Source organism: Prevotella sp. tf2-5, assembly GCF_900115435.1.
GTDB lineage: Bacteria > Bacteroidota > Bacteroidia > Bacteroidales > Bacteroidaceae > Prevotella.
Genome location: NZ_FOWK01000002.1, coordinates 1 through 115,343, shown reverse-complemented (window position 1 = coordinate 115,343; position 115,343 = coordinate 1). Strand labels below are relative to the sequence as shown.

Below are 115,343 nucleotides of genomic sequence, written 5' to 3'. Positions count from 1 at the left end.
ATTGATGTCATCCTGTACAATACCCTTCTTGACAGCCTCCAGGAAACCGCCCTCGTCTTCAATCTTGAGGAATATCTTCCAAGCCTCTTGTGCAAGAGCATCTGTCAGATGCTCGATATAGTAAGAGCCTGCGGATGGGTCTACAATACGATCGAAATGAGCCTCTTCCTTAATCAGCAATTGCTGGTTACGGGCGATACGCTCACTAAAATCCGTTGCCTTCTCATAAGGAGCGTCGAACGGAGTAACCACCATGGAGTGTACACCACCCAGTGCGGCACTCATTGCCTCCGTCTGAGAGCGGAGCAGGTTCACGTATGAGTCAAATAAGGTCTGGTTGTAAGTAGAAGTGCTGGCATTGATGACCATCTTACAAGCGCAGTCGCACTTCGGCTCATACTGTTTTACTATCTGAGCCCATAATAGACGAGCGGCACGGAACTTGGCAATCTCCATGAAATAGTTTTCAGAGATGCCCATATAGAACTTGATGCTTTTTGCTGCAAGGTCGACATCCACCCCTGCATCCACCAGTTGCTGCAGGTATTCATTACCCCAACTGAGGGCATAACCGAGCTCTTGTACGATATAAGCACCGGCATTGTTAAGGGTGTCTGTATGTACCATCACGCAACGCAAATTGGGATAGTCCTTCAAAGTCTCCACCAATTTAGGCAGGTTCTCCAGCATCGGGGTGGTATCCTTACCTTTCTGCAACATCTTGTCGATGGGATCGAAGCCGACACCACCCACAATCTTCTCCTTGTCGTAACCCATCTTCTCGAAATACTTCACCAGTATCTCTGCGAGTTCAACAGCATGACACGGACAGGTGCGGTAGCTGACCTCCACGATATCCAGACGGATATCCTTCAGCAAGGTTTCAATGAACGCAGGACTAACCTTGTCGCCACCAAAGCGGAAGCCGATAGAGTCGACACCCTTATTCAAGATGTCGAGCGCCTTCTTATTCGCCTCTACGGGGTCGTCAACTTTGATATTCTGACGCACATACCACTCATTGGAGTCCTTTTTGTTACCACGAACAAATGGGAACTCACCCGGCAGTGCATCAGGTGTTTTCAGGTTCGCCAAGTCCTCTCGGCGATAGAAAGGCTGTACGTTGAAGCCTTCATTGGTTCTCCACACGAGTCGCTTCTGGAAGTCGGCACCTTTTAGGTCCACTTCAATCTTGTCCAACCACTCCTGAGTGGTGGGCGCAGTAAACTCGGTGAAGAGTTTCTCTTTGTTTGCCATAGTTTTTATGAATTATTATATAAGTTGTGTTTTAAGTTCACTTCTGTTAATTGGAGTTTTCCAATAACAGCCTACAAAGTTAGCATTTATTTTTTAAATGCCGAAGAAATTAATAATATTTTCATAAATATGAAAAATAGTTGCACAAAGTTGATTGTATTGCGCAATTTCTTTGTACCTTTGCAAAAATTTTGGCGAAGACAGGCTACACCTCAACATAGGGCAAGTTCTTTTCATGCGGTTTGCATTGTCTTTGCACGCTGATAAAGGAAACACATTATGGAATCATTGCAATGGTTAAAGGACTTATTTACGTCGACTGACTCTGTGGCACACATAGCCCTGCTATATGCCATAGTCATTGCCGTAGGTGTGTATTTAGGAAAGATCAAATTCTGGGGCATCTCGTTAGGTGTCACTTTTGTGTTGTTTGCCGGTATCGTGGCTGGACACATCGGGTTCACCGCACCTCAGTCTATCCTGACTTTTGTTCAGGACTTCGGACTTATCCTGTTCGTCTTTATGATTGGTATGCAGGTCGGTCCAGGTTTCTTCGAAAGTTTCGGAAAAGCTGGTATCAAATTGAACGCGCTGGCATCGGTGGCCATCCTGCTGAACATTATTGTAATGTTTGTCTGTTACTTCATTTTCTTCGACACCTCGGACAAGACAAATCTACCTATGATGGTTGGTACATTGTATGGTGCCGTCACCAATACCCCAGGTCTTGGTGCCGCTAACGAGGCTTTACAGTCAGTATTCTCCAATGGTGCCCCCCAGATTGCATCAGCATACGCCTGTGCCTACCCTCTTGGTGTGTTAGGCATCATCGGTGCTACTATATTAATAAGGTATATATGTAATATTAAGTTAGAGAAAGAGGAGGAAGAGTTGTTGGCGATGGATGAGACTAAAGCCAACAAAAAACCTTATAAAATGCACTTGGAGGTGACTAACAAATATCTGGAAGGCAAGACTTTGCTGCAGGTACACGACTTCCTGAACCGTGACTTTGTGGTGTCACGCCTTGTCCATCAAGGTGAGTTGTGCATTCCCAACCGTGATACCGTTTTCCATATCGGCGACCAGATGTTAATCGTGTGTGCAGAGGCTGATCAGGAGGCTATCATGGCTTTCATTGGTCCCAAGCTCGACATCGACTTCGAGCAGTCTGACCAACCTCTGGTATCGAAGCGTATCTTGATTACCAATCCCAAGATCAACGGTAAGACACTTGCCTCCATGCACTTCTCAAGTGTACATGGTGTCAACGTAACCCGTCTCACCCGTCATGGGTTGGATCTCTTTGCCACAGCTTCCCTACCCTTGCAAGTAGGTGACAAGATCATGGTAGTGGGTCCTGAAGACGCCGTCGACCGTGTCGCCAACAAGATGGGAAACTCCATCCGTCGACTGAATGCGCCGAATATCGCCACTATCTTCGTCGGGATCATATTAGGTATCATTTTCGGTTCCCTGCCCCTCGCCATACCTGGTATGCCAGTTCCTATGCGACTAGGTATCGCTGGCGGTCCACTGATTATCGCTATCCTTATCGGACGCTATGGGTACAAGATTCACTTAGTAACTTATACCACGACCTCCGCCAACATGATGCTGCGAGAGATCGGGCTGGTGCTTTTCCTTGCCAGTGTGGGCATCAAGGCTGGTGCAGGTTTCTTTGAGACTGTGGTGGAAGGAGACGGAATATTCTATGTGCTGACCGGTTTCTTCATCACCATCATCCCCATCCTGATAATCGGTCCGATAGCCCGTCTACGATATAAGTTCAATTACTTCACCATCATGGGTATGATTGCCGGTACTTATACCGATCCTCCCGCACTTGCCTACGCCAACAGCGTATGCTCTAAGGAGGCTCCGGCATTAGGTTACTCAACAGTATACCCGCTATCGATGTTCCTCCGTATCTTTACGGCACAAATCGTCGTGTTGTTCTTCTGTGGCTAGCCCACCACTATAAACCCTATAAAACACTATAGGAACTGAAAATATAATAATACTATCAATATGAAAAAAATCTCATTCCTGTTAGGCTTACTGACTGTCGCCAGCCTCCCGATGCACGCCCAGATGGACGCCAGCATCAAACTCAACGAGGTGATGACCGACAACCAGTCGAGCCTGATTGACGAATACGGGACACGACATGCCTGGGTGGAGATTGCCAACATCTCACACTCCACTTACAATATCCGTGGCATGTACCTGACAACCGACCGTTCCGTACTTGACAAATCGATGAGTGTGCCAGAGCGCGTCAAGCGTATGAGCATCATCCCCAACGGTGAAACTCGTACCAACCTAAGCGGTCGCCAGCTCATCGTGTTCCAACTGAACAGTCAGCCCGCTAAAGGTTCCCTGCACCTAACTGTCAAGGTTGACCCTTCCAAACCTACGTGGATTGCCCTTTACAATGGTAATGCCACGCAACTCATCGACTCTGTGACAGTCCCTGTCCTGCAAGCTGATCAGTCATATGCCCGTATCGCCAACAACGGGACCCCTGCCGACTGGGAAATGAAGTCAGGTGATCGTGTGACTGTAGGAATTCAGAATATCACAACTGTCAGCGAGTCAAAGATAGAGAAGTTCAAACGAGAGGATCCCCATGGTTTTGCAATGGCTATCATGGCGATGAGCATCGTATTCCTCTGTCTTGCCCTCCTCTGGATATTCTTTACCCTCTTCGGCATGTTCATGCGTCATCAGGAGACGGCGAAGAAGGTTATCAACACTCAGCCTATCAAACCTATCACTAAGACCGTGGAGAAGACCATGGAGGTAGGACACAAGACGGGTGTCATTCTGCAGGAAGGTCTGAAGACCAAGGGTATCGACAAAGAGGTATATCTCGCCGTCATCGGTATGGCGCTCCAACAATACCGCGACGATGTCCATGACGTGGAAAGTGGTGTCATCACCATCAAGCATCGCGATACCGGCTGGGATGATGAATACTCGCAGATGACCCATTTCCATGAGCCAGTGAGTCCGGCTGTCCCACAGTCTCAGCATATCCCCACGGGACCAGAGCTGAAATAATATTGACAAAGTCAAAAAAAGATAATAAAATTGAAGTTATGAATAAGTATCAATATAAAGTACAAGGTGTTGACTACGAAGTAGAAATCGAGGAAGTAGAAGGCAACATCGCCAAAGTCAATGTCAATGGCATTCCCTTTGAGGTAGAACTGCAACAGCCCATCAATGCGGCAAAGCACCCCACCATTGTGAAACCCAAGGTTGAGGCTCCCAAGCCTGTCACCACGAATGCCCCGGAAAAGCCTGCCGCTCCAGCGCAGCCCGCTGCTCCAGTTGGTACCGGCAATGCCCAGAAGGCACCGCTGCCTGGTACGATTACCAGTATTAATGTCAAAGTGGGCGATACCGTCAAGGTGGGCGATACCGTGATTGTATTAGAGGCGATGAAGATGCAGAACAACATCGAGGCAGAGTATGCAGGTACCGTCACCTCTATCACCGTCAACCCTGGTGATTCAGTGATGGAAGGTGCCGTGTTGCTCACCATTGGTTAATTTCGTCCATATCGAAATATCGTAATAACGAAATAACGACAATATTATGTGGCAATTTATCGTAGAAAACTTCAATGAGTTCCTGACCTATACTGGCTTCGCCAATGCCACGACAGGAAACCTCATCATGATAGCTGTAGGCGCGCTCTTCATCTGGCTAGCCATCAAGAAAGACTTCGAGCCGCTGCTGCTGGTGCCCATTGGTCTGGGTATCATCCTCGGGAACATTCCCTTCCGTGCCGATGCCGGACTGGAGATCGGTCTCTATGAGGACAATTCCGTATTGAACATCTTCTATCAGGGTGTCCGTCAAGGATGGTATCCCCCACTGATCTTCTTGGGAATCGGTGCCATGACGGACTTCTCCGCCTTGCTTGCCAACCCGAAACTGATGCTGGTAGGCGCTGCCGCACAGTTTGGTATCTTCGGAGCATATATGTTTGCCCTCGCTTTAGGTTTCGAGCCTAACCAGGCAGCAGGTATTGCTATCATTGGAGGTGCTGACGGTCCTACCGCGATCTTCTTGTCGAGCAAGCTCTCCCCCAACCTGATGGGAGCCATTGCTGTCTGTGCCTATAGCTATATGGCATTGGTGCCCCTGATTCAGCCGCCTTTGATGCGTCTGCTCACTACCAAGAAAGAGCGTGTCATCAAGATGAAACCGGCACGTGAGGTGTCACAGACAGAGCGCATCCTGTTCCCGATTATCGGACTGTTGCTGACAACTTTCATCGTACCGTCAGGTCTTCCCCTTTTGGGTATGCTCTTCTTCGGTAACCTTCTGAAAGAGTCGGGTAAGACAACTCGTCTTGCCAAGACTGCCGGCGCTGCGCTGAATGACATCGTAGTGATGCTGTTAGGACTGACCGTAGGGTGTTCCACACAGGCTTCTGAGTTCCTGACCATCAACACTATCTACATCTTCGCTATTGGTGCCGGTGCCTTCATCATCGCCACCATGAGTGGTGTCTGCTTCGTAAAGATCATGAACCTCTTCCTGCCGAAAGACAAGAAACTGAACCCGCTGATTGGTAATGCAGGTGTGAGTGCCGTTCCAATGGCAGCACGTATCTCCAACAATCTCGGACTGGAGTACGACCGTCACAACTTCCTACTGATGCACGCCATGGGTCCCAATGTGGCAGGTGTCATCGGCTCCGCGGTGGCTGCCGGTGCACTATTAGGATTCTTATCATAAGCATCAATTACAAAAAAAATGGCAATCTTTTAACGGATTGCCATTTTTTTTGTATCTTTGCAGGGTTATTATACATAAGGCACTATGAGAAGTCAACAAGAAGAAGGCGCAAAGACACGTCGTCTAACTATTAAGAACGAGGTGGATGAGCTGACAAAGCTCCCAGAATTCATTGAGACATTCTGTGAAGAGGCAGGTGTTGACATGGCACTTGTTGCCAGCCTCAACCTTGCCATAGAGGAAGCTGCGACAAATGTCGTGCTCTATGCCTATCAGGAAGGGACAGGACTCATTGATATTGACGCCCTGGTCACTCCTCATTACCTGCAGTTCGTCATCACAGACAAAGGTGTGCCTTTCGACCCGACCCAGCAAGAGGACGCAGACATCACTCTTAGTGCCGAGGAGCGTCCGATTGGTGGACTGGGGATTTTTCTCGTCCGACAGATTATGGATTCTGTCAAATATGAACGTGTTGATAACAAGAATGTACTGACACTACGTAAAAGCCTGACATCATGCGACACATAGAAAGTATAGGGGCAATGCCTTTTAGTATTTTTTAACTAGTACGATAAGAGGCTAAAAGTTTTTTTTTATAAATTTGCAAATCTAAATAAGTAAATGACTGACGTCATATTATCCAGTTTTATCAGTCTGTTTGCTCTGTTCGGCAAGGAAGAGCAAGTGGATGAGGCATGGGCAAAAGACATGCTAGTCAGTTATTTGCGTCATCATTTCGGCATCAGGAATACCGACCTCTATCTCGACCTTTACAGTGACATGCGAGGGGCTTATGAGATGACGGAGGATATGAATACCCAAGAGACTGTAGCAGCCATCTGCTCCAGTCTGCATGGGAAGATTCGTCCTGAAGAAGAGTCACTGTTGTTGCTGCGTCTTATGGAATTCTGCAGCGACGATGGGCTGAAGGCAGACAGTATGTTTACCACCATGGCGGAGAAGTTCAACATTCCACAGACACAGTATGACGACTTCTACGCCTATGCCACCAATCAAACTACTGCACATGTGATGATTCATCATCCAGAAGGATTTGATGGAGCGTTGAAAACCCTCATGGACAGTGTGACAGGACTTCTTATCTTCACTTACATGGGAGAAGACACCGTCCTGCTGAATGATGTTCCTGTTCTTTCCGGAGCCTATCAGGTGTGGCTACAAAGCAGTGTACTAAAGAGCAGCAACGGGAAACCCTTATACTATTCCACAATAGCCAGTGCCTATAGCAACGAGGATGACAAGACGGAAGACGTAGCGTTCTGCGGACGTAACATCAATTTCCGTTTCCCCAACAGCGACAATGGCATGCATGACCTGAGTTTCAACCTGCATAATGGTGAACTGCTGGCTATCATGGGAGGCTCAGGCACAGGTAAGACAACGTTGTTGTCACTATTGAACGGCAGTCTGAAACCTCAGGAGGGAAGTATCACGATTAACGGACACGACATCTCAGAGCCTGCTGCCAAAGACCTGATAGGTTTCGTGCCTCAGGACGACTTGCTCATTGAGGAACTCACGGTCTACCAGAACCTATGGTATACTGCCAAGCTCTGTTTTGAGGGTATGTCCGCTGAAGACATCGACAAGCGTGTCATGAAGACCCTCAAAGACCTAGGACTGGATGCCGTGAAGGATCTAAAGGCAGGTTCTGCTATCAACAAATATATTTCAGGAGGACAGCGCAAGCGACTGAATATCGCTTTGGAGCTGATCCGTGAGCCTGCCGTTCTCTTTCTGGACGAGCCGACATCAGGATTGTCATCAGCAGATACGGAGAAGGTCATCAACCTGTTAAAGGAATTGACTTTCAAAGGAAAGCTCATCATTGTTAACATCCACCAGCCGTCGAGTGATGTCTATAAGTTGTTCGACCGTCTGTGGCTGCTTGACAGAGGAGGCTATCCTGTCTTTGACGGCAATCCCATTGATGCGATCACCTATTTCAAGGAGGCAGCGAACTATGCCGACGCAGAGACGAGTGCCTGTCCAACCTGTGGTAATGTCAATCCTGAGATTGTGCTCAACATCATCGACGAGAAAGCACTCAGCAATACAGGAGAGCCTTCCGACGAGCGAAAGACGACACCGCAGGAGTGGCATGAGATGTATCTGAAGAACAGGAAAGAGATGGAAGCGCCATCTGTCACTGACGTACCACCGTCGGACCAGAGGAAGCCCGGGAAACTGAAACAGTTTGCTATCTTCCTTCGCCGTAATATCAAGACGAAGGTCACCAATATCCAATACCTGTGTATCACGTTATTGGTAGCACCTGTCCTGGCTGTCATCTGTGCTTTTCTCACACGCTATGCGCCACCCGAGGGCTATACAGTCATGAACAACAAGAACCTGGTGAGCTATTTCTTCATGGCTGTCATCGTCGCCACTTTTATTGGCATGAGCGGCAGTGCAGAGGAGATCATCAAAGATCGTGCCCTGTTGAAGCGTGAGAGTTTCCTCAACCTCTCATACGGCAGTTACATCTGGTCTAAGATTGTCTATATGGCAGGTGTCTCATTGATACAGACCCTCTTGTTTATAATCATCGGCAATGCCATCATGGGACTCCACGGATTGTTCTGGACATGGTGGCTCATCCTGTTTGTCACCGCCTTTCTGGCTAGTCTGACAGGACTGTTGCTCTCCCAGTGTTTGAACTCCGTTGTAGCTATCTATATCAGTATCCCTCTGCTGCTCATTCCACAAATCCTGCTCTGTGGACTGGTTGTCAGTTTCTCGGACCTGACGCCAAAGAGCAAGACAGGTAATGTACCCATCATTGGCGACCTCATCCCTTCACGTTGGTCGTTCGAGGCACTCGCTGTCACATCATTCACAGATAATAAGTATGAACGCCTGTTCTTCAAACTGGACAAGGAGAAATATGAGACGCAGTTCTATAATGTCGGCTATCTCTATGAGCTACAGTCACAGTTGGAGACACTCAAAGACGAGCAGACACATGGGAAGGACGTGAAACCGGAACACATGGAGGTGATACGTACCAACCTGCCTGTTGTGACAGAATACTGCGGTATGAAAGCCTATCAGGGTGATGAGTCTTACACGTCACTCTATAATTATATGAAAGAGGCAGAGAAGATTCTCTCCAAACGTAGTAATCAGGCAACCCTCAAGGTGGATGCGCTGACGGCAGACTTTATCCGTAACTACGGCAAGGATGCCTTGCTTGACCTGAAACACAACAACTTCAACCTCAAGTTGGAAGACTTTGTCATCAGCGCAGGACACCATCGGTTACTTGATGTGATTGACAATACCATCGTGCCACGCACGGGTCCTATCTTCCTTACTCCCCGCAACAGGATGGGACGCGCACCCTTCTACAGTAGTGTGAAGATACTGGGTAACACCCCTGTCAAGACCCTGTGGTTCAATATGGCAGTACTTCTCCTGATGAGTATCATCGTTACTATCCTCCTGTTGACAGACTGTCCAGGACGATATATCCGGAAAAACCAACAATGAGAAAATAAATATAAAACATTTAATAACTTAAATTTTAAACAAAATGAAGAAATTATCAGTATTAGCAATTGCATTCGCTGCTGTCGTTTTTGCAGCATGTGGAGGACAGAAAAATGCCCAGAACACAGAGGAGGCAGATTCTCTGAAAAGTTTTGAACAGCAACAGATTGAGGCCAGCATCAAGATGCATATTGACAGTATCGCCGCTGATCTCGGTAAGCTCAAGCAGCTTCCTTTCGTTCAGGAGGGTAACGGTGGTATCACGCTGACCAAGGAAGAGAAACAGGTAAAGCCTGACTATCTGTTGAATGCCAATGTTGCTGAGGAGGCTACTACACTGGCTGAGAAATACCGCATCCTGAGTGCCCTCAACGTAGACAGAAAGATTGCTGCTCTGTATGAGATGCCGACAGAAGATTACGACAAGGCAATTACCAAGCTTATCGCTGACATCAACGATCCTTCTTTCAAGGCTATTGACGATGCCAACACCCTTTTCGAGACATCCACCACATTGTATGATGCTATGGATGAGAACGGACGTATCAATTTCTTCTGGCAGTTGGCAGCAGCCGCTCTGGTTGAGGAGCTTTATGTAATGAACCAGAACACCGACAAGTTCCTCAGCACCTTCACTGATGAGGCTGTCTCTGACGTTACTTTCCGTATCATTGTCATCCTCGATGCCATCGACCGTCTCACCGCATATGACGCTGACATCAAGCCCGTTGCTGAGGCAGTTGCTCCATTAAAGGTGCTCAACGCTACCAGTGTTGACCAGATGAAGACTCAGCTCACTGAGGCAAAAGATAAAATCGACGCAGCCCGTAAGGCTATCATAAAATAATAGATTATTACTATGACTATTGAGATTCAAGAACAAAATGGCGGTTTTACCGCTTTGATGAGCGGTCGTCTTGACACCCCTGCCGCAGTACAGGCGTCAAAAGACATGCAACCGCTGATGGATAATGCCGACAAAGTAATCACACTCGATTGTACTAAATTGGATTATATCAGCAGTTCGGGTCTTCGCCTTTTCCTCAGTCTCCGCAAAGAGACAGCTTCCAAAGGCGGAAAGGTCATTATTGAGAACATCAATGATGAGATTAAAAAAGTATTCATGATGACCGGTTTCTATAATCTCTTTGAGATTAAGTAAACGATGAAAGACTACGGACTGGACCTACATTGCACCATGCTGATAGAAGACTATCGGGAACTACTCCCGAAATACCGTCTTCTTCAGCAGGTGGTAATGAGGAAACTCAGTGAAATGGTCAAGAACGCCGGTATCGAGCTAAACGCCATGGAGTCACGCATCAAAGCGGAACGCTCTCTGGCGGGTAAACTTGAACGTAAGGGGGACAAGTATCAGTCCATCTACGATATCACTGATATCTTCGGTTGCCGCATCATCACGTTCTACAACGAGGATGTCGACCGTATCGCATCAATGGCAGAGACCCTGTTTGAAGTGGACTGGTCGAACTCCATTGACAAGCGGAAGATGCACCAGTACGACAGTTTTGGCTATAATTCACTGCATTATATCTGCAGACTTCCCAAGCAACTGTACTACAACGAGGAGAATCCGGAACTGAACCAGATTCCCTTCGAGTTACAGATGCGTACGGCATTACAGCACGTATGGTCAGCTATCCAACATGACATCGGCTACAAAAGTGATATTGAGACACCTTTGGAGTATCACCGCAACCTAAGTCGTCTTGCCGGTATACTGGAGTTAGCCGATAATGAGTTCAGTCGTATCCGTACTGATATTAGCGACTATCGCAGACGTATGGAAAGCTTAGTGAAAGACGGTAAACTGGAAGAAGTCCTCCTTGACGGTGACACTTTCAAGACATATATCAATTTACAACCTTTCGATAAGCTGAACAAACAGATTGCCGCTATCACACAGGCAGAGTTGCATCCTGCCTCACCGATGCCCTATCTCCCACTCTTACGTGCCTTGAAAATGAACACTCTGGGAGATATTGAGCGGATGATCAACGAGAACTACGAGGACGCATACCAATTAGCACTCTTCCAATTAGGTTCTACTGACATTGACATTCTCTCTTCCAATATCGGTTTACAGAACCTCTGTATTGTCCATATCCTGAAAAATGACGGAGGGAAATCTTCTATCCGATGGATGTTTGACACCATCAACGGTCCCTCCGAACTTCATAATGATATGGCCCAGATTATCATGGAGCAAGCCTCGAAGCTCGCTTTTATGAATAACAAATAAGCAAATAGACATGGAGCACATGCCACAAGGACGCCCCATCATTGCCATCATTGACTCCAACACGCTGGCTACGCTGGGTCTTAAACAAATCCTTCAGAATGTCATGCCTATCATGACGGTTGACACCTTTGGCTCTTTCGCAGAGTTGGAAGCCAACCAACCCGATAGGTATGTACACTATTTCGTGGCAATGAATATCGTCTTGCAAGAAAGACAGTTCTTTCAGGAACGGCAGCGCAAGACTATTGTGCTGACGCTCCAATTAGAAGACACTGCACAGTTGTCGGAGTTCCATAGCCTATGCATCAACCAACCTGAATCACAACTGATTCGCCAACTGTTAATGTTGGAGCAACATGCGCATGGAGGAGGAAGGAACCTCCCCCAGATGCCTAAGGTTCTGCAACAGAAGATTCTTACTGACCGTGAGATAGAGGTGATGTCTCTCATTGTTCAGGGATTTATCAACAAAGAGATTGCCGATAAGCTGAATATCGGAATTGCCACCGTTATCACCCATCGTAAGAACATCATGGACAAGTTAGGTATGAGAAGTGTATCCGCCCTTACCATTTATGCGGTGATGCACGGATACGTGGATATCAATAAGATTTAATTACCTCACAACTTGACAGAAGAGATGTCAACGAGTCCGTTGACTATCGCATAAATCGTCAATCCTGCCGGTGAGTGAATCTGTAACTTGCGGGCAATATTCCTTCTGTGGGTAATCACCGTATTGGTGGAAATACACAAATGATCCGCGATTTCCTTGTTTGACATACCCTGTACCAAGGAGACAATTACATCTTTCTCACGTTCCGACAATGCCTCACCACGATCCTGTCCACCCTTGAACACCATCGAGGAGATATTCTTTGTGACAGTGTCCTGTTTCTGCTGCTCTTCCAGACGACGGATAGCCGGTACGAAGATATGATCCTCCACGTCCGCATGTTGTCTCAGCCACTCCTCATTATTATAGATGTCATAGAGTGTTGCCGTCAGCTTGTTATTACTGTGAGGATCGGAGGGAAGATATTTGATAATCATGAGTTTCAGCTCACGTAAAGCCCTGTCTGTTGACTCATGATGCTTTGAGAAGGTCTCCACATTATAGTCATTTGCCTTCCGTCCCTCCAATAGTGCTGTCACATAAGGGAACAGTGTTTTCTCCTCATACTTCATGTGGCGTTGGATCTCACGAGCATAGCCGTCATAGAACTTCATGATGAGATGTCCCAGAGAGTCATTCTCGTCAAAGCTCTCCGCCAACTGGCGTCGGATAGACGGCAACTGGTAGTCAAGGAAATAGGCATGACTCGCCTCCAGATAGCGAAGCAGTGTACGGGCATCTAACTGCTCGTCATCCTCGTGATTGGTGGAACCGTTCATCGTGAAGTTGACGACTGCCAGGAAGGTATAAGTATCCACGTGATTGATCTCACACGTCTCCCATACCGTCTTGTCGCCGAAGCCGAGGTTGATGCCGAAGCTACCCAGAGCCTGCAGCAGATTATAGTTATCCTTGATAAGCGTGATCATCTTATCTTCGGGTTCATACATCTTCAAGTTCTTCATATCTATATACCTTATTATATATATTGACGCTGCAAAAGTACTGCTTTTGCGGGACTCTTGCAATAGTTTCAAACAATTTCATCATTTTTAGGTATTGTGGGGATTTATGAAACATAATACCTTTGCAACCGAAAAAAAACAAGGATACACATAGATATGATGAAGAAAGTATTATTTACCATCGCATTACTTGCCACCTGTATCGCTGTTGGTGCACAGGAGAAGCAAGAAATCAAATCCGACAGTCTGTCACAACGTACATTCTGGGACCGCCTCAGTATTGGCGGCTATGGCGAGATCGTGTTCTCTCGTAACTTCTACAGCGACCATGTCAGCCGTTACAGTCAACCTGAGGCGCACAAGGACGACCCCAGCCACGGACGCTTCGACCTTCCACATGCCGTCATCTATCTGGGCTATGACTTCGGTAAGGGATGGACCTTCGGCACAGAGATAGAGTTTGAGCATGGTGGTAACGGTATCGCCTATGAAAAAGAAGACGAAGAAGGCGGTGAATGGGAACAGGAAACCGAGAAAGGCGGTGAGGTGGAGCTGGAACAGTTCTGGATCCAGAAGTCATTCGCCAAATGGGCAAACATCCGTGCCGGACACATCGTCGTACCTGTCGGTCTCAACAACGCCCATCATGAGCCGTTGAATTTCTTTACGGTATACCGCCCCGAGGGTGAGAACACCATCCTCCCCTCCACCTGGCACCAAACAGGTATCTCTTTCTGGGGACGCTATAAGGACTTCCGTTATGAGGCACAATTCCTTGCCGGTCTGAATGCTGACCACTTCACCAATACAGGTTGGATCCATAAGGGACATAAGTCTCCGCTGGAGTTTGATGTCGCCAACAAATACGGTATCGCCCTACGTATGGATAACTACACCGTTCCCGGACTCCGTATTGGTCTGAGCACCTACTACGGACATAGCATTGGCAACAGTTATCCCCGTAATGCCAACGGTGTGGATAATGAGTATAAAGGAGTGGTGGCAATCGGCTCTATAGATTTCACCTACAATGCCCACAACTGGATTGTCCGTGGACAGGCTGACTATGGTTACCTGGGTGATGCCGAGCAACTGAAATATGTTTATAACCGTCTGAACTCCAAGTCACCGTATAAGCACTCCGCTTTTGTCAGCAAGAATGCATACGCCATCGGTATTGAGGCCGGTTACGACATCTTCTCGCAGATTCAGTATATGCGTAACCACCACCAGAAGATGTATGTCTTCGGACGTTATGAGCAATATAATCCCTATGCCAGTAAGACTAAGGATACGGACTACGGCTATACGGAGGTGAAGCGCATGGCTTTCGGTGTCAACTACTACCCCATCAAGCAAGTGGTGGTCAAGGCAGAGTACTCCCATCGTTTCCTGAAGAAGATCTATAATGATGAGCCGTCTCTCAACCTTGGTGTGGCTTACGAGGGATGGTTTGACCTTGGTCACAAGAAACTCGCCCAACAGGAGCAATATGACGTGCAGAAGCTCAACGAGCGCATCAACCAGTTGCAACAACAGCTGGATGAGTTAAAACAAAAGACAATGTAAACCTAAATAATAAAAACGTATGAAAAAGTTATTGATTTTATCCTTTGCAGCCCTGATGGGCACCATGACATTCACTTCGTGTGGTGATGACAGTACAGGTTCCGGCAATTCTGATCCCGACGCTGGCTCTACCATTGTTGACGATGCGAAGTACAAAGATAAGAGCTATGGCAACAACGCTATTGACGCTTGCGCAAGTGTTGTGGCTCAATTTGAGAATGCAAATAACGTGATTGCGCAGTCCAACTTAACCACCGAACAAGAGAATTTTCTCTATCAGGTACTTCAGAACCTGGTTAAGAACGTCATCGTTCCTACTTATACGGACTTAGCTGATGATGTTGAGGACTTGGAGAAGACGCTGAACGGTTTGACAGTCAACAGCATCACTCAGACACAGATTAACAAGGCATGCGATGACTTCAAGGCTGCCCGTCTGAATTGGGAGCGTTCCGAAGCCTTCCTGATGGGAGCCGCCTCAGACTTCGATATCGACCCGACCATCGACTCATGGCCCTTGAACCGTTCATTGTTGCTGAACTACTTCAATAGCGGTATGAGCGATGAGATGTTGGACGATGCCACCATCCTTGGCTTCCACGCTTTGGAGTTCATCCTGTTCCGCAATGGTCAGCCACGTAAAGTCGCCGAGTTGCAGTCTAACGACACCTACAAAGGTTTTGAGAAAATCTCTGGCGCCAAGGAACTTGCTTATGCACAGACCATCTGCACCCTTCTGAAGCAGCGTTGCTATCAGTTGCAGGTCGCATGGGAAGGTGAGACTACTGCCAACGCCAGCCGTGTCGCTGTTGTGAAAGCCGCAGGGCTTGACTATGTCACAGAAAACGGACTCAGCTATAGTGAGAACCTGATTAGTGCCGGCAAGGACAGCAAGAGTACTTTTAAGACCCTGAAGGCTGCTGTCGCACAGGTCCTCTCGAATGATGAAGGCAGCTGTGTCGGTATTGCCAATGAGGTTGGTACCGCCAAGATTGCCAATCCCTTCTCTGCCGGCGACATCTCATACGTAGAGTCACCCTATAGCTACAACTCCATCTCAGACTTCCAGGACAACATCCGTTCCATCCGCAATGTGTGGTTCGGGTCTACCAACGGCAATGCGACGAGCAACAGCTTTAACGGGTTCTTTGCCAGTGTCAATCAGTCCAATGTGAATACCAGTGTCGTTAACGCATTCAATACTGCCATCTCGAATATCGGCAGCATGCCTGCTCCTTTCGTTAAGTACTGCAGCACCATCTGGGGCATTGAGTTTGTTGACGATGAGGACTGGAACGTAGAAGAGTAAACGAACAAAACAAATCCAATATGCATCAATTGAAGAGCTTATCAAAAATATTGCTCGGAATGGCTGTCATTACTATGGCAGCCTGTTCCGATGATAATACCGTCGAGAATCTCGGCAACCTCACACCCGAGGAGAGTGCCTTTGGCAAGGCGAACGATGTCTTCACCGCTGAGGAGTGGTATCCTGGCGGTCAGTTAGGAACCACAAAGAATGTCAGTTACTCCGCCCCTACTCCTGCCGTGGAGATGGTCACCGGTATGACAGAAGACTTCAATACGGGTGAGGATTTCTTCGAGCACCTGTATACCTTTGACGTAGCACCCCGTAAGGGTCTCGGTCCCGCATGGGTCCGCAATGGATGTATCGCCTGTCACCCCAGCTATGGTCATGGCAAGCGCCAGACAGAATACCGTGCCAACACCATCGGTAATGGTTACCTGTTGGTGATATACCATCCTAATGAGGCGTTTACAGAGGATGGTGTACGTTATACGACAGCACCCTCCAGCTATATCTCCGAGGTGACGGGTATGCCCCAGACACAAGCGATGTCACCTTTCAAGGCACCTATCGATGAGAATCAGATCAAGATCGAATGGAAAGACGTGAAAAAGATGCCGAGCGGTCTGGCAATGACCTTCCCTGACGGTGAGAAATACGATCTGATCTATCCTGAGGTGACGATACCTGCCACTGCCTTCAACACGAGTCCCGTACCGACCAATTACGAGGTACGTCTGGAGTCTACGATTGGTGTCTATGGCACAGGACTGATTGACGCCATCAGCGATGACGACATGCGTGAGCAGTATCGTAAAGAGGCTCCCTATGTAGAACTGAATCCCGCCATGTGGGACAAGGCTGCCAATGACTTCGCCGCTTCCGCCTATTATAAGTCTGGATACAATGATACTGGCTCACAGTATGGCACCCACGGACCCGTGAAGAAGTTCACCTATGCCATGACACGTGGTTCGTTACAGGACGGTGCCGGTGCCAATGCCATCTGGAATATCACTAACGTGACCCGTTCCGACCGTCACTGGCTCTACACCACCACCGCATGGGCACAGGCTCAGAGCGAGGACGCGGAGGTCATCGCCTATATCAAGGAGCACGGCTCCTCTCCGCTGAGTATCCTGCACCCCTATTATGCCGACGGTACCGACGAGGGCATCAGGGCTCGTGTCTATGAGGTGCTGAATACCCCCAGCATAGCCTACAAAGACACTTTCGAGAAGTATCTGCTCAACGACGAGTACTATGGCGGTGAGGAGGAGATGTCCGACAAGCAGTACTACCAGTTCATGGTATGGCACCGTGGTCTTGCCGTTCCTGCCGCCCGTGACCTGGACGACAAGGACGTACAGCGTGGTAAGACCCTGTTTACAGAGATGGGATGCGCCCAGTGCCATCGTCCGTCATGGAAGACTGGAGCAGACAACATGTGGGTAGATGCCAGCATCAAGGCTTATGCCGCAAGTATCGGCAAAGACGCCAGTGACATGTTACCCAAATATCCCTACCAGACCATCTGGCCCTATACAGACATGGTACAACACCGGCTGTTTATGGAGAACGACATCCGCACAGGCTGGTGCCGCACCACCCCACTATGGGGACGCGGTCTGTCCCGTCAGCTGACTGGTTCCGACGACCGTCTGCACGACTGTCGTGCCCGTACAGTCATCGAGGCAATCATGTGGCATGCCTACTCCAAGCAGTCGGACGCCTACAGCTCTGCCGTCAAATTCTACAACCTTCCGAAAGCAGACCGTTACGCTGTCGTGAAGTTCATAGAATCAATTTAATACACACTTTTCTTGCCAATATGGCAAATAATGTGTATCTTTGCACATAATGAAGAAAATTGTCATAGCATTATATATCGTGGTGATAGCCGTCATGGCTGTCGCCACGATTGTTGAGAAATACCAAGGGACATCTTACGTCGCCGACCATTACTATGGCTCCTGGTGGTTCTCCCTGTTATGGGCATTGCTCACTATTGCAGGCATCGCCTATTTCCTGGGTCGTAAGGTACGACGGCTCTCCACCCTTACCCTTCACCTGTCATTCGTCATCATCCTACTGGGAGCATTACTGACCCATCTCACGGCAGAGAAAGGTATTATCTATCTGCGCACAGGACAAGGTACCGACCGTTATATGACAGCGGACATGCAGCTGCACCCGCTGCCTTTCGCCGTCAGACTCGACCGTTTCGAGGTGACGTATCATGAAGGGACGACGGCGGCAGCCGACTACGCCTCTACCATCACGATGGACGACGGCACTCACCAGGAACAGGCTACCGTGTCCATGAACAATATCGTATCGTTCCATGGTGTACGCCTCTATCAGAGTAGTTTCGACGAGGATATGCAAGGCAGTATCCTTGCCATGAACAGTGACCCGTGGGGCATCCCCGTCACCTACCTGGGCTATGCCCTTCTCTTCCTCTCCCTTGTATGGATGCTCCTCGACCCCAAGGGTACCTATCGCCGACTGCTGCGCTCCCCGCTTCTGAAGCGGAGCATGATGGTATTGGCGCTCTTACATCTTACCTCTTACCTCTCACCGCTTCACGCCACCCCTCGTGTCCTTCCTCAAGAGACTGCCGAGAAGTTCGGGCAGCTCTTCATGGTCTATAACGACAGGGTGTGCCCCGTACAGACCTATGCCATCGATTTCACCAAGAAGCTCTATGGCAAGCGTTCCTATCAGGACTATACAGCGGAACAGGTGCTCACGGGCTTTGTCTTCTTCCATGACGACTGGCTCAACGAACCTGTCATCAAGGTTAAGGGGGGAGAGCTGAAGGAACGGCTGAACATGCCTGACTATGCCAGCATGAACTATTTCTTCGGGAAGAACGGCTACATTCTGGGACCTTACGTACAGGAATACTACCAAGGGCAGCAACAGGAGAGTTTCCATAAGCAGGTGGCTAAGATGGACGAGAAACTGATGCTCGTCCTGGAACTGCATAAGGGCAGCCCGCTAAAGCTCCTGCCCTATCAGGACAAGGGTATCACCAAATGGTATGCCCCCACCGACAACCTGCCTGACAGTATGAATGAGGAGCACCGCAAATATATCCGTGACGTGTTCACACTGCTGAACGGGGAGATACAGGCTGGCAACTATGAGCGTGCCAACGCCTTCATCGACAAGATGGCTGCGTACCAGAAGACCTTCGGAGGCTCTTCCCTGCCGACACCCACACAGGTCAAGGCTGAGCGTATCTATAATAAGGTGGCGTTTGCCACCATCCTCTTTATGGTATGTCTCACCATGGGTATCTTGTCGTTCGTGTTATTGGTCCTCAACAAGACACGCCACACCTTCCTCGCCCAACGGGTGATCCTTTTACTGGTATTCCTCGCCTTGTCATCAGGACTTATCCTGCGTTGGATCATCACCGGCACCATCCCGATGTCTAATGGTTATGAGACCATGCTCTTCCTCGCCTGGAGTATCATGCTGCTGGCACTGATCGTATGCCGGTGGTTCTCCATCATGCTCACCTTCGGGTTCCTGCTGTCCGGCTTCTTCCTGCTGGTGAGCCATATCTCACAGATGGACCCGCAGATCACCCATCTGATGCCAGTACTCAACTCTCCCCTGCTAACGCTCCACGTCAGCGTCATCATGATGTCGTTTGCCTTCCTCGCCTTCACCTGCGTCTGTGGTATCACGGCATTGATGATGCGACAGAAGGCTGAGGAGCTGAAACTGCTCTCCCAGCTGTTCCTCTTCCCTGCCCTCACCACCCTCGGCATAGGTATCTTCATCGGGGCGATATGGGCGAATGTGTCATGGGGAACCTATTGGAGCTGGGACCCTAAGGAGACATGGGCACTGATTACCTTTATGATCTATGCCGTAGGGGTACATGAGCAGTCTCTGTCTTTCCTGCGTAAGCCCCAATACTACCATCTGTATATGACACTTGCCTTCCTGACCATCCTCATGACTTACTTCGGGGTGAATTATTTCTTGGGAGGAATGCACAGTTATGCGTAATTCCTTTGGTTTTCCTTTTGCGTTTCTATCATTTTTTTGTACCTTTGCGGTCAAATTAAAAGACAATGGACCATCTAGTAAAGACGATAACATTCGAGAAGGCACATGCCGAGGTATCCAAGTTCGACAACGGAACGGAAGTGAGGGAATACCACGTGATGCTTCATGTGGATGATGCCACACTGACCTATTCCGAGCAGTTAGAGGCTATACTCAATGCCTATAACTCCTTGCTTGAAGGCGAACTGAAGGGAGCACGCAGCGTGTTCAAACGCTATTTCCTGAGTGACTCCGCCAACCAGGCTGACGACATCATCGTCAACGATGTGACGGACTGTGCCAAGAGCATCATTGAGCAGGCACCGCTTGACGGTACCAAGATCGCCCTGTGGGTTTATCTGCAGACTAACGTACAGACGGGTGTCGGCAAGAGCGGGCTCTATGAGGTGAGACATGGTGACTTCCGTCATCTGTGGAACGGCAGCGCTCATAACATGGCGGCAAATTCGGAATACCAGACACGTCTGCTTTTCAATGAGTATAGCATGCAACTGCTGGAGGAGGGCTGCACACTGAAGGACAACTGCATCCGCACCTGGTTCTTCGTCAATGATGTCGACCTGAACTATGGTGGGGTGGTCCGTGCCCGCAACCAGTTCTTCTTCACCCAGGGACTGACTGTCAACACACACTTCATCGCCTCGACGGGTATCGGTGGCAGACAGGCTGACCCTAACGTCTTATCACAGATGGACAACTATGCCATCGCCGGTATTGAGCAGGAGCAGATTCACTACCTCTACGCTCCCTCCCACCTCAACCGCACCAGCGACTATGGTGTGAGTTTCGAGCGTGGCACCCGTGTGGACTATCAGGACCGCCGCCAGGTGTTCATCTCCGGTACGGCAAGTATCAATAACAAGGGCGAGATCATGTATCCCAAGGATATCCGCAAGCAGACCCATCGTATGTGGGAGAATGTGGAGACCTTGCTCGCTGAGGCGGAGTGTACCTATGAGGATGTAGGCTATATGGTGGTTTATCTTCGCGACACCTCCGACTATCAGGTTGTTCACCAGCTTTACGAAGAGCGTTTCCACGGCAAGCCCTATGTCATCGTCCATGCCCCCGTCTGCCGTTCCGGCTGGCTGGTGGAGATGGAGTGCATGGCAGTCCGCAAAGTGGACAATCCACAACTCAAGGCTTATTAAAATTTACTGTCTTTTTTTAATAAGACATTCAAAAAAATCAGGTACCGACTAAAGCCCACTTTGTTACCGACTAACTGTTGTTTTGTTACCGACTAAAGCCCACTTTCATACCGATTAAGGGCTTTATTCGACTCAATTAAAGCCTTCATTTGCTAATCAACCCCTTAACCCTGAACCCTTAACCGTGAACCCTGACCCCTTAACCAGAAAATTCGGGGACTCATTGATCCACTTTCCTGTCCAAATATTTTGCTTTTGAAAAAAATGATACCTTTGCGGTGGATCACTGAGATCCCCAGTTTTCTTAACTATAAAATTCTGCCCAAAACGGAGATTATTCATTTATTTTTTTTACCTTTGCAGTGTCATGGGTAAATTTGCTTGTTTTGAATTGCAGCACAAAGATAAGTAAAACATCTGACATGACCAAATCCTGAGCCGCCAGGCTTTGCCGCTTGCTTAGCAAGAACTATTAGACGCTCAAGTATTTGTAAAGAAAGATAAACTTAAGTGCTGCGTTATTTAGGAAGAAAGGAATGATTGTGATTAAAAAGAACACGAAACAAATGGTGAGTGTAGTTTTACTAGCTTTCGTGGCAATGGCTTTTTGCCCACAGGTAGTAAATGCGCAGAAGCAGAAGAAGTTTGATGAAGCCATCGCTAAGGGATGGATTGAAACGAAAGGCTACGAATACTCAGAAAAAGTTGACAATGAGAAAAAACGTGAGAAGTTTAAGGAAAACGCCGAGAAGATGGGATATATCATCCACTATTTCGGCGTGTCGTCTGTGTATTTCTGTCGCCCCGATGAGAAACAGCAGCTTGACCGCGAGGTTATTATCGCAAGGAACAGACAATTGTTTCCGAAATTAGTAGAAAATAACAAGTCAGAATGGATTGACTTGACGGCAGATTTCAAGACAAAGGGCAAGGCTTTTATCGTGGAAGTGGAAGATTATCCGCCAAGTTCTTCTGTTATAAGAGACACACATACACATAGGCTGTCTTCTATATCGGACGTAAACTGGACTGGCGAAATAAGCAACGGTTTACTGGAAGGTGAAGGAACAGGCTATGTCTTGGCGAACAACCATCATACGACATATCTGTTCAAGGGGACTTTCCACAATGGTCTTATGATGAAGGGTAAGGTTCTGAGGAAAGGGGAGAAAGAATTCATGGTTGAGTCGTCACCTTCCGTAGATGGAATGACCTGGGTTAAGGACAATGCTCATAAAGACGGCAAATGGACTTACTTTCTTGTTGACAAGAATTATTCAAATGTCATAAATTGCGGTATCTCTGCGGTGAAGAGAGACTTTCAGAACGGCACGGCGATTGTCACATTGCGAGGGGTGGATATTGAGATTGACAAGAGGGGGGGCCTTGTTGCTATTTGCGAAGGTACAACGGAAATTCCCGATAACTTCTTGTCTTCTATTCCTCAGTTGCGGCATTCAAAATCAAAGTCGCTCGTCATTCCCTCGACAGTAACAAAGATAGGGGAGGAGGCACTAAGATTCTTAGAAAATGTGGAAAGTCTTGTTATTCCCAATTCAGTTACCAGAATTGGTAGAAGCGCTTTTAATGGCTGCAAATCGTTGAAAAATGTAAATATAGGCAATGGCATCCGCGAACTTCCATTTTATGTTTTCTATTATTGTGAAAATTTGGAAAATTGTACCCTGTCCGACAACCTGATCATTATCGGAGAAAGTGCTTTTAATAATTGTATGTCACTGAAAAGTATCAATTTGCCTAAGACATTGAAAAGAATTGATGATCAAGCTTTCTCTAGCTGTCCTATAACCAGTGTGACGCTTCCAGAATCTTTGGAGAGGATAGGAAACGAAGTGTTTGGCTGGTGTAAACGCCTAACCTCGGCTACTGTCCCAAGCCGGCTCATAGAAATAATCAAGGGAAAGAAGATATTCTGGGCTTGTGACAATCTGAAGTCTGTTAAAGTCATCGACAGATTCGGCAAAATAAAGGAAGACAGCGAATGGTACTGGAAAAATAATATGTCGAAAGAAGAAAAGGCTCGTCGTGATGCCGAAATAGCGAGCCATGAGGAGAACAAGTATGATTTCCCGTTGCCGAATTCGAAGGTAGACCAGTCTGACACTGATGGATGGCCAGGGATACTCGATTATGACCTGAGTCTACAATTAAACAAGGGATGGAAAGCACAGAAGAAACATGTGACGTGGTCTATCGGTGGCAAAAAGTATCATGCAACTATCGTAAGAATAAGCAGCAATAACTTTTGGGACTATGTATTCAACATCAGTAATGATGACTTTTTCAGTCCCAGATATGGCAGCTATAGAGATGCACTGGCTGGAGCTTATTTCTACTGGGTGAAGTCGAAAAAACGCACTTCAGGACTGCTGAAAGGAGAATTTTGGTAATTGTGACAACTTACTAACTAGTCACATTTTGTGATCGGTTATAAAATTAACACAGGGGTCTAGCACAGGGGGTCAGCCCCCTGTGGATCACGGGGTCGGTTCTAGTGATCATTTATTGTAATTAATTTGGCTGTATCAAAATATGTTTGTATTTTTGCCATCGTCAAGCATTATTCATGGAAAATATATGACCAGACTGATACGCATAGAGCAGGGGACTCTAACAGAATGAAGTGTTAAGTTACGCCCTTTCCTTTGGGGCAGGAGTCAGACAACTGTCCCAGCTGACGGGCGTTTCGTTTGGAGTTATTCAGAAACTGAAAAATGATCACTAGAACCGACCCCATGATTCAACATCTAACATACATCTCACCAAATAAGATATATCCATGTTATATGTATGTTATATGTTGTTAGAACATCTAACATACCGCAAAGCCCCTGTTTATCGGCATTTGAGCCACATCATGTTATAAGGTTATATGTTTTTCGAAAATTCATAAAAATCAGTTACCGACTGAAGCCCACTTTCATACCGACTAAAGGGCACTTTGTTACCGACTAACTGTTGTTTTGTTACCGACTAAAGCCCACTTTCATACCAATTAAGGGCTTTATTCGACCCGATTAAAGCCTTCATTTGCTAATCACCCTACCCCTGAACCATGAACCGTGAACCCTTAACCCTGACCCCTGCCCCCTTCCCCTATGAAGGCGGCACCTTCAAGGGTCGAATGTGCCGCCTTCGACCCGAGGAAGCGGCACCTTCGCAGGCAGGAGGTGCCGCCTTCGTAAAACACCCCTGTTAGTTGATTTTTATTCCGATGCCTCCTATCTCAGTAAATTCACTGAATTTGGTGAGTAAATTCACTGAATTTACTGAGTAAACACACTGAATTTACTTTCATAGGAGATATTAGCGTCAAAAGTAAACAATAATGGATACCATCACTATACTCGTTTTTACCCCATTTTAGGGGCAAAAACGCCTTTCCTTGTCACCGTTGCCGCTATGTTGTTACCGACAATCCCCTGATAATCAAGCAGTTTTGCAAGGCGGCAACGGTAACAAGGGTTTTAAAAATTACATGTAGAAGGAAACCAGGAATTTTCGATAATACCCCTAACCTCCCACTAAAAATGCCGCAAACCCCGATAAATAAAGGGCGCAAGACCAGTGGGAGGTTGTCTGAACCTCCAACTAACATCCAACCCACCTCCCACTATGTTAGAGGTTAGTGAGAGCTTAGTTGGAGGTTAGAGCAACCTCCAACTGCCCGCAAACGCCCTGTACATCGGCGTTTCAGAAGAAATCAGTTGGAGGTTAGGGGTTTGGGGGAAAACGGTTCTTAATGATCCACTTTCTTGTGTAATAATTTTGTAATGTGGAATAAAAGCCGTACCTTTGTGGTGTCGATGAAATAACTATAATGCTTATGCGAATATGGAGCGGACATCAGACAAATCTCCCGAATCACAGGAGTCAGCTACGGGGTTATATACAGGGCAAAAGTGGATCATTGAGAACCGTCCCCAAATTTCCTTCTTGGCTCTACTGATTATAAATTTATAACGAATCAGAGTTCTGTGTTGGATAAATTGTTAGACATTTTCGGTTTATAATGGTTTTATGAAGAAGTTATTCTATTTTTATATAATATTTGCAATAGGAATGGTTCTACCGGAGATTATACAAACGATAAAATCTTTGGCAGAACCTACCCCCTCTGTAGACAACCACGATCCCTTTGCGGAAAGAGATAGTGTTAGGGTTAATTTTTGTAACAATCCATCCATTGAGAATCTAAATGAAATTTGGGGAGAGATTGTGTATCAACATGGGATTAAAAAATATGACTTGTTCATGTATACTTGGTATACAGCGTTTGCGGAAAGTGACGAAAGTGGAAGATACACTGTATATAGGCTGCTTACTGATACGATATATGACAAAAATCATTATACCCCTAATTCCTCAATGTTAGAGTTTGCAAATAGAATTAAACCCATATTAACGAAATAATCGTCAAATGAATACACATAAGATTCTATCCTGTTTAAAAATGGTAATTCTGACCATCGGATGCTTTCTGTTGGGGGGAATCTGTCGGGGGTTTATTGCTATAAATATGCAGCCATTAGAACCAGATATTAGAGTAGATCATTTAAGCCACGAAGATAGTTTAAGACTTAGAATTATCAGTACTGGCGATGTAATTTCTTATTTAGAACTAAAGGACACTATTGAGAAATCAAAGTTTCCACATGAAATCTTATTCTACTCAGTTGTGATGGCTAAACAATATGGCTATAAGCCTGCATATGGTCATTTTTGTAGCCAATTAAAATCATTTTATGACAATAAAAACATGGAACCGATGGATGCCTTTACTGATAGTATTTATCATGACTTTTTGCGAAAAGCGAGTGACTCTAAATGATCCATTTCTTAGAAAACTGGGGACGGTTCTGAATGATCCACTTTCCTGTCTAAACATTTTGTAAAATGAAATAAGAGACGTATCTTTGCAACATAATTAATAACTTACGACAATGAGAACAAAACTGAGTATTTTATTTTGCACTTTGTTTGCTTTTACGCATGCACAGGTGAATCCTAAACAAGGATATATCATCACGAATGAGAATGATACAGTCATGGGAGTGATTGACTATCGGTCGGATCGTCGCAATGCCTATGAGTGTATCTTCCAAAAAGAGGGAAAGGGTGAGTATGTGTCCTATCAACCTGCTGACATCAAAGGTTATCGCTTTCTGAATAACGGTGCTTTCTATGTGACGAAGAGGGTGAGAATAGCCAATAAGGAGCAGTTGCTTTTCGCAGAGTATCTGCTCAAGGGTGGTGTCAACCTCTATTATATTAGTGATAAGGTCACGAATTATTACTATTTCGAAAGTGACGAGGGTAAGACCGGACTTGTGCAGGAACGTAACTTTTTAGACTATAATACGAAGGAGAGATGGGAAATCCGACAACAAGACATGAATGAGCTTGCCCAGGTATTCCATAAAAGCAGTGAGACGGTAGAACAACTCTGGAAGACAGATTACAACAGAGAAGACCTGACATCGCTGACCCGCAAGTACTCTGAAGAGTATTGCACGGAATATGGTGACTGCGTACAATTCGTGTATGACGAGAAGAAGACCGCCAGTATTAAGTTGCACTTCTATGCGGGAATTAGCATGAAGGCTGGTAGCATAACACCGAAGTATATCCAGTTGCAAAGGAATCATGACTTCTCGTTGTCCGCTTTCTCTCCGAATGTCTCTGTAGGTCTCGACCTGCTGTTTCCCCGTATCAGCAAGCACCTGATAGCCCAGATAGGTCTCGACCTCGGATATATCAAGGCAACCAAGGACTCCCGTCAGTTGACGGGCTGCCCATTACAGACACAATGGGGTCTTGCCTATCTGTTTAATACGGAGAAGAAGGTTTCTCCCCTAATACGTGGTGGTATCACGTTCAACCATCTGTTAGGAGCTTCCGGGAAAGGGATGGAAGGAGTCAGTGGTGACAACAAGAAGTTTCAGGACATGGATTTTGGATTTTATGTAGGGGCTGGTGCGGACATTGCCCTTGGCAAACATACGCTTCGCCTCTCCATCAATTACGATTACAGTTCTTCCATCGGTCTGTTCAACGCAATGGACAATGAGAGTCTGAAGACTTCAGCAATAGACATCAGAGCCGGTATCCTGTTTTGAACCTCAGGGAACAGAAAACTGGGGACGGTTCCTGCTCTGGCAAGCGACTTCGTCGATGACTGAATGATCCACTTTCCTATCCAATCATTTTGTAGAATGAGATAATAATCGTACCTTTGCAACATCATAAAAAATACACAATAAAAGTTCAAAAACAATGAAGAAACATTTATTATTGGCAGCATTCGTTTGCTGCGTTGCGAGTGTGAGCGCACAGAACCCGAAAGGGACGTTTTCCATCAAGCCGATGGCAGGTATCAATGTGACAGGTTTAAGTGGAGGTAATAGCGGCTTATATAAAAACAAGGTGGGCTTCACTGCTGGCGTGGAGGCAGAGTATGGCGTGAATGACTGGCTGGGTGTCTCATTGGGTGCTCTTTACTCACAACAAGGTGCGAAGATTGACAAATTTGAGCAACAGCGCGTTAACCAGGCACAAGGTGATTTTGATGTGGTGACTAAAGTCGATGGTAAGTTAAAATCCCAATATCTCAATCTTCCTTTGCTTGTCAATGCGTATATTCCAGGTGTTAAGGGACTTGCCGTCAAAGCAGGAATTCAAGTGGGATTCTGTTTGAGCAGTGACTCGGAGTCGACAACAGAGATATATGCAGTACCTGTTAAGACAGACCGATTGGAAGAGTTGGAATTCAACGACACGAAGAGTTATATGGAGGCTACCGATGTCTGCAAGTCCGTTGACTTCGGTATCCCAGTCGGGCTGTCCTACGAGTATAAGAATGTGGTGCTGGATGCCCGCTACTATTTCGGGCTGACGAAAATCGACAGGACAGAGTATCCCGAGGACTGTCGTAACCGTTACTTCAGTGTCACACTGGGCTACAAGTTCCATTTGTAGAATGAGAAAAAAGTGAATATTTGGGGACAGATAAATAGGTAATCGACTTAAGTCGCTTGCCAAAGCAAGAATTAATGAGAGAGATAAGAATATATCATTCAATTTGGAAAAACATAGCCTTGATGGCTGTATGTTTTATGTTTGCTGCAACGGGAGTTTTGATGCTTCTGCATGGAGAAAAGCCATTCTTTGCATGGACAGCTATCTTATTCTTTGGCGGAGGTGGACTTTTCGTGTTATTCCTCATACTGAGAGAAAGAATCGCTCACAAAGCCTATTATATCATTACAGACGAATCTGTTTTGATGGATAGTGGAATGAAGAAATGGGAGGTCCATTTTGCAGATGTGGAAGAATTCTATCTGATCAATGTGGGGTCATCTAAGCAGATAGGTATAAAATATAAGAAAGAAGTAGAGTTTCAGAAGATGAGTGATGCAAGCAGTGCAGGTCGCATCATTCGGAAGTTGAATGAAAGTATAGCTGGGGTTCAGGAATCCTTTCCAGCGGATGGTCTCAACATAAAGCCGCAGGAATTGTGTGATTTGCTTAACATGAGGCTAATAAAGTAAATTCCAATTTATCTTTATAAATAGAATTATGTACTTTTCGCGGGCAAATGGCGGGCAAAACAAACATCAATCGCACCGGGAATGCCGTGTATAGGCGGTTTCCTGGTGCGACTGGCATAATAGGGGCATGATTATGCTACTATAATAGAGATTTTATACTATTTGTTCCAAGAAATTTGTTTTTTCCAAGAAATTCTATACTTTTGCATTATAATTAAAAGAATTGAACTCTCATGGCAAATTTGAATCGCCTGAAAATAGTACTTGTAGAAAACAAAAAAACAGGGAAAGGAAAATTTGTAGAATAACGATGAAGAAAAAAATCCTATCAATGACGTTCACTTTGATACTCTTTGCTTCTTGTCTTCCAGGGTGGGACACTATGGAACGTATGAGAATAAAGAATTGTACAACAGATACAATACTTATTGGTGCATCTTTCAGCAACAATATTGATAGTGTCTATATAAATGTCTACGGTGGTAGGTTTCGGTTCTTACCATGTTCTGGAGATACGTGTGATTATACATGGACTACTATTAACGAAAAGGGAATGCTTGAAATAAGACCACATGACTACATCCCTCAAGATTCCACGGCAGATTACGCAGAATCCGGTACTCTATTCTCACATGACAAAGAGCATAAAGCATACCTCTTTATCATTAAGTTGGAGACAGCACGAAATCATACTTGGGAAGAAATATGCAATGAACATTTATATGACACTTTATTCGTCACCCGAGAGATGTTGAAACAAGGAAATCGAATAGAATACCATGGCAACAAAACTGAGAACAAAGGGAATATAGAATAATTCCAATAACAAGACATATAAGATGAAATAATCATGAAAAAGACCACATTACTATTATTGCTGCTTAGTCTTGTAACTGTTTGCGAGGCACAAAGCAGGTACTGCATGACATACGAGGATTTCGTCAATGGAAACTGGGTATCAGTAGACACTTTCTACGTCACCAAACGCACAAAGACGGAGAAATTTATGGGAGGAGGCAATGACTATAAGATTGTGTCAAAAGAGAAAGATGTAAACAAGGCAATTAAGAAAGCTTTTGTCATAGCACAAGGTGACTCTATGTATGTGAATTGCCGTTATCTGAGATACCAAAAGACGAAATTTAGAGGAGGTTACGCAAAAGCCTGGAAGATTGGGACACGCAGCGTATTGTTTGTTAACATGCTTATAGGAAAGGAGGTCCTGAGCGAGCAAACGACGGTAGGTATCATGTTTGGACTAGCCGGTACGATGGCTGTGGCTACTAAGGCGAGGAAGTATCGGGTGTGTTATGTTATCTCTGAAGGTGCCGATGAGAAAGGAAAGATTCAGATTCGATTACTTGATGATGACCTCATCAAGCAGATGTTGGACGAACAGGCACCCTCATTACTGAAAGAATTCTATGCTGAGAGTGACGACAAAAAGCGTATAGCTGCCGAACACGTCATGCCGATACTTATGAAATCTGGACTTATAACTCCACTTCAGTGACGAGAAGAGTATATTGTTTTCTGAAGAAGCAATTACCGAAGAAAGCTGGGGACGGTTCTTGCTCTGGCAAGCGACTTCGTCGATGACTGAATGATCCATTTTCTAGTAAATTATTTTGTCATATGAAATAAAAGAAATACCTTTGCACAGTATTAATTAATATAACAATGACAAAAACTTGTTTCCAAATATAAAAAGGAGCTCACCTATCCTTGCCGAAAGTGATATCCTTTCGGATCATGCTGATGTTTAGAGTATAGAGAATGTCATTCAAGCAACCACTTCCATGCAGGAATTACTTCAATCTGTTTGCCATTTTCTAACGGGACTGTTCCCTCTTCGTCGTTAGTTACAATCACCATACGCTTCAATGAAAGGAAAGTATCCAACTGTTTCAATGCCTTGGTCTCACGCTCAAAAGTGTCCTGCATGCCCTCACCATAGATAGAATAGGAGGCTTGAATGGCATAGCCTTCTTCTGCTATGAGAAAATCAACCTCGACATTTTTATTATAGTAGCACAATTCCTCTCCATAGTGTTTGCGCAGATGAATAGCGCAGAGATTTTCCAACAGCGCTGTATCACCGTTGAACAAAAAGATGCTCAGCAGACCGTTATCAACAAAGTAGTGTTTCTTCACCGTCTCTTTCTCCACGAACTTCGAAGCATAGTTCTCCAATGAAAACAACATGCAGGCTTCCTGTGCATAACGCACATAGTCGCTGACAGAAGAAACGGCTATATTCGTCCCTGTGGAGCGTATCAGGTTAGCAACGCGATTATATGAGATGGGCTGCATAACGTTTTCTGCCAATCGCTTCATGGTCAGCCGTAATGCCATCTCATTCTTTACCTTGTTGCGTTGAATGATGTCACCCAAGAGAATCTTTTCATAGAGACCGTTAAGCCAATTGCGTTTGTTACGGAATAAGAGCAGTTCAGGGAAACCGCCCCACTTCATATAGTCTGCAAAAGACTGTTGCACCACCGCACGTTGGCTGCCATATTGCCATTCCTTCTCCAGTATGATTTCTTTGGCTTCCATGTATTCCGAAAAGGTATAGGGATATATCAGCGCATCGAAGAATCGCCCACCAAGTACAGTCTGAATATCCCGGCTCAGCATCTTGGCATTACTGCCAGTGATATAGACATGGTATTTCTTGTTGGCCAGACGACGGGCAAAATGTTCCCAGCCCTCAACATTCTGAATCTCGTCGAAGAAAAGCACAGGCACATGGTTATATACAGACTGATAGGCTTGAAGAATAAGGTCAAGTTCGTCTGCCTTCATACCCATTAGACGTTCATCGTCGAAGTTAATATACACCATATCTTCTAACTGATAGCCTGCTTCCATCATCTGTCTGGCACGCTTATATAGCATATAGGATTTACCCGCCTGACGTACTCCAACAAGTACATAGCGTCCGTTTTCTTCGAAGTCAAACGGGCGATTATATAACTCAACGTCTCTTATCTCTTCCTGTCCTTCATGAATCAGGGTACGGAATGTTTCTTTCGTTATTGCCATGATGCATTTGTATTGAAAATATGAAAACGTGGGCAAAGATAATACTTTTATTTGATACCAGCAAACAAAAAAGGCAATTTCTATTCGATATCAGCAAACAAAGCACAATAACAGGCATGTATGTAAAACAAAATAAAAGGTGTACCTTTGAACTGCTTCACGGCAGGGACCTCTTCAAAACCAGTGCCCTCGATTCAGGGTACTGGTTATGAAGAGGATTCTTTTATCGGGCTCACGTTGACTTACTATTCTTCTTTAAGACTATTTTCTGGGCATAGCCACTTGCCACTTGATTGATAAAAGTGACGAATTCATGGTATTGGGCTTTATCGTAGATACCAGACTTTAACAACAGCCGGTAGCGGATGGTTACCTGACGACCGTCCTTATCGACTTTCAAGCGATAACTGTATTTACCAAAGGATGTGTCTATCATACCATCCTTGGGCATCGCCTCGATGGTATACCCCTCAGGGAGAGCAATGACAATCTCATCCTTGTCCTGATAGCCTGTTGTCACATAGATATTTTCTGTTCGTTCCCTATCGTCTTTCGACATACCATATCCTTTATGAAAAGGACAAACGGGTATGAACATACGCTGTCCTGAAATCGTAGCATAGCGTTGACTCTTCAAAGAAGGGACATTGATTTGCAACTCCTTGTCATTACCCTTGACCTCTATCTCCCCTATCTCCATTTGAGGAATACTCAACGTCTCCTGTAATACACGTTTCCTATCGTCCTGTCCCATATACAATAGTGGCAAAACGCTCTCATACTGTTGCAGTTTCGCTACTTGCCTCATCTCCATTGTCGCTTTCCCCTGGTTATCTATTTGTATCTTCATACTACTCCCCATAAAATTGGCAGAGTCAGCATAACAAGGGAGAGTTACCAATTTCCCCCCATCAGGAGTTATGAGAACAGCATCATGTCCTGCGATATCCTCGTGGACATATCCCATGGGCAGCAAGGGATTGGTGCATTCCAGCCATAAGGTGTCACCCGGAAATGGAACCTGCAGGACGGCATGGTTCATCTGTCCCACACTGGCAAAATCATGGAACAGGTGGCGGTTCTTGGTACTGATGGTGGTATAATAAGAAGTTATCCCCACCTCTTTCAGAAGAGCATGCATGAAATTGCTCAATCCTTTACAATCGCCATAGCCGCTCTTGAACACATCCTTAGCCAAGGCAGGTTGCAGACCGCCTATGCCAAGGAACACCGCCACATAGCGTGTGGTCTTTCCTAAGTATTGATAGAGTCGTTCCACCTTCTCTCTGTCCGTCTTGAGCCCATCAGTCATCTGATGCACTTCAGCCTTCAGGGTCTCTGGTAAGGCATCACGTCCATCCATCAACGAATACAACCATTTACCATAGCTGTTCCACGAGTCAAGACTCCCTTCTGTCTTGTAGTATTGGAAATCTTGTGGAACAAAGAAGGCAAGAGGGATTCTCTCACGGAGGGAGCGCCCAAAACGTTCCTGTTGTATAGCAGGTAAGTCAGTGAGTTCCAAGGAGAACACCTGACGTTCTTTCTCATCACTTGTCACAGAGATGTCCTTTTGTATATTCTGTGTTTTACGGCATACCGTCATATCCTTCGGCACCGTCAACTGGTAGGTGGCTTTCTTGACAGCAACCTTATAGTCTGATTGCGGACAGAACGGTGGGAACTCTATCAGGTCATCGTGACTGTCAACCGTCCATTCGTAGGTGATAGTCACAGGATAGACAGGAGGAGTATAGGTGAAATACATCTTATAATCATCCACAGCAAGATACTGTGAATACTCCGTCCGTTGCAGCTCACTCTCCTTGATCTTACGGATGACCTTGCCAGAAGCATCTGTAACCTGTCCACGGAAAGAAGTCAGACGCTCCTGCTTATTACAGGAACAAAGGAAATGAGCATGATCCGCTCCCTGTTCGTTCAGAATCGTTTTCGTCTCCTTATAGTGAGTCGTCATGTGCGTCTTATTCTCACATCTTGTCTCAGTGAGTGACTCCTCAACGATGACATTCTGAGCAAACCCATTGCCGCCGCAGAACAGCAGAAGAAAGAACAAACCATTTCTCATCATAGCTTTTTCACTGTCAGTATCTGATTACAACTCTCGACAATCTTATCAAAGAAACTTCTTAAATCAGCATACTGGTTTTGGTAATAAAAAAGTTTGGACACTTCCATTCGATATTGAACGGCCAGTTGGTTGTTTTGCTGTCTATAGATAACCCGTGCAGTCATGCCGTCAAACTCCAAGGCGATCGGGCTGGGGATGTCCTCTACCTGATAACCTGCCGGCAGCTCTATCATGACGTTGAGTGTCTCTTGCTGACAATATGGGAACTCCACGGGGAGATCACGTTTCTCTGACTTGAAAGGATTCTCCTTCATAGGAATCAAGACAAGTGGATTCAGATATATCTGGTCACCTGCCGTATCGAACTGTTTCGTGAAACCAATTGTCTCCCTGACAGTGAAAGTTTTGTCGGCAATACTCTTCCTCTGGTATTTTGTAATATCAATACCATCACGCTCCTTCATACTACTTATCATAGACAGGCTATCCTTCGCCTCACGCCATTTCTTGGAAACCCATGCCGCCTCCTCATCATTGTAGACATTATTACATAGTCCTGTCAGCAAACCTTGGCTATCCAGTTTTCCTTGAATCACCTTCTTCTCTTTTCCATTTGCGACCTTCTGCAAGTCTACCCAAAAACCCTGTCCTTTGGGAGAATACACACGAGCACGCTCTACCAGAAGTTCTGGAGGTAATATATTCAGACTGGGAGCCTCAACGGAGGCGTCGATATAGCATAGTGTCGAGTCTGTATCTTGTATGCCTACGACAAAAGTACTCAGATATTTGATACTGGCATGGGTCAGTGGCAACCTGCCTCTGCTTCGCTTTCGAAGCAGGACGGGCATCGCCTCAACACCTGCGTCTCGAAGCATATTGATATACAGGAAATTGATGTCGGCATTCGTTCCTGTTCCCTCTTTCAGCAGTTTAGAGGCTGACTTTGCCTCAAAAGCATATTCTCCATTCCAGCGTACTTTCTTCTGCAGCAACTGGAAGACAGCGAGAGCCCTCGCTTTCTTGTCAGTAATAGAAGGGATGTCAGAGGCGGCGATCTCTTCTTTGAGAGGACTGCTCTTCTTCAACCTGCCTCCAAAGTCTGCGTCGTCTGATAAGGTCTTGTCAATATCTTCCCAGTTCGCGGTATAGTTCTTAAGAACCTGTCCAGGGACGTAGATTCCTCTTAGCTCGTGTGTGATTTTACTGCCGAAATCCTTGGCATGCCATACAAAATCATCGTCTTTCAATGCTGGCAAGTTTTGACCTATAAAAGTGCAGTCATTGGTCGGGATGACTTCGTTACCCAAATTGATGGAACCGCCACCCTGCTCTTTATCCAATCGATTGACACCACTCTCCTCAATACTGAACTTAAACCATTCTGGTACTGATAATGAGTATTCTGTATACAGCACTGGGATACTGCTTTGAGCGTACCAGTCTCGTAAGTCATAGAATATCTCACTCTCTATCCTGTACTCATATTCCATCACTGTGCCGACTTGCACCTTAGGCATGCTGAACTTGATTTGCTTCTGTTCTTTGTCCAACCGCTCCTCATGAATCATCGAACTCTCCAGCTTCGCTTTCACGACAGTCCCATTCTCCATATTATAGGATGTTCCTTTCAGTCCTACGACTTTTTCTCTTATTTCGTGGTTGGTCTCATGGTCCCAATAGCCGATACTCACGTTTCCCCATTCCTTGCCATCAGGTTTCAACACCTTAATGCGGCACCTCACCTGATTAGTCACCAGAAAACCATTGGAACGTATGGTATAATAGGCTTCCACCTTATTATATAATATAACGGCATCAGCATCCGGATCGGCAGCATATTCCGTCATCGTTAGTTCTTGTTGGGTCGGCTTACCCCATTTCTTGTTAACCTGCAATCCTTGTGCAAAATCAATGATACTTGAGAGACTCAAGCATAGGATTAAGAAAAGTTTCTTCTTCATTGTATTAAAAGCTTACGATTTATGTATTTTTCAATGATAGTGCAAAGGTACTAAATTTGATATTTACTTCCAAATAATTATTGTATAAATTATAGATCATGAAAAACAGGACTTGTACTTTTGCTAATTTAGAGAATTATTCATATCTTTGCACAAGACAGACAATCACTAAACACCAAAAACGATGAAACAGACTGATTTACGAGTGGGCATCATTGCCACAGGATGGATTGCCGAGAAGGCAGCGCTGACCATTCAACACATGGAGGGAGTCACCTGTCATGCTGTTGCCTCACGAACTTTTGAGAAAGCCGACGCTTTTGCCCGGAAATGGGGAATTGCCCATGCCTATGGCTCCTATTCCGAGTTGCTGGACGCGGAGGATATCGACCTCGTCTACGTAGGTACTCCCCACTCCCACCACTTCGACGTGACGATGGAGGCTATCCAGAAAGGGAAGCCCTGTCTGGTAGAGAAAGCTTTCATGGCGAATTACGACCAGAGTCTTGCCGTAGTGAAGGCAGCCCGAGAGCAGAAGGTCTTCCTTGCCGAAGCTATATGGACACGCTATCAGCCTGTCGTGAAGACCATTCGTGAGATCATTAAGAGCGGCAGACTAGGTGAGCTGCGCCTGCTGACAGGTAGTATCGGTTACAGTATGGGCGACAAGCCCCGTATCATGCGAGCCGACCTCTGTGGGGGTGCGTTGCTCGACCTTGGGGTCTATGGCATCAACTTCGTCCGTATGTTCTGCGACGCCAAGATAGAACAAATCGAGTCACAGTGTATGAAGTCGGATACGGATATGGACCTTACCAACACGATCTCATGGCGTATGGAGGGTGGCATCATGGCTAACATCCAGTCGTCGGCATGCTGTGTGAATGACAACCAAGGCACTATCTGCGGAACGGAGGGCTACCTCATCGTGGACAATATCAATAATCCGCAGAGTGTGAAGATCCACAAGCGTGACCGTGTCTTCGTGGAGGAGATCAAGGTGCCCCAGCAGATCACCGGTTACGAATACCAGTTCCTCGCTTGTAAGGACGCCATCAACAACGGGTTGACGGAAACACCTTACATGCCGCTGGACGAGACCTTATATATTATGAAACTGATGGACGACCTGCGATTCAAATGGGGTGTCCACTACCCTATGGATAAGAGATAAGAAAAAAGGCTTGGGAATTCCCAAGCCTTTCTCTTTTATTTTGCATAAGCCACAGAACGTGTCTCTCGGATAACGGTGATCTTCACCTGTCCGGGATATGTCATCTCGTTCTGAATCTTCGTGGCAATCTCTCCACTGAGTGCCTCCGTCTCGGCATCATCCATCTTGTCGGCACCGACAATGACACGCAACTCACGACCAGCCTGGATGGCATACGTCTTGGTAACACCAGGATAACTCATGGCGATAGCTTCCAAGTCGTTCAGACGCTTGATGTAAGCCTCGACAATCTCACGGCGGGCACCAGGACGGGCACCACTGATCGCGTCACAGATCTGTACAATAGGAGCCAGCAGTGTCTGCATCTCCATTTCATCATGGTGAGCACCAATAGCATTGCAGATATCAGGTTTCTCCTTGAACTTCTCAGCGATCTTGGCACCATAGATAGCGTGTGGATCCTCTGTGTCCTCATCGGGCACCTTACCAATATCGTGCAACAGTCCGGCACGCTTTGCCTTCTTGGGGTTCAAGCCCAGCTCAGCAGCCATCACCGCACAGAGGTTAGCGGTCTCACGAGCATGCTGCAACAGGTTCTGTCCATAAGAGGAACGATATTTCATCTTACCGATGATACGGATCAACTCTGGATGCAAACCGTGGATACCCAGGTCGATTGCCGTACGCTTACCAGTCTCAATCACCTCGTTCTCCAATTGTTTCTTCACCTTCGCAACAACCTCCTCGATACGGGCTGGGTGGATACGACCATCGCTCACCAACTGGTGGAGCGCCAGACGACAGGTCTCACGACGGATAGGATCGAAGGCTGAGATAACAATAGCCTCGGGAGTGTCGTCCACCACGATCTCCACACCGCAGGCTGCCTCAAGGGCACGGATGTTACGACCCTCACGACCGATGATACGACCCTTCACGTCGTCATTGTCGATATGGAAGACACTGACAGAGTTCTCAATGGCGGTCTCTGTGGCAACACGCTGGATAGTCTGGATGACAATCTTCTTAGCCTGTGCATTGGCATTAAGCTTTGCCTCGTCCATAATCTCATTGATATAGCTGGCGGCATCCGTCTTAGCCTCATCCTTCATCGCCTCCACCAGACGAGCCTTTGCCTCCTCGGCACTCAGACCAGAGAGCTCCTCCAGTTTGGTACGCTCCTGCATCTGCATCTTCTCCAACTCCTCGTTCTTGATGGCAAGCAGTTTCTTCTCGTTGTCGATACGCGTCTGCTGGTTGTCTAACTCGTTCTTACGACGACCTAACTCCTCCTGACGCTGGTTCAGTGAGATCTCACGCTGCTTCAGACGGTTCTCGTTCTGCTGGATATGCTGGTTGCGCTGCTGCACCTCCTTCTCCAGTTCACTCTTCTTGTTCAGGAATTTCTCCTTCACCTCAAGCAGTTTCTTCTCCTTGATCACCTCTGCCTCCTTCTTGGCGGCATTTACCATCTCATTATATTTTCCCTTAATGACATAACGGAAAATCAAGAATCCGCATAATCCTCCCAGTATGAGAGCAACTACGGCTGTAATAATGACAATAATCATAAATTTATATATATTGAGTTAATGTTCTCATATCATCAACGTGACGAACCCAGCGCATCCTCAATCTCTTTGGTCAGGCGGGCAAGAACATTATCATAGGGGGCAGTATCATTGTGTGAGCGCTCCTTCTGGTATAACAACGCGATATCGACAAGCGTCATCAACGAGATGATGTGCTCATTCTTCCGACCCTTATATGCCTGAGCATAGGCATTATAGCGATCGGTGATAAGTTTGGCTGCTGCACGATAGAACTCCTCGTCCTCACGCTTCACCGTGACTTCGATCTCCTCATCGTAGACATGCAGTCTGATATGTAGTTTGTCTTGATCTGCCATGTTGCTTGTTTCCCCTATTGTTCTTCGTCACTGAGGATTGCAATGCATTTATTGACATCCCGTATCAGCTTCGACAACCGTTCCTTGGCACCATCCAGGTCACCATCGGTAATCTCGATCATCTTCGCCATTTTCAGTGAGTTATAGTCATTCTGCCCTTGATCCAGCTTCGCCTGCAGTTGTTTGATGTCCTGCTCGTTCTTCTCGATCATCGCATAGAGGTCCTTGTTCTCCTTTTTCAGCTCTTGAAAACGAAGAATCATCTGCCTTATACGGGTCTCAAAGGCGGCTATCGTTTTTTCATTAGGCGTCATTCTATCCTCACTTTGTTTTACAAAGGTAGTACATTTTCCAGTATCTTCCCACCTTTAAAGTAAAGATTTAACGTTTTTTATTTTGTATCGGTGTCTGAAGGTCGCTTTTCCTTCTTGGCAAGCATCACCACTCTGTATACGAAATCAGTAATCCACTGCTGGGAGAAACCCAGTTTCTGGTCGTACTGGCGGATAGCCACCACAGTCTTCATCACCCCCGCGTCCGAGAAATCGTTCTTGTTGAAGATATCACTCACTGTCTTCTCCGTCATAGTACGGATAGCACTCTTGAAAATGCTGGGCAAGCGGAGTTTGAACTTCATCAGATTACCCGTCAGCATCAGCAAGTCCTGCGAGAAGGCCGAGAACTGGATCATATAAGTCTGGATGTCCTGTGGTTTCTTACAACGCTTACGGATGCTCTGCTCTATCTCCTTCGTGAAGTCATCACTCATCCCATAGATCTCCTTGAGCATCTTCTTACAACGTGCCTTCTCTGCCAGTCCAAGCTTGTTGTTCTGCGTCGGCACGTGCAAGGTTGCCTTGAATACTCTGAGATCAGGCAATGCCGCCATATTCGTGATGCCTAAGTCAGATGCCATCACTGCCTGGAAATATACGCGAATGAGGGTCATGAAATCCTCCATGCCTCCAGCTTTCTGTTGTTCTTCGTCGCCTTTACGACCAAATAGTTTTGATAAAAATCCCATAACAATTTGAATTTAACGGTGCAAAGGTACGAATAAGTGAGAGAAAAAGCAAATTTATTTGCATTTTTCCGAATATGAGTACCTTCGTTATCTTAACAAAGGTACTAAATAATTGATCATTAACAATTGATAATTGAGAATTATTTTATATCTTTGTCCCGAAAACAGAAATAAACGCTATATTATGAAAGGTATCGTATTAGCCGGTGGCAGCGGCACACGCCTCTACCCCATCACCAAAGGAATCAGCAAACAACTGATTCCCATCTTCGACAAACCGATGATCTATTACCCTATCTCTGCCCTGATGCTTGCCGGCATCCGTGAGATACTGATTATCTCCACCCCTTATGACTTACCTGGTTTCAGGAGATTACTGGGTGACGGCTCTGAGCTGGGTGTGCATTTTGAATATGCGGAACAACCCTCTCCCGACGGACTGGCACAGGCTTTCATCATCGGCGAAAAATTCATTGGTGATGACTGCGCCTGTCTGGTACTGGGAGATAACATCTTCTACGGCAGCGGGTTCACCGGACTCCTAAAGCAGAGCGTGGAGAATGCGGAGAAACACGGACAGGCAACAGTCTTCGGCTATTACGTGAACGACCCCGAACGATATGGTGTCGCAGAGTTTGACAAAGATGGCAACTGTCTGAGTATTGAGGAGAAACCTGCCAAGCCCAAGTCCAATTATGCGGTGGTAGGTCTGTATTTCTATCCTAACAGCGTGGTGGAAATCGCCAAGAATATCAAGCCCAGTGCCCGTGGAGAACTGGAGATCACGACTGTCAATCAAGAGTATCTGAAGCAGAAGAACCTGAAGGTACAGACCTTGCAACGTGGTTTTGCATGGCTCGACACAGGTACCCACGACTCCCTTTCAGAAGCCTCCACCTTTATTGAGGTGATAGAGAAACGGCAAGGTTTGAAAGTCGCATGCCTGGAGGAAATTGCCTTCAAGCGTGGATGGATCAGCAAAGAACGCCTTCGGGAGATTGCCGAGCCGATGGCGAAGAATGATTACGGGAGATACCTTTTACAGTTAGCAGAATAAGTCAAAGAGCAGCAAAAATGCTGCTCTTTGACGTTTTAATCCCCCTTTTTGCCACTTTTTTACCTTTTTTTTTGGTTAAAAGAATTAAAATACTTATTTTTGCAGCCGAAATAATAAATATTGTTAATAACCAAAACAGATCGCCTATCGGAAAAACTTCTACTTCAATTTAAAACATTCAAGTATGAAGACATATGCAAACCGCACTGACGAGGAGCTTGCTCTTCTTTACACAGCGGGAGACAACAAGGCTTTTGATGAGTTATTAGCAAGAAACCAACAGAAGTTGTTCAGTTATATCCTTTTCGTGGTTCGTGACCATGATATGGCAAACGACATCTTCCAAGACACTTTCATCAAGGCGATTACAAAACTGCAAGAAGGGAAATACGCCGACTCGGGAAAGTTCTCTTTCTGGCTGACACGTATAGCCCACAACATCATCATCGACAGGTTCCGCCGCACCAAGAGCGAGCATATCATAGAGCCCAATGCCGACAATGACTTGAGTCATCTCAGCAATGACACGCTGACAGAAAGCAGCAGGGAGAGTGAATATGTCAACACACAAATCATGGATGACGTCCGTCACCTGATGGAGACACTCCCTGCCACCCAACGGGAGGTTGTCTATATGCGATACTTTCAGGAACTCTCCTTCAAAGAGATCGCTGAGCTCACTGGTGTGAGCATCAACACTTCCCTAGGAAGGATGCGTTATGCCCTCATCAATATGCGACGCATGGCAAAGCAGCACCAGATTCTCCTGGATATGGAACTTTAACACCGCTGGTTATCCCGACATCTCGGAATATCAATATACCGATTATCGAGAAAGTTCCCTTAGGTCACGAATAGTCTGCTCGGGATTGGAAGCCTTAAACACGTAGCTTCCACTGACAAGCACATCCACTCCAGCCTTTACCAAGCGAGGAGCCGTCTCATCCTGTACACCGCCATCCACCTCTATCAAGGTATGATAGCCACCTTCATCTATCATCCGACGCAGTCGCTGTACTTTCCGAATGGTGTTCTCAATGAACTTCTGTCCGCCGAAGCCGGGATTGACACTCATGAGCAGCACCATGTCAACATCACCAAGGATATCCTCCAACACACAAACGGGTGTTGCGGGATTCAGGGTCACACCAGCTTTCATCCCCGCGTCATGAATTTCCTGAACGGTACGATGCAGATGGTCACATGCCTCATAATGCACATTCATCATCATTGCCCCCAGTTTTGCCGTCTGCTTGATATACCGTTCTGGACGTACGATCATATAATGAACGTCCAAAGGTTTCTTACACAAAGAAGCGACAGCCTCTAAGACTGGAAAGCCAAATGAGATATTAGGCACGAAAACGCCATCCATCACATCAAGGTGAAGCCAGTCAGCCTCACTTCGGTTAATCATTTCAATGTCTTTGTCGAGATGCAGGAAGTCGGCAGCAAGCAATGAAGGAGATACTTTCGTCATTTTTCTTTTTTTAATTCAGACCTTGTACCACGAAGGTGTTGTCTGGTTGTTTTACTGTTCTGTACATACGAGCCATCTGCTTGATAAACAGAATGGTTGACTCACGAGGCTGAATTAAGTTTTCTTGAGTAGAAATTTGCATAGGCAATATATTTAAATGTTCCTACTCTTGAAACGGACAGCCAGATTACTTTATTTTATAATTAACATTATTTTATATGATACGACGCCATGTCTTTCATCCCATTCAGAAAATCACGTGCTGACATGCGCTTCTTACCGGCAAGTTGTAACTCGTCAATGACCAGCCACTCGTCAGAGGCAGCCACCATCAGCGACTTTCCCTCTATGGATATACGTCCCTTCTCGGCATCTGTTTTCTTCCCTGTCTTACGGGTCTTAAAGAGTTTCAAGACGGTCTCTCTCCCATCGGGAGCGACCAAGGTGGTCCAAGCACCAGGATAAGGACTCAGTCCACGGACGAAGTCATACACTTGTTTTGCCGTCTTCGACCAGTCCGTCTCACAAGTCTCCTTGAAGATTTTGGGGGCAGGTTTTAATGGACCGTTGTCCACTGACAGTTGGCAATTATCTTGCGACACCGTCTCTGGATGTCCGTTGGCTGTGACAATAACGTTAAGTGTCTCCAGACATATTTCCGCACCCAGACGCATCAGTCCGTCATAGACATATTCCACATCAGCATCATCAGGAATATCGAATGTTTTTCTCATGATGATACGCCCTGTGTCAATGTCGTGGTCAAGGAAGAAAGTCGTCACACCCGTCTGCGTCTCACCATTGATGACCGCCCAGTTGATAGGGGCGGCACCGCGATACTGTGGCAGCAACGCCGCATGTACATTGAAGGTCCCATACTCAGGCATCGACCATACTATCTCAGGCAGCATACGGAAAGCCACCACCACTTGCAGGTTGGCATGATAAGAGCGTAATTGCTCCACAAACACTGGGTCTTTCATCTTTTCCGGCTGCAGCACCGGGAGTCCTTTCTCCAATGCATATTGCTTAACGGCAGAGGGCTGTAACACCGACCCATGCCGTCCTACGGGTTTGTCGGGCTGCGTCACCACCGCCACGACATTATAATTGTTCTCCACCAAAACCTTCAGTGTCTCCACTGCAAACTCCGGTGTACCCATAAATATGATTCGCAAATCTTCTTTCTTCATACCACAAAGCTCTTACTCCTGACTAAAATCATGTACCATCTTTCGATATACACTATACATTCGTTTTCTGGAAATATATCCTTTTAGATGCCGTTCCTCATCCAGCACAGGCAACCAGTCTGCCTGTGTCCGCTCAAAGGTACGCATCACCTCCGTCATAGAGGTCCCGTCATCCAACACAGCGGCTGGAGCTGTCATCAACTGGCTCGCCTTGAAATGATGGTACAGCTCGGTACGGAACACAACATGGCGTATCTTTACAATATTAATCTCACCCAACAGACTACCTGCGGCATCCACCACAGGGAGCACACTATGACGGGAACGACTAATCTTATGCACCATCTGTCCAAGTTCCATATCCGCATCTACTCCTTGATAGTCTCTGTCAATCACTGAGTCAAGACTCATCAGGGTCAATACGGCATGATCGGTATGGTGGGTAATGAGTTTCCCCTGACGCGCCAATCGCATCCCATATATACTATGGGGCTCAAAGATAATAATCGTGAGGTAAGCAAACACGGAGACAATCATCAAGGGCACAAAGAGGTTATAGCCACTGGTAATCTCCGCAATCAGGAAAATACCCGTCAACGGGGCATGCATCACACCAGACATCACACCTGCCATCCCCAACAACGCGAAATTCTTCTCTGGCACATACACCCCGACCTGGTTCATGTTCCAAAGGCGGGAGAACAGGAAGCCCGTAAAACAACCTATGAACAACGAAGGGGCAAACGTACCGCCACATCCGCCACCGCCATTCGTCGCACTGGTGGCAAAGACCTTGGTAAAGAGCACCAAGGCGATATAGCCCATCAATAGCTCATGGTGTCCATAGAATAGTGAATTGTCCAATATCTGATTCCAGTCAGCCTCCGTCTTACCGTTCAACAACAGGTTGATGGCATGATAGCCTTCACCGTATAATGAAGGGAATAGGAAAATCAACGTACTCAATATCAATCCTCCTATTACCAGACGTATATAGGGTTTGTCCTTAAAACGGGCAAACATATCCTCACAGAGATTCATCGTGCGGATAAAATAAAGACTAACCAAACCACAGCAGATACCTAATAGGATGGTTGCCGGCACCCTTTGCACGGTCCAGTCAGAATCCAGATGAAAAGAGAAGAGCACGGCATTGCCACTGAAGATATACGTAAAACAGGTAGCCGTGACACATGAGACAAGTATCGGCAACAGTGATGCCATGGTCAAGTCTATCATCAAGACTTCCAACGTAAACACCAATCCTGCGATCGGTGCTTTGAAGATACCGGCAATAGCACCCGCCGCTCCACATCCGACCAATGTCATCAGAGTCTTGCTGTCGAGTTTGAAAAGTTGTCCTAAGTTCGAGCCGATTGCTGAACCCGTCAATACGATAGGGGCTTCCGCACCCACTGAGCCACCAAAACCGATGGTAATAGCGGAGGCTATCACACTCGACCAGGTGTTATGCGCTTTCAACCTCGACTTATTTGACGAGATAGCATAGAGAATACGAGTGATACCATGGGAAATATTGTCCTTAACGATATGGCGGACAAAGAGAGAGGTCAGGTAAATACCAATAACGGGGTATACCAGATACAACCAGTTATAACTCGTCACCGAGAATTGTCCTGTCAACAGGGCGACGATCTGGTTGATCATACCATGCAGAACGAAAGCGGCAACGGCGGAAAACAAACCCACAAAGAATGCGAGGACGAGCAGGAACATCCTGTCACTCACATGCTCCACCCGCCATGCATGCAGTCGTTGTATCCATGTCGGTCTTTCCGTTTCAGAAACTTTATCCATTCGCAGGCACAAAGGTACAAATAAGTGAGAGAAAAACCAAATTTCTTCAGTCATTTCTTTCTAATAGTGTTCACTACAAGTTATAAGTCAGTCCTGCACGCAATTCAAAAGTTTTCATGCTCACATCGTCGTGGTCACGATAGATAGAGCGTCTATAAAAATAGCTGCCATAAAGGTCAAGCAGTAAGTGACGGGTGATATTCAGTTGAAGCCGTGGATTAAGAACGATCAAGGTGGTACTACCGGCATCACCCTGGGCGTTAATATAATCCAGATTATCCAATTTCGCAACCAGTTCCTCATCATATCCTTTCCAGGTATATAACTTATAAATATCCGCGAAAAGGGACAGCCGACCATAACGTCCGAATTCCATAAAGGTGTGCAGTTTTGCAGAGAATCCGCTTCCCAGACTATAATCACGCTCTTGCACATGATAATGGTCACTTAGTGAACCGCCTAAGATAATACCATTGAGGAAAAGGCGTTGTTCCAAAGAGACTTTCCTGCATATCTGAGGAATACGGTAGACGAAGCCTGCCCCTACCGAAGCTGTCTCACCGATCCGATAGGGGATGATATCCTTTTCTTTCCTTATCGCCTCAGAATTGTAGAAATTAAAGTGCTGGTAAAAACCGAAATTCATCTGTATTTTTTGGTTAGAAAGAATGGGGGTGTCCCACAATTGTCCTACCAGATGAATGGCATTGACTAATGGTTGACGGTTTGAAAATCCAAAAGTAGCCTCGGCAGAAAAAAAATCGTAAGGCTCATTCACCTCGCCCAGCGGATCACCATAATGGAATAGAAGATTGACATAAGGATTAAAATCCCCATGTTCAAAGGAACCTTTTTCTGCTAAATATCGTGCTCCCGCAGATATCTCAAAGTCAAGTGGTATCACATCAAAGTCATGATAACGGTGTTTGGTAGAACGCACCCGCCATGCATCACCAGTGATAAGACGGTTGATAAGGCGTACTGGATTGACGACACCTCCCAACACCTCACGCCAGACACGCTGCCACCCCCGTTTACTATCATCCAACACGATAGACGAGATACGGTAGGTGGTCTCACCGATTGCCGCGCCTCCAATACTGGTGGCAAACAGGTCATTAATGGAGGGAGGCGTATTCTCACCGAAAAACTCCCACATCAAGGAACCGCCTAGAGCGTATGGATAGGACTGCCAAAAATTCATCCCGTTTGATCGGGCAGCACTGAAATACAGGTTGCCATGATAGGGATGCGCAAACATGTTGGTGTTGAAATTGTCATTATCCCACACAAAACCTCTCTTGAAATTATCCCGGATACTATGCAGAGTCGTCTTGGCGAAATCCTCACGGGCAATAAAACGATCATAACAATGAACGAAGGCATTGATGCCAATCACCTCTGCAGCAGCACGCCATGGTCGTGAGGGACGAACAGAGTCTTCTACGATCTGAGCTACCGCCATCCTGGTCAGCAACACTACCACACAAAGTATCAAGACCCTCTTCATTTCTGCAAAAACACGGACTAACTATTTTCGGATAACCGCAACCTCACCATTTTCCCTCAAACGGATAATACTGGAAGGCTGATGGGGTTTATGTTCCTGACGGCGGCTCCAACAAACGTAATCTACTGCCTCAACGATACGAGGGTCTATATCACAATAGTTCTGCGCAGCAGGCTCACCACTGATGTTCGCAGAAGTTGACACCAAAGCTTTCTGGAAACGGTAGCATAGTTCTTTGGAGAAAGGTTCCTGTGTAATTCGCATACCAATACTTCCATCATCAGCTATCAGATTCGGAGCCAGGTTAATCGCACCGTCAAGAATCAGGGTCGTAGGCCTGCAATCACTCTCTTTAAGACTGTCTATCAGTTGCCAGGCAACTTCTGGTACATTACGTACATAACGCTGCAGACGGGCATCACTGTCAACCAGACAAATCAGAGCCTTAGAGTCATCACGCTGCTTTATCTCATAAACCCGTTTCACCGCCTCCGCATTGGTAGCGTCACAACCAATGCCCCAGACAGTATCTGTAGGATAAAGGATCACCCCACCCTTTCGCAGCACCTCCACTGCTTTTCGTATATCTTCTTCTCTTGTCATTAGAACTCACTGGTGAAATGGAACTTGATATTTTTGAAGTCCTCTTGTGCCATTGAGAGCACATAGCCAGAGTCGGCGAGGAAGACATCACGTCCCTCCTTGTCCTTCGCCATATATTGGTACTTGCGTTTCTTGAAGTTCTCCAACTCTGCCGCATCGTCGCTCTCTATCCAGCAAGCCTTGTAGAGATGGACGGGTTCCCAACGGCACTTGGCATTATACTCATTCTCCAGACGATATTGGATCACCTCAAACTGCAACTGTCCTACGGTACCGATAATCTTACGACCATTGAACTGGTTGACAAACAACTGGGCGACGCCCTCGTCCATCAACTGGTCGATACCCTTCTGGAGTTGCTTGGATTTCATCGGGTCATCATTCTCAATATACTTAAAGAGCTCCGGGGAGAACGAAGGCAAGCCACGGAAATGTAACTGCTCTCCCTCTGTCAAGGTATCACCAATCTTAAAGATGCCATTATCCGGCAATCCCACGATATCTCCAGGCCAAGCCTCATCGATAGTGGACTTACGCTGTGCCATAAACTGGGTAGGACTAGAGAAACGAAGTGTCTTCCCCTGACGGACATGCAGGTAGGGCTGGTTACGCTGGAACTTTCCGCTGCACACCTTACAGAACGCAATACAAGAACGATGATTTGGGTCGATATTTGCCGTTATCTTAAAGATAAAACCTGTAAACTTAGGCTCCTCAGGTTTCACCATACGCTCCTCCGCCTTGGTATCACGAGGACTGGGGGCTATTTCTACGAAACAGTTCAGTAGTTCCTGAACACCAAAGTTGTTCAAGGCAGAACCAAAGAATACGGGAGCAACCTCGGCAGAACGATAAGTCTCCACCTTGAACTCCGGATAGACGCCATCCACTAACTCCAAGTCTTCACGGAGCTTGGCAGCATCATGCTCACCGACACGTTCATCAAGTTGGGAACTATTGATGTCTATTTCCACTTTTTCCGTCACTCGCTGCTTATCCGGTGTAAACAGATCCAGTTTCTGCTCATAGATATTATACACCCCCTTGAATTTAGCACCTTGGTTGATAGGCCAAGACAAAGGGCGTACCTTTATCTCCAGTTCCTGCTCCAGCTCATCCAGCAGATCGAACGGGTCACGACCTTCACGGTCCATCTTATTGATGAAGATAATCACTGGAGTGTTTCGCATGCGACAAACATTCATCAGTTTACGGGTCTGCGTCTCCACACCCTTCGCTCCATCCACCACGATGATGGCTGAGTCAACAGCTGTCAGCGTACGATAAGTATCCTCGGCGAAGTCTTGGTGACCCGGGGTGTCAAGGATATTCACCTTATATTCTATATCTGAGCCATCAGGCGTATAGTCAAACTCCATCACAGAGGTAGACACCGAGATACCACGCTGTTTCTCAATATCCATCCAGTCGGAGGTCGCTGTCTTCTTAATCTTATTATTCTTCACTGCGCCGGCGACCTGTATCTGTCCACCGAACAACAAAAACTTCTCCGTCAGCGTTGTCTTACCAGCATCCGGGTGCGAAATAATCGCAAACGTTCGTCTTCTTTCTATCTCCTGATTCATAATTTCTCTATACAATCTTTCAAACTCTCCTCCCAATAAGGAATCTCGATACCATAAGTCTGTTTGATTTTCGTCTTGTCCAAAACTGAATAATGGGGGCGATTGGCTGGCGTAGGATACTCCGCCGTATGCAAAGGTCTCACATGACATGAGGTGATTCCAGCCATACGATGAATGGCTTTCGTAAAATCATACCAGGAGATAACCCCCTCATTAGAAAAATGATAGACCCCCGGGACTATTCCTTTATCAATCGCTGTCATTATTGCTATGGCGAGATCACGGGCATAAGTCGGTGTACCTATCTGGTCAAAAATGACACCTAGTTCTGGTCTCTCTTTCCCCAAACGAATCATGGTCTTCACAAAATTATTACCAAAAGTACTATATAACCATGCCGTACGGATAACCATCGAACGCTCACAGAGTTTCTGAACATTGAGTTCACCTACCAGTTTAGTACGTCCATAAACACTATTCGGACAAGTGTCATCATCTTCCACATAAGGGGTATGTTTCGATCCGTCAAATACATAGTCAGTAGATATCTGTATCATCCATCCGCCACGATCCCCAATTGCCTTAGCAAGATAAGCAGGAGCCTCCGCATTCAGCTTAGTACATAGCTCTTCATTGTCCTCCGCCTTGTCGACAGCTGTATAGGCGGCACAATTAACGATTCCATCTATTTGATGTTCTTGGACAAAGAGTCTGACGGCATCCACATTGGTGATATCCAACTCCTGCACATCGGTATTAAACCACTGATGCTGGGGATTCTCCTTCTCCAGCAACTGAATCTCATTACCCAACTGACCATTACAACCTGTTATCAGTATATTCATCTTAGTCGAATTCCAAGGGTTCTTGTTTATCTTTCAGATAATAATCATTAAGCATACCTATGAAGGTAGAGATTTCCTTGACGGCATGCTGTGTCTCCAGAGAGATGTCTTTTTTCTGTAAACGCAGCATCATGACTCCGTACAGGGAGTTAAAGCAGGTCTCTATCTCGTTCTCCTCTTTATGGGCTCCATGGTTACGCAACTCCACGATATAAGGGAGCACCTTATAATACTCGGAATTATAGAACGGGAACTTGGAACTGCCTAACAACTGGACATGTAACTCTTCCAACTGTTGAAGCACGACTTTATTAATCTGGATATGACCATTCTCCCGACAACCCTCTTCGTTCATCATACGAATCAAATTGCCAAACCAGTCTGCCTCATCCTCTTTCTGTTCATCAGTATAGTCAAAGCGGTCAATATATTCCCTTCTGATACGGCTCAGAGAACAGCCGAAGGCACGAATCGTATCTTCCACCTGCCACATATAAAGCAGATACTCCGCTATATTCTTACGTCTTAACTCTTGTGCTATTAACATCACTAAAATCTCAACAGGTTTGTTGTCGTTCCCAATAACATAATAATGGAGCCCACTATCACTGCGACACCGATAATCTGATTAATCAGACGAATACCGAACTCATCGAATTTCGTCCGTATCTTATCCACTAGCCATGTCAGTCCCCACCACCATAGTAAGGCTCCCCCGACAATACTCATAAAACCTACCAGCATCTCAAAAGGATGGTCCGGCAATACGAAGGCAAACTGAGCATACATTGCCAAGAAAAGGAATACTATCAGGGGATTAGAAAAGGTCACAATGAATGCCGTCCACATATTATACCATAACGTACCTTTTTGCTGACCAGACCGATGCATCTTACGGGTGGGATCTGTATAATAAGTATATAATCCGAAACACAAAAGCATCACACTACCAACCAACTGCAAATAGAAACGATTCTGGTCATTGGTGATAAAATCCATTACAAACGACATACCATAACCGGCGATACCCGCATAAATGATATCACTCACTGCCGCACCTAAGCCTGTGGCAAAACCATACCAGCGTCCTTTGTTCAACGTCCGTTGTACACAAAGGATACCAACAGGTCCCATCGGGGCAGAGGCAATCATGCCTATCAGTATGCCCTTGAAGATGAAATCCAATATATTAATAGGTACATGAAATGGCATATCGGATGCAAAGGTACAAAAAAATAACCACAGAAGACACAGATTTCATAGATTTTATATTTTTTAATCTGTAGATTCTTCGATTTATCTAGTTTATTTATTATCTTTGCAGACTGATAAGCAAAATATTCTATAACTTAAAATATATTCATATTTATGATTGAACAACAAGGAATCAAACCGTATGTCATCGGTTTAGACTTAGGAGGGACCAATTCTGTCTTCGGAATTGTTGACGCCCGTGGTGATATCAAAGCAACAACGGCTATCAAGACCGGCGGTTATGAGAAAGTAGAGGATTACGTCAAAGCATGTGTGGAAGCGCTACAGCCTATCATCGAGCAAGTCGGCGGTATTGACAAGATCAAGGCGATGGGTATTGGTGCTCCTAATGGAAACTATTATAACGGCACCATTGAATTCGCCCCGAACCTCTCATGGGCCCATGACGGCATCGTACCTTTAGCAAAGATGTTCAGTGATGCCCTTGGTATTCCCGTAGCACTGACCAACGATGCCAATGCCGCTGCTATCGGTGAGATGGTATATGGCGTGGCTCGTGGAATGAAGAATTTTATTGTCATCACCTTGGGAACTGGTGTCGGCTCAGGTATTGTTGTTAACGGACAGTTACTCTATGGCCACGACGGTTTCGCTGGTGAATTAGGACATGTCATCATGGTACGTGGCGCAGAAGGTCGTTCCTGTGGTTGTGGACGAACCGGTTGTCTGGAAGCTTACTGCTCCGCTACTGGTGTTGCCCGTACGGCACGTGAGCTATTGGCAAAGACAGACCGTCCTTCTTTGCTCCGTGAGATGAATCCTGAGGATATCACCTCTCTGGATGTCAGCATTGCTGCAGGGAAAGGCGATGAGCTTGCCAAGGAGATTTACGAATTTACAGGTAAGATGCTCGGTGAGGCTTGCGCAGACTTTGCCGCCTTCTCTTCCCCTGAGGCTTTCATTTTCTTCGGTGGCATCGTCAAAGCTGGTGACCTGATTATGGAGCCTATCAAGAGGGCATACAATGAGAATGTTCTTCAGATTTTCCGTAACAAGGCACAGTTCCTGGTCAGCGGTCTTGACGGTGCTTCCGCAGCAGTTCTCGGTGCTTCCGCCATAGGCTGGGAGATTCAGTAAAATAAAATGATGATTATGAAAAAGAGGTTGGTGCAGGACGCTACCAACCTCACTTCATAATCTAATGTGATAAGATAGTTGGCAATTGCCGACAAAGCCTTATCGGGGGCAAATATAGTACTTAATCAGCAAAATTGCAAATTTTTAACGATTTTTTTTGCTATCGCCTCTACTTTTCTTCTATGATTAGCGGATTATGTTTTCTATATGCCAATCCTGTCACATGACATAACAACATTCCCTCTTGGTTGGTAATACGAACTTCTACGGAAGGAATCTTGTGGTGATTAGCTATTTCTATCGCCTCCGCAGTCAGGACATCCCCTTCATGAGCTGAGGCAAGGTACATGATATTGTTCTGAATACCAAAAGTCAATTGCCCGCGGCTGTTCATCACCGCAGCCAAAGCAAGGTCGGCAAGAGTAAAGAAGGCACCTCCTTGACAAACACCACCTGCATTCAGATGCTCACGAGTAACAAGCATCGTTGCAACCGCTCGTCCTTCACCAATCTCAATAATACGACACCCAGCAGCTGCTGCAAAATGATCATTTGTATTTAAAAACTGTTGAATATTCATCCTTGCTATTATTTACATTTCGTCGGCAAAATTACACTTTTTATTCCAAACTGTAAAAATAATCACGAAAAAGTTTGCTTATTAAAAGAATTCTATGTACATTTGCAGCCATAAACATAAAAACTGGGATTATACAATGACGAATTTGAAGAATGCATGGTGGTGGCGTTGCTCGAGATTGAAATAGTCGCGGGTACGATGCCGTATATGTATTCATAAAATATCAAGGGCTCGTCGTTAACGCGACGAGCCCTTTTAACGTCAAGCAATAAGAACTTAACAATTATAATATGGAGAAATCATTTTTAGTAGACGAGAAAGGATTCTATGGAGAATTCGGTGGAGCGTATGTTCCTGAGATTCTTTATGCCACTGTACAGAAGTTGCAAGAGGAATACCTGCCGATTATAGAATCGGAAGCGTTCAAGAAAGAGTACATGGAACTCCTTCGTGACTATGTGGGTCGTCCATCCCCACTCTATTATGCCAAGCGTATGAGCGACAAGTATGGATGTCAACTTTATCTGAAGCGGGAAGACCTGAATCATACAGGTGCCCATAAGATCAACAACACCATTGGTCAGATTCTGCTTGCGAAGAAAATGGGCAAAAAACGCATTATTGCCGAGACAGGAGCAGGACAACACGGTGTGGCGACAGCTACGGTCTGTGCTCTTATGGACATGCCCTGCGTGGTCTATCAAGGTGCCTTAGACGTGGAGCGCCAACATGTCAACGTTGAGAGAATGAAGATGCTGGGTGCTGAGGTCCGTCCCGTCAAAACAGGTAACTGGACACTGAAAGATGCCACTAACGAAGCTATTCGTGACTGGTGCTGTCACCCTGCAGACACCTTTTATATAATAGGAAGCACGGTTGGTCCCCACCCTTACCCCGATATGGTGGCACGCCTGCAAAGTGTCATCTCAGCGGAGATAAAGGAACAACTGCAAGATAAAATCGGCAGGGACTACCCCGACATCCTAATGGCGTGTGTGGGAGGAGGCAGCAATGCAGCTGGGACCATCTACCATTATATTGATGACGAGCGAGTGAGAATTGTCCTTGCGGAAGCTGGCGGTCTGGGGGCAGACACTGGTCATACGGCGGCAACCATCCATGCCGGAAGACTAGGTATTTTGCATGGTGCGAAGACACTAGTCATGCAGACTCCTGACGGACAGATTATTGAAGCGGAGTCCATCTCTGCAGGGCTTGACTACCCTGGTATTGGTCCGATGCATGCCAATCTTGCATCACAGCATCGAGCCACTGTCTATTCCATCAATGATGACGAGGCTGTTAGAGCAGCCTATGAACTGACACGCATGGAAGGCATTATTCCTGCTTTGGAGAGTGCCCATGTCATTGCAGCCCTAAGCAAGATGAAATTCAAGAAGGAAGACGTCGTTGTCCTGACCGTCAGTGGTCGTGGGGACAAGGACGTGGAGACCTATTTATCACATAAGGAAATGGCTGGAGAATATGGAGACTTTTAATTATACCACTAACTGCAAGACTATTCTTGCCGACCTCTACACACCAGTAGGAGTCTATATGCGGTTACGTGACATCTATCCGCAAAGCGCTTTAATGGAGAGTTCCGATTACCACGACAAGGACAATTCCAGGTCTTTTATCGGCATCAACCCCATCGCCTCTGTAGCTATTGCACATGGGGAGGCTGTCATCAGTTTCCCAAATGGCAGCCAAGAGCAACATATTATTAATAAGGAATATGGGACGGCAGAAGCCATCCATGCTCTCATTGATCGTATTCATATTGAGGGAGAGCACACCGAATATTGCGGTCTCTACGGCTATACCTCTTTCAATGCTGTACGCTATTTCGAGAATATCGCTGTCAAGGATGAGACGCTGGAGAAGAATGACGCACCGGACATGCTCTATATCTTATATAAGGACATTATTGTCTTCGACCACTTTAACAGTCAACTGACAATCATCAGTATCTCAGAAAAGGCACAAGGTATAGAAATAACGGACATCCTCCGGGCCATGGGCAAGGCAAATGTACAGACTTACGATTTCCATCCCGTAGGAGAGGTCACTAGTCCTTTGACTGACGAAGAACACAAAGCGAACATCCGTAGAGGTATCAAGCACTGTCTGCGTGGAGATGTCTTCCAGATTGTTCTTTCTCGGCGCTTTATTCAAAAATATGAGGGTGATGACTTCAAACTCTACAGAGCACTCAGGAGTATCAATCCTTCCCCATACCTCTTCTATTTCGATTTTGGCGGTTTCCGTATTTTCGGTTCCTCACCAGAGACACATTGCCGAATCGAAGGTAGACGGGCATATATAGATCCTATTGCCGGTACGACTAAACGTACCGGCGATGCGGAGAAGGATCGTGAGGGAGCAGAATATCTTCGTAAGGATCCCAAGGAGAATGCGGAGCATGTCATGTTGGTAGACCTTGCCCGCAATGACCTCAGCCGCAACTGCCATGGGGTGAAGGTCGATTTTTATAAAGACTTACAATACTACTCTCATGTGATTCATTTGGTATCCCGTGTTAGCGGAGAACTCGATGAGGGAGCAGATCCTATCAGGGCTTTCATCGACACCTTCCCTGCCGGCACACTGAGTGGAGCACCGAAGGTTCGTGCCATGCAACTGATTAGTGAATACGAGCCACACAACCGTGGGGCCTATGGCGGTTGCATCGGCTATATTGGACTGAACGGCAGTCTAAATCAAGCCATCACCATCCGCACTTTTGTCTCCCGCAATGGTGAGCTTTGGTTCCAAGCTGGTGGCGGCATCGTGGCAAAGAGTGATGAGGAATACGAATTACAAGAAGTAAACAACAAGCTCGGTGCCCTGCGCCGTGCTATCCTCATGGCAGAAAAATTATAAAGAAAAACTATCAAACCTATTATGAAAATAGTCATTATCGATAATTACGACTCGTTTACTTATAATCTTGCGCATTTAGTGAAAGAGTTAGGCGCAGAGGTCACTGTATATAGGAACGACCAGTTTGAATTATCCCAGCTGGAACCTTTTGCGAAGATTATCCTGTCACCCGGACCTGGTATCCCCTCTGAGGCAGGACTGTTGTTGGATGTCATCAAGACCTATGCAGGCAAGAAACCCATCCTTGGTGTCTGCCTGGGACATCAGGCTATTGGAGAAGTATTTGGTGGGAAGTTGGAGAATTTGAGAGAAGTCTTCCATGGTGTTGCCACAGAAGGTGTCCAACTAGGAAGAGACGAGATATTCTCCGGACTCCCCGACCGTATCGTCATGGGACGATACCACTCATGGGTGGTTAGCAAAGAGGGCTTTCCGGATAGTCTTGAAGTGACGGCGGAGAGTGACGATGGGCTCATCATGGCACTTAAGCACAAGACCCTTAATATCCGTGGCATCCAGTTCCATCCCGAGAGCGTTCTCACCCCCGACGGTAAGAAAATGCTGCAAAACTGGCTCTTTCTTTAATCACTATAGTGCCTATAGTAACTATAAAATAATAAAAATATGAAACAGACAATGAAAGACATCCTCAACAGGATGCTCAACCACGAGGAACTCTCCCGTGAGGAAATGAAAAATATCCTGATAGGTATCACGCAAAGTGAATTCCCTAATGAGCAAATTACCGCTTTATTAACGGCGCTGCAGATGCGAGGTGTTACCGTTGACGAGCTGCTCGGTTTTCGTGACGGAATCTTAGAGACTGGTGTCCCTGCCATCTTGAATGCCGACCGTTACATTGATGTAGTAGGCACTGGAGGGGATCGTAAGAACACTTTTAATATCTCCACCACCTCATGCTTCGTCATTGCTGGTGCAGGCTATAAAGTAGCGAAACATGGAAACTATGCCGCTACCTCTGTATCAGGTGCTTCTAACGTCATCCAGCATCATGGTATCAAATTCACGGACGATATTGACCGTCTGAACCGTAGTCTTAACGAAGCAGGCATTGTCTATCTTCACGCTCAGCTTTTTGCCAAGGCAATGAAGTTCGTCGGTCCTATCCGTAAAGCGTTACAGTTTCCCACCATCTTCAACCTGCTAGGTCCGTTGGTGAATCCCAGTCAGCCGAAATGTCAGTTGTTAGGAGTGGCAAATCTTGACCAGATGCGTTTATATAATAATGTATATCAGAAAATAGGCATCGACTATGGCATCGTCAACAGTATCGATGGCTATGACGAGATATCCCTCACCAGCGATTTCAAGGTGACCACAAACCAGTATGAGCGAATTTTCAAACCGCAAGACTTAGGTTTTGAGATTGCCAAACCAGAGGAACTGGTAGGGGGTGCCACCGAGGAAGAGGCTGCCGCCATCTTTGATGCTGTATTGGAGAATCGTGCTCTTCCTGCTCAGAAGAATATTGTCCTTGCCAATGCCGCCTTCGGCATCCAAGTCTTGGAAAAAGGGCAAAAGACAATTGAGGAGTGCATTGAGATGGCACGAGAGTCAATAGATAGCGGTAAGGCACTCGCAACTTTCAAGAAATTCGCAGAACTTAATTCATAACTATAGTGACTATAGTTCCTATAGTTACCTATAGAACCCATAGAAAATGACTGATATCTTACAAGAAATAGTAGCGCATAAACGCCTTGAGGTAGAGCACTTTAAGCAACAACTCCCTGAAAAGGAGATTCATCGTAGAGTAGAGTCGATGCTTGATTTTAGCGTTCCATCCATGTCGAAGGCTTTGAAAGACTCTAATACAGGTATCATCGCCGAGTTCAAGCGACGCTCTCCATCCAAGGGATGGATTAAGGAAGAGGGCAGAGCGGAGGAAATTCCCCTCTCCTATCAGGAGAATGGCGCCACGGCATTGTCTATTCTCACAGACGAGAAGTATTTCGGAGGCAAGGACGAGTTCATCCGTATTGCCAGGCATGCTGGCGTACAGATACCTATTCTATATAAGAACTTCATCATCGATGAGTACCAACTCTTCCAAGCTCGCCTCTGTGGCGCCTCTGCCGTCCTGCTAATAGCCGCAGACTTAACCAAGAAAGAGTGTAAGGCATATCTTCATACCGCCCACGAGTTAGGATTGGAGGTCTTGTTGGAAATGCATGGCGAGGAAGAACTGGAATATGCGGAATTGGAGCCAGATATGTGTGGTATCAACAACCGTCATCTCGGTTCTTTCATCACTGACGTACAGAACAGCTTCCGACTTGCGTCGTTACTTCCCGTCGATTCCGTCAAAGTCAGCGAGAGCGGGATATCCAATCCACAAGTCATCAAAGACTTACGACTCGCCGGATTTCACGGATTCCTCATCGGAGAGACATTCATGAAGACGGAAGATCCTGGTAAGACACTAAAGGATTTCATCTCTAAACTCTAAATGATGGACGATATGCTTATCAAGGTTTGTGGGATGCGCGACCCGGAGAATATACGCGCCATTGAAGGACTGAACATCAACTGGCTCGGTTTTATCTTCTCGCCCCAGTCAAGTCGCTATGTGAGTAAAAAGCCCTCATATCTCCCCACCAGACAAAAACGTGTCGGTGTCTTCGTGGATGCCGATATTGAGGAGGTGAGAGAAAAGGTGGAAGAATACGGACTGGACATCATTCAATTACATGGTAAGGAGTGTCCTTCATACATCCACACGCTCCGATCTCAGTGCGGCAATCAAGTCATCACCATTATCAAAGCACTGAACATCGCTACTGCAACGGATTTAGAACAGACAAGACCCTACGAAGGCATTGTAGACTACTTCCTCTTCGACACAAAAGCAAAGATGGTGGGAGGAAATGGCACCCAATTCGACTGGTCGGTACTCACCGCCTACAAGAGTAGCACACCTTTCCTTCTCAGTGGTGGCATTGGTCCTGACGATGCGGAGAAGGTAAAAGCGTTCCGTCACCCCAGCTGCATGGGCATCGACCTCAACTCCTGTTTTGAGAAAAAGCCTGCCCTCAAAGATATCACTTTATTAAAACAATTTATAGATACTATAGGAACTATAGATACTATAGGCACTATAAAAAACATCAAAACTATGAACAAAATCAATAAACTGTTCTCCGAGAACAAAGACAAGAAATTACTCAGTCTCTATTTCTGTGCAGGTTGTCCAACCCTTGAGGGTACCGCAGATGTCATTAAGACCATGGAGCGTCGCGGCATTGCTATGGTTGAGGTAGGAATCCCCTTCAGCGATCCCATGGCAGACGGTCCCGTCATCCAAGATGCGGCAACCAACGCCTTGAAAAACGGAATGAGCCTGCATAAACTGTTCACACAACTTGAGACAATCAAGAATGAGGTCTCAATACCTCTCGTCCTCATGGGTTATCTGAATCCTATCATGCAGTATGGCATTGAAGCTTTTTGCAAGAGTTGTGTTGAAAGCGGTGTAAGCGGAGTCATCATCCCTGACCTGCCCTTCAAGGACTATCAGGAAGTGGTCAAACCTATCGCCGACCGATACGACATCCGCATCATCATGCTCATCACACCAGAAACCTCCGAAGAACGTATCCGTTTTATTGATGAGCACACTGACGGGTTCATCTATATGGTATCGTCAGCAGCCATCACAGGAGCCCAGAAGAGTTTCGATGAGGCAAAACAGGAATATTTCCGCCGTATCAATGCCATGAACCTGCGTAATCCTCGTATGATAGGTTTCGGGATCTCCAACAAACAGACATTGGAGGCAGCCCAACAAAATGCCGCCGGTGCCATCATCGGTTCAAAATTCGTCACCCTGCTAAGTGAGAGCAAGGATGCCGACGAGGCATTGGACAAGCTATTCCAAGCCCTTGAGCAATAATTATGACTACAAATAATGTGGAAGAAGAGCGAGTTTTCGCTCTTCTTTTGTTACCTTTGACTCCGTCGAAGGTACTTTCGTTCTAAAAAAAACAAATAAAATTTGGCTTTTTACTCACTTATTTGTACCTTTGCACAAACTACTAAAACAGATGATATGAGAAGACTAATTCCATTGCTGATGTTGTGCGTCATTGCCCTCTCAGCACAAGCTAAAGGTTGGGACGAGCAACAGTACAAGCAAATTGAGAAAAGTATCCGTGTACCACAATTCACTGACAAGGAATATGTGATTACCAAATTTGGTGCCAAGACTGACGGAACGGCGGCAAAGAACCAAAAAGCCATTCAGAAAGCGATTGATAAATGTTCTGCAAGGGGCGGTGGACGAGTGGTTGTTCCTGCCGGGCAGAAATTCCTGACAGCAGCCATTCAATTGAAGAGCGGTGTCAACCTTGTCGTGGAGGAAGGTGCCGTTCTGGAGTTTGCCTTTGAGCCAGAGCTTTATCCTATCGTACCAACACGTTGGGAGGGACTGGACTGCTGGAATCTCTCCCCGCTGATCTACGCCTATCAGGCAAAGGACATCGCCGTCACGGGTAAAGGAACCATCGACGGTGGTGGAAGCATGGAAACGTGGTGGCCTTGGGTCGGCAACAAGCGTTTTGGTTACAAAGACGGAATGCCGATTACCCAGTGGAATGAGAACAGTCGTCCTCGTTTGCTGAAATCAGCAGAGGATGGTGTTGATATGGATGAGCGTCGCTTTGGACCGGCAGACGGACTACGTCCGCAGATGATTAATTTCAACCAGTGTGAGGGCATCCTCATTGAGGATGTCACCTTGCTGCGTTCCCCCTTTTGGGTAATCCATCCCTTGTTATCTACAGATATCACGGTACGTGGTGTACATATCAATAATGACGGTCCCAATGGTGACGGTTGTGACCCAGAGTCCTGCGACCGTGTATTGATAGAGAATTGTTATTTCAATACCGGTGACGACTGTATCGCCATCAAGAGCGCCCGAAACAATGACGGGCGTCAGGGGGGACAAGGACGTTACGCTGGAAGACCCTCTAAGAACATCATCATCCGTAACTGTAAGATGCAGAACGGTCACGGCGGTGTCGTCATCGGCTCTGAGATCTCTGGCGGTTGTCAGAATGTCTATGCCGAAAACTGTGAGATGGACTCTCCTAATCTCGACCGTGTCCTTCGTATCAAGACCAACTCCTGCCGTGGTGGTATCATCGAGAATATCAACATGCGTAATGTCACCGTTGGTCAGTGTGGTGAGGCAGTACTGAAGATCAACACCGACTACGAGCCCAAGGAAGTTTGTTGTCGCGGTTTCTATCCCACAGTACGTAACGTCACTATGGAAAACGTTACTTGTAAGAAGTCCAAGTATGGTGTCATGATTGTAGGCTATGAGGATCCGAAACTTGCCTATACCGTTAATAACATCACCGTACGCAACTGCCAGTTTGACGGAGTCTATAACAAGCCAGTCCATCAGATAGGACTTGCCCAGGATGTCAAGTACGAGAATCTCCTCATCAATGGTTCACTGGTATTGCAGGAGATGCCCTACAAGCACTATAGCGAGTGGCTCACCTACTCCGAGATGAAACGAGTACCGAAGTCATACCTCCTCGATTTCTCCGACGCCCCCAAATGGAGCTATGTGATGGGTATCGAACTGGAGGGTATGCTCGACACCTATCTACGCTATGGGGGCGAGGACATCCTGAAGTATTGCAAGGAGTATACTGACACCATGATCTATGCCGATGGTAATATCCGTGGTTTCAATATCCTGGACTATAATCTTGACAACATCCGCACAGGACATTTTGTGACCCGCATGTACCAGAAATACCCTGAACCCAAGAACCTGCTTGCCATGCAGCTTATGATGAAGCAGTTGCAGAACCAGCCACGTACCATTGCCGATAAGGTATTCTGGCACAAGGCTATCTATGCCTATCAGGTATGGCTTGACGGTATCTTCATGGGACTGCCTTTCCGTACACTGACAGCCCCTATCACCACATCAGCGAAGGATGCGAAAAAAGGTGCTGTCACCAAGATTTACGACGATGCCGTCAATCAGTTGAAGATTACCTATAACCGTACTTTTGATCCTAAGACCGGACTGAACCGCCACGCCTATGATGAGACACGTAAGACCTTCTGGGCTGACAAGGAAACTGGACTCTCACAACACTGCTGGGGGCGCGCCCAGGGCTGGTATACCATGGCGCTCATCGAGGTGCTGGATGCACTGCCAGACAACTATGCCCGTAAACAGGAGGTGGTAGAACTGCTTGTCAAAGATTTCGATGCGATCCTGAAATGGCAGGATAAGAAGAGTGGTGTATGGTATCAGGTGATGGATGCTCCAGACCGCCAAGGGAACTATCTGGAGAGTACCTGCTCCAGCATGTTTGCTTATGCCCTTCTGAAAGCTTACCGCATGGGCTATGTTGGAGAGAAATACCGTGATGCAGGTATCCGTGCCTATCAAGGTATCATCAAGAACTTCATCAAGGTAAACCCTGACAAGACAATCTCCCTCACCAACTGCTGTTCTGTGGCAGGACTCGGTCCCGCAGCGACCCCTGAGGTAGAGGCGGCGTTAAAGAGAATCAACCCGCAAGGCAGTGTCAAGGAGAACAAGAGGCGTGACGGTAGTTACGACTACTACCTTAGCGAGCCCATCCGTGACAATGATGCCAAGGGTGTCGGTCCGTTCATCTGGGCGTCTCTTGAGATGGAGATGATGGGCTACACGACAGAGAATTTGAAGAATTAAGAACAAAAAACGATATGAGAAAGTATCTATTGACATTTATCGTTGCTGTCAGCGGACTGCTGTCTTATGCACAGAGCAGCTACGACCTGAACGAGCCTTTTGGTTTCTGTACCCGTTCTTCACGTACGGATGCTACCAATACTTACGATATCACAGGAGGTGGTTGCTATACCTACCCCATACCAGACAGCTTTACTGGTAAGGTGACCACCCTGAAATCTAATGGTCAGGACATGAAGGGAACCATCCAGAATGCCATCAAAAACAATGATGTCGTTATCCTCGATGGTGCCGATGGTGAGTTCATCGTATCGAGCAACATCGGAATCACCGGTTATGGCAAGACGATTATCGGCATCAATAATGCTATTATCAGCACCAAATGGTATGTGACGGACGAGATTAAGAAGGCTCTTAACGATGCCGGCGTTTCTAAGATGAGTACCAGCGGTGGTGGTGGAACCCTTCCCAACGGACAGTATGTCTCTGAAGAGGCGGAGTATAACACCCGCAAGATCATCATTGAGATGACAGGTGACAATAGTGAGGACTACCGCAAGTCGGGATGTATCTCCTTGAGCAATTGTCAGAATATCATCATCCGCAACATAACGTTCAAGGGACCCGGTGCTATCGACGTGGGTGGTTACGACCTCATCTCCTGCACTGGTTCCAAGAACTGCTGGGTAGACCATTGCGAGTTCATGGATGGTATGGATGGTAACTTCGACATCACACAAAAAGCCGACTTCAACACCGTCAGCTGGTGTGTCTTCCGTTATACCGACCGTTCGTACATGCACCAGAACACCAATCTTATCGGCAGTAGCGACAGCGAGGCAACAGGTTTTCTGAACACCACCTTCGTCTTCAACTGGTGGGCTGCTGGGTGTAATCAACGTATGCCGATGGGACGTGTAGGAAAGATTCACATGCTGAACAACTACTATAGCTGTAGTGGTGCCAGCCTTTGCATGAATCCCCGCAAAAACTCGGAGTTCCTTATTGAAGGCAACTATTTCGCCAGTAGTGTAAAGAACTGCTATAGAAATAACGATGCCACAGCTGTGACATGGGCTGACAACAACGTCATTGCTAATTCTTCCGTTACCAAGCCAACATCTTTCGGGACGACAGTCACTGTCCCCTACTCCTATAACATTGCCACCACTGCCGATGTGCCCTCCGAGGTACAGACGAATGCCGGTGCCACCCTGCCTTATGGTGACAAAAGCGAGGAGACGACAGGTAAAACTGGTAGCATATTATGGGCTTCGTTGTCAAACACCAATGCGGAGATCGCTACAGCTATCAACGATTTTTTTACCTCAACAACGATGACTTTGGGCAGTGAGCTTGAACTGGATGGCACACAAAACATATCTGGAGTTGGTACAGAAACCAAGATTAAACAGAAAAATGTAAATGCGACATCTGCCTCTGACGATAATGCCATTAGCTTTTTTGTTACGACAAAGAGCGGCTATCAGTTTAAAGCCACAGAACTCTCCTTTACGGCTACCCGCATGGGAACAGACAGAGGAAAATTAGACATTAAATGGGTTGATGCTAATGGAGAACTTCCACTAGCAAATGGTGTTACTCCTAACAGAAACAATGCCTCCACTCCGTACACCGAATATTCATATAACGTATCTAATAATTCTGGGGCAACAGAAGGCACCTGCTCTTTAGTCATCAACATCTATGAGTTAAGTTTCAATAACGGATCAGACAATTTTAAAGATGTAGGCTTTGCCAATGTTCTCATCAAAGGTACGGTTACTGAAAGCTCCACGGGCATCAGTACCCCTGTGATGATCAAAGGCGACGGCTCTATCTACAACCTCCGAGGTCAGAAAGTGGATAGCTCTTACAAAGGTATTGTCATTAAGAACGGAAAGAAATATATACAATAATAATTATGAAGAAAATTGCATTGATAGGCTGTCTCGCCATGCTGGCGACAGGTTCTTGGGCAACAAACTATTATGTGTCCCCGACAGGTTCTGGATCAAACTATACAGAATCCTCCCCTGGAAAGTTGACAGCCACAGTGATTGGTAAATTGAATGCCGGTGATGTACTTTATCTGATGGGAGGACAGTATGATCTGCAGAGCAATTTGACTATTAATCGCAATGGCACAGCCGACAAAATGATTACGATTTGCCCGTATAATAGCGAACGCCCCATTATCGACTTCCGCAATCAAATAAACGGAACCAATGGTGTGACGGTAAAGGGTAAGTACATACATATCAAAGGTATCACTATCCGATATGCAGGCTACAAGGGTATTTGGCTGGAAGGTGCTACCTATTGTATCTTGGAACAAATGGAGATATATGGCTGCTGTAACGCTGGTTTCCAGCTGCGAAGTGGTGGGCATAACACAGTCGTCAATTGCGACTCCCATGACAATTTCGACTATCAAGATAATGGTGGTAATGCCGACGGCTTTGCCGACAAGCAAGGCGATGCATGCCCTGGTAATGTATATATAGGTTGTCGTTCATGGAATAACTCGGATGACGGCTGGGATTCCTTCCAGCGTGTGACGGATGGTACTTCTACTGTTTATATCAATTGTATTACCTATAATAACGGTCCGGAATATTTCGACCTTTCAGCACATCCCCGTGTACTGGGTAAGGATGCCGGGCTGAGCTGTTTCGTGGGCAAGGATCTGTCACACTTTGCCAACGGTGGTAATCCCAATGGTTTCAAACTGGGCGGTCAAGGCACGAAACATGATACGGAACTCTATCGTTGTCTTGCCGTAGGTCATCGCAGCAAGGGCTTCGACCAAAACAACAATGCAGGTCATATGAAGGTCATCAACTGTACATCGTATAAGAACAAGTTTAATTACGGTTTTGGTAATTCCTATGCTTATACCCTGGTTATCAAGAACTGCATCAGCCTTTCTTCTATAGATAAGGATTTTGTCAAGTATCCCGGTGCAACGATTACAGATGACCATAATACATGGAATACTGGTTTTAGTGCCAGTGAGTCAGACTTCGAGGGGCTTGACATCGAGAGTGTCATCAATGCCCCGCGTAATGCTGACGGTTCTTTGGCAGAGACTACGCAGTTCCATCTGAAGAGTACGGCAACGAATCTGATAGACAAAGGTGTGAACTATACAGACTTCAGTGGTGAGAAGATTGCCGATTATGTGTCCTATAAGGGAGAGGCTCCCGACTTAGGATGCTATGAATACGACCCCTCTACGGGTATCAGTGCCGTCACCGTCAAGGGTGCAGACCTGAATCCCAATATGCCCCGTTATAATATCAAGGGACAACAAGTGGACAGCAACTATAAGGGACTGGTCATCCAAGGTGGTAAAAAGTATATTCAGAAGTAAATAGATAATACCCTTTTCTCACAAAGGCGGCACCTTCCTAGGACGAAGGTGCCGCCTTCCTGTTTGTTCCATAGGGTGGAACACTTTGTTCCATGGCATGGAACAGTTTGTTCCATAGGGTGGAACAAATGATTCCCTTACCTCGGATCATGCATCGGGATGCCTCCTATGACATATCAAGATGCACCCTTGTCCCTCAAAAAACGGCAGTTAGCGACAGTTAGCGGCAACGAGCGGCAACGATTTTTCGCCCTTGTCACCTGTAATCAGCTGATTATTAGACTGTTTTGCAAGGCGGCAACGGTAACAAAGGTTTTAAAAATACATGTAGGGAGTCCGTAAACGTTTACGGACTTTTTCTTGATTTTTAACCACCCGTATTCACCTTATTTATTATTTATTAGTACCTTTGCTAGCCAAACGACTAAGATACCATGACTTGACAAAATACTATAGATAGACAAAATAATTAATTAATAACTAAAAACGAGATTTATGAAGTACAAATTTTTACGCATGTCGCTTATATGTGCTTTTGCCTTCCTATTTGGTGGAGTTGCATTGGGAGCATTGATGGCTAATGAAGGGACGAAACTGATAGACTTCCCCTCTACAGACACAGGCATTACTGCCAATGGTACAACAACAAAAGGAACTGTAAGTGAATTAACCGTATTTACGTTGAAAAACGGCTATACAGGTAACAATGCTGGCAACAATATCAGCCTTACTTTCGAGGGAGGTTTCAAGAAAGGAGACGTTATTACTGTTGCAGGTTTCGTTAACAAAGCAGAAAAGCGCGCTACCGTCGTATTATTCAGTGCACCTGCAACTAATAGCACAGAAATCAACAAAATCAAAACATTTGAAGATTTTGTTAACTTTGCTGACAATAAGACTGCAGCAGATATTACGGAACAAAGCTACACGCTTGAAAGTGACTATGACGCACTCTATCTTGGTCGCGATGGAGGAACAAACTGTAATGTCTCTATTATCAAGGTTGTCCGCCCTTCTGCTACTGGTGACGAGGGTGGTGGCGGTGAGCCTACTTCAACTTTCCGCGATATTAAACTGAACCTGATAGAGCACTCAGAAGTCTTAACGGGAAATCCTGTCTATATCACTGTGACTGAGGAGGGCAACATCGGTACCACACAGAATGCCGACGAGGCTGCTGCCACCGTCCAGGGTAGTGTACACGGTTCTTACGGTTCATCGAACTTCACGGCTGACGTACCCGTCGAGGGCTGTGTGAAGATCACCTATGCCACCCACGATTACGGCAACGACATCGTTGTAACCAATGATGCAGGCGAAGAGGTTGCCAAATTCAACACACAGGGTGCCAAGTGGATGAGTGACCCCAACAACGTGGTAGTTGCCTACTATCGCAACAATACTCCCACTACCCTGCACTTCAGCAAGGCAAACTATAACCCATACTTCGCCGTAGAGGCTATCGACGAGAAAGACCTGCCTGCAGAGACGACCAAATACAATGTCACCTTTGCGGCTGGCGAGGGCGTAGAAGGCACTGTTCCTGCTGCTTTAGAGATTGAGTCCGGCAACAAGTTCACTGCCCCGATTAACTACACCTTATATAAGGAAGGTTGCACGCTCATCGGATGGGAGTCGGGCAATGCCGTCTATCTGCCTGGTCAGGAAGTTGCTCCTGAGGCCGATATGACCTTGACGGCAAAGTTTGCTGAGAATGAGGTGAACCTTGCTGACCGCACGGATGCCGTTACCATCAACTACAATCTAAGTGGCTACAACGATTATCCCAAATACAAGTTCGAAGGCTCCAAAGGCTTCATTGTTACGCAGGCAACTGTTAACGGCAAGAGCATTGACGTGAAAGCTGACGTTGACGCCACCAGCGGCAAGTTCGCCCATAACGGAAGTGGATGGCATCAGGTGAATACTGGCACGAAGGTGACTGTTCCCTCTTGCAAGGATGCTACCTTTGCCGTAACCACTTACGATAACGCAGCCTCTGTCAATTTCAACGGTGCAGCAGGAACGGCAGACGGCAATACCGCTAAGTTTACCACTACCGCCAATGATGCAACTCTTGAAATCTCACAGGTTAGCAACAACTATTGGAATGCATTAACTGTTACCCTGCCCGTAACCAGTGGTGAAGAGCCTGCCGGTACATTCCGTGACATCAAGGTGAACCTGACGGATGCCAGTTGGGCAGACAAGATCAGCACTGGTGGTGCACCATCCACTGTAAACATGACAGTCAAGGATGACGGTACTACTGTTATTGCAGAAGACGGCGATCCCGTTGCCGCTACGCTGATTGGCTACTGGCACGGAACGACCTATGGCTGGCAGAAATTCAAGGCCGATGTTCCCGTGGAAGGATATGTCAAGATCACCTATGGTGCCAATGACTATGGAAGTGAAGTCATTGTTACTAACGATGAAGGTGAGACTGTAGCATCATTAGACAACAAGAACACTACAGGTAAGTGGTCGGCATCCAATCCTGACCAGCTCACTGTCACAGCATACTATGCCAGCGACAAAGCAACAACCCTTCACTTCAGTGAATGCGCATACGTCGGCTACTTTGCCGTAGAGAAGATGACAGCAGACGAGATTGCAGAACTTAACAGCAAGTTTAACGTCACCTATTACAACACTGATGGAACAGAACTCGGCAAACAGGAAGTGCAGAGCAACAAACCTATCGGAGAGTTCAAATATGGTGTTGCAGATGTCACTGTTGCCGAGGGTAAAGCCTTCCGTGGCTGGTTTGCTACAGCAGAAGGCGGCAAGAAATACAAGGAGACAGACATCGTGACAGCAGACCTCAATCTCTATGCAGTAGCTACCAAGATAGAGGTTGCCGACAACAGCTCTATTTACAACTATGCCCTCTCCGACCAATACTTCTACATGGAAGACCATGAGTGTATCGAGTCTGTCGGATCAGGCTACTGGCATGACGGTACCCATGGCTGGGCATTCGCAAAAGGCGACAAGTTGAACCTGAAGGTTGGCGGTGATGCTAAGATTATCGTTGGTTCATGCTTCTATTCTGGTGGCAACGACATCACTGTTACTGACGCTGGAGGCACAGAGGTCGCCAAGGTCTCTGACAAGTCAAGCGAGCAGTCCAAGGACGGTGAAGAGCACGAATTTGAATATGTTGGCGAAGCAACGACGCTGACCCTGACCTTCGCCGGTACGGCATACGTCCATAAAATCAGCATCCAGAACCACAGCAAGAATCCAGATGCCGGTTTTGTAGCTGAGAAGGAGCTGTATGCTACTGACTTCACAGAGTGGACAGAGGTTGACCGAAAGAGCAACAACGAGACTCCGACCACCAATACTGTCAAGACGAAATGGAGTCATGAGAATCTGACATTCACACTTTGCGGTGTCGGTGCTTATCCTAAGGGAGAGTCCAACGGTATCGGAAAGGGTTACAACCACTATATTATGTCAGCCAAGTATACGAGCGAGGTAAGCACTACCGAGCCTTACGTGGAGACCACAACCCTGGCTTCTGTTACAAAGATCAGGTTCTATCAGTTTGCCACTGGCAGCAATCGCGGTTGGAAGATCCTTGCAAAGGGAGACGGCGATAACGACTGGGAGGTTGTTTACAACACACCTATTGCCAAGCAGGCTGGCGAAGAAGTCAATGTAACCATCAACAAGACGAACTGTCAGTTGCGCTTCGTCAACTTCAACAATTCCCAGAACTCCTACATGACAGAGTTGCACATCTATGGAAGCGTTGACTTGACCGACACCCCATTGTTAGGCTCCTTCAAGGCTAACGGTGAGACCTATGTGGCTGAGGATCTCTTCGACGAGGATGACAAGGGTAATCTGGTGGGTGAGATCGAGATTCCATCATCAGCCCCGATGATCAGTGCAGACAACCCATTGGAAGACATTGTCGTCGAGAACGGAACTCTTGGTGACGTGACTTATGCCGCATCAACGGTTGATCCAACAGAGACAGTGGTGACCATCAAGGTCGTCAAAGGCGATAATACAACCACATACCTTGTAAATGCTGTATGGAAGCCTCTCTTTACCATCACTTATTATGACGTGAACGGTGAGGTTATCGACACCCAGCAAGCAGAAAAGGACGCTAAGATTGGCGAACTTAATTCTGGTGTGAATGTGACTGTTGCCGAGGGCAACAAGTTCCGTGGCTGGTGCTTCAGCAAGGACGGTGGTGAAAAGGCAACCACAGAGACCATTGTCACTGGTGACTTGGCACTCTATGCACTGGTAACAGATATTGAGGGCGATGATCCTCATGAGCGAAACGCATATAACCTGAAGGACAAGTTCTTCTATGTCGAGGACCACGAGGCATTCGTTCCTACCTCTGCCTACAGTTACAACGGCAGTCAGCACGGACTGGACATCAAGCCGGGAAGTGTCAAGCTGAAGGTTAGCGGCAATGCTACCATCCTCATTGAGGCTTGTAAATACAACAAGAGTGCCATGGTACTGAAAGATTCTAAGGGTAATGAGATTGGCACCGTAGCAATCCCGGAAACCGACGGAACTGTCAGCCAACTGAAATACACGGGTGCTGCAGACGAGCTCGAACTGAGTTTTGCTGACGAGATCTACCTCCACTCACTGACCATCATCAATACTGGCGATGGTGATATCACCAAGAACGAACAAGGCTATTATGTAGCTGAGGCAGGCAGTGCTGATAGCTTCTGGAATATCCTCGACCTCATTAAACTGAATGAGGACGGTACACAGCCTGTCATCATCTTCCTGCCAGACGGCACTTACGATCTGGGCAAGAGTGTTGAGATTGAGATTCCTATCAACAACCTGTCCATCGTTGGTCAGTCAATGGAAAATACCATCATCGTGACGACACCGGATGTTTCCAAGGAAGGATTGGGCTCCGCAGACCTCTTCTATAATAAGAAGAATAACCTCTATTTGCAAGACCTGACTTTGCAGAATGCTCTTGACTACTACAATGCCGGTAGCGCCGGACGTGCCGCTGTCCTACAGGATGCCGGTAACCACACCGTCGGAAAGAATGTACGTATGCTCTCCTATCAGGACACCTACTATAGCCAGAACAGCAATCAGAAGGCTTACTGGGAGACGTGCGACATCCACGGAACGGTGGACTTCATCTGCGGTGGCGGTGACATTCGTTTCCAAAACACCACTATTTCATTGGAAAAGCGTCAGGTATCAACAGATCCAGACAAAGATGGAAAGGGTAGCCGTACTATTGTAGCTCCTACCACCACCACAAGCTTCGGTTACGTATTCGACGGCTGTAAGATTGTTGACCTCGCTGAAGGAAAGGGTGACTGGAACTTCGGTCGTACTTGGCAAAACCAGCCGATATGCGTCTACCTAAATACAACACTTGACGATAACAGTGCCAAAACTATTATCTCAAAACGCTGGATTGAGAAAGGTATGAACAATACCGATCCTAAGGTCTTCGGTGAGTTCGGAACGATGGACGCTACAGGCACAGGCATTACTCCTTCCAGCAACAAGATCACGTCATATGGCGGACAGTTTGAGACGATTCTCACTGCCGAACAGGCTGCAAACTATTCGTTCAACAAGATGTTCGCAGACTGGAATCCAACAGCTATAGTTGCTCAGGCAGAAGCACCAGAGGCAACTTATGTTAACGGAAATGTGACGTGGGGGGCATCTGCTAATTCTTCACGTACAGCAACAAGCAGTGAACCTTCCGCATTCGCCATTTTCAAGAATGGCGAACTCGTCAGCGGCATTCTCGGCACTGATGTCACAAGCTACGCTATTGACATTGACACAGAGACTGACATTCTCGAGATCCGTGCCGCCAATGGTCGTGGCGGATTCGGCGAAGCCAAGGTCGTCACCATTGCTACGGGTATCAGCGAAATCAAGGCAGAAGAGAAGATTGACTGGGACAATCAGGTTGTCTACGACCTGAACGGTCGCCGTGTGAAGCAGACCTCAAAGGGTGTGTTCATCATTAACGGCAATAAAGTCATCATCAAGTAAGACCACACCTTATTAATAATATATAGTAGCGGCTGTTTTCCCACACAGGGAAGACAGCCGTTATTATTTGTGTTAAAATGCGATTTTCCGTAAACGTTTGCAGGAAAAAGTGATAAGATTATTTTGCAGTTTTAAGATTTATTTGTAAATTTGCACCATAATCATAAAAATATTTTTATTAATTTCTTAAAACTACTAATTTTATGTCTGTTAAATTTAAGAGTATGCGAATTGCGCTTACACTTACATTCCTACTTATCGTGGGTAGTTTGTCAGCGCAGACCGTACAGGTCAACGTGAAAGATGCGACAGGCGAGGCAGTTATTGGTGCCAGCGTTATCGAACAGGGTACGCAGAATGGCGGTGTAACTGACTTCGACGGTAATTTCACTATCAAGTTAACGGCTGGAAAGCCAATCGTTATCTCATACATTGGTATGAAGACCCAGACAATCAATGCCAAAGGCAAATCTTCCCTTAACATCGTACTGGAAGAGGATGCTACCACGCTGAACGACGTGGTTGTCATTGGTTACGGTTCTGTTCGTAAGAAGGACTTGACCGGATCTGTTGCTACTGTCAACAGCGAGGCTTTGCAGGCTGTGCCTGTAGCCAACGCTTCTGAGGCACTGACTGGTAAGATGGCTGGTGTGCAGGTAACGACAACCGAAGGTTCTCCTGATGCAGAAGTCAAAATCCGCGTTCGTGGTGGTGGTTCTATCACCCAGTCGAACGACCCTCTTTACATCGTAGACGGATTCCCTGTTGACGGTATCAGCGACATCCCTGCCAACGATATCGAGGATATCACCGTTCTGAAGGATGCTTCTTCTACCGCTATCTATGGTAGCCGTGGTGCTAATGGTGTTATCCTGGTAACCACTAAGAGTGGTAAGGAAGGTAAGACCAAGGTGAGCTATAATATGTACTATAGCTGGAAGAAAGTAGCCAAGAAGATGGACGTGCTCAATCCTTACGACTATGCTAAGTGGCAGTATGAATTGGCTCTGTTGAAGAACAACAACGATCCTTCCAAGATTTCCTCTTATACCGATTATTTCGGAAACTATGAGGATATGGATCTCTATCAGGGCATCGCTGGTAACGACTGGCAGGATCTGAGCTTCGGACGCACAGGTCACACCTTCAACCACAACATCAACATCAATGGTGGTACTGATAACATTAAATATGCGTTCAGCTATGCTCACATGAATGACAAGGCTATCTTGGTCGGTTCTTCTTTCAAGCGTGACAACTTCAGTCTGAAACTGAACACGAAGCCTTCAAAGAAAACCACTCTCGATTTGCAGGCTCGTTATGCTATCACTGATGTCTATGGTGGTGGTGCTAACGATGCAGCAGGTGCATACGACAGTGACAAACGTCTGAAGTACTCTGTTATCTACACCCCGATTCCATTGGCAAACCTCGACCCAACTGCTGGTTCTTCCGATGATGATCTGGGTAACCTCTACAACCCATTGGTTGCTTATAGCGACAGTGACCAGAAGACTAAACGTAAGAACCTGAATATCGCAGGTAGCTTCGGTTGGGAGATCTTTGACAATTTCAAAGTAAAGACTGAGTTCGGTTACGATGATTACACTAACTACAACCAGCGCTTCTGGGGTCTGACACAGTATTATATTAAGAATGTGCCTCTGGGTGATGACCAGAATAAGCCTGCCATCCGTATCACCGATACGAAGCGTCATCGTTTCCGCAACACGAATACTGTCAGCTACGACTTCAAGAAGATTTTGAAGAATGAGGATCATAGCCTCAACGTACTGCTTGGTCATGAGTATGTCATTACCAAGAAGCATATTAACATGGACGAGGTACACGGATTCCCTGTAGACTATGATGCAGCAACAGCTTGGAAGCTGACCTCTCAGGGTCACCCCTACACCATTGACGATTCATACAGTGCTGATGACAAGCTGCTCTCTTACTTCGGACGTGTTAACTACAACTACAAGGATCGTTATTTATTGGCTGCTACATTCCGTGCGGATGGTAGCTCAAAGTTCGGCGATGGCAACCGCTGGGGTTACTTCCCCTCTGTAGCTCTCGCATGGCGTATCTCTTCTGAGCCTTTCATGAAGGGTACTGAGAAATGGCTGGATGACTTGAAACTTCGCGTCAGCTATGGTACTGCTGGTAACAACAACATTCCTGTTGGACAGCTTGTTCAGCTGTATCAGAATAAGGCTACTACCTGGGTAAACGGCATCTCTAACTACTGGGCACCCTCTAAGACAATGGCAAACGCTGACCTGAAATGGGAGACGACCATTACCCGTAACATTGGTTTGGACTTCACCCTCTTCGGTGGTAAGTTAAGCGGTACCCTTGATGCCTACATCAACACCACCAAGGATCTGCTCATTGAATTCCCTGTACAGGGTACTGGTTATGACACACAGTATCGTAACCTCGGTAAGACCCAGAACAAGGGTATCGAGTTCTCCTTCACTTATCATATCGTGAACAAGAAAGACTGGGGTATTGACTTCAGTGGCAACATCAACTTCAATAAGAACGAGGTGAAGGATCTGGGTATCATGAATGACTTCGGTAAGAATACTGCGTGGGCATCTACTGAGATTGGTAACGACTACTGGATTTCTGTTGGAAACCCACTTGGACAGATTCAAGGATATGTCAGCGACGGCCGCTATGAGGTTTCTGACTTTGAGAGCTACGATGCAGCAACCAACACATGGAAACTTAAAGAGGGTGTTGCTAATGCTTCTGACGTAGTAGGCGCTGTTCGTCCTGGTATGATGAAGATTAAGAACTTGGTAGATCCTGTTGATGCAGATGGTAATGTAGACCCCACTAAAGCAAACAGAATCGGTGCAGAGGATATCACTATTATCGGTGATGTAAACCCGACAGCATTTGGTGGATTCAACATCAATGCACGTGCCTATGGCTTTGACTTTGCCGCAGCTTTCAACTATAGCCTTGGCAATAAGGTTTACAATGCCAACAAGATTGAATACACTCAAACAAGTAAATATCAGTATCGTAACATGATTGATATCATGGCTGACGGTAAACGCTGGACCAACCTGGATCCTGCCACAGGTTTGCTTACTACTGATATGGCACGTTTGGCTGAGTTGAATGCAAACACCACCATGTGGTCACCTTACACAGACCGTATGGTGCTGACTGACTGGGCTATTGAGGGAGCTTCCTTCTTGCGTCTGAACACCCTGACATTAGGATATACACTGCCCGCATCGTTGACTAAGCGAGTAGGCATCAGCAGTCTGCGCTTCTATGTAACTGGTTACAACTTGTGGACCATCACTGGTTACTCAGGTTTCGACCCAGAGTCTGACTGTATTCGTAAGAACGCCCTCACACCGAGCGTTGACTACTCTGGTTATCCACGTAGCCGCTCGTTCGTATTAGGTCTGAATCTGAATTTCTAAACTGAAGGAGGACATAAACAATGAAGAACTATATTAAATTATCATTTTTATCACTGTCGCTCGTTGCTGTAACCTCGTGCGAACTAGAATCACCCAGTATTTCCGCACTTGATGCCTCATCAGTATTTGGCACCTATTCATTGGCAGAGGCTGAGGTGATGTCAATACACGTCTCCTTTGGTGAGACGAACTCTTACCGTGGACGTTTCCTGCCCTATTATGGTGTGAACACCGATGTAGAGGTTGGTAACTCACCCGAACTCTCAAAAGCTACTGAAGACAAGCAAAGTCTGTGGAACTATAACACATTGCCTAACAATGGTCAGATGAATACCGATAACAATGCCTATGCAAAGTTCTATGAGGGTATTGAGCGTGCAAACCTGGCTATTGAAGGACTGCGTCAGTATGGTGACATCGAGAATAAGCCTGATATGGCTCAGTTGCTGGGTGAGGCACTTACTCTGCGTGCTGTCATCTATAATGACTTGATTAAAGCATGGGGTGACGTTCCTGCTCGTTTCGTTCCCAACGGTCCTGATAACGTTTATCTTCCCCGTACTAACCGTGATGTCATTTACAAGCAGCTCCTTGCTGATTTGAAAGAAGCAGAGGACTATTGCTACTGGCCCAACGAGAATAAGATTACACAGAGCACAGAGCGTATAAGCAAGGCATTTGTAAAAGGTTTACGTGCTCGCCTCGCCCTCTATGCCGGTGGCTATGGACTGCGTGGTGACGGCTATCGCCGCTCTAAGGATCCTGAACTGGCTCCCAGCTTGATGTACCAAATTGCCAAGGAAGAGTGTTTGGATATCATTAATCAGGGATGCAATACTTTAGGTTCTTTCAAAGAGAACTTCATCAAGCTTTGTGAGGATAACGTAACCGCTGGCGGTGAGAGCCTTTGGGAGATTCCTTTCTCTGAGGGTCGTGGACGTGTTCTTTACACATGGGGTGTAAAACACCAGGCTAAGGACCAGTATACACAACAGGCTCAAGGTGGTGTGAATGGACCTATTGCTACACTGTATTATGACTATGACGAGGACGATATCCGTCGTGATATCACCTGTGTACCCTATGAGTGGAGTAAGGACCTCGTTAACGGAAAGGCTCATGTCCAGCTCCGTGCTCAGAACAAGTGGTGCTTTGGAAAACTGCGTTACGAGTGGATGAAGCGTATCGTTACTTCTACGAATGACGATGGTGTCAACTGGCAGTATATGCGTCTTGCCGACGTTTACCTGATGGCTGCTGAGGCTGTCAATGAGTTGGATGGTCCTTCTGCTGCATGGCAGTATATGAAGCCTGTCCTCAGCCGTGTTCTTCCTGCTGCAAAGGTTTCTGCCCTGCAATCAGAGTATACAGCCAACAAGGCTGCTTTCTTCAAGGGTATTGTTGACCAACGTGGCTTTGAGTTTGCCGGTGAGGCTCTCCGTAAGTGTGACCTCGTCCGTTGGGGTAACATAGATGTCAAGATGGCTGAGGCTGTAGCTAAACTGCAGAATCTGCAGAAGCGTGAAGGTGTCTATGCCGGCTATCCTGATAAGGTATATATCAACAACTCTGAGGATAAAGACAAAATTGAGATATACGGTCTGAATAAGGGAGAGGATGACCCTGATGTCATAAAAGAACTCAAAGATGCCGGATGGGATTCCAAGAACTGGTTTGAAAGCACTAGTGGATATGTACTGACAGACGACTATATCAACGGTCTCTACGTGGTTACCCCCAGCACTCATTGTCTGTGGCCTATTTGGCAAACATTCATTGATGCCAGCAACAACATGCTGAACAATGACGGTGTCTATGGTCAGCTGTCTGATTAATATTGAAATATAACAAGCATAAAAAATGAAGACATTAAAAAATATATTAGGACTCGGTCTTGTAGCACTGACGCTCACCGCATGTAGCGACGTTGCTGACGAGATTACCGAACTGACACTTGGACGTAACTTGTCTCCTATTGACATCGAAGCCAAGAACGTCAATGAGACAACAGCCAACTTGCAATGGAAGGCTGTTGAAGGTGCTGTTTCATACAAAATTGAGGTCTTTGCTGACGACAGTCTGACATTCGAAGGTACACCCGAGCAGACACTCACTAGTGAGACCAACTCAATTTCATTGAGCAAACTTAACTTCGATACGAAGTATTCTGCTCGTGTACAGGCTATCAATGAGAATGAAACACGTAATTCCAAATTCCATGGAGTTTACTTCAGAACCAGTGCCAAGCAGTTCCTGAAGAATCCCCAGCCCACAGACATTACCGACCGTAGCGTTACCCTGACTTGGGAAGTAGAAGAAGGCTTCGACGTAGAAACAATCGTCATTGGTAACATCACTTATACCATCACGGAAAAGGATAAAATTGCTGGACAGGCAACTGTTGGAGAACTAAGTCCAGAAACCACCTATACAGCATACCTGTACTATAAAGGTAAGCAGTGTGGAAACCGCAACTTCACCACTATCGCCGACCTCGAGGGTACTATACAGGTTCATCCTGAAGATGATTTCACAACTCTCCTTAAAGAGGCTAAAGCTGGTGAAGTCTTTACACTATTCCCAGGTACTTACATGCTGAACCTAAACGAAGAAACAGGTAAGACCAGTCAGGTTGAGATTACTCAGAGCATCACCATTAAGGGTATCTATCCAACTGCGCTTCCCGTCATTCAGGGTCGTTTCGGATTCAAAGAAGGTGCCTCACTTACTTTGAATCAGGTTAAACTTGATGGTAGTAACAACAGCTCAACTGACCAGGCTTTCGTCTACAAGAACACTGGAGACTTCGGTGCACTGACCGTCACGAATTCCACCATCATGAACTATGAGAAGGGTGTACTCTACAATAATACCGATGGAATAACCATTGAGAAGGTTATATTCGACAAATGTATATTCGAGAATATCGTATGTACAAATGACATGTTCGATGTCCGTAAGGTATGGATTGGAGAATTTACTGTCTCAAACAGCACCATCTTCAAGAGTTGCGCTAATCGTAGTATGATTCGTTTCGACAATGGCAGTGCTTCCTATCCCGGTAAGGCTGATCCTGTTGTTAAACTTGAGAACTGCACCATCGACGGTGTTGAGACTGCCGCTTTTGGAACCAGCAACATGAACGGATTAACCTATGTCCGCTATGCTGGTCATAAGATTTTGGTGTCCAACAACCTGATAACCAACTCTACGGGTGGCTGCTATAGTAGGAACGCTAATACGAATAATCCTACGTTTGCAAACAACTACTACTACAACTGTGGAGAGACATTCTTCAAAAATCTCGCAACTGACGGCTCTGAACTTCCCGCAGATGCCAGTGGCAAGAATGGTGAGGATCCTAAATACAAGGATGCTGAAAAAGGGGATTTCACTATTACCAACGAGACGGTAAGCAAACTGAAGGTGGGTGACCCACGCTGGTATACAGCTCAGTAATCCATCCCCTACGCTATAACTCAAACGGGCAGACATGCAGATTGTCTGCCCGTTTGTTTTTATGGCAATAATATTTGGTAGTTTAGGGAAAAGGTTGTAAATTTGCAGCAAGAAGTTATAAATTCATATGATTATGACAAGAGAAGAAACTATCAGTGCTTTAAAAAAAGCCATAGAGAATAAGAAATCTGCGCTTAAACGTACAGAGGAAAGATGGATACAAGAAGGTATTAAAGGTAAAGTTGTTGCTTTATGATATTCTTCTCTTTACCACGTATTTTGAATCAATCACCTTATGAGATTATTCTCTCTGAAGGTGATTTCCTTTTTCAGACAGAGAGGGGTATACGATATGAAATCAGTTTTATCAAAGAAGATATTGTATTTGGCAATTGTGATACATATCAATTCATTATTCGTAAATTAGATGAAGCCAGTTCTACTTACGACCCTAAGGTAAAAGATACCATATTTGCTATTATCAATGAGTTCTTCCTGTCTAATCAACAAATATTGCTTTATATCTGCGATACTTCAGACGGAAAAGAGGACAGCAGAAACAGACTTTTTCTCCATTGGTTTGAAAAATACGCAGAAGAAGGGAAATATACAATAAAGACAGCACACGCTATTGTAGAGGGCGAAACCATATATACTGCTATTATTGTAGAAAATACTAACCCAAAACTGGATGCTATCATTCAAGATTTTGATTTAACCGCAAAATCTCTCACAGAGAAGCCGGAGTAATCCATCCCCTACTCTATAACAACAATGGGCGGACACGACAATGTCCGCCCATTGGTTTTTTATCAAAATATTTGCAAATTATCCAAAAAGAGCGTATCTTTGCGAAAACAAACTATTATGATGCATAAGATAATTTTAATGATGACCATTCTCTGTGGTTGTCTAAATGCTACCGCAGAGAACTATCCCTACCGCAATGACTACCTGTGGTTAACAGTTCCCGATCATGCAGACTGGATTTACAAGACAGGTGAGAAAGCAAAGGTGGAGGTGACACTTTGTAAATACGGCATTCCGCAGAACACCGAGATCAGTTATGAGATCGGACCAGATGAGATGCCTGCCACCAGCACTGGGAAGGTACAACTGAAGAATGGTCGTGCAATTATTGATATGGGCACCTTGAAGAAACCCGGCTTTTTGGATCTTCGTCTGAAAGCCACAATAGACGGCAAACAGACAGAGCATCATGTGAAAGTAGGTTTCTCACCTGAGCAGTTAAAGCCCTACACTAAAAACCCTAACGATTTTGACGCATTCTGGAAACAGACGATTGAGACTGCACGACAAACACCCGTATCTGTTACCAAAGAAACAATTAATAAGTTTTCTGACGATGAGGTTATCTGCCAACTTGTGAAGATTCGCATTGACAACCGACACTCTATCTATGGCTATCTGACGATGCCTCGCAAAGCCGGCAAATACCCTGTCGTACTTACTCCACCAGGAGCAGGAATCAAGACAATCAAGAACCATGACGACAAATATACACGTGCAGGACTTATCCGTCTGGAGATGGAGATACATGGTTTGAATCCGAATATGACTGAAGAGCAGTTTAAAGAGATAACCTCCGCTTTTGACCATGAGAATGGTTACTTAATGAACGGACTTGATGACCGTGACAACTACTATATGAAACATGTCTATGTCGCTTGTGTCCGTGCCATAGACTTCCTTACCTCTCTACCAGAATGGGATGGACGTAATGTCGCAGTACAGGGTGGCAGCCAAGGTGGTGCCCTCTCACTCATCACCGCTGGTCTTGATGAACGTGTAACCACATGTGTGGCTAATCACCCAGCCCTTAGTGACATGGCTGGCTATCTGGACAACCGTGCTGGAGGTTATCCTCATTTCAACCGTACTAATAAGATGCTTACTCCAGAGAAGGTGCAGACCATGGCATATTATGATGTGGTAAATTTCGCCCGTCGCATCACCTGTCCAGTATATCTGACTTGGGGTTATAATGACAATGTCTGTCCACCAACCACCAGTTATATAGTATGGAATCTGATTACTGCCCCCAAAGACGCCCTTATCACTCCTATCAATGAGCATTGGACATCCACAGACACAAATAACTATCAAATAATTTGGATAAAAAAACATCTAAAATAAGACTTAATATGAAAAAACAATTGCTATTCTCCCTTCTAATAATAGGAATAAACTCTGTTAGTGCACAGATGCTGCCTTACCAGAATCCGCAACTTAGTGCGGAGGAACGTGCGGAGGATCTTTTAGGGCGACTGACGTTAGAGGAAAAGACGAAACTAATGATGGATGTGTCACCAGCTATTCCTCGACTGGGTATCCCTGAGTTTCACTGGTGGAGTGAGGCATTACATGGCGTAGGACGTAATGGAATCGCCACTGTTTTCCCTATCACGATGGGAATGGCTGCCACCTTTAATGACTATTTAGTATATCAAGCTTTCACCGCCGTCAGTGATGAGGCACGTGCCAAAAATACTGAAGCAAGGAAGAAAAACGAGATAAGACGCTACAGGGGCTTATCTTTCTGGACGCCTAACATCAACATTTTCCGTGATCCACGCTGGGGGCGCGGACAGGAGACTTATGGAGAAGACCCATACCTGACCAGTCGGATGGGACTTGCTGTGGTGAATGGCTTGCAAGGGCAAGAGTTTTCCGGGAGTTCTCGGAGTACTCAAAAATACAAGAAACTGTTTGCATGCGCCAAGCACTTTGCTGTACATAGCGGTCCGGAATGGAATCGTCATGAATTCAATATTGAGAAATTACCTGAGCGTGATCTTTGGGAAACCTACCTACCCGCTTTCAAAACACTGGTAAAGGAAGGGGATGTCAAAGAGATTATGTGCGCTTACCAAGCCATCGACGGGGAGCCCTGTTGTGGAAACACCCGTTACCTACAACGAATCCTGCGAGAAGAATGGGGTTTCCAAGGTATCGTGACAAGTGACTGCGGTGCCATTGACGACTTCTACAAACCAGGTCGTCACCATTTTGTGAATACGAAAGAAGATGCTGCCTCACGAGCCGTCATTGCGGGAACAGACGTGGAGTGTGGTGGCGTATATCAGTCTTTACCCGAGGCTGTAAGAACTGGTAAGATCTCTGAGCAACAGTTGAACACCTCGTTACTTCGTCTGCTGATAGGACGCTTTGAACTCGGCGACTTCGATCCGGACGAGATGGTGGAGTGGACAAAGATACCGATAAGTGTTGTAGCCTGCAAAGAACATAAAGAGATAGCGCTTGATGCCGCACGACAAAGCATTGTGCTATTAAAAAATAATGGGATATTACCTTTGAAAACCAAACAGCCGAAAGTTGTCGTCATGGGACCAAATGCCAATGACTCTACCATGATGTGGGGAAACTATAACGGTCAGCCTACTCAGACAATCACCATCCTGCAGGGTATACGCCAATACTTGCCTCATGTACCTTTCGTACAAGGATGTACATGGACCAAGAAGGAAGTTCCGACAAGCATGTTCAACCAAGTTTTTACTGACGACGGACGACCTGGACTACAAGCCAACTATTGGAATAATGAACGAATGGAAGGATTACCTGCCATGGCGATTCGTCTTACAGAGCCAATCCATTTGGACAATGGAGGAAATACAGCTTTTGCCCCTGGAGTTAACCTTGAGCATTTCACGGCTCGATACGAAGGTGTGTTCCGCCCGCAACAAGATGGTGAAGTCACTTTCAATATGCTTAATGACGACCATTTAATGCTGGTGTTCAATGGAGACACACTGCTCAACCGTACAAACAAGCACGGTGTCCGTGATGCTCATCTGACCTATAAGGTTAAGGCTGGCAATAGTTATCCTTTGCAACTTGTCTATATACAATATACAGGACATGCCATGCTTCAATTTGATATCAATATGATTGATCAGTCCCCTGTAGCACTCTCCCCTCTCACTGCTCCACAATCACCTCTAAAAGATGCGGATATTGTCATCTTTGTTGGAGGAATCTCTCCACGTCTAGAGGGTGAGGAGATGAAAGTCAGTGAAGATGGTTTCAAGGGTGGTGATCGCACCAATATAGAATTGCCACAGGTGCAGCATGAGTGGCTTTCCAACCTTAAGAAAGCAGGAAAACGCATTATCTATGTCAACTGCTCCGGCTCTGCTATCGCACTGACACCAGAAGATACTTTTGTTGATGCTATTGTGCAGGCTTGGTATGGTGGAGAGAAAGGTGGAAAGGCTGTGGCTGACGTACTTTTCGGCACCTACAACCCCTGTGGTAAGCTGCCTATCACTTTCTATAAGAATGTGAACGACCTGCCCGACTTCCTTGACTACCGGATGACGAACCGTACCTACCGATATTTTAAAGGAGACCCCCTCTACCCTTTCGGCTATGGACTGAGCTATACGACTTTTGAGATTGACAATCCTGAGTATATATATAATAAGGTACGCGTGAGGGTCAAGAATACTGGAAAGAAAGAGGGTACAGAAGTCGTACAGGTCTATATGCGTAGTTTGGCAGACACAGAAGGACCGCTGAAGACCTTACGAGCCTATGAGCGTGTCAACCTGAAGGCTGGAGAGAGCAAGGTCGTAGAGATTGATTTCCCTCGTGACCGTTTTGAGGGTTGGGATGCTGAAACCAACACCATGCGAGTTGTTCCTGGTAAGTATGAACTGATGGTAGGTTCGTCAAGTGCAGACAAAGACCTACAAAGAATTACGGTCAACATCCAATAAAAAAAAGAAATCCTCTCTGAACGGAGAGGATTTCTTTTTAATCGCTTATTTCTTAGGTTCTGCCTCCGTCTTGGATGCAGCCTTCTTAGCAGGAGCTTTTTTGGCAGGAGCCTTCTTTGCCGCAGGCTTCTTGGTCTCAGCTTTCTTTGCCGGTTTCTCCTCTTCAGGAGCCTCATACTTGGCAAGACGAGCCTTCAGGCGAGTAATCTCCTCATCCTTATACTCAATCTCGTCACCCTGGTTACGGATGGTGGTAAGCAGTGCATTCAACTCATCGTTCTCAATCTCCTGCGGATAAAGTGCATTCACCCTGTTGATGAAGTCACCAAGGATATTCATATAGTTGGTGAAAGCATCGAACGGTCCGCTATAGATACCACGATCCAAACCAACATTAGAAGCCTTGGTAGTCATGAAACGGAAGTTATTGGAAGCCTGCAGATAGTCCCAGTCCTGATTGATACGGGGGTCGTCAGCAATACGCAGACGGTCGGCCACACTGTATAGCTTATTGAATGCCTCACGCTGCATGGCATTACCCAACCAGCATGAACAGTCACGCTCCTCATCCACCCATGAGAGGGTATCAGGTACGTCAATCTGACCAACGCTCTTCACCTTCATGCAGATCTCCGTAGGAGTAGAGAAAGTGATGCCTTTCTCCTTCGCACAAGCAGGCAGTGCCTTCAGGAAGTCGAGGATATTACTGGACAACGGCTGGGCGATACCCAGTGCCGACAGTTCCATGAAGATATTGATAATCTGCTCTTCCTCTGGCAGACGGGCGATACGGTCGATATAGGTATCTGCAAACAAGGGATAGCCAGCCCAGTCACTGTTGTTGAAACGCAAAGAGATATCATCAGACAACTCCACGTCACGCAGCAACAACTTCAGGTTTGGAGCGATGTTACAGTTGTATACATAATGAGGTGATTTCCATCCCAGTACATGCTTGGCACCTTCTGTCAGCATTCCCTTGAAGCCCATGGCAGCAACCTGTCCACCAATATCATCACTGTATATCAGAGAAGAGTTACGGAGGACTGTCGGTTTCTTGCCAAAGTATTCCTCCATTTTCTTACACTGTTTCTTAACATCCAATGCAAAGGTCTCCTCATTAGCAAGTGATGACAAGCCATGAGAGTAAGGCTCCGCGAGGAACTCCACACACCCCGTGTTGTTCAGTTCCTGTAACTTTTCCAACACCTGTGGAGCATGCATTTCCAACTGCTCGATACCTACGCCCGACAATGAGAAGGCAACCTTAAAGTCCTTACCATTTTCACGAATCATATCGCCGATGGTATTCAGGGCTGGCATATAGCTGCGCTCTGCGATGTCGCTGATACTACGCTCGTTCTCATAATCATCATAATAATAATGATCGGTACCGATATCGAAGAAACGATAACGCTTCAGATGAATAATCTGATGTATCTCAAAATATAAACAAATTGTTTTCATATCTTTTCTTTTATTTGTTATTAATTATAGTTCCTATAGTGCCTATAGTTCCTATAGATTACTGTTCCCAACCAAGGGTTCTCTTATAGAGGGTGGCAATCCATGCGCCCACTTTCTCCCAGGTAATCTGGTCAACCTCCTTCTTTCCTTCTTCCTTGAGATATTGGAAGAGAGAGTCGTTAGCACAGATACTGTAAATGGCATCAGCAAGTGCGTGGATATCCCAATAGTCTACCTTAATACAGTTGTTGAGGATCTCGGCACAACCAGACTGTTTAGAGATAATAGACGGAGTACCACACTGCATCGCTTCCAAAGGAGAGATACCGAATGGCTCAGACACAGACGGCATCACATAGACATCAGAATCCTTCAGGCATTCATAAACCTGTTTGCCACGCATAAAGCCTGGGAAATGGAAACGGTCTGCGATACCACGCTCAGCAGCAAGATGAATCATCGCATTCATCATATCACCGGAGCCTGCCATACAGAAACGAACGTTATGAGTACGACGAATCACCATATTGGCAGCCTCCACAAAGTACTCAGGTCCCTTCTGCATCGTAATACGACCCAAGAAAGTCACTACCTTATCCTTACCAGTATGGTCTGGACGAGGAATTGCCTGATACTCTTCCGGCAATGGGTAAACAGCATTATGTACCGTGAAGCACTTCCGTGGATCCTGATGATACTGGTGGATGACAGTCTGACGTGTCAGTTCTGACACACACATAATACAGTCAGCCCAGTCCATACCGTTCTTCTCTATCGAGTAAACCGTTGGGTTCACCTTACCACGAGAGCGGTCAAAGTCTGTAGCATGCACATGGATACAGAGCGGTTTCCCACTTACTTGCTTAGCATGAATACCAGCAGGGTAAGTCAACCAGTCATGGGCGTGGATAATATCGAAGTCAAAGGTACGAGCCACCACACCTGCGATAATGGAGTAGTTATTAATCTCCTCATGCAGATTACCGGGATAGCCACCAGCGAATTCCATCGCACCCAGGTCATTGACGTGCATATAGTTAAAGTCAGCATAGATATGGTCGCGCAACTTAAAATACAAATCCGGGTCCATGATATTACCCACACGATCACGAACATAATCGTAGCTGACATCACGCCATGTAATAGGCACGGCATTCATAGCGACGATATTACAAGCGTTCCGCTCTTCGTCACCAAAAGGTTTCGGCAGACAGAGCGTGATATCCATATCACCCTGAGCATGCAAGCCCTGAGAGATACCATAGTTAGCGGTAGCGAGTCCACCGAACACGTGAGGAGGATACTCCCATCCAAACATTAACACTTTCATAGTCTTCTCCTCCTATTTTACTTTTGATAAGTATATTTCTCCAACAGTTTCAACGTACGCAGGATCTCAGCGACATTCATGGCAAATGCCATAGCGCCACGTCCATGGAATGGCGGGTTACCGTCGAACAGCTCACTGATGGTTCCCAGTGCGTGATAGTTGATCTCATCCTCGTAGCCTACCATCTGACGCTCCACAAAACTCAAACGTGTGCGCTTGTAAATCTTCAGACAGGCCTCCATATAGAATCCACCGAGCCAGGGCCATGCTGTACCCTGATGGTATGCATAGTCACGCTGAGTCTGCGGACCGACATACATCGGGTTGTAACCACCACTCTTCGGAGACAGTGAGCGAAGTCCCTTCGGTGTCAGCAACTCACGGGTGCAGACATCCAAAACGCTCTTCTTCTGTTCCTGTGACAATGGAGAATAGTCAAAGGCTACAGGGAAGATCATATTCGGACGAACACTCCAGTCCATCATATTGCCATCTACATAGTCAAGCAGATAGCCATATTCGTTGAGGAAAGTATCCACGAACGACACCTTGCAAGTCTCAGAACGTTCCTCCAGTTTCGCTGCGAATTTCTTATCGCCGAACTCCTCTTCCAAGGAAGCGCAGAACTTCAGGGCGTTATACCACAAGGCATTGAACTCTACGATATAGCCAGAACGGGGGACGACAGGATGACCGTTAGCGGTGGAGTTCATCCATGTGATCGCCTTGTCGCGACCATTCGCATAAAGCAGTCCGTTATCATCCAGACGCATCGTTGGATTACCACCCTTGATGACATACTCTACGATATCACGGACTAGTTTTCCATACATCTTATACCCCTTTTCCTTTCCGGCATCCTTGGTATATTGCTGGATAGCCCAGATTGCCCACAGAGGAACATCCGGATGCTCTATCTCGTAGATCTTCACACTGAGAGGTTTGTCCTCCATAAACTCACGGAGCCCCTTCTCTGCCGTCTTCATCACATGCTCGAAATAGTCCTGCTCACCAATAGCGAGAGTCAAGCCTGGCAATGCGATAAACGTATCACGGGCACGTGCCTTGAACCAAGGATAACCTGCCAGCAGGTAACGATCATCACTGTCGTCAAGCTCTTCTGCGGAACTGCCACTACGACGATCGCGGAAGTGGAACTGATGGGCTGCGGCAACCAGACAGTGATAGAAGTTATCACGAGGCTGACGTACATCAATCTCCTTTTGGAACAGACTCTTCAGGCTATTACTCTTAATTTCCTTCGTAGAAGCGGCAAAGATGATACTCTCACCCTTCTTGATGGACACTTCAAAATAGCCTGGAACATAAAGATCCTCATTAGAGGCATAACCACGCTCCTGCTCTTTCGGATACTCCACGCCACGATACCAATCTGGCTGGAATACGAACTCGTTTTTCTTATTGAACTGCATGTAGAGGTCTGGATAACCAGCATACATACAGGTCTTGATACCATTATCCACCTCATGATACTCACGAGATGCCGTTGAATTCTCATGCGTAAACTGCCTTACAGAGCGGAAGGCGAGGAACGGACGGAATCGCAACGTCGTAGCGGAATGAGCATCCTCCAAGGTATAACGAATCAAGATACGATCCTCATAACACTGGAAGATAGTCTCCCTCTTTAATAACACGCCACCAACACGATAAAGTGTAGTAGGCACCACATCACAAGTAAACTCCCGGATGTACTTGTGACCTTTCGGGCTGAAATTGTTTCCCTGATATTTATGGAGTCCGAGATTAAACTCAGCGCCGTGCTGAATTACCGTACAGTCAAGCGATGACAAGAGCACATGATTCTCATCATCAAGTTCTGGAACGGGAACAACGAGCAAACCATGATACTTACGCGTATTGCAGTCGACAAGCGTTGAACTGCTATAGGCACCAGAACGGTTTGTCCGAAGTAATTCACGACGGAGGGACTCCTCCAGGTTAGTCATTACAGCTTTTTCTAATCGCAAATAACTCATAGTTCCTATTTTAAGGTTTTCGTTTTAGATTTGTTTTCAATTCCCAAAAGTACACAATTTCACTGTGACTACAAAATAAAAAGAGTTTTTTTTTGTAAAAACCTTTGTTTTTTATGTGAAGTGGAAGATTCTTTACAACAAAAGCATTGTCAGTTTAGCCTTTTTTATTACTTTTGCACCGCTAATGATAGTTGACACCTTATGTTCATAGTAGGAAAAGATACAGAAAAGGACCAGATTAGACAAGCGATGAAAGACCTTTGGGAACTTCTCACAGAGGAGCAGCAACTTTTCTTGATGAAACACGTCTCATTGGAGAGATTCAAGAAGAGTGAATTCATCTATCACGAGAAGGAAACCCCTGAACACCTTTTCTGTCTTGTCAAGGGCAAAGTAAAAATCTTTAAGGAAGGAATAGGTGGTCGTCCACAGATTGTACGCATGGCAAAGCCACAGGGTTTCTTCGGCTATCGCGCAGGCTTTGTCGGTGACCACTACAGCACATCCTCCGCCGCTTTTGATACGGCAACGGTCTGCCAGATCCCGCTCCCTGTCATCAAGACGATTATCCGGGACAACAATGATGTTGCCATTTACTTTATCAAGCAACTGGCGAGCCTGTTAGGTCATGCGGACGAACAGACCGTCAATCTCACTCAAAAGCATATCCGGGGACGACTCGCCGAGGCATTGCTCCGACTGAAGAACAAATATGGTACAGAGGAAGATGGCAAGACATTATCCATCTGTCTGAGTCGTGAAGACCTTGCCAACCTTTCGAACATGACGACGAGCAACGCCATTCGCACCCTCTCCGCTTTTGCCTCAGAAGAGCTGATCTCCATTGACGGCAAAAGTATCATCTTACTTGACGAGCCCAAGTTATTGAAAATCTCCAAGAACGGTTAATCTGGGATCAGGAATTGAATGACTTCCTGCTCCACGTCTATATAGTATGCCCCGACGGGAGTACCCATCAGTCTGCCGTCAATACTCACCAAGGCATGCTTCGCCTCTTCTATCCTCACCTCACGGGTTCGGTAGGGATGCACACTACGATGGTTAAGGAAGCGTCCCGTTAACAACAGCCACAGACCGGCAAAGACTTGCAAAAGTCCTGTATGATAGACCACAGACACGTCGAGGAGTCCGTTATAGGGGACAGCATTAGGAGTCTGTCCGTATCCCGGTCCGCTTCCCACACACATCGTCATCACCTTACGGTTGATGACATCAGAATTGATCTTCACATTCATCTTATAGTCCATACGGTGAAAGATCATCAGGAAGACAGAGACGATAAAGGACAAGGTACGCGACCCCAGCATCGAACGGGTCTGTCGTCGCATATTCATCACATCAGCGATCAATCCGACATTAACACAATTCAGGAAATAACGGTTACATTTCTCTCCTTTCTTATTGGTATAACGTATACATCCCAAGTCAACAGGACGGACACGACGCTTTATCAGCCAGTCGACCGTCTGTTCCATATTACCCTCCTTGAAATCCCAGTAGCGGGCGAAGTCGTTCATCACACCATTGGGAATCACTCCCAAGGCAATGGTGTCACGAACCTGTTTCTCCACCTGCATCAGACAGTTGACAGCATCGTTCAAGGCAGAGTCCCCCCCCATCACGATAATCGTCTTATAGCCATTATGTATCAGCATCAACATCAACCGTTCCACACTGTCCGAAGTCTCACTCTGCACAAAGTCATATTGGACATGACGCTCATCCAACACCGCTTGGATTTTCTCACGTTGCTTACTGGATCGTCCCTTGGGACAATATAAGATACCCCATCTTGTCTCTTCTACTGCCATAGTGCTAATATCTCCTTCACTTTATCATCCATCGGCTGCATCGCATCAATCCAATGAATTTTGAAACCACGACGCTCCATTCCCCTGAACCATGTCATCTGTCGCTTGGCAAACTGATGAATGGCTATCTCCAGATGTTGGAACATCTCGTCATAGGTTGTATTACCGATAATATATTCAGTCACAAATTTATATTCCAGTCCATAATAGAGCAGGTCCTCTGACGGGATTCCTTCTGCCAGTAATGCCTTGACCTCATCAATCATCCCCTCCTCCAGTCGCGCTTTCAGTCGTCGGCTGATTTTCTCACGGCGCTGCTCCCTGTCGATATGGACACCGACAATGAGTGAGTCAACAGGAGGCAGTTCCCTCCTGGGCATGGGATGTTCCAGGTTATAAGTCTCGATCTCTATGGCTCGGATAGCACGCTGACAGGAGTCCACATCCGTCTTGTTATGCATATTAGAACCGTTTTTCTCCTTCAGCTCCACTAACATTTCTGTCAACTCCTCCAACGATTTGCTTTCCAGACGTTGGCGCAACTCAGGATTCTGAGGGACCGGTGATAGTTTATAACCTTTCAATACCGCCTCTATATAAAGCCCTGTACCCCCACAGAGGATGGGGACCACCCCACGACGGCAGATATCCTGATAGGCATCATAGAAATCCTGCTGATATTGGAAGAGGTTGTATTTCGTACCAGGCTCACAGATGTCAATCAGATGATAGGGGATCTTTACTATTTCATCTTTAATCTTTAATATATAATCTCCCAAATCCTTTCCCGTACCGATGTCCATACGACGATACACCTGACGGGAGTCCGCGGAGATAATCTCTCCACCAACCTTCTCCGCCAGTGCCGCCGCCAATGGAGTCTTACCACTGGCTGTAGGACCAAGTATGGTGATCATCTGCTTTGCCATCATGACTGTTTATGCATCGGCAAAGACCTTGCCGTCAGCAAGTCTTACCTCCAACTGATTATACTCACAATGGAAATCATTCTGCAACCGTTGCAGATACCTCTTACACTCCCACTTACACATCGGCAAGTCATGGAGCAGATAGTTACCACAAGTCTCTGGGGTGGTAGCGGGTACCTCATCCTGTGTCAGTATCCATTCCAAGCATTGGATTGTCAACTCCCTCATGTCAAGGACATTATAATCACCCGTCATAACGATATACATACCCGTCATACAGCCCATCGGACCGACATACACCACATCGTCTTTCACCTGTGAGTTGCGAAACCATGTCGCCATCAGATGCTCGATACTATGCATGGCGGCAGGCGCCACTGCCGGTTCCTTGTTCGGTTCCGTGATACGGAGGTCGAAGGTCCTGAACCGTTTGTCATCCCTTGAGAGATAGATACCTGGTTTCAAACGAGTGTGGTCAATAGTAAAACTCTGAATAACTTCCATCTGTTTTGTTTTTTGGTTCTGTGTGCAAAAATACATAAAAAAAGCCGTCCGACAAAATCGGACAGCTTTTATTTTCAATTGTCAATTATCAATTGCGATTATTTCAGTTGACTTCGTCGACGCAGATACGCGACTCGGCATACTGAAAGCGAGCTTTCGTCTGCTCTCGCTGCTTATTTGAGTTCTGCGAGGTACTTGATAGTACGAACCATCTGAGAAGTGTAAGAGTTCTCATTGTCGTACCAAGCAACAACCTGTACGAGAGAGTTACCGTCACCCATCTTAGAAACCATGGTCTGGTTAGCGTCGAAGAGTGAACCGAACTTCATACCGATGATATCGCTTGAAACAAGCTTCTCCTCAGTGTAACCGAAGCTCTCGTTGGTAGCAGCCTTCATAGCAGCGTTGATACCCTCAACAGTAACCTCACCCTTAACAACAGCGTGCAGGATAGTGGTAGAACCTGTAGGAGTTGGAACGCGCTGAGCAGCACCGATCAGCTTACCGTTCAGCTCAGGAATAACCAGACCGATAGCCTTAGCAGCACCAGTTGAGTTAGGAACGATGTTCTGAGCACCAGCACGTGCACGCTGAACATCACCCTTGCGCTGAGGACCGTCCAGGATCATCTGGTCACCAGTGTAAGCGTGAACAGTTGTCATGATACCGCTCTGGATAGGAGCGAAGTCGTTCAGAGCCTTTGTCATAGGAGCCAGACAGTTAGTGGTGCAAGAAGCTGCAGAGATAACGGTGTCAGCAGGAGTCAAAGTCTTGTGGTTAACGTTGTATACGATAGTAGGCAGATCGTTACCAGCAGGAGCAGAGATAACAACCTTCTTGGCACCAGCGGTCAGGTGAGCAGAAGCCTTCTCCTTAGAAGTATAGAAACCTGTGCACTCCAGGACAACGTCTACGTCCAGCTTACCCCAAGGCAGCTCAGCAGCGTTAGGAACAGCATAGATAGTGATCTCCTTACCATCAACGATGATAGAGTTCTCTGTGCAGTCTACAGTGTGCTTGTTCTCACCGAACTTGCCACAGAAACCACCCTGAGCGGTGTCATACTTCAACAGATGAGCAAGCATCTTTGGGCTTGTCAAGTCGTTGATAGCTACTACCTCATAACCTTCAGCCTCGAACATCTGACGGAATGCGAGGCGACCGATACGGCCGAAACCGTTAATTGCTACTTTTGTCATTTTTACTTAATTATTTAAAGGGTTTATTAAAATTTTTTCCTTTTTCGGGCACAAAGTTACGAAAAAATATCTATATTTGCACTTGATTTGTATCTTAATTAAGATTAAAGATTTGACATTAAACATTAAAAATGAGATAAATCAAGGACGATAGTCTGAGATTGTAAAATGTAGATTACAATTTAAACATTATAGTTAAACATTAAAAGCTAAGATTATGGGATTTTTAAAAGAATTCAAAGAGTTTGCCATGAAGGGCAACGTGATGGACATGGCAGTCGGTGTTATCATCGGCGGTGCTTTTGGTAAGATCGTTTCTTCTTTGGTAGCCGACGTGCTGATGCCTATTATCAGTCTCTGCACTGGTGGCATCGACTTCACCAACCTGTTCGTCAACCTATCTGATGACAAGGAGTATGCTACACTGGCTGCCGCTCAGGAGGCTGGTGCCAACGTGTTTGCATGGGGTCAGTTCTGTCAGAACATCATCGACTTCATCATCATCGCTTTCTGTATCTTCTTGATGATTAAGACGATGAACAAGCTGAACCGTAAGAAGGAAGAGCCAGCTCCCGAGGCTCCCGCAGGACCAACCCAGGAGGAGCTGTTAGAAGAGATCCGCGACCTGCTGAAGCTGAAATAAATCAAGAATTTAACCTAATTATTATAATATAAGGTGGCATTATTTTGTCACCTTATATTATTTGTATACTTTTGTACACGAAAATCGAAAATTAGGATAATGAAGACATTAGATTTCAAGCCGAAGATGTTTTCGGCAATCAAGCATTACGACAAAAAGACGTTCCTCGCCGACCTGATGGCGGGTATCATTGTGGGTATCGTGGCACTCCCTCTCGCCATCGCCTTTGGTATTGCCAGCGGTGTGTCACCTGAGAAAGGTATCATCACTGCCATTGTGGCAGGACTCATGATCTCATTGTTTGGAGGCAGCAAGGTACAGATCGGAGGACCCACGGGTGCCTTCATCGTCATTGTCTATGGTATCATCCAACAATATGGCATACAGGGACTGACCATCGCCACCCTGATGGCTGGTGTCTTCCTGATCCTGTTAGGTGTGCTCCGACTCGGAACGATCATCAAATACATCCCCTATCCTATCGTCGTGGGCTTTACCAGCGGTATTGCCGTCACGATCTTCACCACACAGATCAAGGACCTCTTCGGCATGACGATGGATGTGGTACCTACCGACTTCGTGGAGAAATGGATAGCCTATTTCTCGAACCTGGGGAACATTGACCCATGGAGTGCCGTCATGGGACTGGCAAGTGTCGTTATCATTGCCGCCTGGCCCATACTGGCACGGATGTTCCGTCTGTCACCCTTACGCTCACTTCCCGGTTCTCTGGTGGCAATCATCGTCATTACCATTGCCACCTTATTACTGAAACAATATGCGGGTGTCACCTCCATAGAGACCATCGGCGACCGTTTCAGCATCAACTCCCAACTGCCTGGTGCTGTCGTACCAGCCCTCTCGTGGGAGACTATCAAGGGACTGGTAGGACCCGCGGTCACCATTGCCGTCCTGGGAGCCATCGAGTCATTACTCTCCGCTACCGTTGCGGATGGTGTCATCGGTGACCATCATAACTCGAATACAGAGCTTATCGGACAAGGTATCGCGAATATCGCCTCTCCCCTCTTCGGCGGTATTCCCGCAACAGGAGCCATCGCCCGTACGATGACGAATATCAACAATGGAGGACGCACCCCTGTGGCTGGCATCATCCATGCCGCCGTCCTGACGCTCATCTTCCTGTTCCTCATGCCCCTCGCCCAGTATATCCCTATGGCATGTCTTGCCGGCGTACTAGTCGTTGTCTCTTATGGTATGAGTGGATGGCGTTCTTTCCTCGCTATGTTACGCAACCCGAAAAGCGACATCACCGTCTTGCTGCTCACATTCTTCCTCACCATCATCTTCGACCTCACCGTCGCCATCGAGTTCGGACTCATCTGTGCCTGTCTGCTCTTTATGCGTCGTATGGCAGAGACGACGGATGTTCATGCCGTCCTTAAGGAGATCGACTTGAACGAGGATGCGGATATGGAGCGTGGCAACCTGGAGCACCTCACCATCCCCAAGGGTGTGGAGGTCTATGAGATCAACGGTCCTTACTTCTTTGGTGCCGGCAACCGTTTCGAGGATATCATGGCACGCTATGGCAAACACCCGAAGGTCCGTATCATCCGTATGCGTAAAGTTCCCTTCATCGACTCCACAGGACTGCACAACCTCGAGAACATGTGTATGATGAGTCAGAAGGAGGGTATCACCGTCGTCCTCTCTGGTGTCAACGAGAAGGTGGAGACCGTCCTCAAACGCAATAACTTCCAGCGCATCATCGGTGAGGAGAACATCTGTAACCACATCGACCTCGCCCTGGCTCGCGCCAAGGAGATTGTCGAGGGATAAAAGAGAAAGCAAATGATGAAGCGCTGACGTCCCTTATTGTGACTGCAGCATCTGCTTGACAGTACGGTTGTTCTTGACAAATTTGTGATTTTGTGAATTTGTGATTTTGTGAATTTAAGGAATTTCCTACCCCACAAACTCAGCAAACAGAGGGTATCCCTTATTTGTATTTATCATAATATTTAAATTAATATATTAATAATAATATTATTACTTCTTACCCTTTGCACCTCGAAAACGGCTTAAAGTCACAAAATCACATTTTCACACTTTCACATTCTGGTGATTTTGTGGATGAATGCCTCCCCTTTTTCGTTTTTTTTCTTGCGCTTCCTGATACAAATGCCTTCTATGCTTTATGCCAATGCCTGTTATGGGGGTAAAGGAATACCTCCCAAAAGTATAGGAGACATTGGAATACCCCCATAGGAGATATCCGAACAAGTGATAGAAGGCATTCCCGTGTTTTCGCCAGCAGATTTACTACTCCCCTTCTCCCTTTTTCTTCTGAAACGTAGATGTACAGGGCGTTTCAAGACGGGAGTAGTTTGACAACTACTCCCGTACTTGTCCTTTTTTAATCGTTGTATGGGGAAGTTAGGGAATACCGGCACCGTTGGTGAACACCATCATAAGCTTCTGATTGTTAATCATATGCTTCCTCATGTTCGGGCTGACAGCCTTGATCAGGATATAAGGTTGCGTCTTACTGGCATCGCCCACCTGTTTGACGGCGATCTTGCCTTCCTCCTCTATCATGTCCGTGTCGACCATCAGCACGTTGAACACATGACCGTTGGCGTTCTTCGTCCCTGTGTACGTCAGGACGTAATACTCCGTCCACCCGTTCTCACTTTCGAATTTGACCTCACCGTCGTCCTCTCTGGTGTCAACGAGAAGGTGGAGACCGTCCTCAAACGCAATAACTTCCAGCGCATCATCGGTGAGGAGAACATCTGTAACCACATCGACCTCGCCCTAGCAAGGGCGAAGGAGATAGTGGGATAGCTCATTCCCTATACTCCAGGATATCGCCCGGCTGGCAACCCAGCTCGCGACAGATTGCCTCAAGGGTGGTAAAGCGTACTGCCCTTGCCTTTCCCGTCTTCAGGATACTGAGATTTGCCTGCGTCAGTCCTATCCGCTCGGCGAGTTCACCCAGTGATATCTTACGCTTTGCCATCTCCACGTCTAAATTGACAATGATCTGTCCCATCGCTATATCGTTAATTCCTGCTCTTTTTGCATGTCAATACCTCGCTGTATCATCCAACCAGTCAACTCCAAAGCTCCTCCTATTAGAAAAGAGAATGTCGTCACAAACACTGTCCAATATTGAGAGATGTCAAATATCAATGCACCAAGTACGAAAGAGAACAAAGTTACAAGGTTGCCCATCCGTGTGAAAAGTCGGGCGTTGTCCTTAGTAAAGACTTTTCCTTGTCTGATGTTTCTGCCAATTTTTATCCAGATATAGATAAAACAGATAAGAAAAGCTATCATGAGGGCGCATACCTTTAAGTCTTTTTTTCCGAAAGACGGTACACGTTCCTGTATGCCAATGAAAAGCCATAGGTCTAGCAGAAGGTACAGAACAACACTAATTACAATACTCCATGGCTGTTTGTAGGCACTTGAGTCCTCAAGGGACAGATAATCAATATTCCACCAATTCTTTATCCAATTCTTCATATCAACTTACTTTTTATTATAAAATTTTTATTGTTTATTTTGATAAATTTATCGTTTATCGATATGCAAAGGTAAGTATTATTTGTCAAACGACCAAATAAATTCGATAAAAAAAACCGGAAGTTGTCACTTCCGGCTTTTTAGGTATCACTCCCACTCGATCGTTGCGGGTGGCTTTGACGAGATATCATAGCAGACGCGGTTGACACCACGTACCTTATTGATAATCTCGTTGCTGACCTTTGCCAAGAAATCGTAAGGCAGGTGAGCCCAGTCGGCTGTCATCGCATCCGTAGAAGTAACGGCACGGAGTGCCACGGGATTCTCGTAAGTACGCTCATCACCCATCACACCAACGCTGCGGACAGGACTCAGCAGGATAGCACCTGCCTGCCACACCTTATTATATAATGTCTCACCATCGGTATCGACATACTCACGTAAGCCACGGATATAGATATCATCGGCATCCTGCAAGACACGAACCTTCTCTGGTGTGATGTCGCCTAAGATACGGACAGCCAATCCAGGACCTGGGAACGGATGACGTGTGATGAGATGCTCGGGCATTCCCATTTGACGACCGACACGACGCACCTCATCCTTGAACAGCCATTTCAGCGGTTCACAGAGCTGGAGGTTCATCTCCTTAGGCAGTCCACCCACGTTATGGTGACTCTTGATGACCTTACCCGTAATATTCAGTGACTCGATACGGTCGGGATAAATCGTTCCTTGTGCCAGCCACTTGGCATCAGTAATCTTCCTTGCCTCGGCATTAAACACCTCCACGAAGTCACGACCGATAATCTTACGTTTCTGTTCTGGCTCTGTCACACCAGCAAGGTCGTTGAAGAACTTCTCGCTGGCATCGACACCAATCACATTCAGGCCAAGCACCTTATAGTCATCCATTACCTGCTGGAACTCGTTCTTTCGCAGCATACCATGATCGACAAAGATACAGGTAAGGTTCTTACCGATTGCTTTGTTAAGTAACACAGCGGCGACAGAAGAGTCAACACCACCAGACAAGCCGAGGATGACACGGTCGTTGCCGACCTGTTCTTTCAACTCCTTCACAGTGGTCTCTACAAACGAGGCTGCACTCCAGTCTTGTTTAGAGCCACAGATATCCACCACGAAATTCTTCAGCAACAATGCTCCTTGTGAAGTATGATAAACTTCCGGATGGAACTGTACTGCCCAGATGGGTTGTTCTACAGAAGCAAAGGCGGCGTTCTTCACGTCCTTCGTCGAGCCAATCACCTCAAAACCCTCAGGGATGGCAGTAATAGTGTCACCATGCGACATCCATACCTGTGAGCCTCTGTCGAAGCCTTTGAACAAAGGATTGTAGAGATTGATGGTCTCCAAATGGGCACGACCATACTCACGAGAGTCTGCCTTTTCCACTTTACCTCCGAGGGTGTGCGAGATAAACTGTGCGCCATAGCAGATTCCCAATACAGGGAGTCTGCCCACAAACTGGCTCAGGTCTACCTTAAAAGCCTCCGGGTCGTGGACACTGAAAGGTGAGCCACTCAGAATGACACCAATCACACTGGGGTCATCCTTCGGGAATTTGTTATAAGGCAGAATCTCACAGAAAGTATCCAGCTCACGTACTCGACGACCTATCAACTGTGTCGTCTGGGAGCCGAAGTCTAGAATAATGATTTTCTGTTGCATATATATTATATATTAGTAATAAATTTCTCTGCTTGATCGAGGGTATCGAGCTTGCCGACATCCAACAGTCGGAGGTCTGTTGCCTCGTATCCTTTAATCAGATGGGTAGCACAAGCCTTAAGATAGAAATCCATAATAGGAAACCTGTCTTGCCACTCACACAACAAGGGTGTCAGCGAGGGATGAAAGACATGGATACCGCTGAAGGCGAGTTTTTTTAGGGGAGAGAGGTGAGAGTCAGCAACAGGACCCTTCAGCTCACCTGTCTCGATATTCGTCCAACCTTGCAGACGCATATCGTCATCGAAAAGCAGATAACGCTTCGTCTGACGCTGGCTGACGACAAGCAAGGGAGCATCCATCGGCAGTCGTCTCAAATCGAGATTGCTGAGGATATCCACATTATGAATCAGGATGGGACTGTTGGGGTCGAACAATGGCATCGCCTTCTTGATTCCCCCACCCGTCTCCAGGAGTTGATCCCGCTCATCACTGATACGGATATCGAGTCCGAAGTTCTCATTGACTTTCAGATAATCAATGATCTGGTCAGCAAAATGATGGACATTGACCACAATACGCTCAAAGCCCGCTTCCTTCAACCGCATCACGACATGATAAAGCAGGGGTTGCCCCCCTACTGGCACCAATGCCTTGGGCATCGTGTCTGTCAGCGGTTTTAACCGTGTGCCCAGTCCTGCAGCAAAAATCATCGCCTGTCTCATCAATCGTATCGGGTTTAGAGTGTAGAATGTAGCGTCTGGGTGATGTTTTGCTCACGATGACATATCTGTACCTCAATGCCAAACTTATCGTGGATATGCTCTGCCAAGTGCTGAGCGGAATACACACTACGGTGTTGTCCGCCCGTACAGCCGAACGAGAACATCAGACTCGTAAAGCCTCGCTGGATATAACGGCGCACATGGGCATCAGCGAGTTTATAGACGGAATCAAGGAAGGTCAGTATCTCACCATCATCCTCCAGAAAGCGGATGACAGGCTCGTCCAGGCCCGTCAGTTGCTTATACGGCTCATAACGTCCTGGGTTGTGCGTCGAGCGACAGTCGAACACATAACCTCCACCATTGCCACTCTCATCCTCGGGAATACCCTTTCGATAAGAGAAGCTAAAGACCTTCACCACCAGCGGTCCCTGTGCGTCATATTTCGAGAACGTAGGAGGTCCGTCTTGTGGATGTGGCGTATAGGGGTTGCGGTCTGTTGTCTTATAACCATCCGAGCGACTTGCCGTCGTCTCTATCTGCTGGAACTGAGGCAGCTCCGTCAACTGACGCAACAAGGACATCAGATAAGGATAGTGGAAGTTAGTGACTGCCAATAACTCACGCAGGTTCTGGATGGCAGGCGGTATCGAGGTGATGAAATGCTGCTTACGCTCGAAATAGCCACGGAAGCCGTATGCCCCCAGCACTTGCAGGATACGGAAAAGGACAAATAGTGACAGACGCTCCACAAAATGATGGGGTGTAGGCACTTCCGTAAACTGTTTCAGTGCGTGATAATACTCATAGACGAGTTCACGACGTAACTTATACGGATACCTTGCCGATGCCTGCCAGAGAAAAGAGGCAAGGTCATAATAATAAGGTCCTTTGCGCCCACCCTGAAAGTCAATAAAATAAGGATTCCCCTGAGCGTCCAGCATCACGTTACGAGCCTGGAAGTCACGATAGAGGAAAGCCTCACATTTCTCTGCCGTCAGGTCCTTCGCCAACAAACGGAAGTCTGCCTCCAGTTTCATCTCATGGAAATCCAGTTCTGTTGCCTTCAAGAAACAATACTTGAAATAATTCAAGTCGAAGAGGACAGAGTTCACATCAAACTCCGCCTGTGGATAACAATGGGAGAAATCCAACTCACGGGCACCGCGGATCTGGATGTTCGGCAGTTGTCGGATGGTACGCTTCAAGAGGTCCTGCTCCTTCAACGTATATCGTCCACCAGCCTCCCGTCCACCACGGATGGCATCAAATAATGAGGTGGAGCCGAGATCTGTCTCCAGATAACGTAACTCATCCTCACTGACAGCAAGTAGCCGCGGCACTGGTAATTGGCGTTTGGTAAAATGGCGACAGAGATAGACAAAGGCATGGTTCTCGTCACGACTGGTACCTATGACTCCCACGACAGTGGAACCGTCCTGCGCCGTCAAACGATAGTACACACGATTGCTTCCTGCTACGGGCAACTGCTCCATCATCGAAGGCTCTGCCCCACTCCACTTCTTGTATAGTTCTACTAACTGATGCATAATTGCCGACAAAGTTACGAAAAGTCGAGAGCAAAACAAAAGAATTTATTCTTTTTTTTGCCGAGACGGAGTTACTTCGCCATCTTGATGGCAAAGTTACGAAAAAAAGAGAGAAATGCAAAAGGAAAGGGCACAAAAAAACCGGTTGTCTCACGACAATCGGTTTTAAAACAAACTACTTAAAAACTAATCTACTAAAACAAATCAAAAAAATATCTTTATTTCGCTAAATCCTAATATAATCTTGCCAAGGGTTTTAACCTTTTTGACGATGCAAAGATAAAAACTATCCTTGAAAAAAGCAAACATTATATCTAAAAATCGAACATTTCTTGATTTAAATCAAAGAGGAGGACTGATTTTCAAGTCAATCCCCCTCGTTTTGATATGTCTGGTTTACAATTCGTTACATCATTCCGCCCATGCCAGGTGCGCCACCCATTGGCATAGCAGGTTCCTTTTCTGGTTTGTCAACAATCAGGCATTCCGTTGTCAGGAACATGCCAGCAATTGATGCAGCATTCTCCAGTGCGACACGTGCAACCTTTGCAGGATCCACGATACCAGCCTTACGCATATCCTCATACTCATCAGTACGGGCATTGTAACCGAAATCACCCTTGCCCTCGCGGACTTTCTGTACGACAACAGCGCCCTCACCGCCACCATTGACAGCAATCTGACGCAGTGGTTCCTCGATGGCACGACAGATGATGTTGATACCTGTCTGCTCATCAGCATTGGCACCCTTGACATTGACTAAAGACTCCTGGGCACGGATGTAGGTAGTACCACCACCAGCGACAACACCTTCCTCAATAGCGGCGCGGGTAGCGCAAAGGGCATCGTCCACACGGTCTTTCTTCTCCTTCATCTCCACCTCACTATTGGCACCTACATAGAGGACAGCGACACCACCTGCCAATTTGGCAAGACGCTCCTGCAGCTTCTCCTTGTCGTAAGAAGAGGTCGTCAACTCTATCTCCTTCTTGATCTGGGCAATACGATCCTGGATAGCCTGTTTGTCACCGGCGCCATTGACGATCGTAGTATTATCCTTAGAGACTGTTACCTTATCACAAGTACCCAGCATCTCCAACGTAGCCTGCTCCAGCTTCAAGCCCTTCTCCTCACTGATAACGACACCACCTGTCAGGATGGCAATATCCTCAAGCATCGCCTTGCGACGATCACCGAAGCCAGGCGCCTTGACAGCACAGATCTTCAGACCACCACGCAGACGGTTGACAACCAAAGTTGTCAGAGCCTCTGAGTCAACATCCTCTGCAATGACGAGCAAGGGGCGTCCACTCTCAGCAGCAGGCTGCAAGATAGGCAGGAAGTCCTTGATATTAGAGATCTTCTTATCATAGATGAGAATATAAGGATTCTCCATTACACACTCCATCTTCTCACTATCTGTCATAAAATAAGGTGACAGATAGCCACGGTCGAACTGCATACCCTCGACGACACCGATATGGGTATCACGACTCTTAGACTCTTCGATGGTGATGACACCATCCTTAGACACCTTACGCATAGCGTCAGCCAGCAGTTTACCAATCTCCTCATCGTTATTGGCGGAAACGGTAGCCACCTGCTCAATCTTGTCGTAGTTGTCATCAACCTGCTCAGCATTCTCCTTGATAAAATCAACCACAGCCTTCACAGCCTTGTCGATACCACGCTTCAAGTCCATGGGGTTGGCACCTGCTGTGACATTCTTCAAGCCCTCTGTAACAATAGCCTGTGTCAGAATGGTAGCAGTCGTTGTACCATCACCAGCATCATCGCCCGTCTTAGAGGCGACACTCTTGACAAGCTGTGCACCTGTATTCTCAAATTTATCCTCCAACTCAATCTCCTTGGCAACGGTCACACCGTCCTTAGTAATCTGGGGAGCACCGAACTTCTTCTCAATCACTACGTTACGTCCCTTAGGACCTAATGTAACCTTCACTGCGTTGGCTAGCTGATCCACACCGTTCTTCAGCAGGTCGCGAGCCTCAATATTGAATTTAATATCTTTTGCCATAATAGTTCTTTTTTTATTTTTTTCGATATTTCGGAATTTCGATATTACGATATTACGATATGGATTATCATTTCTCAATAACAGCGAGAACGTCAGACTGACGCATCATCAGATACTTGGTTCCCTCAAACTCGAGTTCTGTGCCAGAGTACTTGCCATACAGCACCTCGTCACCAGCCTTCAGAATCATCTCCTCATCCTTAGTTCCCTGTCCTACAGCCTTGATGGTTCCATGCAGGGGTTTCTCCTTGGCAGTATCTGGGATGATGATACCACCGATCTTCTCTTCTGCCGGTGCGGGCAATACCAACACACGGTCTCCTAATGGTTTGATATTCATAATACTAAAATTTTAAATTAAACTTACTGACTCAAAATAGGCGAAAAGCGTGCCAATCTTTCATAACTGACACTTTGGCAGATAGTCTTTATACCTTATTATATATTAAAAAAGAGTTTAAAATTTGGTTTTCTTCTCACTTATTCGTACCTTTGCAAAATATAGTCAATTTCAAACAGGTTATGAAAGAGTTTATCAAGTATGTTTTTGCCACAGTAACAGGCATTGTCGTTTTCACCCTTATCCTGGGTATTTTCTTCGTGATTTCCTTGGTAGGACTGGCTGCCTCCTCGGCATCCTCTGTTCCCGTAGAGAAAAATTCCGTGTTCACATTAATGCTCTCCGGACAAGTGGAGGAGCGTGTGGAGGAAGATGTGTTGGGACTCTTGATGGGACAAGTCAGTGAGAACCTTGGACTGGACGATATCCTCGCATCCATCAAGAAAGCAAAAGAAAACGAGGACATCAAGGGTATCTATATCGAGTCAGGACTTTTCTCCATTGACACTCCTGCCTCTGCCCATGCCATCCGTGAGGCACTGCTTGACTTCAAGAAGAGTGGGAAATGGATTATCGCCTACGGTGACAGCTACACACAGACAGAATATTATATCTGCTCCGTGGCTGACAAGGTTTACCTGAACCCGCAAGGAATGGTAGACTGGCATGGTCTTTCTGCTAATCCCATGTTCCTGAAAGACCTGCTTGCCAAATTTGGGGTAAGATACCAGCTCTGTAAGGTCGGTAAATACAAGAGTGCCCCTGAGATGATGACTGCCGACGGGATGAGTGAGCCGAACCGTGAACAGGTGACAGCCTATATGAATGGTATTTGGAAGGTGATGTTGAAGGATGTCTCTGACAGTCGTAAGATCTCCATTGACTCCCTGAATGCCTATGCCGACCGTTTTGTCGCATTATCCAACCAACCTGATCTTGTGAAGATGAAGATGGTTGACGGTCTGCTGTATACCGACGAGGTGAAAGGTGAGATTAAGAAGCTCCTGAAGATTGATGCTGACGACCATATCAACCAACTGTCTCTCAGTGACATGGTTAACGTGAAAGGAAAGAAAGAGAGTGGTGAGAAGATTGCCGTCTATTACGCATATGGTGACATCATAGACTCTGAGGTTGCCAGTCTGACCCAGCAAGAGCACAGCATTGTAGGACCTACCGTCTGCAAGGACTTGGAGAAGCTGGCTGAGGATGACGATGTGAAAGCCGTTGTGCTGCGTGTCAACTCTCCTGGCGGCTCTGCCTATGCCTCTGAGCAGATATGGCATGCCATCACTAAGTTGAAGGCCAAGAAGCCCGTTGTCGTCTCGATGGGTGGCTACGCAGCCTCTGGTGGCTACTATATCAGTTGTGCTGCCAACTATATCTACTCAGAGCCTACCACCATCACTGGTTCTATCGGTATCTTCGGTATGTTCCCCGATGTCAGTGGACTGCTGACCGACAAGCTGGGTGTTAAGTTTGACGAGATAAAGACCAACAAACACGCTGCCTTCGGAACGATAGCACGTCCTTTCAACGAAGAGGAGATGGCTTTGCTCGACCAGTATATCGGTCGTGGCTACGAGCTCTTCCGCAAACGTGTAGCAGATGGTCGTAAGCTATCTGTTGAGAGTGTTGAGGAGATTGCCCAGGGACGTGTATGGCTGGGTAATGACGCACTGGGTATCAAACTCGTAGACGCTATCGGTTCTTTGGATGACGCTGTCAAGAAGGCTGCTCAACTGGCTAAGTTGGAAGAATACAAGACTGAGAGTTATCCTGCACCTGCTGACTGGGTAGAGCAAATCATGGGACAGATCAACAAGAAGAGTTATCTTGACGAAGAGATGCGCGCTACACTAGGAGAGTATTACAAGCCTTTCAGTGACATCAGGAATATCAACAAGAAGAGTGCTATCCAGGCTCGCCTGCCATATTACCTCTATATAAAATAAACAAGGTGGCATGAGGGTTGAAGGGGATTTTATTGTCATCAACAAGTGGCTGTTGCCGTTGAGTTGGCTCTATGGTTTAGGAGTCAAGTTGCGCAACATGGCTTTTGAGCTGGGTATCCTGAAGACCCGTTCATTCGACATCCCCGTTATCTCTGTGGGCAACATTACTGTTGGCGGCACTGGTAAGACACCCCATGTAGAGTATCTGGTGAAGCACCTGAAAGACCTCTTTCATGTAGCAGTACTCAGTCGTGGCTACAAACGGAAGAGCAAGGGTTTCATCATTGCCAACGACAAGACCACCATGTTGGAGATCGGGGATGAGCCCTACCAGATGAAACAGAAATTCCCTCAAGTGACAGTAGCTGTCGACAAAAGTCGCTGTCATGGCATTGACGAGTTGACCAGTCACGACAAGAGACTGGATGTCATCTTACTCGACGACGCCTTCCAGCACCGCTATGTCAAGCCAGGTGTCAATATCCTGTTGGTAGACTACCACAGACTTGTCATCTATGACACCTTGCTCCCTGCCGGACGACTCCGAGAGCCGCTGACAGGAAAGGACCGTGCCGATATTGTCATCGTCACCAAATGTCCTAAAGACCTGAAACCCATGGAGTACCGCGTCATCACCAAGGCGATGAAGCTCTATGCCTACCAGAGTTTGTACTTCACCGCCCTGGAATACGACGACCTACAGCCCGTCTTTGGTGGGAACTCCCGTCCGCTGAGCAGTCTGAAGCCCAAGGAGCATGTCCTCCTACTCACTGGTATCGCCTCTCCGGAACAGATGATACATGACCTGAAACCGTATACCAAGAACCTCACCCCACTGAGCTTCGCAGACCATCATGAGTTCAAGAAGAAGGACATCCAACTCATCAACGAGACATTCGCTCAACTCCCAGAGCCCCGTTGTATCATCACTACAGAGAAAGACACCACCCGTCTGTATGACGTGGAGGGACTGAGCGACGAGGTACGCCGTCATATCTACGCCCTTCCTGTCAGCATCCATTTCTTGCTGGACCAGGAGGACACGTTTAACCAATATATCATAGGCTATGTACGAAAAAATTCAAGAAACAGCATCCTGGCTAAGACAAAGGATGACCACAAGCCCAACAACAGCAATTATCCTGGGAACAGGTCTCGGACAATTAGCTTCCGAGATAACTGACAAGAAAGAGATCCCCTATGCAGAGATTCCCAACTTTCCTGTTTCAACAGTGGAAGGACATAGCGGCAAACTGATTTTCGGGAAGTTAGGAGGTGTCGACATCTTAGCCATGCAGGGACGCTTCCATTATTATGAGGGTTACTCCATGAAGGAGGTGACATTCCCTATCCGAGTGATGTATGAATTGGGCATCAAGACGCTTTTCGTATCAAATGCCGCAGGTGGTATGAACCCGCAATTCAATATTGGCGACCTGATGATCATCACCGATCATATCAATTTCTTCCCTGAGCATCCCCTCCGTGGCAAGAACTATCCCACAGGTCCCCGTTTCCCGGATATGCATGAGACATATGACAAGAATCTCATCCAGCTCGCTGCCAACATCGCCTATGAGAAGAAAATACGTGTGAAATTCGGGGTCTATATCGGTTTACAAGGTCCTACCTTTGAGACACCTGCCGAATATAAGATGTATCACATGATGGGTGCTGACGCCGTGGGAATGTCTACTGTACCAGAAGTCATCGTTGCCCACCACTGTGGTATCCGCACCTTCGGCATCTCCGTCATCACCGATCTGGGTGGTTTCGACAATCCTGTGGAAGTGAGCCATGAGGAAGTACAGGAAGCAGCTAATGCCGCCCAGCCTTTCATGACAGAGATTATGCGAGAGATGATTGTACGATCGGAGAAAGTCACGTCACAAAAGCAAGAGAATTTCAATACTGACCACCCAACAGAAAAATGGAAATAGCAAAATTAGGAGAGTTCGGACTCATTGACCGGCTCACGAAAGACATCAAGCCCCAGAACGAGTCCACAAAATATGGTGTGGGCGACGACTGTGCCGTGCTCCACTACCCCGACAGCGAGGTACTGGTGACAACGGACATGTTAATGGAGGGAGTCCACTTCGACCTCACCTATATCGACTTGGAGCATCTCGGGTGGAAGTCGGCAATGGTGAATATCAGCGATATCTTCGCCATGAACGGTATCCCCCGCCAACTGACTGTCAGTATGGCACTCAGCAAACGTTTCACAGTAGAGGATATGGAGCAGTTCTATAACGGTCTGCGCATGGCTTGCGACAAATGGAACGTGGATATCGTAGGGGGTGACACCACCTCTTCCTATACCGGTCTTGCCATCAGCATCACCTGTATCGGAGAGGCTCGCAAAGAGGATATCGTCTACCGCAATGGCGCCAAGGAGACAGACCTCATCTGTGTCAGCGGCGACCTCGGTGCCGCCTATATGGGACTACAGCTCCTGGAGCGTGAGAAAGCCATCTACTATGAACAGGTCAATGAGATACAGAAGAAGATTGCCGAGGCGAAAGCCAAGGGCGACACCCAAAAGATCTCAACACTCAACGCTCAGCTCTCAACCATCGCTACACCTGACTTCGCCGGCAAGGAATACCTGCTTCAACGCCAGTTGAAGACAGAGGCACGTGGGGACATCATCCAACGGCTGCGTGAGGCGAATATACGTCCCACGGCAATGATGGATATCTCTGACGGGCTGTCGAGTGAACTGATGCATATATGCAAACAGAGTCATGTGGGATGTCGTGTCTTCGAGAAACAGATTCCCATCGACTACCAGACGGCGGTGATGGCGGAAGAGCTGAATATGAATGTGACGACTTGTGCCTTGAATGGTGGAGAGGACTACGAGTTATTATTCACCGTTCCCATCGGTGACCACGAGAAGATAGAGGCAATGGAGGATATCAAGCTTATCGGGCATATCACCAAGGAGAGCCTCGGGCATATCCTCGTTACCCGTGATGACCAGGAGTTTGAGCTCAAGGCTCAGGGGTGGAATCCGTTATAAACTGACGGGGTGTCTTTCCTGTCAGTTTGAGGAAAGCACGACGAAAGGTAGAGATAGAGGCGAAACCACTCTCATTCGCCACATAATCCAATGTATACTCTGGGTGTTCCCGTAACAAGGGAACACTCTTTTTCTCTATACGTATCTGGTTGATATAATCATAAAAGGTCTGTCCACGTACCTGACTCAGATAGTTACTAACGTAAGTACGGTTGGTTCCCATCGCTGCGGCAAGATCCGTTAACGTAAGGTTCTTTACCAGATAAAGCTGTTGTTCTTCCACGATCCGTTCCAACACACCCTCCACGATGGCAGATGACGGATTTCTGTGTATGTTCTGAGGTTGCTCCTGCTCCTGCTCCACAACAATAGGACGGAAGTTCCAACTGTAATGAAGCACCATCAACCATAACAGAATGATTGAGATATAATATATGATATCCATTGTCACTGTGGCGAAAAGCGACGTAAACAGCCATGCGAGCTGGCTGACAATAGCGAAGGCAAAGACGGGTTTCAACCACGACACATCAATATCATCAATATTAGAGTAGTTCTTACGGACATAACTCAGGTAACGCTTCATCTTCACATAGCCGATAACGACTATCATCCAAGCATATAACCATAGGAACACCACATAGGCATAGATAACCCATTGCTGTGGCTGTATAATATATAATAAGGTGAAAACCGCAAATGGTAACGACAGATAGACGAGTCTTCTCCTTGTCACCCACCTTGGCATCACCGTCTCAAACACAAAGACTGTATAGGTCAGTGCCGACCAGCCATCAATCACCATGATCCAGTTCAGCACTTTTTCAGTATACATCCCGGGAAAAGTGACAAAGAGGTCTTTCAGGTTCCATACCGCCCATACAGCCATGATATAGCCCAATACGGTCTGAAACCTCGTCCGCTTCGTCCGCCAGAACAGGATATGAACGGCGAACATCGCAAAGAAAGCCGTAGAGGCACCTATCAGGAATGATGATATATTCATGTACTCTTCCATATTGCAAAGGTAGCGCAAACCGAATGAAAAACCAAATTTCTTAAGAATCAAATCATAAAAATTTACGCTTTGACACTCGGAATTGTTTGAATGAACGAAAGACAACACCCTTAGTGTTTTCTTTAAGAAGAATTTTCATTATCTTTGCCAACAGAACATATACTAATGTAAACATCAGATATTATGAAAAAAATGATCATGATTGCCTGTGTCCTGGCAATGACATCTATTGCCGTCACAGCACAAATCAAGAAAAAACCTGCGGCTAAAAAGCCTGCTGCCGCTGCCAAGAAGCCAGCACCCGCAAAAGTGAACAACAAGTTTGCCATCCTCCAATTGGACGAATGGATTCATAACGGTTTATGGGAGGACGCGGAGAACATCTACTTCCTTGACTATCCCAATGGAGAGTCCAACGCCCTCCGTGCCGTCAATAAGACAACGGGAGAGATGAAGATCGTCATCCCCAGGAAAACCCGTCGTCGTGCGAAGATCCTTAGCGGAGGAGCTGACAGCACCAACCTCTATTTCCGACTTGCCGATATTGGTCTCGTCAAGTATAATGGCTCGGACGTGAACACCTCGGAAGTCATCCTTCCTGAAGGAGCATGGAACGATCCCGCCATCTTCCTGACCAAAGCACAGGAGCATAAGAGGATCATCACATCACCCAACAGACGTTACCTTGGATTGATAAATGATGCCACCAACTTGATTATCGACCTGAAAGAGCATCGTGTCACTGGTTACTATGACAAGGCGACAGACGGTCTGCTCAGCAATAGCGGTACCCTTATCTATATCAACATGGATGAGATAGGTATACTACCTAAAGGCATTCCCACCACCAGCAGCCGCGACAAGCAGAATGCCATCGGCAACAAGATATGGAAGATGAAGGAGATTGGCAATGGTGGCGGCGGTGAGCTCTCTGGTATCTGGCGTGATGATATTGACAGCATGATCTATGTCGGCATGGGTGAGCAGGTGATGCGCTCTCCGATGAAGAAGATGAAATGGGAGGAGGCCTACTGCCTGCCCGGCGAGAACAAGAAGTTTACCCGTATTGCTTGCAACGGTAAGCATGTACTTGCCGTAACGGATAACTACCAGAAGCATTTCTATGAGTGGAATAACAAGGACCTGAAGGGCGAGCCGAAGATATCACAGGAACTCAGCACGGGCATCGAAGGTAACTATGGTATGATGGGCATGCTGTTCGGAGAGATCAAGTTCAACCAAGTAGATTATCTGTATTGTGACTGGCTCGGCAATTTCTGGATGCAGGAAGGTGACGGCAAATTCTACATCTATAACCCTGACGGTATTAAAGGACTAAAAGCATTGGTAGGAAAACAAACAGAACATAAGCTCCCCGAGGTAGATTGATAATTAAGCATCACTATTAACCTTATATAATATATATATTTGAAACTGAATAAAAGAAAAGATAAATTATGAGAAGATTACTATGTTCTTTAGTCCTTACCATTATCAGTATGGTGATGATGGCTGGAAACGTGACGGAACAACAGGCACTGACGATTGCCCGTCAGTTTATGCAGGGTAAGTCTTTCCAGCAGAAGCAGGTACGTCGTGCCGCTGCAGTGGGTGACAACCAATTCTATGTTTTCAATGCCGAGGGACAGAACGGTTTCGTGATTGTCAGTGCTGACGACCGCACCACACCTGTATTGGGATATGCCGACAAGGGTAGCCTGGAGATGAACAAGCTCCCTGTCAATGCCCGCCGCTGGCTGGAAGGCTATGCTGAGGAGATTAAGGCTTTGGGAGAAGATGTCCAAGCAAACACACATCCCCGTCGTGTCATAGGTGCTCCCGTGGCTCCCTTACTGACATGCCACTGGGATCAAGGAGCACCTTATAACCTGCAGTGCCCGATAGACGGTGAGTACAACTCTGTCACTGGTTGTGTCGCCACAGCAATGGCACAGGTCATGTACTATCACAAATGGCCCCAGAGTGCAACAACAGCCATACCGGCATATACAACCTCTACAAAAAAGTTGAGCCTCTCTGAGTTGCCTGCCACCACTTTCAAGTGGGATCAGATGAATGATAGTTATAGTTATGACGAGACTGGTGCAGCAGCCGATGCTGTCGCAGAGCTGATGCGCTACTGTGGTCAGGCTGTGCGGATGGACTATACAAGTAATGAGTCGGGAGCAAGTGTAGGTGCCGCTCACCTCATCAACTATTTCGGCTATAGTAAAACAGCACAAAATATGAACCGCTCCTACTATACTACAACAGAATGGGAAGCCATGATCTACAAGGAGCTCTCCAACGCACGTCCTGTACTGTATTCTGGAAATTCCGGCTCTGGTGGTCACCAGTTCGTGATTGACGGATACGATGACAAGGGACTCTTCCACGTCAACTGGGGATGGGGAGGTTATGCAGACGGACATTTCGTGCTGTCTGTGCTCAACCCTGACGGACGAGGTATTGGCGGCGGTTCATCTTCTAACGGTTATACCAGATGGCAAGCTGCGATTATCGGTGTGCAACCAGACCATGGGGAGCCTGCTGCAAAACCAGACATCTTCTTCATGAGCCAGTATGACACATACCAGTTCACCCGTAGTGGCTCCACACAGGACTTCACGGATGTCGCAGTAACTGGCTGGATTGGTTTCTGGGGAGAGGGAAGTGTAACGGTAGACCATGCATGGGCACTCTATAAAGGGGACAATTTCCTCAAGATCCTTGACACAAAGGCAGACATAACGATCAATGAGGGATATTTCTCTTATGCAGGCGGTAATCTCTCCTTTGGCGCTAACCTTGACAATGGAATCTATGAGTTGCGAGAGTTGTACCGCTATCCAGGAGAAACAGAATGGAAAAAATGTGGGTTATATAACGACAATATCCTCCTTGCGGAGATCAGCGGCAACAACCTCACCTTGAAATATTCCTCAGATATAGAGAAAGCAATTAAGATTAATGAGGTGACAGTGAATGGAGTCAAGAAGACGGGACGTAACATGTCGGCAGTGATAAACTGGACGAATAACGGCTATGTTAACGAAAATCCCTTCTATGTATGGCTTGGCTCTGATTCTGAATTCGCCGCCGCAGTATCATCATACCTCGAAAGCGGAAAGACGGAAGACCTGGAGATTGCCTTCACCTCGAAGAATGCCGGAACATTAACACTTGCTATTTCCACGGACTATGACAAACAGAACATTGTCTACCAGACGGAGATTACCATTGAGCAATCACTACCCCAGAGTCTGGAAACAAGCATGACCATCGAAGGAGAGAAGAATATGACCATTGAGGGTACGACCATCAATGCCACATTCACCTTTAAAAATACTGGAAATAATGTATATGACGACCTGATAGTATTCCAACTGCAACATATTGATGACGACTGGAACTATATTGGTGATCCCGTTGAGGTCGTCAAAAACATAAATCTTGCTGCAGGCGAGCAGACACAAGTCAACGTACAGTTCCCGGACCTGATTGCTGGCGAAAAATATTACCTTGTCGCTTATTATTTCTCTTCAGGATTTATCTACTGGGGCAACAGCACGACATGTACTGTCGGCAAAGTATTGGTTCCGGCAGACCTGTCATTCTCGCTGAACGTGACCAACACCAAGTCTGACTATACCATTGAGGGAACATCGATCAAGACGAATGTTGTTCTCAAGAATAACAGCACTTACGACTACAATGACAAGATTGAAGTGACCGCATACTACGATGGTTTTAATGGATATATATACCCAGAGAAGACGGTGACCATCACGGACGTACAGATACCTGCCGGTCAACAGAAGACACTCTATAACGTTGAGATTCCTAATCTGACGATAGGCAGGTCATATTTCCTTAGCGTGACTTACTATTCTGAAGGCGGTGGCGTGCTAAACTTTGACTGGGACAATGAATACACCTTGGTGACTCCTACAGCTATCAACACTGTCAAGACAGATCAGCGTATGGACACGCCTGCCTACAATCTCAGCGGACAGCGAGTGTCGGCTAACCATAAGGGTATTATCATCAAGAATGGTAAGAAGTATGTAGTGAAATAGTGTAAAATTGGGGTAGAACGAAAAATAATCCGCCAAAAGTTTGGTGGATTATTTTTTTTGTTGTACCTTTGCACCCGCAAACGTGATCGACGACTGTCGCTTGCCTAAGCAAGAAAGGATTGCAGTGATCTAAAAGAACATGGTGCCTTAGCTCAGTTGGTAGAGCATCGGACTGAAAATCCGTGTGTCCCCGGTTCGATTCCTGGAGGTACCACTCCTCCTTTCATTATGAGTCCCTGTCCAAGAGATTTCTCTTGCAGGGGCTTTTTTCTTTTGTCTTTTAATACCATGTGATATCAAAGTTTCAAAATTGCGTGATAACTTTGCCTGGGATGCAATGAACGATGTTTAGTCATTCCATGTCTGTCCGATATCCCAATGCGTGGCTTTCTGGACGATAGTCTTTTCACGTGGGAGGTCAAATTCCTCGATGATAAGGTCTACCGTCTCTTTATATTGCTCCTCAGAGAATTTCCCCAACTTCAACCTGAGGATTTTCGGTTGGAGAATCATCGACAACCTCGATGTTTTCGAGGCTTTTGATGGCATTGGTGACTGCGTCACTGACTATGTCGCTAAGTTGCTCTCGTGTTAATTTATAAACCATACTTCTTACTTATTTCTTTACTCTGGATGTAAAAGTACGAAAAAAGTTCTGAAACTTTGCGTATTTTTCAGAATTATTATTATCTTTGCCAACGGTATCGGGGGAGACATCCCGAGCCACAGATGCATAAGCTTATTATTTCGCACTTACCGAAAAGACCTCGGAAATCTTGTTTGGAATAGTTCGATTTAAGAAGCAAGGGAAAGACCGATGGGGCGGTATTCTCTTCCACGCATTAGCTATGCCCCACGCTTTGGCGTGGTTGCATTCTTATATCGCGTGGAGGGGTTCCGTTTCCGAGGTCTGCCCCTGTGGTAAGTGCATAAGGATGGCCACGCCATTTTTATGTCCCTACGTTTGCACATTATTAGTATTAACTTAATGATAAGATTATGAAAAAAATTAATTTTACCTTTTTACTCGCCATACTCATGAGTATGGTTGTAAGTAGTGCTTTTGCTTATGACGCAGAAGTCGACGGTATCTATTACAACTTTTCTTCAGGGAATGCTACTGTTACATTCTACAGCAGTTACTCTTCTGGCAATGCCAATGCTTATAAAGGTGACATTGTAATTCCAGAGTCTGTCACTTACAATGATAAGACCTACAGAGTGACAAGCATTGGAAGTTCAGCGTTCAAAGGTTGTAGCGGTCTGACATCTGTGAATATGCCTAACAGCATGACAATTGTAAGTAGTTATGCATTCGAATATTGCAGCGGTCTGACATCAATCACTATCCCCAGCGGCGTGACAACTATTGGAAATTCGGCGTTCTATGGCTGCAGCAATCTGACGGATGTAAAGGTTTCTGTAACTGATTTATCCGCATTTTGCAATAATAAGGTCATAGGCTTAATAGCATCTAATATAGGAAAACCTGTTAGTCTAATTGACAAGGACGGA

General features: G+C 46.4%; 90 protein-coding genes, 1 tRNA gene and 2 pseudogenes (1 of these 93 running past the window's edge). 57 read left to right on the top strand and 36 right to left on the bottom strand.

All coding sequences use genetic code 11. From position 1 onward, the window contains the following. Positions 1-1,257: the 5' portion of a methylmalonyl-CoA mutase small subunit gene (gene mutA, locus BM257_RS02485; RefSeq protein WP_092067920.1), read on the bottom strand. It extends 600 nt beyond the left edge of the window; the window shows 1,257 of its 1,857 coding nt (coding positions 1-1,257); it begins with the start codon at positions 1,255-1,257; its stop codon lies beyond the left edge, outside the window. A gap of 288 nt (positions 1,258-1,545) precedes the next feature. On the opposite strand from mutA, the gene BM257_RS02480 reads away from it, so the two are divergent. The 10 genes from BM257_RS02480 (at position 1,546) to BM257_RS02440 (ending at position 12,410) form a co-directional block, all read left to right on the top strand. After that, positions 1,546-3,228: a putative transporter gene (locus tag BM257_RS02480; protein ID WP_092068425.1), complete on the top strand. Its 1,683-nt coding sequence runs from the start codon at positions 1,546-1,548 to the stop codon at positions 3,226-3,228. A 60-nt stretch (positions 3,229-3,288) separates the two neighbouring features. Further along, complete coding sequence (locus tag BM257_RS02475; protein WP_092067918.1) at positions 3,289-4,323, top strand: OadG family protein; 1,035 nt, start codon at positions 3,289-3,291, stop codon at positions 4,321-4,323. A gap of 38 nt (positions 4,324-4,361) precedes the next feature. Further along, entirely contained in the window at positions 4,362-4,817 is a 456-nt protein-coding gene (locus BM257_RS02470) for a biotin/lipoyl-containing protein (RefSeq protein WP_092067916.1), read from the top strand. Between the two features lie 46 nt (positions 4,818-4,863). Further along, the gene (locus tag BM257_RS02465) at positions 4,864-6,015 is read left to right on the top strand and encodes a sodium ion-translocating decarboxylase subunit beta (protein ID WP_092067914.1); all 1,152 of its coding nucleotides are present in this window, start codon (positions 4,864-4,866) and stop codon (positions 6,013-6,015) included. Between the two features lie 84 nt (positions 6,016-6,099). After that, positions 6,100-6,546, top strand: a complete 447-nt coding sequence (locus BM257_RS02460) for an ATP-binding protein (RefSeq protein WP_092067912.1) — start codon at positions 6,100-6,102, stop codon at positions 6,544-6,546. A gap of 93 nt (positions 6,547-6,639) precedes the next feature. After that, positions 6,640-9,531 carry an ATP-binding cassette domain-containing protein gene (locus BM257_RS02455; RefSeq protein WP_255405458.1) on the top strand — a complete coding sequence of 964 codons (2,892 nt, stop codon included), beginning with the start codon at positions 6,640-6,642 and terminating at the stop codon, positions 9,529-9,531. 43 nt (positions 9,532-9,574) lie between these two features. Further along, positions 9,575-10,378 carry a hypothetical protein gene (locus tag BM257_RS02450; protein WP_092067910.1) on the top strand — a complete coding sequence of 268 codons (804 nt, stop codon included), beginning with the start codon at positions 9,575-9,577 and terminating at the stop codon, positions 10,376-10,378. Positions 10,379-10,390: 12 nt separating this feature from the next. Beyond that, entirely contained in the window at positions 10,391-10,693 is a 303-nt protein-coding gene (locus BM257_RS15020) for an STAS domain-containing protein (RefSeq protein WP_218154490.1), read from the top strand. Positions 10,694-10,696: 3 nt separating this feature from the next. Further along, positions 10,697-11,794 (top strand): GTP pyrophosphokinase, encoded by a 1,098-nt coding sequence (locus BM257_RS02445; RefSeq protein ID WP_218154489.1) that lies wholly within the window; start codon positions 10,697-10,699, stop codon positions 11,792-11,794. Between the two features lie 19 nt (positions 11,795-11,813). Further along, positions 11,814-12,410 (top strand): response regulator transcription factor, encoded by a 597-nt coding sequence (locus BM257_RS02440; RefSeq protein WP_092068420.1) that lies wholly within the window; start codon positions 11,814-11,816, stop codon positions 12,408-12,410. Positions 12,411-12,415: 5 nt separating this feature from the next. Here the strand turns inward: BM257_RS02440 and BM257_RS02435 are convergent, their stop codons facing one another. Beyond that, positions 12,416-13,375 (bottom strand): LuxR C-terminal-related transcriptional regulator, encoded by a 960-nt coding sequence (locus BM257_RS02435; RefSeq protein ID WP_092067908.1) that lies wholly within the window; start codon positions 13,373-13,375, stop codon positions 12,416-12,418. A 159-nt stretch (positions 13,376-13,534) separates the two neighbouring features. On the opposite strand from BM257_RS02435, the gene BM257_RS02430 reads away from it, so the two are divergent. The 13 genes from BM257_RS02430 (at position 13,535) to BM257_RS02365 (ending at position 30,577) form a co-directional block, all read left to right on the top strand. After that, the gene (locus BM257_RS02430) at positions 13,535-14,944 is read left to right on the top strand and encodes a hypothetical protein (protein WP_255405499.1); all 1,410 of its coding nucleotides are present in this window, start codon (positions 13,535-13,537) and stop codon (positions 14,942-14,944) included. Positions 14,945-14,963: 19 nt separating this feature from the next. Beyond that, a complete protein-coding gene (locus BM257_RS02425; protein WP_092067906.1) occupies positions 14,964-16,253 on the top strand; it encodes an imelysin family protein in 1,290 nt (429 codons plus the stop codon). 59 nt (positions 16,254-16,312) lie between these two features. Beyond that, positions 16,313-18,064, top strand: coding sequence for a di-heme oxidoredictase family protein (locus tag BM257_RS02420; protein WP_255405450.1), 1,752 nt, complete (start codon positions 16,313-16,315; stop codon positions 18,062-18,064). Between the two features lie 49 nt (positions 18,065-18,113). After that, positions 18,114-20,282, top strand: coding sequence for a cytochrome c biogenesis protein CcsA (gene ccsA, locus BM257_RS02415; RefSeq protein ID WP_092067902.1), 2,169 nt, complete (start codon positions 18,114-18,116; stop codon positions 20,280-20,282). Positions 20,283-20,347: 65 nt separating this feature from the next. Beyond that, positions 20,348-21,493, top strand: coding sequence for a Rid family hydrolase (locus tag BM257_RS02410; protein ID WP_092067900.1), 1,146 nt, complete (start codon positions 20,348-20,350; stop codon positions 21,491-21,493). A gap of 536 nt (positions 21,494-22,029) precedes the next feature. Continuing rightward, the gene (locus BM257_RS02400) at positions 22,030-23,904 is read left to right on the top strand and encodes a leucine-rich repeat domain-containing protein (protein ID WP_092067896.1); all 1,875 of its coding nucleotides are present in this window, start codon (positions 22,030-22,032) and stop codon (positions 23,902-23,904) included. Between the two features lie 1,630 nt (positions 23,905-25,534). Next, on the top strand, positions 25,535-25,927 hold the full coding sequence (locus tag BM257_RS02395) for a hypothetical protein (RefSeq protein ID WP_143096720.1): 393 nt from the start codon (positions 25,535-25,537) through the stop codon (positions 25,925-25,927). A gap of 106 nt (positions 25,928-26,033) precedes the next feature. Then, the gene (locus BM257_RS02390; protein WP_143096719.1) at positions 26,034-26,345 is read left to right on the top strand and encodes a hypothetical protein; all 312 of its coding nucleotides are present in this window, start codon (positions 26,034-26,036) and stop codon (positions 26,343-26,345) included. A 112-nt stretch (positions 26,346-26,457) separates the two neighbouring features. Beyond that, positions 26,458-27,633 carry an outer membrane beta-barrel protein gene (locus BM257_RS02385; protein WP_092067890.1) on the top strand — a complete coding sequence of 392 codons (1,176 nt, stop codon included), beginning with the start codon at positions 26,458-26,460 and terminating at the stop codon, positions 27,631-27,633. A gap of 157 nt (positions 27,634-27,790) precedes the next feature. Beyond that, positions 27,791-28,492: a porin family protein gene (locus BM257_RS02380; RefSeq protein WP_092067888.1), complete on the top strand. Its 702-nt coding sequence runs from the start codon at positions 27,791-27,793 to the stop codon at positions 28,490-28,492. A 74-nt stretch (positions 28,493-28,566) separates the two neighbouring features. After that, positions 28,567-29,064 carry an STM3941 family protein gene (locus BM257_RS02375; protein WP_143096718.1) on the top strand — a complete coding sequence of 166 codons (498 nt, stop codon included), beginning with the start codon at positions 28,567-28,569 and terminating at the stop codon, positions 29,062-29,064. A 310-nt stretch (positions 29,065-29,374) separates the two neighbouring features. Then, entirely contained in the window at positions 29,375-29,881 is a 507-nt protein-coding gene (locus tag BM257_RS02370; protein ID WP_092067884.1) for a hypothetical protein, read from the top strand. Between the two features lie 33 nt (positions 29,882-29,914). After that, a complete protein-coding gene (locus BM257_RS02365) occupies positions 29,915-30,577 on the top strand; it encodes a DUF6563 family protein (RefSeq protein ID WP_143096717.1) in 663 nt (220 codons plus the stop codon). A gap of 266 nt (positions 30,578-30,843) precedes the next feature. Here the strand turns inward: BM257_RS02365 and BM257_RS02360 are convergent, their stop codons facing one another. The 3 genes from BM257_RS02360 to BM257_RS02345 form a co-directional block, all read right to left on the bottom strand. Then, on the bottom strand, positions 30,844-32,112 hold the full coding sequence (locus BM257_RS02360) for an ATP-binding protein (protein ID WP_092067880.1): 1,269 nt from the start codon (positions 32,110-32,112) through the stop codon (positions 30,844-30,846). Between the two features lie 232 nt (positions 32,113-32,344). Then, entirely contained in the window at positions 32,345-34,204 is a 1,860-nt protein-coding gene (locus BM257_RS02350; protein ID WP_092067876.1) for a transglutaminase-like domain-containing protein, read from the bottom strand. Continuing rightward, entirely contained in the window at positions 34,201-36,168 is a 1,968-nt protein-coding gene (locus BM257_RS02345; protein ID WP_092067874.1) for a DUF3857 domain-containing protein, read from the bottom strand. Before BM257_RS02345 ends, BM257_RS02350 begins: the two co-directional genes overlap by 4 nt. A 184-nt stretch (positions 36,169-36,352) precedes the next feature. On the opposite strand from BM257_RS02345, the gene BM257_RS02340 reads away from it, so the two are divergent. Continuing rightward, the gene (locus tag BM257_RS02340; RefSeq protein WP_092067872.1) at positions 36,353-37,342 is read left to right on the top strand and encodes a Gfo/Idh/MocA family protein; all 990 of its coding nucleotides are present in this window, start codon (positions 36,353-36,355) and stop codon (positions 37,340-37,342) included. 35 nt (positions 37,343-37,377) lie between these two features. Here the strand turns inward: BM257_RS02340 and rny are convergent, their stop codons facing one another. The 4 genes from rny to BM257_RS02320 all read right to left on the bottom strand — a co-directional run bounded on the left by rny (position 37,378) and on the right by BM257_RS02320 (position 40,275). Then, the gene (gene rny / locus BM257_RS02335; RefSeq protein ID WP_092067870.1) at positions 37,378-38,913 is read right to left on the bottom strand and encodes a ribonuclease Y; all 1,536 of its coding nucleotides are present in this window, start codon (positions 38,911-38,913) and stop codon (positions 37,378-37,380) included. Between the two features lie 35 nt (positions 38,914-38,948). Beyond that, the gene (locus BM257_RS02330; protein WP_092067868.1) at positions 38,949-39,251 is read right to left on the bottom strand and encodes a cell division protein ZapA; all 303 of its coding nucleotides are present in this window, start codon (positions 39,249-39,251) and stop codon (positions 38,949-38,951) included. Between the two features lie 14 nt (positions 39,252-39,265). Beyond that, positions 39,266-39,565: a coiled-coil domain-containing protein gene (locus BM257_RS02325; protein ID WP_092067866.1), complete on the bottom strand. Its 300-nt coding sequence runs from the start codon at positions 39,563-39,565 to the stop codon at positions 39,266-39,268. Between the two features lie 77 nt (positions 39,566-39,642). Further along, positions 39,643-40,275 carry a hypothetical protein gene (locus BM257_RS02320; protein ID WP_092067864.1) on the bottom strand — a complete coding sequence of 211 codons (633 nt, stop codon included), beginning with the start codon at positions 40,273-40,275 and terminating at the stop codon, positions 39,643-39,645. Positions 40,276-40,459: 184 nt separating this feature from the next. Here BM257_RS02320 and rfbA point away from each other — a divergent pair, with 184 nt between their 5' ends. Further along, positions 40,460-41,332, top strand: coding sequence for a glucose-1-phosphate thymidylyltransferase RfbA (gene rfbA, locus BM257_RS02315; RefSeq protein WP_092067862.1), 873 nt, complete (start codon positions 40,460-40,462; stop codon positions 41,330-41,332). A 184-nt stretch (positions 41,333-41,516) separates the two neighbouring features. Next, entirely contained in the window at positions 41,517-42,116 is a 600-nt protein-coding gene (locus tag BM257_RS02310; RefSeq protein ID WP_092067860.1) for an RNA polymerase sigma factor, read from the top strand. A 42-nt stretch (positions 42,117-42,158) separates the two neighbouring features. Here the strand turns inward: BM257_RS02310 and rpe are convergent, their stop codons facing one another. The 9 genes from rpe to BM257_RS02265 form a co-directional block, all read right to left on the bottom strand. After that, positions 42,159-42,812 (bottom strand): ribulose-phosphate 3-epimerase, encoded by a 654-nt coding sequence (rpe, locus tag BM257_RS02305; RefSeq protein ID WP_092067858.1) that lies wholly within the window; start codon positions 42,810-42,812, stop codon positions 42,159-42,161. A 209-nt stretch (positions 42,813-43,021) separates the two neighbouring features. After that, on the bottom strand, positions 43,022-44,005 hold the full coding sequence (gene fmt, locus BM257_RS02300) for a methionyl-tRNA formyltransferase (protein WP_092067856.1): 984 nt from the start codon (positions 44,003-44,005) through the stop codon (positions 43,022-43,024). A gap of 12 nt (positions 44,006-44,017) precedes the next feature. Beyond that, positions 44,018-45,823, bottom strand: a complete 1,806-nt coding sequence (locus BM257_RS02295; protein WP_092067854.1) for a chloride channel protein — start codon at positions 45,821-45,823, stop codon at positions 44,018-44,020. 73 nt (positions 45,824-45,896) lie between these two features. Beyond that, positions 45,897-47,333: a DUF3943 domain-containing protein gene (locus tag BM257_RS02290; RefSeq protein WP_255405446.1), complete on the bottom strand. Its 1,437-nt coding sequence runs from the start codon at positions 47,331-47,333 to the stop codon at positions 45,897-45,899. Positions 47,334-47,354: 21 nt separating this feature from the next. Then, complete coding sequence (locus tag BM257_RS02285; RefSeq protein ID WP_092067852.1) at positions 47,355-47,936, bottom strand: L-threonylcarbamoyladenylate synthase; 582 nt, start codon at positions 47,934-47,936, stop codon at positions 47,355-47,357. Next, positions 47,936-49,522: a peptide chain release factor 3 gene (locus BM257_RS02280; protein WP_092067850.1), complete on the bottom strand. Its 1,587-nt coding sequence runs from the start codon at positions 49,520-49,522 to the stop codon at positions 47,936-47,938. Before BM257_RS02280 ends, BM257_RS02285 begins: the two co-directional genes overlap by 1 nt. Continuing rightward, a complete protein-coding gene (gene rfbD / locus BM257_RS02275; protein WP_092067848.1) occupies positions 49,519-50,367 on the bottom strand; it encodes a dTDP-4-dehydrorhamnose reductase in 849 nt (282 codons plus the stop codon). The genes BM257_RS02280 and rfbD overlap by 4 nt, the downstream gene beginning before the upstream one ends. Position 50,368: 1 nt before the next feature. Then, positions 50,369-50,914, bottom strand: a complete 546-nt coding sequence (locus tag BM257_RS02270) for a DUF4924 family protein (RefSeq protein ID WP_092067846.1) — start codon at positions 50,912-50,914, stop codon at positions 50,369-50,371. A 2-nt stretch (positions 50,915-50,916) separates the two neighbouring features. Beyond that, positions 50,917-51,579 (bottom strand): LysE family translocator, encoded by a 663-nt coding sequence (locus tag BM257_RS02265; RefSeq protein ID WP_092067844.1) that lies wholly within the window; start codon positions 51,577-51,579, stop codon positions 50,917-50,919. A 156-nt stretch (positions 51,580-51,735) separates the two neighbouring features. On the opposite strand from BM257_RS02265, the gene BM257_RS02260 reads away from it, so the two are divergent. Further along, positions 51,736-52,719, top strand: coding sequence for an ROK family protein (locus BM257_RS02260; protein ID WP_092067842.1), 984 nt, complete (start codon positions 51,736-51,738; stop codon positions 52,717-52,719). Positions 52,720-52,888: 169 nt separating this feature from the next. Here the strand turns inward: BM257_RS02260 and BM257_RS02255 are convergent, their stop codons facing one another. Continuing rightward, complete coding sequence (locus BM257_RS02255) at positions 52,889-53,299, bottom strand: PaaI family thioesterase (RefSeq protein WP_092067840.1); 411 nt, start codon at positions 53,297-53,299, stop codon at positions 52,889-52,891. A gap of 290 nt (positions 53,300-53,589) precedes the next feature. On the opposite strand from BM257_RS02255, the gene trpB reads away from it, so the two are divergent. The 19 genes and pseudogenes from trpB (at position 53,590) to xyl3A (ending at position 84,004) form a co-directional block, all read left to right on the top strand. Next, the gene (gene trpB / locus BM257_RS02250) at positions 53,590-54,798 is read left to right on the top strand and encodes a tryptophan synthase subunit beta (protein ID WP_092067838.1); all 1,209 of its coding nucleotides are present in this window, start codon (positions 53,590-53,592) and stop codon (positions 54,796-54,798) included. Further along, positions 54,785-55,247 (top strand): annotated as a pseudogene (locus tag BM257_RS15255) (anthranilate synthase component I family protein); the annotation flags it as partial. The gene trpB and the pseudogene BM257_RS15255, both read left to right, overlap by 14 nt. A 71-nt stretch (positions 55,248-55,318) precedes the next feature. After that, on the top strand, positions 55,319-56,185 hold the full coding sequence (locus BM257_RS15250; protein WP_369821298.1) for an anthranilate synthase component I family protein: 867 nt from the start codon (positions 55,319-55,321) through the stop codon (positions 56,183-56,185). Positions 56,186-56,206: 21 nt separating this feature from the next. Next, positions 56,207-56,770: an anthranilate synthase component II gene (locus tag BM257_RS02240; RefSeq protein WP_092067834.1), complete on the top strand. Its 564-nt coding sequence runs from the start codon at positions 56,207-56,209 to the stop codon at positions 56,768-56,770. A gap of 51 nt (positions 56,771-56,821) precedes the next feature. Continuing rightward, complete coding sequence (gene trpD, locus BM257_RS02235; protein ID WP_092067832.1) at positions 56,822-57,820, top strand: anthranilate phosphoribosyltransferase; 999 nt, start codon at positions 56,822-56,824, stop codon at positions 57,818-57,820. A gap of 46 nt (positions 57,821-57,866) precedes the next feature. Next, complete coding sequence (gene trpC, locus BM257_RS02230; protein ID WP_092067830.1) at positions 57,867-58,655, top strand: indole-3-glycerol phosphate synthase TrpC; 789 nt, start codon at positions 57,867-57,869, stop codon at positions 58,653-58,655. Beyond that, a pseudogene (locus tag BM257_RS15085) lies at positions 58,656-59,261 on the top strand (phosphoribosylanthranilate isomerase); the annotation flags it as partial. A 60-nt stretch (positions 59,262-59,321) separates the two neighbouring features. Beyond that, positions 59,322-60,098 (top strand): tryptophan synthase subunit alpha, encoded by a 777-nt coding sequence (trpA, locus tag BM257_RS15080; protein WP_255405497.1) that lies wholly within the window; start codon positions 59,322-59,324, stop codon positions 60,096-60,098. A 156-nt stretch (positions 60,099-60,254) separates the two neighbouring features. After that, positions 60,255-62,918 (top strand): glycoside hydrolase family 88 protein, encoded by a 2,664-nt coding sequence (locus BM257_RS02220; RefSeq protein WP_092067826.1) that lies wholly within the window; start codon positions 60,255-60,257, stop codon positions 62,916-62,918. Between the two features lie 14 nt (positions 62,919-62,932). Beyond that, positions 62,933-64,837, top strand: coding sequence for a pectate lyase family protein (locus tag BM257_RS02215; protein ID WP_092067824.1), 1,905 nt, complete (start codon positions 62,933-62,935; stop codon positions 64,835-64,837). A gap of 5 nt (positions 64,838-64,842) precedes the next feature. Beyond that, a complete protein-coding gene (locus tag BM257_RS02210) occupies positions 64,843-66,294 on the top strand; it encodes a right-handed parallel beta-helix repeat-containing protein (RefSeq protein ID WP_092067822.1) in 1,452 nt (483 codons plus the stop codon). 495 nt (positions 66,295-66,789) lie between these two features. Beyond that, positions 66,790-72,330 (top strand): pectinesterase family protein, encoded by a 5,541-nt coding sequence (locus BM257_RS02205; RefSeq protein ID WP_092067820.1) that lies wholly within the window; start codon positions 66,790-66,792, stop codon positions 72,328-72,330. A gap of 203 nt (positions 72,331-72,533) precedes the next feature. Beyond that, positions 72,534-75,782, top strand: coding sequence for a SusC/RagA family TonB-linked outer membrane protein (locus BM257_RS02200; protein WP_092067818.1), 3,249 nt, complete (start codon positions 72,534-72,536; stop codon positions 75,780-75,782). A 20-nt stretch (positions 75,783-75,802) separates the two neighbouring features. Next, the gene (locus tag BM257_RS02195) at positions 75,803-77,617 is read left to right on the top strand and encodes a RagB/SusD family nutrient uptake outer membrane protein (protein WP_092067816.1); all 1,815 of its coding nucleotides are present in this window, start codon (positions 75,803-75,805) and stop codon (positions 77,615-77,617) included. Between the two features lie 25 nt (positions 77,618-77,642). After that, positions 77,643-79,241, top strand: coding sequence for a DUF4957 domain-containing protein (locus BM257_RS02190; protein WP_092067814.1), 1,599 nt, complete (start codon positions 77,643-77,645; stop codon positions 79,239-79,241). A gap of 133 nt (positions 79,242-79,374) precedes the next feature. Further along, positions 79,375-79,497, top strand: coding sequence for a hypothetical protein (locus BM257_RS15075; protein ID WP_255405443.1), 123 nt, complete (start codon positions 79,375-79,377; stop codon positions 79,495-79,497). After that, positions 79,494-79,991 (top strand): DUF6169 family protein, encoded by a 498-nt coding sequence (locus BM257_RS02185; protein WP_092067812.1) that lies wholly within the window; start codon positions 79,494-79,496, stop codon positions 79,989-79,991. The genes BM257_RS15075 and BM257_RS02185 overlap by 4 nt, the downstream gene beginning before the upstream one ends. 120 nt (positions 79,992-80,111) lie before the next feature. Beyond that, positions 80,112-81,398 (top strand): acetylxylan esterase, encoded by a 1,287-nt coding sequence (locus BM257_RS02180; protein WP_092068414.1) that lies wholly within the window; start codon positions 80,112-80,114, stop codon positions 81,396-81,398. An 8-nt stretch (positions 81,399-81,406) separates the two neighbouring features. Further along, positions 81,407-84,004, top strand: a complete 2,598-nt coding sequence (gene xyl3A / locus BM257_RS02175) for a xylan 1,4-beta-xylosidase (protein ID WP_092067810.1) — start codon at positions 81,407-81,409, stop codon at positions 84,002-84,004. A gap of 45 nt (positions 84,005-84,049) precedes the next feature. Here the strand turns inward: xyl3A and BM257_RS02170 are convergent, their stop codons facing one another. Genes BM257_RS02170 through BM257_RS02160 form a run of 3 tightly spaced genes read right to left on the bottom strand, consistent with a single transcriptional unit; the run spans position 84,050 to position 88,801 of the window. Further along, the gene (locus tag BM257_RS02170; RefSeq protein ID WP_092067808.1) at positions 84,050-85,471 is read right to left on the bottom strand and encodes a glycoside hydrolase family 57 protein; all 1,422 of its coding nucleotides are present in this window, start codon (positions 85,469-85,471) and stop codon (positions 84,050-84,052) included. 58 nt (positions 85,472-85,529) lie between these two features. Further along, a complete protein-coding gene (locus tag BM257_RS02165; protein WP_092067806.1) occupies positions 85,530-86,801 on the bottom strand; it encodes a glycosyltransferase family 4 protein in 1,272 nt (423 codons plus the stop codon). 17 nt (positions 86,802-86,818) lie between these two features. Continuing rightward, complete coding sequence (locus BM257_RS02160; protein WP_177215985.1) at positions 86,819-88,801, bottom strand: glycogen debranching enzyme N-terminal domain-containing protein; 1,983 nt, start codon at positions 88,799-88,801, stop codon at positions 86,819-86,821. A 207-nt stretch (positions 88,802-89,008) separates the two neighbouring features. Here BM257_RS02160 and BM257_RS02155 point away from each other — a divergent pair, with 207 nt between their 5' ends. Then, on the top strand, positions 89,009-89,710 hold the full coding sequence (locus BM257_RS02155; protein WP_369821297.1) for a Crp/Fnr family transcriptional regulator: 702 nt from the start codon (positions 89,009-89,011) through the stop codon (positions 89,708-89,710). On the opposite strand, the gene BM257_RS02150 is transcribed toward BM257_RS02155, so the two are convergent. The 4 genes from BM257_RS02150 to gap form a co-directional block, all read right to left on the bottom strand. After that, positions 89,707-90,633, bottom strand: coding sequence for a diacylglycerol/lipid kinase family protein (locus BM257_RS02150; protein WP_092067800.1), 927 nt, complete (start codon positions 90,631-90,633; stop codon positions 89,707-89,709). The genes BM257_RS02155 and BM257_RS02150 overlap by 4 nt on opposite strands. Continuing rightward, positions 90,624-91,562: a tRNA (adenosine(37)-N6)-dimethylallyltransferase MiaA gene (gene miaA / locus BM257_RS02145; protein WP_092067798.1), complete on the bottom strand. Its 939-nt coding sequence runs from the start codon at positions 91,560-91,562 to the stop codon at positions 90,624-90,626. Before miaA ends, BM257_RS02150 begins: the two co-directional genes overlap by 10 nt. A 9-nt stretch (positions 91,563-91,571) precedes the next feature. Next, positions 91,572-92,066 (bottom strand): S-ribosylhomocysteine lyase, encoded by a 495-nt coding sequence (locus BM257_RS02140; RefSeq protein ID WP_092067796.1) that lies wholly within the window; start codon positions 92,064-92,066, stop codon positions 91,572-91,574. Between the two features lie 173 nt (positions 92,067-92,239). Next, entirely contained in the window at positions 92,240-93,265 is a 1,026-nt protein-coding gene (gap, locus tag BM257_RS02135) for a type I glyceraldehyde-3-phosphate dehydrogenase (protein WP_092067794.1), read from the bottom strand. Between the two features lie 217 nt (positions 93,266-93,482). Here gap and mscL point away from each other — a divergent pair, with 217 nt between their 5' ends. Together mscL and BM257_RS02125 are read left to right on the top strand one after the other, a co-directional pair. Next, on the top strand, positions 93,483-93,908 hold the full coding sequence (gene mscL, locus BM257_RS02130; RefSeq protein WP_092067792.1) for a large conductance mechanosensitive channel protein MscL: 426 nt from the start codon (positions 93,483-93,485) through the stop codon (positions 93,906-93,908). Positions 93,909-94,007: 99 nt separating this feature from the next. Beyond that, positions 94,008-95,711, top strand: a complete 1,704-nt coding sequence (locus BM257_RS02125) for a SulP family inorganic anion transporter (RefSeq protein ID WP_092067790.1) — start codon at positions 94,008-94,010, stop codon at positions 95,709-95,711. Between the two features lie 597 nt (positions 95,712-96,308). Here BM257_RS02125 and BM257_RS15015 read toward each other — a convergent pair. From BM257_RS15015 to BM257_RS02080, 8 genes are all read right to left on the bottom strand, one after another. After that, entirely contained in the window at positions 96,309-96,677 is a 369-nt protein-coding gene (locus BM257_RS15015) for a hypothetical protein (RefSeq protein WP_092067788.1), read from the bottom strand. A 43-nt stretch (positions 96,678-96,720) separates the two neighbouring features. Further along, complete coding sequence (locus tag BM257_RS02115) at positions 96,721-96,927, bottom strand: helix-turn-helix domain-containing protein (RefSeq protein WP_092067786.1); 207 nt, start codon at positions 96,925-96,927, stop codon at positions 96,721-96,723. Between the two features lie 2 nt (positions 96,928-96,929). Beyond that, positions 96,930-97,403 (bottom strand): DUF2975 domain-containing protein, encoded by a 474-nt coding sequence (locus BM257_RS02110; RefSeq protein WP_092067784.1) that lies wholly within the window; start codon positions 97,401-97,403, stop codon positions 96,930-96,932. Positions 97,404-97,550: 147 nt separating this feature from the next. Beyond that, entirely contained in the window at positions 97,551-99,095 is a 1,545-nt protein-coding gene (gene guaA, locus BM257_RS02105; protein WP_092067782.1) for a glutamine-hydrolyzing GMP synthase, read from the bottom strand. 5 nt (positions 99,096-99,100) lie between these two features. Continuing rightward, positions 99,101-99,820, bottom strand: a complete 720-nt coding sequence (locus BM257_RS02100) for a nucleotidyltransferase family protein (RefSeq protein ID WP_092067780.1) — start codon at positions 99,818-99,820, stop codon at positions 99,101-99,103. A 14-nt stretch (positions 99,821-99,834) separates the two neighbouring features. Continuing rightward, complete coding sequence (locus BM257_RS02095; protein ID WP_092067778.1) at positions 99,835-101,370, bottom strand: RapZ C-terminal domain-containing protein; 1,536 nt, start codon at positions 101,368-101,370, stop codon at positions 99,835-99,837. A gap of 406 nt (positions 101,371-101,776) precedes the next feature. Continuing rightward, positions 101,777-103,408: a chaperonin GroEL gene (gene groL, locus BM257_RS02085; RefSeq protein ID WP_092067774.1), complete on the bottom strand. Its 1,632-nt coding sequence runs from the start codon at positions 103,406-103,408 to the stop codon at positions 101,777-101,779. Between the two features lie 67 nt (positions 103,409-103,475). Next, a complete protein-coding gene (locus tag BM257_RS02080) occupies positions 103,476-103,748 on the bottom strand; it encodes a co-chaperone GroES (protein WP_092067772.1) in 273 nt (90 codons plus the stop codon). A gap of 182 nt (positions 103,749-103,930) precedes the next feature. Between BM257_RS02080 and sppA the strand changes: the two genes are divergently transcribed. Genes sppA through thiL form a run of 4 tightly spaced genes read left to right on the top strand, consistent with a single transcriptional unit; the run spans position 103,931 to position 108,731 of the window. Further along, positions 103,931-105,703, top strand: coding sequence for a signal peptide peptidase SppA (sppA, locus tag BM257_RS02075; RefSeq protein ID WP_092067770.1), 1,773 nt, complete (start codon positions 103,931-103,933; stop codon positions 105,701-105,703). Between the two features lie 10 nt (positions 105,704-105,713). Beyond that, positions 105,714-106,886 (top strand): tetraacyldisaccharide 4'-kinase, encoded by a 1,173-nt coding sequence (lpxK, locus tag BM257_RS02070; protein WP_092067768.1) that lies wholly within the window; start codon positions 105,714-105,716, stop codon positions 106,884-106,886. Beyond that, positions 106,771-107,643 (top strand): purine-nucleoside phosphorylase, encoded by an 873-nt coding sequence (locus tag BM257_RS02065; RefSeq protein WP_092067766.1) that lies wholly within the window; start codon positions 106,771-106,773, stop codon positions 107,641-107,643. Before lpxK ends, BM257_RS02065 begins: the two co-directional genes overlap by 116 nt. After that, positions 107,634-108,731 (top strand): thiamine-phosphate kinase, encoded by a 1,098-nt coding sequence (gene thiL, locus BM257_RS02060; protein ID WP_092067764.1) that lies wholly within the window; start codon positions 107,634-107,636, stop codon positions 108,729-108,731. Before BM257_RS02065 ends, thiL begins: the two co-directional genes overlap by 10 nt. Here the strand turns inward: thiL and BM257_RS02055 are convergent. Continuing rightward, positions 108,703-109,749 (bottom strand): helix-turn-helix domain-containing protein, encoded by a 1,047-nt coding sequence (locus BM257_RS02055; protein WP_092067762.1) that lies wholly within the window; start codon positions 109,747-109,749, stop codon positions 108,703-108,705. The genes thiL and BM257_RS02055 overlap by 29 nt on opposite strands. Positions 109,750-109,932: 183 nt before the next feature. Between BM257_RS02055 and BM257_RS02050 the strand changes: the two genes are divergently transcribed. The 3 genes from BM257_RS02050 to BM257_RS02040 all read left to right on the top strand — a co-directional run bounded on the left by BM257_RS02050 (position 109,933) and on the right by BM257_RS02040 (position 114,042). After that, positions 109,933-111,138 (top strand): hypothetical protein, encoded by a 1,206-nt coding sequence (locus BM257_RS02050; protein ID WP_092067760.1) that lies wholly within the window; start codon positions 109,933-109,935, stop codon positions 111,136-111,138. Between the two features lie 68 nt (positions 111,139-111,206). Beyond that, entirely contained in the window at positions 111,207-113,828 is a 2,622-nt protein-coding gene (locus BM257_RS02045) for a C10 family peptidase (protein ID WP_092067758.1), read from the top strand. A 141-nt stretch (positions 113,829-113,969) separates the two neighbouring features. Continuing rightward, positions 113,970-114,042: transfer RNA gene (locus tag BM257_RS02040), tRNA-Phe, on the top strand. 134 nt (positions 114,043-114,176) lie between these two features. Here BM257_RS02040 and BM257_RS14495 read toward each other — a convergent pair. Next, positions 114,177-114,377: a hypothetical protein gene (locus tag BM257_RS14495; protein WP_143096715.1), complete on the bottom strand. Its 201-nt coding sequence runs from the start codon at positions 114,375-114,377 to the stop codon at positions 114,177-114,179. Positions 114,378-114,827: 450 nt separating this feature from the next. Here BM257_RS14495 and BM257_RS02035 point away from each other — a divergent pair. Beyond that, positions 114,828-115,343, top strand: a 516-nt coding sequence (locus BM257_RS02035) for a leucine-rich repeat domain-containing protein (protein ID WP_143096714.1), incomplete at its 3' end; no start/stop codon positions are given.

Excerpts from the sequence above, each read along its gene's own strand:
- BM257_RS02475 (WP_092067918.1), top strand. The coding sequence starts at position 3,289 with ATGAAAAAAATCTCATTCCTGTTAGGCTTACTGACTGTCGCCAGCCTC.
- BM257_RS02470 (WP_092067916.1), top strand. The coding sequence starts at position 4,362 with ATGAATAAGTATCAATATAAAGTACAAGGTGTTGACTACGAAGTAGAA.
- BM257_RS02465 (WP_092067914.1), top strand. The coding sequence starts at position 4,864 with ATGTGGCAATTTATCGTAGAAAACTTCAATGAGTTCCTGACCTATACT.
- BM257_RS02460 (WP_092067912.1), top strand. The coding sequence starts at position 6,100 with ATGAGAAGTCAACAAGAAGAAGGCGCAAAGACACGTCGTCTAACTATT.
- BM257_RS02455 (WP_255405458.1), top strand. The coding sequence starts at position 6,640 with ATGACTGACGTCATATTATCCAGTTTTATCAGTCTGTTTGCTCTGTTC.
- BM257_RS02450 (WP_092067910.1), top strand. The coding sequence starts at position 9,575 with ATGAAGAAATTATCAGTATTAGCAATTGCATTCGCTGCTGTCGTTTTT.
- BM257_RS15020 (WP_218154490.1), top strand. The coding sequence starts at position 10,391 with ATGACTATTGAGATTCAAGAACAAAATGGCGGTTTTACCGCTTTGATG.
- BM257_RS02445 (WP_218154489.1), top strand. The coding sequence starts at position 10,697 with ATGAAAGACTACGGACTGGACCTACATTGCACCATGCTGATAGAAGAC.
- BM257_RS02440 (WP_092068420.1), top strand. The coding sequence starts at position 11,814 with ATGCCACAAGGACGCCCCATCATTGCCATCATTGACTCCAACACGCTG.
- BM257_RS02435 (WP_092067908.1), bottom strand. The coding sequence starts at position 13,375 with ATGAAGAACTTGAAGATGTATGAACCCGAAGATAAGATGATCACGCTT.
- BM257_RS02430 (WP_255405499.1), top strand. The coding sequence starts at position 13,535 with ATGAAGAAAGTATTATTTACCATCGCATTACTTGCCACCTGTATCGCT.
- BM257_RS02425 (WP_092067906.1), top strand. The coding sequence starts at position 14,964 with ATGAAAAAGTTATTGATTTTATCCTTTGCAGCCCTGATGGGCACCATG.
- BM257_RS02420 (WP_255405450.1), top strand. The coding sequence starts at position 16,313 with ATGGCTGTCATTACTATGGCAGCCTGTTCCGATGATAATACCGTCGAG.
- ccsA (WP_092067902.1), top strand. The coding sequence starts at position 18,114 with ATGAAGAAAATTGTCATAGCATTATATATCGTGGTGATAGCCGTCATG.
- BM257_RS02410 (WP_092067900.1), top strand. The coding sequence starts at position 20,348 with ATGGACCATCTAGTAAAGACGATAACATTCGAGAAGGCACATGCCGAG.
- BM257_RS02400 (WP_092067896.1), top strand. The coding sequence starts at position 22,030 with ATGATTGTGATTAAAAAGAACACGAAACAAATGGTGAGTGTAGTTTTA.
- BM257_RS02395 (WP_143096720.1), top strand. The coding sequence starts at position 25,535 with ATGAAGAAGTTATTCTATTTTTATATAATATTTGCAATAGGAATGGTT.
- BM257_RS02390 (WP_143096719.1), top strand. The coding sequence starts at position 26,034 with ATGCAGCCATTAGAACCAGATATTAGAGTAGATCATTTAAGCCACGAA.
- BM257_RS02385 (WP_092067890.1), top strand. The coding sequence starts at position 26,458 with ATGAGAACAAAACTGAGTATTTTATTTTGCACTTTGTTTGCTTTTACG.
- BM257_RS02380 (WP_092067888.1), top strand. The coding sequence starts at position 27,791 with ATGAAGAAACATTTATTATTGGCAGCATTCGTTTGCTGCGTTGCGAGT.
- BM257_RS02375 (WP_143096718.1), top strand. The coding sequence starts at position 28,567 with ATGAGAGAGATAAGAATATATCATTCAATTTGGAAAAACATAGCCTTG.
- BM257_RS02370 (WP_092067884.1), top strand. The coding sequence starts at position 29,375 with ATGAAGAAAAAAATCCTATCAATGACGTTCACTTTGATACTCTTTGCT.
- BM257_RS02365 (WP_143096717.1), top strand. The coding sequence starts at position 29,915 with ATGAAAAAGACCACATTACTATTATTGCTGCTTAGTCTTGTAACTGTT.
- BM257_RS02360 (WP_092067880.1), bottom strand. The coding sequence starts at position 32,112 with ATGGCAATAACGAAAGAAACATTCCGTACCCTGATTCATGAAGGACAG.
- BM257_RS02350 (WP_092067876.1), bottom strand. The coding sequence starts at position 34,204 with ATGATGAGAAATGGTTTGTTCTTTCTTCTGCTGTTCTGCGGCGGCAAT.
- BM257_RS02345 (WP_092067874.1), bottom strand. The coding sequence starts at position 36,168 with ATGAAGAAGAAACTTTTCTTAATCCTATGCTTGAGTCTCTCAAGTATC.
- BM257_RS02340 (WP_092067872.1), top strand. The coding sequence starts at position 36,353 with ATGAAACAGACTGATTTACGAGTGGGCATCATTGCCACAGGATGGATT.
- rny (WP_092067870.1), bottom strand. The coding sequence starts at position 38,913 with ATGATTATTGTCATTATTACAGCCGTAGTTGCTCTCATACTGGGAGGA.
- BM257_RS02330 (WP_092067868.1), bottom strand. The coding sequence starts at position 39,251 with ATGGCAGATCAAGACAAACTACATATCAGACTGCATGTCTACGATGAG.
- BM257_RS02325 (WP_092067866.1), bottom strand. The coding sequence starts at position 39,565 with ATGACGCCTAATGAAAAAACGATAGCCGCCTTTGAGACCCGTATAAGG.
- BM257_RS02320 (WP_092067864.1), bottom strand. The coding sequence starts at position 40,275 with ATGGGATTTTTATCAAAACTATTTGGTCGTAAAGGCGACGAAGAACAA.
- rfbA (WP_092067862.1), top strand. The coding sequence starts at position 40,460 with ATGAAAGGTATCGTATTAGCCGGTGGCAGCGGCACACGCCTCTACCCC.
- BM257_RS02310 (WP_092067860.1), top strand. The coding sequence starts at position 41,517 with ATGAAGACATATGCAAACCGCACTGACGAGGAGCTTGCTCTTCTTTAC.
- rpe (WP_092067858.1), bottom strand. The coding sequence starts at position 42,812 with ATGACGAAAGTATCTCCTTCATTGCTTGCTGCCGACTTCCTGCATCTC.
- fmt (WP_092067856.1), bottom strand. The coding sequence starts at position 44,005 with ATGAAGAAAGAAGATTTGCGAATCATATTTATGGGTACACCGGAGTTT.
- BM257_RS02295 (WP_092067854.1), bottom strand. The coding sequence starts at position 45,823 with ATGGATAAAGTTTCTGAAACGGAAAGACCGACATGGATACAACGACTG.
- BM257_RS02290 (WP_255405446.1), bottom strand. The coding sequence starts at position 47,333 with ATGAAGAGGGTCTTGATACTTTGTGTGGTAGTGTTGCTGACCAGGATG.
- BM257_RS02285 (WP_092067852.1), bottom strand. The coding sequence starts at position 47,936 with ATGACAAGAGAAGAAGATATACGAAAAGCAGTGGAGGTGCTGCGAAAG.
- BM257_RS02280 (WP_092067850.1), bottom strand. The coding sequence starts at position 49,522 with ATGAATCAGGAGATAGAAAGAAGACGAACGTTTGCGATTATTTCGCAC.
- rfbD (WP_092067848.1), bottom strand. The coding sequence starts at position 50,367 with ATGAATATACTGATAACAGGTTGTAATGGTCAGTTGGGTAATGAGATT.
- BM257_RS02270 (WP_092067846.1), bottom strand. The coding sequence starts at position 50,914 with ATGTTAATAGCACAAGAGTTAAGACGTAAGAATATAGCGGAGTATCTG.
- BM257_RS02265 (WP_092067844.1), bottom strand. The coding sequence starts at position 51,579 with ATGCCATTTCATGTACCTATTAATATATTGGATTTCATCTTCAAGGGC.
- BM257_RS02260 (WP_092067842.1), top strand. The coding sequence starts at position 51,736 with ATGATTGAACAACAAGGAATCAAACCGTATGTCATCGGTTTAGACTTA.
- BM257_RS02255 (WP_092067840.1), bottom strand. The coding sequence starts at position 53,299 with ATGAATATTCAACAGTTTTTAAATACAAATGATCATTTTGCAGCAGCT.
- trpB (WP_092067838.1), top strand. The coding sequence starts at position 53,590 with ATGGAGAAATCATTTTTAGTAGACGAGAAAGGATTCTATGGAGAATTC.
- BM257_RS15250 (WP_369821298.1), top strand. The coding sequence starts at position 55,319 with ATGGGCAAGGCAAATGTACAGACTTACGATTTCCATCCCGTAGGAGAG.
- BM257_RS02240 (WP_092067834.1), top strand. The coding sequence starts at position 56,207 with ATGAAAATAGTCATTATCGATAATTACGACTCGTTTACTTATAATCTT.
- trpD (WP_092067832.1), top strand. The coding sequence starts at position 56,822 with ATGAAAGACATCCTCAACAGGATGCTCAACCACGAGGAACTCTCCCGT.
- trpC (WP_092067830.1), top strand. The coding sequence starts at position 57,867 with ATGACTGATATCTTACAAGAAATAGTAGCGCATAAACGCCTTGAGGTA.
- trpA (WP_255405497.1), top strand. The coding sequence starts at position 59,322 with ATGAACAAAATCAATAAACTGTTCTCCGAGAACAAAGACAAGAAATTA.
- BM257_RS02220 (WP_092067826.1), top strand. The coding sequence starts at position 60,255 with ATGAGAAGACTAATTCCATTGCTGATGTTGTGCGTCATTGCCCTCTCA.
- BM257_RS02215 (WP_092067824.1), top strand. The coding sequence starts at position 62,933 with ATGAGAAAGTATCTATTGACATTTATCGTTGCTGTCAGCGGACTGCTG.
- BM257_RS02210 (WP_092067822.1), top strand. The coding sequence starts at position 64,843 with ATGAAGAAAATTGCATTGATAGGCTGTCTCGCCATGCTGGCGACAGGT.
- BM257_RS02205 (WP_092067820.1), top strand. The coding sequence starts at position 66,790 with ATGAAGTACAAATTTTTACGCATGTCGCTTATATGTGCTTTTGCCTTC.
- BM257_RS02200 (WP_092067818.1), top strand. The coding sequence starts at position 72,534 with ATGTCTGTTAAATTTAAGAGTATGCGAATTGCGCTTACACTTACATTC.
- BM257_RS02195 (WP_092067816.1), top strand. The coding sequence starts at position 75,803 with ATGAAGAACTATATTAAATTATCATTTTTATCACTGTCGCTCGTTGCT.
- BM257_RS02190 (WP_092067814.1), top strand. The coding sequence starts at position 77,643 with ATGAAGACATTAAAAAATATATTAGGACTCGGTCTTGTAGCACTGACG.
- BM257_RS15075 (WP_255405443.1), top strand. The coding sequence starts at position 79,375 with ATGACAAGAGAAGAAACTATCAGTGCTTTAAAAAAAGCCATAGAGAAT.
- BM257_RS02185 (WP_092067812.1), top strand. The coding sequence starts at position 79,494 with ATGATATTCTTCTCTTTACCACGTATTTTGAATCAATCACCTTATGAG.
- BM257_RS02180 (WP_092068414.1), top strand. The coding sequence starts at position 80,112 with ATGCATAAGATAATTTTAATGATGACCATTCTCTGTGGTTGTCTAAAT.
- xyl3A (WP_092067810.1), top strand. The coding sequence starts at position 81,407 with ATGAAAAAACAATTGCTATTCTCCCTTCTAATAATAGGAATAAACTCT.
- BM257_RS02170 (WP_092067808.1), bottom strand. The coding sequence starts at position 85,471 with ATGAAAACAATTTGTTTATATTTTGAGATACATCAGATTATTCATCTG.
- BM257_RS02165 (WP_092067806.1), bottom strand. The coding sequence starts at position 86,801 with ATGAAAGTGTTAATGTTTGGATGGGAGTATCCTCCTCACGTGTTCGGT.
- BM257_RS02160 (WP_177215985.1), bottom strand. The coding sequence starts at position 88,801 with ATGAGTTATTTGCGATTAGAAAAAGCTGTAATGACTAACCTGGAGGAG.
- BM257_RS02150 (WP_092067800.1), bottom strand. The coding sequence starts at position 90,633 with ATGGCAGTAGAAGAGACAAGATGGGGTATCTTATATTGTCCCAAGGGA.
- miaA (WP_092067798.1), bottom strand. The coding sequence starts at position 91,562 with ATGGCAAAGCAGATGATCACCATACTTGGTCCTACAGCCAGTGGTAAG.
- BM257_RS02140 (WP_092067796.1), bottom strand. The coding sequence starts at position 92,066 with ATGGAAGTTATTCAGAGTTTTACTATTGACCACACTCGTTTGAAACCA.
- gap (WP_092067794.1), bottom strand. The coding sequence starts at position 93,265 with ATGACAAAAGTAGCAATTAACGGTTTCGGCCGTATCGGTCGCCTCGCA.
- mscL (WP_092067792.1), top strand. The coding sequence starts at position 93,483 with ATGGGATTTTTAAAAGAATTCAAAGAGTTTGCCATGAAGGGCAACGTG.
- BM257_RS02125 (WP_092067790.1), top strand. The coding sequence starts at position 94,008 with ATGAAGACATTAGATTTCAAGCCGAAGATGTTTTCGGCAATCAAGCAT.
- BM257_RS02115 (WP_092067786.1), bottom strand. The coding sequence starts at position 96,927 with ATGGGACAGATCATTGTCAATTTAGACGTGGAGATGGCAAAGCGTAAG.
- BM257_RS02110 (WP_092067784.1), bottom strand. The coding sequence starts at position 97,403 with ATGAAGAATTGGATAAAGAATTGGTGGAATATTGATTATCTGTCCCTT.
- guaA (WP_092067782.1), bottom strand. The coding sequence starts at position 99,095 with ATGCAACAGAAAATCATTATTCTAGACTTCGGCTCCCAGACGACACAG.
- BM257_RS02100 (WP_092067780.1), bottom strand. The coding sequence starts at position 99,820 with ATGAGACAGGCGATGATTTTTGCTGCAGGACTGGGCACACGGTTAAAA.
- BM257_RS02095 (WP_092067778.1), bottom strand. The coding sequence starts at position 101,370 with ATGCATCAGTTAGTAGAACTATACAAGAAGTGGAGTGGGGCAGAGCCT.
- groL (WP_092067774.1), bottom strand. The coding sequence starts at position 103,408 with ATGGCAAAAGATATTAAATTCAATATTGAGGCTCGCGACCTGCTGAAG.
- BM257_RS02080 (WP_092067772.1), bottom strand. The coding sequence starts at position 103,748 with ATGAATATCAAACCATTAGGAGACCGTGTGTTGGTATTGCCCGCACCG.
- sppA (WP_092067770.1), top strand. The coding sequence starts at position 103,931 with ATGAAAGAGTTTATCAAGTATGTTTTTGCCACAGTAACAGGCATTGTC.
- lpxK (WP_092067768.1), top strand. The coding sequence starts at position 105,714 with ATGAGGGTTGAAGGGGATTTTATTGTCATCAACAAGTGGCTGTTGCCG.
- BM257_RS02065 (WP_092067766.1), top strand. The coding sequence starts at position 106,771 with ATGTACGAAAAAATTCAAGAAACAGCATCCTGGCTAAGACAAAGGATG.
- thiL (WP_092067764.1), top strand. The coding sequence starts at position 107,634 with ATGGAAATAGCAAAATTAGGAGAGTTCGGACTCATTGACCGGCTCACG.
- BM257_RS02055 (WP_092067762.1), bottom strand. The coding sequence starts at position 109,749 with ATGGAAGAGTACATGAATATATCATCATTCCTGATAGGTGCCTCTACG.
- BM257_RS02050 (WP_092067760.1), top strand. The coding sequence starts at position 109,933 with ATGAAAAAAATGATCATGATTGCCTGTGTCCTGGCAATGACATCTATT.
- BM257_RS02045 (WP_092067758.1), top strand. The coding sequence starts at position 111,207 with ATGAGAAGATTACTATGTTCTTTAGTCCTTACCATTATCAGTATGGTG.
- BM257_RS14495 (WP_143096715.1), bottom strand. The coding sequence starts at position 114,377 with ATGCCATCAAAAGCCTCGAAAACATCGAGGTTGTCGATGATTCTCCAA.